98 protein-coding genes and 3 tRNA genes (1 of these 101 cut by a window edge) are annotated in these 114,799 nt (G+C 62.5%); 52 read left to right on the forward strand and 49 right to left on the reverse strand.

What is annotated here, in order from left to right; all coding sequences use genetic code 11:
• The 14 genes from METAC_RS0105000 to METAC_RS0105065 form a co-directional block, all read left to right on the forward strand.
• On the forward strand, window positions 1-330 hold the 3' end of the coding sequence (locus METAC_RS0105000; RefSeq protein ID WP_156898118.1) for a hypothetical protein. Its footprint begins 657 nt before the window's first position; only the last 330 of its 987 coding nucleotides appear in the window; its start codon lies beyond the left edge, outside the window; the stop codon is at window positions 328-330.
• Window positions 327-1,043, forward strand: a complete 717-nt coding sequence (locus METAC_RS25105; RefSeq protein ID WP_051335388.1) for an 8-oxoguanine DNA glycosylase — start codon at window positions 327-329, stop codon at window positions 1,041-1,043. The genes METAC_RS0105000 and METAC_RS25105 overlap by 4 nt, the downstream gene beginning before the upstream one ends.
• Window positions 1,040-1,633, forward strand: a complete 594-nt coding sequence (locus METAC_RS0105010) for a 7-cyano-7-deazaguanine synthase (protein ID WP_026606177.1) — start codon at window positions 1,040-1,042, stop codon at window positions 1,631-1,633. The genes METAC_RS25105 and METAC_RS0105010 overlap by 4 nt, the downstream gene beginning before the upstream one ends.
• Window position 1,634: 1 nt before the next feature.
• Window positions 1,635-2,135, forward strand: coding sequence for a TIR domain-containing protein (locus tag METAC_RS0105015; RefSeq protein WP_026606178.1), 501 nt, complete (start codon window positions 1,635-1,637; stop codon window positions 2,133-2,135).
• 370 nt (window positions 2,136-2,505) lie between these two features.
• On the forward strand, window positions 2,506-2,982 hold the full coding sequence (locus tag METAC_RS0105020) for a DUF4188 domain-containing protein (RefSeq protein WP_026606179.1): 477 nt from the start codon (window positions 2,506-2,508) through the stop codon (window positions 2,980-2,982).
• 129 nt (window positions 2,983-3,111) lie between these two features.
• Complete coding sequence (locus tag METAC_RS22400) at window positions 3,112-3,843, forward strand: tetratricopeptide repeat protein (RefSeq protein WP_084143455.1); 732 nt, start codon at window positions 3,112-3,114, stop codon at window positions 3,841-3,843.
• The gene (der, locus tag METAC_RS0105030; RefSeq protein WP_198017169.1) at window positions 3,843-5,246 is read left to right on the forward strand and encodes a ribosome biogenesis GTPase Der; all 1,404 of its coding nucleotides are present in this window, start codon (window positions 3,843-3,845) and stop codon (window positions 5,244-5,246) included. The genes METAC_RS22400 and der overlap by 1 nt, the downstream gene beginning before the upstream one ends.
• Window positions 5,247-5,671: 425 nt before the next feature.
• A complete protein-coding gene (locus tag METAC_RS22405) occupies window positions 5,672-6,589 on the forward strand; it encodes a DUF4238 domain-containing protein (RefSeq protein WP_051335389.1) in 918 nt (305 codons plus the stop codon).
• Window positions 6,590-6,899: 310 nt separating this feature from the next.
• On the forward strand, window positions 6,900-7,442 hold the full coding sequence (locus METAC_RS0105040; protein ID WP_026606181.1) for a hypothetical protein: 543 nt from the start codon (window positions 6,900-6,902) through the stop codon (window positions 7,440-7,442).
• Window positions 7,443-7,501: 59 nt separating this feature from the next.
• A complete protein-coding gene (gene pssA, locus METAC_RS22410) occupies window positions 7,502-8,437 on the forward strand; it encodes a CDP-diacylglycerol--serine O-phosphatidyltransferase (protein WP_084143456.1) in 936 nt (311 codons plus the stop codon).
• A 279-nt stretch (window positions 8,438-8,716) separates the two neighbouring features.
• On the forward strand, window positions 8,717-8,935 hold the full coding sequence (gene infA, locus METAC_RS0105050) for a translation initiation factor IF-1 (RefSeq protein WP_012384664.1): 219 nt from the start codon (window positions 8,717-8,719) through the stop codon (window positions 8,933-8,935).
• A 19-nt stretch (window positions 8,936-8,954) separates the two neighbouring features.
• A complete protein-coding gene (locus tag METAC_RS0105055) occupies window positions 8,955-9,602 on the forward strand; it encodes a Maf-like protein (protein ID WP_026606182.1) in 648 nt (215 codons plus the stop codon).
• Between the two features lie 34 nt (window positions 9,603-9,636).
• Window positions 9,637-9,864, forward strand: coding sequence for a DNA gyrase inhibitor YacG (gene yacG, locus METAC_RS0105060; RefSeq protein WP_026606183.1), 228 nt, complete (start codon window positions 9,637-9,639; stop codon window positions 9,862-9,864).
• 124 nt (window positions 9,865-9,988) lie between these two features.
• Complete coding sequence (locus METAC_RS0105065; protein WP_026606184.1) at window positions 9,989-10,789, forward strand: YdcF family protein; 801 nt, start codon at window positions 9,989-9,991, stop codon at window positions 10,787-10,789.
• A gap of 55 nt (window positions 10,790-10,844) precedes the next feature.
• Here METAC_RS0105065 and METAC_RS0105070 read toward each other — a convergent pair whose 3' ends face one another.
• Entirely contained in the window at window positions 10,845-11,321 is a 477-nt protein-coding gene (locus METAC_RS0105070) for a hypothetical protein (protein ID WP_036255306.1), read from the reverse strand.
• Window positions 11,322-11,633: 312 nt separating this feature from the next.
• On the opposite strand from METAC_RS0105070, the gene METAC_RS25110 reads away from it, so the two are divergent.
• The 3 genes from METAC_RS25110 (at window position 11,634) to ppa (ending at window position 14,436) form a co-directional block, all read left to right on the forward strand.
• Complete coding sequence (locus tag METAC_RS25110) at window positions 11,634-12,908, forward strand: hypothetical protein (protein ID WP_026606186.1); 1,275 nt, start codon at window positions 11,634-11,636, stop codon at window positions 12,906-12,908.
• Between the two features lie 262 nt (window positions 12,909-13,170).
• A complete protein-coding gene (locus METAC_RS0105080) occupies window positions 13,171-13,692 on the forward strand; it encodes a GNAT family N-acetyltransferase (protein ID WP_026606187.1) in 522 nt (173 codons plus the stop codon).
• 213 nt (window positions 13,693-13,905) lie between these two features.
• A complete protein-coding gene (gene ppa / locus METAC_RS0105085; protein ID WP_026606188.1) occupies window positions 13,906-14,436 on the forward strand; it encodes an inorganic diphosphatase in 531 nt (176 codons plus the stop codon).
• 21 nt (window positions 14,437-14,457) lie between these two features.
• On the opposite strand, the gene metW is transcribed toward ppa, so the two are convergent.
• From metW to METAC_RS0105115, 6 genes are all read right to left on the reverse strand, one after another.
• Window positions 14,458-15,096 (reverse strand): methionine biosynthesis protein MetW, encoded by a 639-nt coding sequence (gene metW, locus METAC_RS0105090; protein ID WP_026606189.1) that lies wholly within the window; start codon window positions 15,094-15,096, stop codon window positions 14,458-14,460.
• A gap of 3 nt (window positions 15,097-15,099) precedes the next feature.
• Entirely contained in the window at window positions 15,100-16,293 is a 1,194-nt protein-coding gene (gene metX / locus METAC_RS0105095) for a homoserine O-acetyltransferase MetX (RefSeq protein WP_026606190.1), read from the reverse strand.
• A 143-nt stretch (window positions 16,294-16,436) separates the two neighbouring features.
• Entirely contained in the window at window positions 16,437-16,904 is a 468-nt protein-coding gene (panD, locus tag METAC_RS0105100) for an aspartate 1-decarboxylase (protein ID WP_026606191.1), read from the reverse strand.
• A gap of 365 nt (window positions 16,905-17,269) precedes the next feature.
• Window positions 17,270-19,324, reverse strand: a complete 2,055-nt coding sequence (locus METAC_RS0105105) for an acetyl/propionyl/methylcrotonyl-CoA carboxylase subunit alpha (protein WP_036256001.1) — start codon at window positions 19,322-19,324, stop codon at window positions 17,270-17,272.
• An 8-nt stretch (window positions 19,325-19,332) separates the two neighbouring features.
• Window positions 19,333-20,940: a carboxyl transferase domain-containing protein gene (locus METAC_RS0105110; RefSeq protein WP_026606193.1), complete on the reverse strand. Its 1,608-nt coding sequence runs from the start codon at window positions 20,938-20,940 to the stop codon at window positions 19,333-19,335.
• 8 nt (window positions 20,941-20,948) lie between these two features.
• Entirely contained in the window at window positions 20,949-22,109 is a 1,161-nt protein-coding gene (locus METAC_RS0105115; protein ID WP_036255308.1) for an isovaleryl-CoA dehydrogenase, read from the reverse strand.
• Between the two features lie 208 nt (window positions 22,110-22,317).
• On the opposite strand from METAC_RS0105115, the gene dapE reads away from it, so the two are divergent.
• Window positions 22,318-23,478 carry a succinyl-diaminopimelate desuccinylase gene (gene dapE / locus METAC_RS0105125; protein ID WP_026606195.1) on the forward strand — a complete coding sequence of 387 codons (1,161 nt, stop codon included), beginning with the start codon at window positions 22,318-22,320 and terminating at the stop codon, window positions 23,476-23,478.
• Between the two features lie 158 nt (window positions 23,479-23,636).
• On the opposite strand, the gene METAC_RS0105130 is transcribed toward dapE, so the two are convergent.
• The 3 genes from METAC_RS0105130 to METAC_RS0105140 all read right to left on the reverse strand — a co-directional run bounded on the left by METAC_RS0105130 (window position 23,637) and on the right by METAC_RS0105140 (window position 26,264).
• Window positions 23,637-24,437 carry a cyclase family protein gene (locus METAC_RS0105130; protein WP_026606196.1) on the reverse strand — a complete coding sequence of 267 codons (801 nt, stop codon included), beginning with the start codon at window positions 24,435-24,437 and terminating at the stop codon, window positions 23,637-23,639.
• Window positions 24,434-25,012 carry a cytochrome b gene (locus METAC_RS0105135; protein WP_026606197.1) on the reverse strand — a complete coding sequence of 193 codons (579 nt, stop codon included), beginning with the start codon at window positions 25,010-25,012 and terminating at the stop codon, window positions 24,434-24,436. The genes METAC_RS0105130 and METAC_RS0105135 overlap by 4 nt, the downstream gene beginning before the upstream one ends.
• Window positions 25,013-25,076: 64 nt before the next feature.
• The gene (locus METAC_RS0105140) at window positions 25,077-26,264 is read right to left on the reverse strand and encodes a 2'-deoxycytidine 5'-triphosphate deaminase (protein ID WP_026606198.1); all 1,188 of its coding nucleotides are present in this window, start codon (window positions 26,262-26,264) and stop codon (window positions 25,077-25,079) included.
• Window positions 26,265-26,580: 316 nt separating this feature from the next.
• Between METAC_RS0105140 and METAC_RS0105150 the strand changes: the two genes are divergently transcribed.
• From METAC_RS0105150 to argE, 3 genes are all read left to right on the forward strand, one after another.
• A complete protein-coding gene (locus tag METAC_RS0105150; RefSeq protein WP_026606199.1) occupies window positions 26,581-27,810 on the forward strand; it encodes an O-succinylhomoserine sulfhydrylase in 1,230 nt (409 codons plus the stop codon).
• 115 nt (window positions 27,811-27,925) lie between these two features.
• Window positions 27,926-28,318, forward strand: a complete 393-nt coding sequence (apaG, locus tag METAC_RS0105155; RefSeq protein WP_026606200.1) for a Co2+/Mg2+ efflux protein ApaG — start codon at window positions 27,926-27,928, stop codon at window positions 28,316-28,318.
• 92 nt (window positions 28,319-28,410) lie between these two features.
• Window positions 28,411-29,589 (forward strand): acetylornithine deacetylase, encoded by a 1,179-nt coding sequence (gene argE, locus METAC_RS0105160; RefSeq protein WP_051335390.1) that lies wholly within the window; start codon window positions 28,411-28,413, stop codon window positions 29,587-29,589.
• Between the two features lie 56 nt (window positions 29,590-29,645).
• On the opposite strand, the gene METAC_RS0105165 is transcribed toward argE, so the two are convergent.
• The 5 genes from METAC_RS0105165 to METAC_RS0105185 all read right to left on the reverse strand — a co-directional run bounded on the left by METAC_RS0105165 (window position 29,646) and on the right by METAC_RS0105185 (window position 34,279).
• Entirely contained in the window at window positions 29,646-30,215 is a 570-nt protein-coding gene (locus METAC_RS0105165; RefSeq protein WP_026606202.1) for an HNH endonuclease, read from the reverse strand.
• Between the two features lie 157 nt (window positions 30,216-30,372).
• Complete coding sequence (locus METAC_RS0105170) at window positions 30,373-31,248, reverse strand: 3-hydroxybutyryl-CoA dehydrogenase (RefSeq protein WP_026606203.1); 876 nt, start codon at window positions 31,246-31,248, stop codon at window positions 30,373-30,375.
• Window positions 31,249-31,559: 311 nt separating this feature from the next.
• Window positions 31,560-32,504 (reverse strand): electron transfer flavoprotein subunit alpha/FixB family protein, encoded by a 945-nt coding sequence (locus METAC_RS0105175; RefSeq protein ID WP_026606204.1) that lies wholly within the window; start codon window positions 32,502-32,504, stop codon window positions 31,560-31,562.
• Window positions 32,504-33,262: an electron transfer flavoprotein subunit beta/FixA family protein gene (locus tag METAC_RS0105180; RefSeq protein ID WP_026606205.1), complete on the reverse strand. Its 759-nt coding sequence runs from the start codon at window positions 33,260-33,262 to the stop codon at window positions 32,504-32,506. Before METAC_RS0105180 ends, METAC_RS0105175 begins: the two co-directional genes overlap by 1 nt.
• A 282-nt stretch (window positions 33,263-33,544) precedes the next feature.
• Window positions 33,545-34,279: a hypothetical protein gene (locus METAC_RS0105185; RefSeq protein ID WP_245257421.1), complete on the reverse strand. Its 735-nt coding sequence runs from the start codon at window positions 34,277-34,279 to the stop codon at window positions 33,545-33,547.
• Between the two features lie 295 nt (window positions 34,280-34,574).
• On the opposite strand from METAC_RS0105185, the gene rcdA reads away from it, so the two are divergent.
• The gene (rcdA, locus tag METAC_RS0105190) at window positions 34,575-35,126 is read left to right on the forward strand and encodes a protease adaptor protein RcdA (RefSeq protein WP_026606207.1); all 552 of its coding nucleotides are present in this window, start codon (window positions 34,575-34,577) and stop codon (window positions 35,124-35,126) included.
• 264 nt (window positions 35,127-35,390) lie between these two features.
• On the opposite strand, the gene rpmE is transcribed toward rcdA, so the two are convergent.
• The 3 genes from rpmE to METAC_RS22425 form a co-directional block, all read right to left on the reverse strand.
• On the reverse strand, window positions 35,391-35,621 hold the full coding sequence (gene rpmE / locus METAC_RS0105200) for a 50S ribosomal protein L31 (protein WP_026606208.1): 231 nt from the start codon (window positions 35,619-35,621) through the stop codon (window positions 35,391-35,393).
• Window positions 35,622-35,782: 161 nt separating this feature from the next.
• Window positions 35,783-36,442: a DUF2269 domain-containing protein gene (locus tag METAC_RS22420; RefSeq protein WP_245257548.1), complete on the reverse strand. Its 660-nt coding sequence runs from the start codon at window positions 36,440-36,442 to the stop codon at window positions 35,783-35,785.
• Complete coding sequence (locus METAC_RS22425; RefSeq protein WP_051335392.1) at window positions 36,387-36,902, reverse strand: MarR family winged helix-turn-helix transcriptional regulator; 516 nt, start codon at window positions 36,900-36,902, stop codon at window positions 36,387-36,389. The genes METAC_RS22420 and METAC_RS22425 overlap by 56 nt, the downstream gene beginning before the upstream one ends.
• 201 nt (window positions 36,903-37,103) lie before the next feature.
• Here METAC_RS22425 and METAC_RS0105215 point away from each other — a divergent pair, with 201 nt between their 5' ends.
• Both METAC_RS0105215 and METAC_RS0105220 read left to right on the forward strand, forming a co-directional pair.
• On the forward strand, window positions 37,104-38,399 hold the full coding sequence (locus METAC_RS0105215) for an adenylosuccinate synthase (protein WP_026606209.1): 1,296 nt from the start codon (window positions 37,104-37,106) through the stop codon (window positions 38,397-38,399).
• Between the two features lie 102 nt (window positions 38,400-38,501).
• Window positions 38,502-40,259 (forward strand): hypothetical protein, encoded by a 1,758-nt coding sequence (locus METAC_RS0105220; protein WP_026606210.1) that lies wholly within the window; start codon window positions 38,502-38,504, stop codon window positions 40,257-40,259.
• Between the two features lie 92 nt (window positions 40,260-40,351).
• On the opposite strand, the gene pbpC is transcribed toward METAC_RS0105220, so the two are convergent.
• The 4 genes from pbpC to METAC_RS22430 form a co-directional block, all read right to left on the reverse strand.
• Window positions 40,352-42,451 (reverse strand): penicillin-binding protein 1C, encoded by a 2,100-nt coding sequence (pbpC, locus tag METAC_RS0105225; RefSeq protein ID WP_026606211.1) that lies wholly within the window; start codon window positions 42,449-42,451, stop codon window positions 40,352-40,354.
• 10 nt (window positions 42,452-42,461) lie between these two features.
• Window positions 42,462-47,690, reverse strand: coding sequence for an alpha-2-macroglobulin family protein (locus METAC_RS0105230; protein ID WP_036255311.1), 5,229 nt, complete (start codon window positions 47,688-47,690; stop codon window positions 42,462-42,464).
• A gap of 156 nt (window positions 47,691-47,846) precedes the next feature.
• Window positions 47,847-48,722: an anti-sigma factor family protein gene (locus tag METAC_RS0105235; RefSeq protein WP_026606213.1), complete on the reverse strand. Its 876-nt coding sequence runs from the start codon at window positions 48,720-48,722 to the stop codon at window positions 47,847-47,849.
• 13 nt (window positions 48,723-48,735) lie between these two features.
• A complete protein-coding gene (locus METAC_RS22430; RefSeq protein ID WP_156898119.1) occupies window positions 48,736-49,278 on the reverse strand; it encodes a sigma factor-like helix-turn-helix DNA-binding protein in 543 nt (180 codons plus the stop codon).
• Between the two features lie 238 nt (window positions 49,279-49,516).
• On the opposite strand from METAC_RS22430, the gene fabI reads away from it, so the two are divergent.
• Window positions 49,517-50,365, forward strand: coding sequence for an enoyl-ACP reductase FabI (fabI, locus tag METAC_RS0105250; RefSeq protein WP_026606214.1), 849 nt, complete (start codon window positions 49,517-49,519; stop codon window positions 50,363-50,365).
• 375 nt (window positions 50,366-50,740) lie between these two features.
• Window positions 50,741-54,817 carry a Pls/PosA family non-ribosomal peptide synthetase gene (locus tag METAC_RS22435; protein WP_084143909.1) on the forward strand — a complete coding sequence of 1,359 codons (4,077 nt, stop codon included), beginning with the start codon at window positions 50,741-50,743 and terminating at the stop codon, window positions 54,815-54,817.
• 64 nt (window positions 54,818-54,881) lie between these two features.
• On the opposite strand, the gene METAC_RS0105260 is transcribed toward METAC_RS22435, so the two are convergent.
• Window positions 54,882-55,592: a uracil-DNA glycosylase gene (locus METAC_RS0105260; RefSeq protein WP_051335394.1), complete on the reverse strand. Its 711-nt coding sequence runs from the start codon at window positions 55,590-55,592 to the stop codon at window positions 54,882-54,884.
• The gene (locus METAC_RS0105265; RefSeq protein WP_026606216.1) at window positions 55,589-56,209 is read right to left on the reverse strand and encodes a LabA-like NYN domain-containing protein; all 621 of its coding nucleotides are present in this window, start codon (window positions 56,207-56,209) and stop codon (window positions 55,589-55,591) included. Before METAC_RS0105265 ends, METAC_RS0105260 begins: the two co-directional genes overlap by 4 nt.
• A 531-nt stretch (window positions 56,210-56,740) precedes the next feature.
• On the opposite strand from METAC_RS0105265, the gene rpoZ reads away from it, so the two are divergent.
• Window positions 56,741-57,136, forward strand: a complete 396-nt coding sequence (rpoZ, locus tag METAC_RS0105275; RefSeq protein ID WP_026606217.1) for a DNA-directed RNA polymerase subunit omega — start codon at window positions 56,741-56,743, stop codon at window positions 57,134-57,136.
• A 194-nt stretch (window positions 57,137-57,330) separates the two neighbouring features.
• Window positions 57,331-59,541, forward strand: a complete 2,211-nt coding sequence (locus tag METAC_RS0105280) for a RelA/SpoT family protein (RefSeq protein WP_026606218.1) — start codon at window positions 57,331-57,333, stop codon at window positions 59,539-59,541.
• Window positions 59,542-59,573: 32 nt separating this feature from the next.
• Here METAC_RS0105280 and METAC_RS0105285 read toward each other — a convergent pair whose 3' ends face one another.
• The 3 genes from METAC_RS0105285 to METAC_RS0105300 form a co-directional block, all read right to left on the reverse strand.
• Window positions 59,574-60,059, reverse strand: coding sequence for a hypothetical protein (locus METAC_RS0105285; RefSeq protein WP_026606219.1), 486 nt, complete (start codon window positions 60,057-60,059; stop codon window positions 59,574-59,576).
• 451 nt (window positions 60,060-60,510) lie between these two features.
• Window positions 60,511-60,586 (reverse strand) — tRNA-Ala (locus tag METAC_RS0105295).
• A gap of 117 nt (window positions 60,587-60,703) precedes the next feature.
• Window positions 60,704-61,063, reverse strand: coding sequence for a TIGR02300 family protein (locus tag METAC_RS0105300; protein WP_026606221.1), 360 nt, complete (start codon window positions 61,061-61,063; stop codon window positions 60,704-60,706).
• Between the two features lie 188 nt (window positions 61,064-61,251).
• Between METAC_RS0105300 and aroA the strand changes: the two genes are divergently transcribed.
• The 3 genes from aroA (at window position 61,252) to METAC_RS25115 (ending at window position 64,539) form a co-directional block, all read left to right on the forward strand.
• Complete coding sequence (gene aroA, locus METAC_RS0105305) at window positions 61,252-62,622, forward strand: 3-phosphoshikimate 1-carboxyvinyltransferase (RefSeq protein WP_425338904.1); 1,371 nt, start codon at window positions 61,252-61,254, stop codon at window positions 62,620-62,622.
• Complete coding sequence (cmk, locus tag METAC_RS22440; protein ID WP_036255312.1) at window positions 62,619-63,272, forward strand: (d)CMP kinase; 654 nt, start codon at window positions 62,619-62,621, stop codon at window positions 63,270-63,272. The genes aroA and cmk overlap by 4 nt, the downstream gene beginning before the upstream one ends.
• Window positions 63,273-63,423: 151 nt before the next feature.
• Entirely contained in the window at window positions 63,424-64,539 is a 1,116-nt protein-coding gene (locus METAC_RS25115) for a TonB family protein (RefSeq protein WP_051335395.1), read from the forward strand.
• Window positions 64,540-64,550: 11 nt separating this feature from the next.
• On the opposite strand, the gene METAC_RS0105320 is transcribed toward METAC_RS25115, so the two are convergent.
• The 3 genes from METAC_RS0105320 to METAC_RS22450 all read right to left on the reverse strand — a co-directional run bounded on the left by METAC_RS0105320 (window position 64,551) and on the right by METAC_RS22450 (window position 68,060).
• Window positions 64,551-64,627 (reverse strand) — tRNA-Pro (locus tag METAC_RS0105320).
• 182 nt (window positions 64,628-64,809) lie between these two features.
• Window positions 64,810-66,330, reverse strand: a complete 1,521-nt coding sequence (locus tag METAC_RS0105330) for a Do family serine endopeptidase (protein ID WP_026606223.1) — start codon at window positions 66,328-66,330, stop codon at window positions 64,810-64,812.
• A 314-nt stretch (window positions 66,331-66,644) separates the two neighbouring features.
• On the reverse strand, window positions 66,645-68,060 hold the full coding sequence (locus tag METAC_RS22450) for a DUF2252 domain-containing protein (RefSeq protein ID WP_051335397.1): 1,416 nt from the start codon (window positions 68,058-68,060) through the stop codon (window positions 66,645-66,647).
• Window positions 68,061-68,352: 292 nt separating this feature from the next.
• On the opposite strand from METAC_RS22450, the gene METAC_RS0105350 reads away from it, so the two are divergent.
• From METAC_RS0105350 to METAC_RS22455, 4 genes are read left to right on the forward strand one after another with little or no spacing between them, the layout of a single operon-like run.
• A complete protein-coding gene (locus METAC_RS0105350; protein WP_026606226.1) occupies window positions 68,353-68,655 on the forward strand; it encodes a DUF6156 family protein in 303 nt (100 codons plus the stop codon).
• A gap of 46 nt (window positions 68,656-68,701) precedes the next feature.
• The gene (locus METAC_RS0105355; RefSeq protein ID WP_026606227.1) at window positions 68,702-69,028 is read left to right on the forward strand and encodes a YbjQ family protein; all 327 of its coding nucleotides are present in this window, start codon (window positions 68,702-68,704) and stop codon (window positions 69,026-69,028) included.
• Window positions 69,029-69,049: 21 nt separating this feature from the next.
• Window positions 69,050-69,514 (forward strand): SRPBCC family protein, encoded by a 465-nt coding sequence (locus tag METAC_RS0105360; RefSeq protein ID WP_026606228.1) that lies wholly within the window; start codon window positions 69,050-69,052, stop codon window positions 69,512-69,514.
• Between the two features lie 43 nt (window positions 69,515-69,557).
• A complete protein-coding gene (locus METAC_RS22455; protein ID WP_051335398.1) occupies window positions 69,558-70,091 on the forward strand; it encodes a hypothetical protein in 534 nt (177 codons plus the stop codon).
• A gap of 32 nt (window positions 70,092-70,123) precedes the next feature.
• Here the strand turns inward: METAC_RS22455 and ypfJ are convergent, their stop codons facing one another.
• Together ypfJ and METAC_RS22460 are read right to left on the reverse strand one after the other, a co-directional pair.
• On the reverse strand, window positions 70,124-71,020 hold the full coding sequence (ypfJ, locus tag METAC_RS0105370) for a KPN_02809 family neutral zinc metallopeptidase (protein ID WP_026606229.1): 897 nt from the start codon (window positions 71,018-71,020) through the stop codon (window positions 70,124-70,126).
• 158 nt (window positions 71,021-71,178) lie between these two features.
• On the reverse strand, window positions 71,179-72,012 hold the full coding sequence (locus METAC_RS22460) for a uracil-DNA glycosylase (protein WP_051335784.1): 834 nt from the start codon (window positions 72,010-72,012) through the stop codon (window positions 71,179-71,181).
• Window positions 72,013-72,214: 202 nt separating this feature from the next.
• On the opposite strand from METAC_RS22460, the gene METAC_RS0105380 reads away from it, so the two are divergent.
• Window positions 72,215-73,894 carry an electron transfer flavoprotein-ubiquinone oxidoreductase gene (locus METAC_RS0105380; protein ID WP_026606230.1) on the forward strand — a complete coding sequence of 560 codons (1,680 nt, stop codon included), beginning with the start codon at window positions 72,215-72,217 and terminating at the stop codon, window positions 73,892-73,894.
• Between the two features lie 20 nt (window positions 73,895-73,914).
• Here METAC_RS0105380 and METAC_RS22465 read toward each other — a convergent pair whose 3' ends face one another.
• Window positions 73,915-74,892 carry an L-threonylcarbamoyladenylate synthase gene (locus METAC_RS22465; RefSeq protein WP_036256019.1) on the reverse strand — a complete coding sequence of 326 codons (978 nt, stop codon included), beginning with the start codon at window positions 74,890-74,892 and terminating at the stop codon, window positions 73,915-73,917.
• A gap of 141 nt (window positions 74,893-75,033) precedes the next feature.
• Here METAC_RS22465 and METAC_RS0105390 point away from each other — a divergent pair, with 141 nt between their 5' ends.
• Together METAC_RS0105390 and METAC_RS0105395 are read left to right on the forward strand one after the other, a co-directional pair.
• Window positions 75,034-76,827, forward strand: coding sequence for an acyl-CoA dehydrogenase family protein (locus tag METAC_RS0105390; protein WP_026606231.1), 1,794 nt, complete (start codon window positions 75,034-75,036; stop codon window positions 76,825-76,827).
• On the forward strand, window positions 76,824-77,612 hold the full coding sequence (locus METAC_RS0105395; protein WP_051335399.1) for an enoyl-CoA hydratase-related protein: 789 nt from the start codon (window positions 76,824-76,826) through the stop codon (window positions 77,610-77,612). Before METAC_RS0105390 ends, METAC_RS0105395 begins: the two co-directional genes overlap by 4 nt.
• 11 nt (window positions 77,613-77,623) lie before the next feature.
• Here the strand turns inward: METAC_RS0105395 and METAC_RS0105400 are convergent, their stop codons facing one another.
• Entirely contained in the window at window positions 77,624-78,616 is a 993-nt protein-coding gene (locus METAC_RS0105400; RefSeq protein WP_051335400.1) for a hypothetical protein, read from the reverse strand.
• 3 nt (window positions 78,617-78,619) lie between these two features.
• A complete protein-coding gene (locus METAC_RS0105405; RefSeq protein WP_026606234.1) occupies window positions 78,620-81,088 on the reverse strand; it encodes a glycosyltransferase family protein in 2,469 nt (822 codons plus the stop codon).
• 295 nt (window positions 81,089-81,383) lie between these two features.
• On the opposite strand from METAC_RS0105405, the gene METAC_RS0105410 reads away from it, so the two are divergent.
• A complete protein-coding gene (locus tag METAC_RS0105410; RefSeq protein ID WP_026606235.1) occupies window positions 81,384-81,950 on the forward strand; it encodes a nitroreductase family protein in 567 nt (188 codons plus the stop codon).
• 113 nt (window positions 81,951-82,063) lie between these two features.
• On the opposite strand, the gene METAC_RS0105415 is transcribed toward METAC_RS0105410, so the two are convergent.
• On the reverse strand, window positions 82,064-82,588 hold the full coding sequence (locus tag METAC_RS0105415) for a hypothetical protein (protein ID WP_026606236.1): 525 nt from the start codon (window positions 82,586-82,588) through the stop codon (window positions 82,064-82,066).
• A 223-nt stretch (window positions 82,589-82,811) separates the two neighbouring features.
• Between METAC_RS0105415 and METAC_RS0105425 the strand changes: the two genes are divergently transcribed.
• Window positions 82,812-83,510: a cupin domain-containing protein gene (locus METAC_RS0105425; protein ID WP_026606238.1), complete on the forward strand. Its 699-nt coding sequence runs from the start codon at window positions 82,812-82,814 to the stop codon at window positions 83,508-83,510.
• Window positions 83,511-83,521: 11 nt separating this feature from the next.
• Here the strand turns inward: METAC_RS0105425 and METAC_RS22470 are convergent, their stop codons facing one another.
• The 3 genes from METAC_RS22470 to epmA are packed head-to-tail and all read right to left on the reverse strand — an operon-like array spanning window position 83,522 to window position 88,222.
• Window positions 83,522-85,990, reverse strand: a complete 2,469-nt coding sequence (locus tag METAC_RS22470; RefSeq protein ID WP_051335401.1) for a DUF3772 domain-containing protein — start codon at window positions 85,988-85,990, stop codon at window positions 83,522-83,524.
• A gap of 58 nt (window positions 85,991-86,048) precedes the next feature.
• Window positions 86,049-87,161 (reverse strand): lysine-2,3-aminomutase-like protein, encoded by a 1,113-nt coding sequence (locus METAC_RS22475; RefSeq protein ID WP_051335402.1) that lies wholly within the window; start codon window positions 87,159-87,161, stop codon window positions 86,049-86,051.
• Complete coding sequence (gene epmA / locus METAC_RS0105440) at window positions 87,158-88,222, reverse strand: EF-P lysine aminoacylase EpmA (RefSeq protein WP_026606239.1); 1,065 nt, start codon at window positions 88,220-88,222, stop codon at window positions 87,158-87,160. Before epmA ends, METAC_RS22475 begins: the two co-directional genes overlap by 4 nt.
• Before the next feature lie 146 nt (window positions 88,223-88,368).
• Between epmA and efp the strand changes: the two genes are divergently transcribed.
• Window positions 88,369-88,938: an elongation factor P gene (gene efp / locus METAC_RS0105450; RefSeq protein ID WP_026606240.1), complete on the forward strand. Its 570-nt coding sequence runs from the start codon at window positions 88,369-88,371 to the stop codon at window positions 88,936-88,938.
• 123 nt (window positions 88,939-89,061) lie between these two features.
• Here efp and METAC_RS0105455 read toward each other — a convergent pair whose 3' ends face one another.
• Window positions 89,062-89,280: a hypothetical protein gene (locus METAC_RS0105455; protein WP_026606241.1), complete on the reverse strand. Its 219-nt coding sequence runs from the start codon at window positions 89,278-89,280 to the stop codon at window positions 89,062-89,064.
• A gap of 482 nt (window positions 89,281-89,762) precedes the next feature.
• Between METAC_RS0105455 and METAC_RS0105460 the strand changes: the two genes are divergently transcribed.
• Window positions 89,763-91,028 carry an NAD(P)/FAD-dependent oxidoreductase gene (locus METAC_RS0105460; RefSeq protein ID WP_026606242.1) on the forward strand — a complete coding sequence of 422 codons (1,266 nt, stop codon included), beginning with the start codon at window positions 89,763-89,765 and terminating at the stop codon, window positions 91,026-91,028.
• A gap of 25 nt (window positions 91,029-91,053) precedes the next feature.
• Here the strand turns inward: METAC_RS0105460 and METAC_RS22480 are convergent, their stop codons facing one another.
• Window positions 91,054-92,655, reverse strand: coding sequence for an aspartate ammonia-lyase (locus METAC_RS22480; protein ID WP_245257422.1), 1,602 nt, complete (start codon window positions 92,653-92,655; stop codon window positions 91,054-91,056).
• A gap of 208 nt (window positions 92,656-92,863) precedes the next feature.
• Here METAC_RS22480 and METAC_RS0105470 point away from each other — a divergent pair, with 208 nt between their 5' ends.
• Window positions 92,864-93,649, forward strand: a complete 786-nt coding sequence (locus tag METAC_RS0105470; protein ID WP_026606243.1) for a pentapeptide repeat-containing protein — start codon at window positions 92,864-92,866, stop codon at window positions 93,647-93,649.
• A gap of 19 nt (window positions 93,650-93,668) precedes the next feature.
• Here METAC_RS0105470 and METAC_RS0105475 read toward each other — a convergent pair whose 3' ends face one another.
• Entirely contained in the window at window positions 93,669-95,975 is a 2,307-nt protein-coding gene (locus tag METAC_RS0105475; protein WP_026606244.1) for a Tex family protein, read from the reverse strand.
• A 214-nt stretch (window positions 95,976-96,189) separates the two neighbouring features.
• Between METAC_RS0105475 and METAC_RS0105480 the strand changes: the two genes are divergently transcribed.
• A tRNA-Ser gene (locus METAC_RS0105480) sits at window positions 96,190-96,279 on the forward strand.
• Between the two features lie 230 nt (window positions 96,280-96,509).
• Here the strand turns inward: METAC_RS0105480 and METAC_RS0105485 are convergent.
• Window positions 96,510-96,944 carry an EVE domain-containing protein gene (locus METAC_RS0105485; RefSeq protein ID WP_051335403.1) on the reverse strand — a complete coding sequence of 145 codons (435 nt, stop codon included), beginning with the start codon at window positions 96,942-96,944 and terminating at the stop codon, window positions 96,510-96,512.
• Between the two features lie 15 nt (window positions 96,945-96,959).
• Window positions 96,960-97,334 carry a VOC family protein gene (locus METAC_RS0105490; RefSeq protein WP_026606246.1) on the reverse strand — a complete coding sequence of 125 codons (375 nt, stop codon included), beginning with the start codon at window positions 97,332-97,334 and terminating at the stop codon, window positions 96,960-96,962.
• A gap of 70 nt (window positions 97,335-97,404) precedes the next feature.
• On the opposite strand from METAC_RS0105490, the gene METAC_RS0105495 reads away from it, so the two are divergent.
• A complete protein-coding gene (locus METAC_RS0105495; RefSeq protein WP_036255314.1) occupies window positions 97,405-97,854 on the forward strand; it encodes a MarR family winged helix-turn-helix transcriptional regulator in 450 nt (149 codons plus the stop codon).
• A gap of 130 nt (window positions 97,855-97,984) precedes the next feature.
• Here METAC_RS0105495 and METAC_RS22485 read toward each other — a convergent pair whose 3' ends face one another.
• Window positions 97,985-98,935 (reverse strand): lysophospholipid acyltransferase family protein, encoded by a 951-nt coding sequence (locus METAC_RS22485; protein WP_198017171.1) that lies wholly within the window; start codon window positions 98,933-98,935, stop codon window positions 97,985-97,987.
• A 35-nt stretch (window positions 98,936-98,970) separates the two neighbouring features.
• Complete coding sequence (gene asd, locus METAC_RS0105505) at window positions 98,971-99,837, reverse strand: archaetidylserine decarboxylase (RefSeq protein WP_026606248.1); 867 nt, start codon at window positions 99,835-99,837, stop codon at window positions 98,971-98,973.
• Between the two features lie 34 nt (window positions 99,838-99,871).
• On the opposite strand from asd, the gene METAC_RS0105510 reads away from it, so the two are divergent.
• The gene (locus METAC_RS0105510) at window positions 99,872-101,533 is read left to right on the forward strand and encodes an aminotransferase class III-fold pyridoxal phosphate-dependent enzyme (RefSeq protein ID WP_026606249.1); all 1,662 of its coding nucleotides are present in this window, start codon (window positions 99,872-99,874) and stop codon (window positions 101,531-101,533) included.
• 58 nt (window positions 101,534-101,591) lie between these two features.
• Here the strand turns inward: METAC_RS0105510 and METAC_RS0105515 are convergent, their stop codons facing one another.
• The 3 genes from METAC_RS0105515 to METAC_RS22490 form a co-directional block, all read right to left on the reverse strand.
• A complete protein-coding gene (locus tag METAC_RS0105515) occupies window positions 101,592-102,203 on the reverse strand; it encodes a hypothetical protein (protein ID WP_026606250.1) in 612 nt (203 codons plus the stop codon).
• Window positions 102,204-102,387: 184 nt separating this feature from the next.
• Window positions 102,388-103,074 carry a class I SAM-dependent methyltransferase gene (locus METAC_RS0105520; RefSeq protein WP_026606251.1) on the reverse strand — a complete coding sequence of 229 codons (687 nt, stop codon included), beginning with the start codon at window positions 103,072-103,074 and terminating at the stop codon, window positions 102,388-102,390.
• A gap of 70 nt (window positions 103,075-103,144) precedes the next feature.
• Window positions 103,145-104,173, reverse strand: coding sequence for a glycosyltransferase family 4 protein (locus tag METAC_RS22490; protein WP_036255316.1), 1,029 nt, complete (start codon window positions 104,171-104,173; stop codon window positions 103,145-103,147).
• A 671-nt stretch (window positions 104,174-104,844) separates the two neighbouring features.
• Here METAC_RS22490 and METAC_RS22495 point away from each other — a divergent pair.
• From METAC_RS22495 to rfaE1, 6 genes are all read left to right on the forward strand, one after another.
• Window positions 104,845-107,412 (forward strand): sensor histidine kinase, encoded by a 2,568-nt coding sequence (locus METAC_RS22495; RefSeq protein WP_084143915.1) that lies wholly within the window; start codon window positions 104,845-104,847, stop codon window positions 107,410-107,412.
• A 124-nt stretch (window positions 107,413-107,536) separates the two neighbouring features.
• A complete protein-coding gene (gene tsaE, locus METAC_RS0105535) occupies window positions 107,537-109,090 on the forward strand; it encodes a tRNA (adenosine(37)-N6)-threonylcarbamoyltransferase complex ATPase subunit type 1 TsaE (protein ID WP_026606252.1) in 1,554 nt (517 codons plus the stop codon).
• Window positions 109,091-109,112: 22 nt separating this feature from the next.
• Window positions 109,113-109,838: a nucleotidyltransferase family protein gene (locus METAC_RS0105540; RefSeq protein WP_036256036.1), complete on the forward strand. Its 726-nt coding sequence runs from the start codon at window positions 109,113-109,115 to the stop codon at window positions 109,836-109,838.
• 175 nt (window positions 109,839-110,013) lie between these two features.
• Window positions 110,014-111,552 carry a YifB family Mg chelatase-like AAA ATPase gene (locus METAC_RS0105545; RefSeq protein WP_026606254.1) on the forward strand — a complete coding sequence of 513 codons (1,539 nt, stop codon included), beginning with the start codon at window positions 110,014-110,016 and terminating at the stop codon, window positions 111,550-111,552.
• Between the two features lie 155 nt (window positions 111,553-111,707).
• On the forward strand, window positions 111,708-112,904 hold the full coding sequence (locus tag METAC_RS22500) for an AGE family epimerase/isomerase (RefSeq protein ID WP_051335405.1): 1,197 nt from the start codon (window positions 111,708-111,710) through the stop codon (window positions 112,902-112,904).
• A gap of 252 nt (window positions 112,905-113,156) precedes the next feature.
• Window positions 113,157-114,707, forward strand: a complete 1,551-nt coding sequence (gene rfaE1, locus METAC_RS22505) for a D-glycero-beta-D-manno-heptose-7-phosphate kinase (protein WP_245257423.1) — start codon at window positions 113,157-113,159, stop codon at window positions 114,705-114,707.
• Window positions 114,708-114,799 lie beyond the last annotated feature (92 nt).

Raw genomic sequence — 114,799 nt, forward strand, 5'->3', positions numbered from 1 at the left:
AACCCCATCTCCATCGCCCTGTACTCGGCAATGGGCGCTGACAGTTTTGACGGGTTGGAGTGGTGCCGGACGGTAGTCGATCATGAATCCGGCCTGCTTTACCACCTTTCGCAGGCCGACTTCTTTGCGGGTCAGACCGCGTGGGGCGATGACGACAAGCTGTCGTTTCAAGCGCGCACGCTGGCCCACAATCTCGAATTCTTCTCCGATTGGATGCGAAGGTTACGTGACGCGGTGAGTCAGGATCGACTATCGGAATTCTGCCGATCCAATCTGCCTCTGCGCGCTTCTCGCCATGTTGCCGGTGTCGCTGGCTGGAGCCAGCCATGACCGTGGACATCATCAATCAGACCATTCGCGCGATGTGTCTTGAGGTCGAGACGCAAGTGTCGGCCGTCCAGAATTGGCAACTGATGGCGGAAGAAGAATTTCTGTACGAAGCCGCGATCTGCATTTGCGGCAGCCAGATGGTGTTCGAGATGGCGGTGGCAACGGCGGATCGGCTGCGTGAGAAGAAGCTGCTCCAGCCTGCACCGCGCGGACGAAGCGCCCAAGTCATTGAACGAAAGGTTGTTGCGGCCCTATCCGATCCGCTGCCTGTTCCCGCGTGTAACGGGACGCAACGATGGGTTCGACCACGCTTCAAGAACCGGCTGGCGTCCTTGCTGGCCAAGACCATCGTTGAAATTTATGGGCAATCCAGAACGATCCGTGGATTTTTGTTCGATGCGCGGAATGCGAGGGAAGCCCGCGAAACCCTGATGCAGCACGTTTGGGGCTTCGGCCCCAAACAGGCCAGCCTCTTTCTACGCCGTGTTGGTTACTGCGCCGACCTCGCCGTTCTGGATGTCCATGTGTTGGATTATCTGCAACTGGCGCGCGGCCTGTCGCTGTCGCCCAGCAAGTTAGGCCGCCTCTCGCTCTATGAGGAAGTCGAGAACACCTTTCGGGAGATTTCTGCCGAATTCGGCCATTCGATGGGTTGCGTCGATTTGGCAACCTGGCTGACGATGCGCGTGGCCAAGAAGGAAGCTTTCCTATGAGTTTCGTGAACTTGGTTTCCGGTGGCCTTGATTCGACGCTAGTCGGCGTAATGGCGAAGGAGGAGGGTATAGAGCACTTCCCGCTGTTCATTGACTACGGACAACGGGCAGCCCGCAAGGAATGGGAAACCTGCAAGCTCGTCCACGACGCCTTGGGTCTTCCGGTGCCGACACGGATGGATTTATCGGGTTTCGGGCGCGTCATCGCATCTGGCCTGACCCGTCAGGAACTGGATGTCAAAGCCGATGCGTTCACGCCGGGCCGCAACCTGATCTTCTTGCTGATGGGCAGCGCGTATGCATATCAGCATGGCGCATCATCGGTGGCTATTGGCCTGCTGACAGAGGAATTCAGTCTGTTCCCCGACCAGAAACGGCAGTTCGTGACTCAGGCCGAAACCACCATCTCAGCAGCAATGGGGCGGAAGATCAAGGTGCTCACGCCACTGATCGAGTTCGGCAAGGCAGACGTGGTCAGGCTGGCGCAGGCCAAGGGCATCACGGGCACCTACTCGTGCCACACTGGTAATTCAGAACCTTGCGGGCGGTGCATTGCTTGCTTGGAATTTCAATTCGATAAGGAGAAATGACATGGGCGGAAGTTACGGCGGCGGCTTGGGCTCTCTGGATATTCAAAGTCTTTCGGAGAAGGTGAAACAGAAACTGACGGACGCCAAAAGCGACGCCAGCAGGCACGTTTTCATCAGCTTCAATCACGAAGATTTGGACGAGGTGAACCTGCTTCGTGGTCAAGCGAAGAATGACAAGGTCGATTTGCAATTCGACGACCATTCCGTCAAGGAGCCATTCGACAGCGCCAACGCCGATTACATCAAGCGGCAAATCCGCGACAAGATCGACCGCTGCTCGGTAACGGTAGTGTATCTTTCCGAAAAAACCGCCTCCAGCAAATGGGTGAACTGGGAGATCGAGGAGAGCATCAAGCGTGGCAAGGGTGTCATCGGCGTTTACAAGGGAGACAAGGCCCCGACCAATGTTCCCCCGGCGTTTCAGCAGAACGGCTGCAATTCCGTGAAGTGGGAGCACGCCGCGCTGATGAAGGCCATCGAGGATGCGAGTACGAAGAGATAGCCGGTGAGCGTTCTTGCTGGAATGGTATCTGGTGACGCTGCCTCAACGGGACGGGTGAGCGCCTCCACCATCCCCCGAAGCTCAGACTCCTTTGGTCTGCATTCTCGCGGACCTCGTTTATGATGCGCGCACGTTTATAGCGGGAAGGATCGCCATATAGAATCCGCGAATCCAGCCCCCTTGGCTTAGTGGTATCGCAGTTGGTATGGGTTTGGATCGTGGGTAGAAAGCCCAATAATTACAATGCGAACTCAAGCCTGTTGACCATCGAGTGGGAATGATTTCGGCCTCTACCGGCGGCCTGCCGTAAGCGACAAGGTCATGAACGCGCGCTATGGTCCGCTCGTCCGGCATTTGTGGGAAGGTCGCGATGCCCCAGATCTTCAACGGTCGCTACACGGCGCGCATCGACAAGCCCTTGGCGCTGTTTCTCATCGGCATGCGCCTCAACAAGCTCTGGGCGGTCCATAAATGGCTCCCGGTCTTCCTGGCCATGCCGCGCATGCTCGCGGAGCTTCGCCGCGATCCCAAGGCTGGCCTGCTCTCCCACCGCCTCTATTTCTCCGGGCGGGTCCTTCTCGTGCAGCAATATTGGGAGTCCTTCGACAAGCTTTTGGCTTATGCGCATGATCCTTCGGCTGCGCATTTTCCGGCCTGGAAGGCGTTCAACAGGGCCGTGGGGCGAGACGGGACGGTCGGCATATGGCACGAGACCTATCTCGTTGAGCCTGGCAAATATGAATGTCTCTACGCCAATATGCCCCGGTTCGGGCTCGCCGCAGCGGCGAGCCATGTCCCGGCCGAGGGCGCCTTGTCCCAGGCGAAAGACCGCATGCGGCCGGATTGATTTTCGTCGGACGCTGCGGTTTCGGAGCTGAACCGCAGCCCCAGTCCCTTCACGCCGAGGGGCTTCCCTCCGCCGACGCTTCGTGCAATGTCCTCTGCATAGCCTTATTTTCGCGCTCGAGAGATCCGAATGGCCGATTTTTTCCGTGAAGTCGACGAGGACTACCGCCGCGACCGCGCGGTCCAGTTCTGGACCAAATATCAATATTGGTTCCTCGGCTTCGCCCTTCTCGTCGTGGCGGCGACGGGAGCTTGGCGTTACTACAACCATATCCGCACGGAGGCGGCGGAGGCGGCCGGCGCGAAATATGAGGCCGCGATGCAATTATCGGTCGCCGGGAAAGCGGCGGAAGCCGAGGCGGCTTTCGACGAACTGGCGAAGACCGCGCCGAAGGGCTACGCGAGCCTCGCGCGCCTGCGCGCGGCGGATGAAATCGCGGCCCGCGATCCCGAGGCCGGGATCAAGGCCTTCGAGGCGCTGGCGGCCGACCAGACCTATAATGAAGATTTCCGCGATCTCGCCCGTCTGCGCGCCGCCGTCCTGAGCGCCGACCGAGGCGATCCGAAGGAGGTCGAGCAAAGGCTCGCCCCATTCGCGACCCAGTCTTTCCCCTATCGCAATACGATCCGCGAGCTTCTCGGGCTCGTCGCCTTCCGCCGCAATGATTTCGAGGCTGCCGGGCGCTGGTTCGACGCCATCGTCGCCGATCCGCAAGCCTCCTCGGCGCTGCGCCAGCGCGCCGACGCTTTTCTCGGCCTCGTCCAGGCGGGCGCTCTTTCGCCTGAGGCGCCGCCGGCCCAGGCCATGCCGCCCGCCTCCGCGCCGAGCGCGACGCCTGGCGGAGAAACCCCGAAAAAGTGATGTTCACGGTCGCCATCATCGGCCGCCCGAACGTCGGCAAGTCGACCCTGTTCAATCGGCTCGTCGGCAAGAAGCTCGCGCTCGTCGACGACAGGCCGGGCGTCACGCGCGACCGGCGCGAGGGGCAGGCGCGGCTCGGCGATCTAAGCTTCAAGATCATCGACACGGCCGGCCTCGAGGAGGGCGACGAAGTCTCGCTCGAAGGCCGCATGCGCGCCCAGACGGAAACGGCGATCGGCCTTGCCGACGCAATTTTCTTCCTCTTCGATTCGCGTCTAGGCCTGACGCCGGACGATCGTTTCTTCGCCAATCTCGTGCGGCGCGCGAATAAGCCTTTGATCCTCATCGCCAACAAGGCCGAGGGCCGGGCTGGCGGCGCCGGCGCGATCGAGGGCTATGATCTGGGCCTCGGCGATCCCGTGCCGCTCTCGGCCGAGCATGGCGATGGTTTCGCAGAGCTTTATGCGGCCTTGCGCGAGGCGCTGCCCGAGGCGACCGAAGAGCCCGTTGAGGCCGAGGGGGGCGAGGGGCGGCTGCAATTCGGCGACGACGAAGACGGCTCCGAACTCGACATCACGAAGCCTTTGCGGATCGCCATCATCGGGCGTCCCAACGCCGGGAAGTCGACTCTGCTCAACCGCATTCTCGGGCAGGATCGGCTGCTGACCGGACCGGAGCCCGGCCTCACCCGCGACACGATCGGCGTCGATCTCGAATGGCGCGGCCGTAAGGTCAAGATGTTCGACACGGCGGGCCTCAGGCGGCGGGCCAAGGTTGAGGACAAGCTTGAAAAGCTCGCCGGCGGCGATGCGCTGCGCGCCGCGAAATTCGCCGAAGTGGTCGTGCTGCTTCTCGACGCCACCATTCCTTTCGAGAAGCAGGATCTGACCCTCGCCGATCTCGTCGAGCGCGAGGGCAGGGCGCTCGTCATTGGCCTCAATAAATGGGACCTGATCGAGGCGCGCGGCTCAAAACTCTCGGAGCTGCGCGAGACAGCGGAGCGGCTGTTGCCGCAGGTGAAGGGCGCGCCTGTCGTCCCCGTGTCTGGCGCGACGGGCGACGGGATCGACAAATTGATGGAAGCAATCTTTCGCGCCCATGTGATCTGGAACAAGCGAATCGCGACGGCCAAGCTCAATCGCTGGCTCGAAGGCGCGCTGGAGCAGAGCCCGCCGCCCGCCGTCTCGGGGCGCCGGATCAAGATCCGCTATATGACCCAGCTTCGCGCGCGGCCGCCCTATTTCATCCTTTTCGGCAATCAGCTCGACGCGCTGCCGGCGAGCTATGAGCGTTTTCTCGTCAACGGCCTGCGCAAGGCCTTCGATCTCCCCGGCGTGCCGATCCGCATCTCCAAGAAGACGACCGACAATCCATATCGGGACAAGGCGACGCGGCGGAGATAGGGTTTGCTGTTGATGGGGCGGCAGCTTTTCGGCTTGAATTTCTGTTCGTGATCCATAGGCGAGATTGGCAAATCTGCATGCGTCGGCAGCTTTGCGCCCATCTGAAACATTCCGGGGCAGTTGTCGGCTGCTCAAAAACGGACGCGCTCGCCGCCGACAAACCGAATTCGAGAGCGCGTCAATTTAGGTCGGCAGCAGCACGTTTCTTCCCATGGGTGATAAGATCAGGCACATGCTGTCCAAGCGATACATAACGTCGGCGAGCGATTTCCCGATTGCCTCACGCACAGCCCTCTGAAACCGATGAGTAAGCCCGCACCGAAGTGCGGGGTGCTGGCAGGCCGCTCGCTGCTAAATAAAGAGCGCGCTATCATTCTAACCTGCCGCTACTATTTGATTCGCAGGATAATTTCCCTGAAGCGTCAATGCCCGAGAAGCATCATTACCTACCGATTTTCTATCAAGCGCGCTGGGCCGGTGCCGACGGGCAGGTGTGCGTCTACAAAAAGCCTTGCAACGAAGTGAGGGCGAAACGGCGTCACCCCGACTACCAAGGTTACGAACCGGACCTCTACACCATTCCGGGGGTCGAGTATGAGGCCGCTAGCCACCTTGAACGTCGGTTCTTTCTGCAGGCAGATAACGACGCAGCGCAGGCCCTTCAGACGTTCGAGCGCGATCCAAAGATCGCATTGGACAATCGTCTGAGAAGCGGTTGGTCGCGGTTCGTGATGTCGCTCATTCACCGAGCGCCGGAAGAGATCCGATATTTCTTCGATGAAGTAAAAAGGCACGTTCTGGACGCCGAACGCATGTTCGAGGAGAATTACGCGACGCTGAGGCTACCTACAGAGCCCCCGACTTTCGAAGAGTTCAAACGGAACCGTCCGACAAATCCAGCAGGGCGAGCCGCTGCGATGCTTATTCAGAAGATCATCGATAGCGATACCGTTGGAAATCACTTGAACAACATGATCTGGACGATCCTATCGCTGCCGACTTCATATACCTTTCTCCTGTCCGACCGCCCATTGATAATGACGAATGGGATGCTCAGGCCCGAATCACATCTGGCGTTGCCAATTGGCCCGAGAAAGCTTTTCATAGCTTCGAACGGGAATGAAATCGTACAGGAGGTGGCGCGCCGGCGGCCTGACGACCTTGTGTCGTTCGTCAACGATCGTCTGGTTAAACAGGCTCGTCGTTTCGTCATTGGTGTCGATGACCATCAGTTGCGCTTTGTCGCAAGCAGGTTTGGAGCCCGGTTGCCGAGCTCACCAACGGAACTCACAAAATTTCCTTCACCTGAGGAGATGAGGAAACTCATTCGCAGCGGTGGGTAGCGCACTCGACAATGAGCGAGCGTTTGATGCGATTCTAACGCTTAGACCATGACTGCATCAGAGACGGGCGAGAAATCAGCGAAGGTGCGCCGCAAGAAGCATGGATCAAAAACCGCCGCCAGTGAAGCACATTGGGCTTTACTGAGTTTCGCGCTCAAAAGCAGTCGTTCTGCTTACGGCCCAGTCCAGAAATTCAACCCGAGGTGCCGCGATCGCCGTCCGACGCTTGAACGCAGCCCTGGCGCGATGCGATAAATACTTTCCCGGCGGTCGCAGAATCGCCCCGCGCCAAAATATCGAAGGATAAGCCATGCCCTCTCAAGACCGGTTCGCTTGGCTGCGCCGCTTCCTTCTGCGCGCGGCGGAAGCCGTCGTCATCATCTATGTCGTTCTCGACGGGATCGTCACGCCGATCTTCCGGCCGGTTCTGCGATGGACGGCGCAGCTTCGGCTCATCGTCCGGCTGCAGGATTTCGTGCGGAGGCTCCCGCCATACGCGATCCTTGCTATGTTCATCGTCCCGCACGCCATTCTCGAGCCGGCGAAAATTTACGCCGTCTATCTCATCGGCTCGGGCCATCCGCGCGTGGGCTTGATCACGCTCGCCGTGACCTATTTCATCGGCCTCGTCGTCGTCGAGCGGATCTATCAGGCCGGCAAGGAGAAGCTAAGGACAATCGCTTGGGTCGCGAGGAGCCTGGATTGGCTCTTCGATTTTCGCGATCGGCTCATCGCCTGGGCGCGTTCGACCCAGGTTTGGGCCTTCGCGGTTGCGGCCAAGCAATGGGCGCGCGGCCTCATTACGCGGGCTCGCCTTCAAGTTGCAGCCTGGCTCGGGCTCAAGTCCGGCTGAGTTTGCCTCTGACTCGCCGGCGCTTGTAGGGCGCTCGCCGTCCGCCTATGTAGGGGACCATGAATGGCGCAGAGCTGAACAATCGACCGTCCGGCCCGCAGGCGGAATTCGGCCTCGAGTCGAAGGCCGTCCCGGAAGACGATGGCGACTTCGACGGGTTCGACCCGCCGCATCCGCGCCGGCGGCGGTTCCGGCCGGTGCCGGTCCGCATTATTCTTCCCAATCTCGTCACGCTTCTTGCGCTTTGCATGGGCCTCACCGCGATTCGTTTCGCGGCCGACGGCCAGTTCGAGATCGCCGTCATCGCCGTGATCGTGGCCGCGATCCTCGATGGCTTGGATGGGCGCATCGCCCGCGCGCTCCGCGGCACGTCGAGATTCGGCGCCGAACTCGATTCGCTCGCCGATTTTGTCGATTTTGGCGTCGCTCCAGCATTGATTCTCTATTTCTGGAGCTTGCATGAGTTCAAGAGCCTCGGCTGGTTCGCCGCGCTCGTCTTTGCGATCGCGGCCGCGCTCCGGCTCGCGAGATTCAATGTCATGCACGACGATCCGAGCGAGCCGGCCTGGAAGGCGCGCTTCTTTACCGGAATGCCGGCTCCGGCTGGCGCGATCGTCAGCCTCTTGCCGCTCTATTTGCATTTTTCCGTTCTCGCCATCCCGAACGTGCGCGACCTTGTTCCCTTCGAGATCGTCTACCTCCTGATCGTCGCCTTTCTGATGGCGAGCCGCATCCCCCATCTATCGGGCAAGAAGGTTGGGCGGGTGCCGCGCGAATATGTGATTCCCGTCCTATTCGCGGTCGTCGCCTGCATTTTGTTGCTTGCGACATTTCCCATGGAGATGCTTGTCGGTCTGACCCTCGTCTATTTCGCCACGATCCCGCTCGCGATCCGTCGCTACAGGAGCTTCGAGCGGCTCGACGCGGCGCGAAGCGCGGCGGCCCAGCGCGAGGCGCCGGCGCGGTTGGCCGAGACCCCGCAAAAGCTCATGTGAAGGCGGAGATTCTCCAACGCGAAGGCCCGGCGGCGATCCATCTCGCGCCTGGGCGCGCTTGAGCCCAGTTCACAAATGAGTGGTTCTCGATTAGGGTCCGCGCAATTCGCCTGCGTCGGGACGCATCGCGTCTTGTCGGTTTCCGCGAGATTGCAGCCTTCGGCCCTGGGTTGGACGGACGGAAAAGACGCCGGCCGATCGCGCCGTCGACTCGCTCCGCCTCGATGGCGGTTGGCGGACGCGATTTCGTGGACGGCGGCATTAGGCACAAGGATAGAAATGTCGAAAGAAGAATTGCTCGAGTTTCCAGGGGTCGTTGTTGAATTGCTCCCGAATGCGACATTTCGGGTCAAGCTCGAGAATGAACATGAGATTATCGCCCATACCGCCGGTAAAATGCGCAAGAACCGCATTCGCGTTCTGACAGGCGACAAGGTTCTCGTGGAAATGACCCCTTATGACCTGACCAAGGGTCGCATCACCTATCGGTTCAAGTGATTTTCAGATCGACGAAGGGATGTTCGACGTGACGGCTGAGGACAAGGGCTGGCGGCCAAGGCTCGTGCTCGCCTCGGCGTCGCCGCGGCGGCTCGCGCTGCTTCAGCAGGTCGGCATCGAGCCGGATGCGCTGCTGCCCGCCGATCTCGACGAGACGCCCGGCAAGAACGAGCTGCCGCGCACCCTCGCCGCGCGCCTCGCGCAGGAGAAGGCGAGGGCGGCCGCCAAAGTGGCGGCCACGCGGCCGGATCTCGCCCAAGCCTATGTCATCGGGGCCGACACGGTCGTCAGCGTGGGACGCCGCATCTTGCCGAGCTGCGAGGTAGTCGCCGAGGCGGCGCAATGCCTGCGCCTTTTGTCGGGGCGTTCGCACAGAGTCCATACCGGCGTTTGCCTGATCACCCCGAAGGGCCACGAGCGCCGCAAGATCGTCGAGACCAGGCTGCGCTTCAAACGATTGAGCTCGAGCGAGATCGAAGCCTATCTCGGCTCCGGCGAATGGCGCGGCAAAGCCGGCGGCTACGCCATCCAGGGCCTCGCCGGCGCCTTCGCGCTGAAGCTCACCGGCTCTTATTCATCGGTCGTCGGCCTTCCGCTCTACGAAACCATGGCGCTGCTCGCCGGTGAAGGTTATCCGGCCCAGCTCTTCTGGCTGAACCGCGTCTGAGCGATCTGTCTCGGCGCCAAATCGGGATAGGTCGATGCCAACCGAAAAGCGCGACCACGGCGACAGCGAAGGCTCAAATTCGAAATCAGCCGCTGGGCGGCCCTGTCCGATTTGCGGCAAGCCTTCAGTTTTCGCTCTGCGGCCCTTTTGCTCAAAGCGCTGCGGCGACATCGATCTTCATCGCTGGCTCAGCGACGCCTACGCTATTCCGAGCGCGCAGGAAGACGAGGCGGAGGAGGGATCGGACGCCGACGGCGACTGAACGCGCGCGCATCGGCTTAGAGACCGGCCTGTGCGCCCTTCTGCGTCGTCAGGCGCGCGTCACATCCGAATGCGGACGAGTGCAAGCATCCGCCGGGCAGGCTGGATGAAGGGGGCGACGCGCAATGTTCTTTCCGGTCTCTAAAATCTTCTGGGTCTTGGTCGAGCCTCTCTCCTCGCTCGTGGTGCTGGGACTTCTAGGGCTCGTTCTCTGGCGCACGCGCTTTGCGCGGATCGGCCGCGCCCTTGTCGCCGGGGCTGTGATCCTTCTCGCGATTGGCCTGCTCACGCCTTTCGGCGCGGCGCTGCTACGGCCGCTGGAGGATCGTTTTGCGCCGCCGTCGCCGAGCGGGCCGGCGCCGACTGGAATCATCGTCCTCGGCGGCGGGGTTTCTCCCGTCATGACGGAGGCGCGCGATCAAGTCGCCATCATGAGCGCGGGAACGCGATACACGGCCGCGGCGGAACTCGCCCGTCGCTATCCGGAGGCGCGGCTCGTCTTTTCGGGCGGATCTCCGACCTTGGGGGAAGAGCAGACCGAGTCTTTCGTCGTCCGCCGGCTTTGGCTCGCCCTGGGCGTACCCGAGCGGCAAATGAGTTTCGAGGCGAAATCCCGCAATACATGGGAGAACGCCTTGTTCACGCGAGATCTGGTGAGGCCGAAGCCTGGAGAAACCTGGTTTTTGATAACGTCGGCATGGCATATGCCGCGGTCGGTTGGGATTTTTCGCCGCCTGGGCTTCGAGGTGACGCCTTATCCCGTCGATTATCATACGCTTGGAGACGGGCGGGATTGGCTAATGAGCCAAACGTCCGCCCTCGACCGCGCCTTCATGTTCGAGTTCGGCCTCCGCGAATGGATCGGCCTTTTTGTCTATCGCTTGACAGGGAAGACCGAGGCGCTGCTTCCGGCGCCTGGGTCATGAGCCCTCGCGCCCTCGCCGCAGGCCGCGAGGGCGTCTTCCGCTTCGTTGCGTGAGATCAGGGTCGGCGGAGCTGCTGCGCTTCCATCCGTGCGCGCGTCTCTCTCGCCGCGGCGACGGCTTCATTGGCGGCGTCGCAGGCCGGCACGCGCACCTTCTTGCATTCGGTCGCCGCTAGCAAATTCGCTGTTTTTGCGTGCTCGCCGATCGTCCGCACCTCCTTTTGGGCGTCGCAGAGGCTTCGCGCTTGAGACCGCTCGATATTGCTCCTTTGAAGGAGGTCGCTGAGGACTTCCGGCGTATCCGGCGTTTCTTTCGGATCGGGGTCGAGGGCTGCGCAAATCGGACCCAGATCCAAGCTGCTGATCTTGGCCGTCGTCATAAGTTCGTGCAGGCGCAGCAAAGCCGCGTCCAAGGAGGTCAAGGAGGCAATGAAATCCTGCGCCGCCGCGAGTGTTTCGCTTTCACCGGCATGGACGGGCGCGCCGGCGAAGAGGGAGAGGCCCACCAGTAAGGCCGATATACGCTTCGACATGGATAATCCTTGAATAAGGGAAGAGGCGATCGTGCCGCGATTTCGAGCAACGCATATCAGCGTGGTGGGGCCGCCGCCAAGCGCGATCGCACGGCTGATCAGCGAGAGTTGAAATTTTCCCGCTCCATGCCCTGACGCCGGTCGTTAATTCCATCTCCGATGCGTGACCTCTGCGGAGGCGCCGGGCGCCGCGCAAGTCGAAGCATGTCATTCAGCGAGCGACTGTTGCATAAGATCCACAGCGCTTCGACGCTTTGAGCGGTAAGATAGGGTCGAGCCAGATCTCAGCGCGCCATCAACAAAGCGGCCGTCATGTCCGTCGCCTCTCGCCACGCCGATACGCCTGCCGCGGATGCAGCCAAGCTGCTGATGCGCCTGGGCTTGGCCGTCTTGATGATCGCCCTGCCTTGCGCAGGTATCGTTTCGCGGGGCGCGATCTATGTCTTGATGCCGGTCGGCGCGATTTTGGTCCTCGGCGGCGCCTTGCTTTACGGGCCCGATCATGGGTCGCGCGAATTGCGCGCGGCAATTTTTTCGCCTGCCGGCGCAACAGCCCTTTTTCTGACCTTTTGGGCCGGGGTTTCTCTGATCTGGACGCCGTTTCCAGCCGAGGCCGCGACGCGATTCCTTCAGATCGTCGGCACGACCTTTCTCGTCGCGCTGGTCGCCGCATTTCTGCCCGACCGGACAAGGCCTTTCGACCTTTATCTTCTTCCCATCGGCCTCGTCCTGACCGCGATTGTGAGTCTCGTTCTTGCGCTCGGCGGCCCGAGCTGGTTCTGGGGACCGTCTGAATTCGCGGAATCCTTATTCGAGCGGACCGCGATCGCCTTGATCGTTCTGGTTTGGCCGGCGCTCGGGGCCTTGTCCCTTCGCGAGCATTGGATCTCCGCCGCTGGCCTCGCCTTGCTCGCGGCCGGCGTCGCTTTGGCGGGATCAGCCCAGATTGCGCTCGCGGCGATGGGCGCCGGAGCCTTTACTTTCGCGGTCGCAATGTCCGACCCAGGCCGCATGGCTCTTCTGCTCCGGCGGATTTTGACGCCATTGATCCTGCTCGCGCCTGGATTGGCCTTGCTTTACGCCGCCGTCTTCAAGACGACGGGGTTCGAGCCCGGGCCGGCTTCGGCCTCGCTCCAAGTTTGGAGCGATCTGATCGCGGAGCAATGGCCGCGCCTGATCACCGGCCACGGATTCGACATGGCCAATCGTGGCCTCAGCATCGGCTATCTGCCCGCCCGGACCCCGAAAAGCCTTTTGTTCGTGCTCTGGTACGATCTGGGCCTTGTCGGGGCTGTCGCGTTTGCGCTCCTTGTGGCCCACGTCGTGCGCCTGGCGGGGGGGATCACGCCGGCGGTGGCCCCTGCGGCGCTCGCCGGCCTGGTTGCGACTTTGACACTCGCTTTTCTTGGCGTGGCGGCGGCACAGATCTGGTGGGTGACGTTGATCAATTGCGTCGTCATCGCTTTCGCGATTCTGATCAAAGGGACCTATCGAACGCAGCGTCCAAGCGCGCCGGCGATCGATCCTGAATTCGAGTTGCGGAAAAATGCGGAGGAGGGCGCTCGACCCGATGCCTCTCAATTGTAGGCCCCTGGCAACTGACAGGCGGGAGGGGGTGCGCCAAATGCGCTTCAACATCATGTGAACCGGTCCTGAGACCTAGGAAATCCGCTTCCAGCGAGCCGCAACGCCTTGATCTTCACCAGCATGAATGATGGGGGCATGGCAAATCGGAGGGGGATTTTCGGCTTTGCAGGGGCGCGCCAATGAAAATCATTGCGAAAATGGCGCGCGGATCGGCCCAAGAAGGTCTTGCGGGAGCCGGGTGAGCGGCCTTAACATCAAGCCCATGATCGAGGCGCTCATCACCATCAGAAACGCGCGGGAAGGCGACGCCGAAGGGATCGCCGACGTGCATGACGCCGCTTGGCGGGACGCCTACCGGGGCATTATTCCCGGCCGGGAGCTCGAGCGCATGATCGCGCGGCGCGGACCGCGCTGGTGGGAATCCGCGATCAAGCGGGGTTCGCGGCTGCTCGTCCTCGATTTCGACGAAACGATTTGCGGCTATGCGAGCTATGGCCGCAATCGCGTGCCTTCTCTGCGTTACGGCGGAGAAGTTTTCGAGCTCTATATCGCGCCCGAATTTCAGGGGCTCGGCTTTGGCAAGCGTCTGTTCAAACTCGCCCGCAAGGATCTCGCCGCGCATGGCTACAGGTCCTTCCTCGTTTGGGCTCTCGCCGATAATGAAAGAGCCGTTCAATTCTACGGGAAGCTCGGCGGCGTTAACGTGCGGCGCGCCGATGAACGATTCGGCGCGGAGACACGTGCGCGCCTTGCTTTCGCCTTCGAGGACAATAATTGCGAATAGAGCCGCTCGGCTCGTTTGCGCTTTGTATGGCCCAGCGTGAACGCGCTATGGCGCGAGCTATGCTATTTGCGGGCGCGGCGAGAGTTTTGTACATAGCCTCTTGACGGAGGGCCCAGCGGGGATGCGCCGACGCGCCAATCGCTTCGATTAAGCCGATGCGGACCTAACGCGCGGCGTCTCGGCTCGTCCCAAGGCAATTTTGGAGATACAGGCATGCATCTTGACGCGATTCCGATCGGCGAAAATCCACCTTATGAAGTTAATGTTTTCATCGAGGTGCCGATCGGGGGCGAGCCCATCAAATATGAGCTCGACAAAAAGGCCGGCGTCTTGATGGTCGACCGCTTTCTTTATACTTCGATGCGATATCCGGGAAATTACGGCTTTATCCCTCATACATTGTCGGAAGACGGAGATCCTTGCGACGTCATCGTCGCCAATACGCGCGCGATTGTTCCAGGCGCCGTCATGAGCTGCAAGGTCGTCGGCGTCCTGCTCATGCAGGACGAGGCCGGTAGCGACGAAAAGATCATCGCCGTGCCGTCGGCGAAATTGACCAAGCGCTACGAGAAAATCGAAAATTTCACCGATCTACCGGACATCACCTTGCGCCAGTTCGAGCATTTTTTCGCTCATTACAAGGATCTGGAGCCCGGCAAATGGGTGAAGATCCACGGTTGGGCGGATGCCGAGGCGGCGCGAAAAATCGTGCTCGATTCAATCGAGCGCGCGAAAGCCGCATAGGAATTTGACTGCGGGGCGCCCTCAACGCTTGCGGGTCAGGCGGAAGACCCCTTGCTCGCCGAAAAGATTCCAAACCCAGGGCGCGCTGCTGTTGAGCGGCGCGCCGAAGCGGTCGAGCGCGACGCCGCGTTCGATCCGCGCGCCGACCGCCTGCACGAGCCCGATGAAGTCCTGGATCGTGCAGAAATGGATATTCGGCGTTTCATACCAGGCATAGGGGAGGTTGCGCGTCTGGGGCATCCGGCCGCCGAGCGCCACTTGCATGCGAATGCGCCAATGCCCGAAATTCGGGAAGGACACGATCGCATGTTGACCGATGCGCAGCATATGTTCGAGCACGTCGCGCGGCCGGCGCGTCGCCTGCAAGGTCTGCGAGAGAATCACATAATCGAAAGCGCCGTCGGGATAGGCCGAGAGATCGGCGTCGGCGTCGCCTTGAATGACTGAGAGCCCTTTGGCGACGCAGTCATTGACGCCTTGCTGCGAGAGCTCGATGCCGCGGGCGTCGACGCCTTTTTCCTCGCTCAAGAGCCGCAAAAGGGCGCCGTCGCCGCAGCCGACGTCGAGCACGCGACTGTTCGGCTTGACCATATCGGCCACGAGAAGGAGATCGACGCGCGCCGCGTCGGCGCGGAACGGCCGCAAATGTTCTTCAGCCATGACTCAATCCGGCCTGGGCTTGGCCGGCGGCAGGCCCCGCGCGCGCGCCGCGGCGTCGAGGAAACCGCGGGAGGTTGCGATGAACTCAGGAATGTTCAGTAAGAAAGCGTCATGGCCGCGGTCCGTTTCGATGTCAACGAAGGACACCGAGGCGCCGCCGGCGTTCAAGGCGTGCACGATCGCGCGCGAGGCCGCCGTCGGATAGAGCCAGTCCGAATTGAAGGAGACGACGCAAAAGCGCGTCTTCGCGCCCTTGAACGCGAGCGCTAGCGAGCCGTCATAATCGGCGGCGAGATCAAAATAATCGCAGGCTCTGGTGACATAGAGGTAAGAATTGGCGTCGAATCGATCGACGAAGCTCATGCCCTGATAGCGAAGATAGTTTTCGATCTGAAATTCCGCATCGAAGGAGAAGGTCGGTGCGGCGCGGCCCTGCAGCTTGCGGCCAAACTTGCTCTGCAGCGCTCCATCGGACAAATAGGTGATATGCGCGGCCATGCGGGCGACGGCCAGTCCCTTGGTCGGCACGACGCCCTGTTCGAGATAGCGTCCTTTCCGCCAGTCCGGGTCGGCCATGACCGCTTGGCGCCCGACCTCGTGAAAGGCGATGTTCTGCGACGAATGCTTGGCGGCGGTCGCGATCGGCATAGCGGCGAACACGCGCTCCTTATAGCTCGCGATCCATTGCAGGACTTGCATCCCGCCCATGGAGCCGCCGACGACGCAAAACAGCGTGTCTATGCCGAGGCGGTCGATCAGCATGGCCTGGGCGCGGACCATGTCCTTGATGGTGACGATCGGCAGATCGAGCCCATAGGGCCGGCCCGTCGCCGGATTGAGCGACGCGGGACCCGTCGTGCCCATACAGCCGCCGATGACATTGGTGGAAATGACGAAATAGCGGTCGGTGTCGATCGGCCGCCCCGGTCCGACCATGGTTTGCCACCAGCCAGGCTTGCCGGTGATCGGATGGTCGTTGGCGACATGCTGATCGCCCGTCAGCGCGTGGCAAACGAGAACGGCGTTGGAGCGGTCGGCGTTGAGCGCCCCATAGGTTTGATAGGCGATCGTGAATGGGCTAAGCGAGCTTCCTGCGTCGAGCTGAAGCGGTTGGTCCGCGCCGAAATGCGCGACGAGGCTGTGCGGCGCGTCGACTTCACGGAGGCCAGCCGCCTTGTTCGTCGGATCAGGGGGCACTTGCGCTCGATGCGTTCGGTATGGCGAACATTATGTACGTTACTTAGGAGAATATGGCGCAAAGTGTCAAGATTGCGCAAAGTTTTTCCGGCGGTTGTTCGGATTGGGCCGGCAATTCCAAGGACCCAGCCAGGCCCTCCAACCTAGCTCGCCCGCTTCGGACTCGCGCGCGAGGCGAGTGGAATCGGCAGGCGAGATCCGGATTCGTCGAGAATGGCGAAGTGATAGCGGCCAGCCTCGTCCTGCCGAACGGAATAGCGCAGGCGCTCGACGACATTATTAGCGGAGTCGAAGGTGAGGACGGCGGGACTGAGATCGGCGATTTGCTCGCCCTCGACATAGATGGAGCTGCAGATGATGAGCTCGTCGCCGGGCTGGCAAGTCCGCGCGGCGGCGCCATTGAGAATGCAGCAGTGCGAGCCGCGCTGCCCAAGAATGACATAGGTCGACAGCCTAGCACCGGAATTCTTGTTCCAGATCTCCACGAATTCGAGCGGCAAAATCCCGGCCGCCTCGCAATGGTCCGGATCGAGCGTGATCGAGCCATGATATTCGAGGTTCGCCTCCGTGACGCGGATGCCATGGAGCTTGCCGCCGACGATCTTTCGCATGTTTCAAAATCCGTTTCGCTGAATTCACGCGCCAATAGGATCGGAAGCGATTATTTCGCCAGCCGTGTTCCAAGACCGAGCCGCGGCGCATTCCCTCGAGTTTGCGCGTGCGAAATTCGCCGCCACCCATGCAGCAAATTTCGGAGAAATCCAGCTTTTTCCGCGTCCGCCGAATGGCGCCGATTCTAAATGGGGGCACATGCTGAATGCCAAAAATACTGTAATTTCAAGATATTTACATCTATATTGAATGTTTTGACGTAGCGGTATTCGACGTCGAAGTGCGATCGCACATTCAAATATTGTACATTCGAAAAGTTATATAAACATATGATATATTGATATAATGGCCATGCTAAGCTGAGTTATCGTTCGGTTTCATCGACATGGCCCGCGCCTTCGAAGCGCGCGAGTTCCGCGCCTTCCGCCGCCTGATCTCCCGCCCGCACGTAAAATTCCGTGATAAGCCCGTCGCCCGGCGCGCGGAGCTGATGCTCCATCTTCATCGCCTCCAAAACGAGGATCGGTTGATTGGCTTCGACGCGGGCGCCGGGCTCGACCAGAAGCGCGGCGATCCGCCCCGGCATAGGCGAGACGAGGCGCCCGCGCGCTTGCGGCTTACTTGCCTCTTCGCCGGTCCCGTCGATGAGCGCGAAATGGCGGACGGCCTCACCTTTGCGGAACACCGCGAAGCCCGCCGGACACCCGGTCCAGGACGCCGATCGTTGATGGCCGTCGAGATCGACGCACAAGGCTCCATCGGGTGCGAGCGCGCCTCGCGCGTAGAGAACCATGCCGTCTTGCGGCAGATCGAGTCGCCAACCGCGGCGCAGATAGGCGACGCCGATCGCGATCTCGTCCCGCGGCGCGGCGTCGATTTCGCGCAGCCGCAGGGTTTCCCGCAGCCGTCCATTGAGAAGCCAGCCGTCGCGCGAACTCCAAGGGCTCCATTGATCCCGTGAGCGCTTTGCTTGCGCCCGAGCTGCCTCTTCGCGCCAACAAAGGAGGCCGACCGCCGCCATCGCAAGGATCTCGCGAGAGGGAGGGCCCGGCGGGGCCAGCAGGTCGGCGCTATGGCGCGCAATGAAGCCGGTGTCGAGCGCCGCATCGGCATAGGCCTGATGCCCGGCTATGCGGCGCAATAGCTCTATGTTGGTCGCAACGCCTTCGATAAAGACATCGTCGAGCGCTGCGCGTAGACGCCGGATCGCCGCCGGCCTGTCGGCGCCCCAAACGATCAGCTTGGCGATCAGCGGATCATAATAGATTGGGACTTCGCCAGGGGCCGCGACGCCGGCGTCGATGCGGAGTTGTGGGCTAGGCGTCGGTAGATCGAGGCGCTCGATGCGCCCGGGCTGGGGCAGGAAATCCCGCATCGGGTCCTCGGCGTAGAGGCGCGCCTCGATTGCATGGCCGTGCGACAAAATTTGCGCCTGTTCGAGCGGCAGAGCCTCACCCGCCGCGATGCGGATCTGCCATTCGACAAGGTCGAGGCCAGCAATCATTTCCGTCGCCGGATGCTCGACTTGAAGACGCGTGTTCATCTCCATGAAATAAAAGGCGTCGAGCGAGGCGGGGACGAGAAACTCGATCGTGCCGGCGCCGACATAGGAGATCGCTTTCGCCGCCGCCAGGGCGGCCTCTCGCATGTGCCGGCGCAAGTCATCGGAAAGGCCAGGAGCAGGCGCCTCCTCGATGATTTTCTGATGCCGGCGTTGGATCGAGCAATCGCGATCGAAAAGATGGACGTAATTTTGCCGTGCGTCGGCGAAGATCTGAACTTCGACATGCCGGGGGGCCGGCAAGAATTTCTCGACGAGCAGGCGATCGTCGCCAAAGGCGGAGGCGGCTTCGCGTCGGGCGCTTTCGACGGCGGCCGCGAAGGCTGCGGCTTCCGCGACGATCTTCATGCCCTTGCCGCCGCCGCCGGCCGAGGGCTTGATCATGACCGGATAGCCTATCGCGTCGGCCGCCTCGCCGAGGCGCCGCAGGCCCTGGTCTGGGCCGTGATAGCCCGGCAGAAGAGGCACGCTAGCGCGCTCCATAAGCGCCTTGGCCTCCGCCTTGTCGCCCATAGCTCTGATCGCGTCAGGCGGCGGCCCAATGAAGACGAGTCCGGCTTCGGCGCAGGCTTCGGCGAAAGCGGCGTTCTCGGCCAGAAAGCCATAGCCCGGATGCACGGCCTCGGCGCCCGCCGCCAGCGCCGCCGCGATGATCTTGACGCCTTCGAGATAGCTCTCGCGCGCTGGCGCCGGGCCGATGCGCAAGGCTTCGTCGGCGAGTGCGACATGCAGCGCCTCGCGATCGGCGTCGGAATAGACCCCGACGGTCGAGATCGCCAGGCGCCGCGCGGTCTTGATGATCCGGCAGGCGATCTCGCCGCGATTGGCGATGAGGATTTTGGAAAAAAGCGCGGGCATGTCGAGCCTCACATCCGGAACACGCCGAAGCGCGTCGCCTCGATCGGCGCGTTGAGCGCGGCCGAGATCGAGAGGCCTAAAACCCTGCGCGTCTCGGCCGGATTGATGATCCCGTCGTCCCAGAGCCGTGCGCTCGCATAATAAGGATGCGCCTCGCGCTCGAATTTCTCGTGGATCGGCGCCTTGAAGGCCTCTTCCTCCCCGGCGGACCAGGGCGTCCCCGCCGCGTCGAGATTGTCGCGGCGCACCTCGGCCAAGACATTGGCGGCCTGCTCGCCGCCCATCACCGAGATTCTCGCGTTCGGCCACATCCACAGGAAGCGCGGGCCGAAGGCGCGCCCGCACATGCCATAATTGCCGGCGCCGAAACTGCCGCCGACGACCACCGTGAACTTGGGAACATTGGCGCAGGCGACGGCGGCGACGAGCTTGGCGCCGTCCTTTGCAATGCCTTGCGCCTCGTACTTCCGGCCGACCATGAAGCCGGTGATGTTTTGCAGAAAGACCAGCGGAATCTTGCGCTGCGCGCAAAGCTCGATGAAATGCGCGCCCTTCAGCGCCGATTCCGAAAACAGGATTCCATTATTGGCGAGAAGGCCGATCGGATAGCCGAAAATATGGGCGAAGCCGCAGACAAGCGTCGTCCCATAAAGCGCCTTGAACTCGTCGAAATCGCTGCCGTCGACGATGCGGGCGACGAGTTCGCGCGCGTCATAGGATTTGCGCGCGTCGGCGGGGACAATTCCATAGATCTCCTCGGGATCATAAAGCGGCTCGACGGGCTCCCGGATCTCGAGGGTTGGGCGTTTGACGCGATTGAGGTTGCCGACGATGCGTCGCGCGATCTGAAGCGCATGAGCGTCATTCTCCGCATAATGATCGGCGACACCTGAGACGCGGGCGTGAACCTCGGCGCCGCCGAGATCCTCCGCCGAGACGATCTCGCCCGTCGCAGCCTTCACCAAGGGCGGTCCGGCGAGGAAGATCGTGCCTTGCCTTGCGACGATGATGGTCTCGTCGCTCATCGCAGGGACATAGGCGCCACCGGCCGTGCAGCTTCCCATCACCACCGCGATCTGAGGGATTCCCTCCGCCGACATGCGCGCCTGATTATAAAAAATTCGGCCGAAATGATCGCGATCCGGGAAGACCTCGTCCTGATTCGCCAGATGGGCGCCCCCGCTGTCGACGAGATAGATGCAGGGCAGATTGTTTTCGCGCGCGATCTCCTGCGCCCGCAGGTGCTTTTTCACCGTCAGCGGATAATAGACGCCGCCCTTCACCGTTGCGTCATTGGCGATGACGACGCATTCATGGCCCTCGATCCGGCCAATTCCCGTGATGAGCCCCGCCGCCGGCACGGGCTCTGGGTAGACCTCATAGGCCGCGAATTGCGAAAGCTCCAGAAAGGGCGCGCCAGGATCGATGAGCGCGGCGATGCGGGCGCGGGGCGGCAGCTTGCCGCGCGCGAGATGGCGCTCGCGGGCTTTGGCCCCGCCGCCGAGCCTGAGCTCGACGACTTTGTGCTTCAGATCATCGACCAGCGCCTGCATCGCCGCGCGATTGGCGGAAAATTCGGGCGCGTGCGGATCGATATGGGATTTGAGACGCGTCATGCCCGCCCTCAATTCCCTTCGAATAGTTCGCGGCCGATGAGCATGCGTCTGATCTCGCTGGTCCCGGCGCCAATCTCGTAAAGCTTGGCGTCGCGGAGCAGCCGGCCGGTCGGGAAATCGTTCACATAGCCATTGCCGCCGAGAAGCTGGATCGCGTCAAGCGCCGCTTTGGTCGCGTTTTCGGCCGCAAAAAGCAGCGCGCCGGCGGCGTCCTTGCGCACTGGTGCGCCGCGATCGCAGGCCCGCGCGACGGCATAGACATAGGCCCGGCTGGCCGACAGCCGCGCATACATATCGGCGAGCTTGCCCTGAACCAGCTCGAACTCGCCGATCGCTCGGCCGAATTGCTTGCGGTCATGGGTGTAGGGCAAGCATATGTCGAGGCAGGCCTGCATGATGCCGAGCGGTCCGGCGGCGAGGACGGCGCGCTCGAAATCGAGGCCGGACATCAGGACGCTCACGCCTTCATTAACTTTGCCGAGCGCATTTTCTTCGGGGACCTCGCAATCCTCGAAAACGAGCTCCGAGGTCGGCGAGCCGCGCATGCCGAGCTTGTCGAGCTTTTGCCCCGCGCGGAAGCCCTTGAAGCCGCTCTCGATCACAAAGGCAGTGACGCCATGGGCGCCGGCGGCGGGGTCGGTCTTGGCGTAGACGATAAGGACCGAGGCGCAATGCCCGTTGGTGATCCAGAGCTTGGCGCCGTTCAGCACATAGCGGTCGCCTTTCTTGTCGGCGCGCAGGCGCATGGAGAGGACATCGGAGCCGGCGCTCGCCTCCGACATGGCGAGGGCGCCTACGTGTTCGCCCGACAGCAGCTTCGGCAAATAGCGTTGCTTCTGCGCCTTGGTCCCGTTGCGGCGGATCTGATTGACGCAGAGATTGGAATGGGCGCCATAGGAGAGGCCGACCGAGGCGGAAGCCCGGCTGATCTCCTCCATGGCGAGACAATGCGCGAGATAGCCGAGGCCGGCTCCGCCATCCTCCTCCTCGACGGTGATTCCATGGAGGCCGAGCGCGCCGAGTTCCGGCCAGAGATCCTGCGGAAAGCTGTCGCTTCTGTCGATCTCGGCGGCGCGGGGCGCGATATTTTCCTGCGCGAATCCGGCGACCATGTCGCGCAACATGTCGAGATCCTGCCCGAGCGCGAAATCGAGACTGGGATTTTGCATCAAGCGGAGTCCTCAGAGGAAATCACGCGGCGTCAGGTCGGCCGATGGCTGCTGCCGCCGGGAGCGCCGCGCTTATGACGGTAACTTGAGAGGAGCGGATCTGGTTTCGGCCAGAGCCCGCGAAAGTTTGCGGCGCCGCCCCGCGCCATGCCATAGAGCGCTTGGCGCCGGCCGTATTCGCCACGCTCGTTCACGAAGTTTTTTCAGCATGTCCGCTTCCGCAAACGCTCTCGACCTCTGCCGCGCCCTCGTCCAATGCAATTCCGTGACGCCGCAGGATGGCGGGACGCTCGACGTGCTCGAGGCGACGCTGAAAAGGGCTGGTTTCGCGACGCATAGGGTGGTTTTTTCGGAGCCAGGCACGCCTGATATCGACAATCTCTACGCCCGCATTGGCTCGGGCGCGCCTTATCTTATCTTCGCCGGCCATACCGACGTCGTACCGATCGGCGACGCCGCCAAATGGCGATTTGATCCTTTCTCGGCCGAACTCGCCGAAGGCGCGGTCTGGGGACGGGGCGTCGCCGATATGAAGGGCGCGGTCGCGGCCTTCGCAAGCGCAGCATGCGCCTATGTTGCGCAGCATGGGCTGCGAAAAGGCTCGATCGGGTTTCTCATCACAGGCGATGAGGAAGGCCCGGCCGTCAATGGCACGGTGAAGCTTCTGCGCTGGGCTGCTGAGCGGGGCGAGCGCTTCGATCATTGCATCGTCGGCGAGCCGAGCAATCCTTTAGCTTTGGGCGAGATGATCAAGATCGGCAGGCGGGGCTCGCTGAACGGCTCTCTGACGGTAATTGGCCGCCAGGGCCATGTCGGCTATCCGGAGCGGGCGAATAATCCCATTCCCGCAATGCTGCGCCTGCTTCAGGCCTTGCTCGCCGAGCCGCTCGACAAGGGAACGGCGCATTTCTCCGCCTCCAATCTCGAAATCGTCTCGGTCGATGTCGGCAATCCGGCCTGGAACGTCATTCCGGCCGAGGCGCGCGCGCGGTTCAATATCCGCTTCAATGATATCTGGACGCCGGAGACGCTAGGCGCGGAGCTTCGCCGCAGGCTCGAGGCGGCGGGGCAGGGCGCAGATTACGCGTTGAGCTTCGAGCCCTGCAATGCGCTGGCCTTTGTGACGGAGCCCGATTCCTTCACTGAGCTTGTCGCGGGCGTGATCGAGAAGAAGACGGGGCGAAGGCCTGAGCTTTCAACCTCGGGCGGCACGTCCGACGCGCGCTTCATCCGCGCCTATTGCCCGGTTCTCGAATTCGGCCTCGTCGGCCAGACCATGCATATGGTGGACGAGCGGGTAGCCGTCGCCGATGTGGAGGCGCTGGCGGAGATTTATCGGGCGGTGCTGGAGGAATATTTCCGTAAGTGACCGCGCCGGACGCCAGGCCGAGTTCAGCCGCACTTAATAAAGGCGCTCGACGCCGAGACGCTTCAAATCGGCTTCAAACGGCTTATGGCTTCGTCTCGGTTCATGTCGGCAATTGGCACAGGCTGGATGGATTCTCACGCTGAGAGCGTCGCCTCAGGTCACGGTAAAATCGCAAGGGCCCGCGCGGGAAAGCCTAGGCCGTCCTGCACCTTCGGCCAGGTCACGACAATCAGCGCGCCCGTCGCTGGAACTCGATCGAGATTGGCCATCACTTCGATCTGATAATGGCCGCTCGTCAGAATATAGGTCTCACTGTCCATTTTTTCGGTCGTATCGGCGTCCATGGATTCATGGCCGATCGCCGTCACGCCCCGCTGCTCGACGAGAAATTTCACCGCGTCCAAGGACCAGCCCGGGAAGGGCGTCCGCTTGAACCGCTCAGGATCACGGTCCCAATCTTTCGACATATCGGTGCGTAGCGCGGCAAAGGCCCCTTTCGGCACATCGCCATGCCGCCTCTCCCAGTCCTGAAGATCGGCGAGGGAGAAGGCGTGATTGGGGTCGGCGCCGAGATAAGGTGTGTCGTCGAGCACGACCAGCGGCAGGATCATTTGGTCGAGCGGGATCTTGTCCATTGTGATCCCGCCTTGAGCGAAATGCGCCGGCGGGTCGACATGCGTCCCATATTGCCCGACCATTTCATAAAAGGTCGCGCGAAACCCGTCCCTTGCGATCGTATAGGGCTTCTGGGTCGCCGGATCGACGGCAGGGCTGAAACGAGCCTGGCCAAAGCCTTGCCAAACCGGCGCGTCGGGGCCGAAGGAATGCGTGAGATCGACGAATTGCTTCGACGCCAGGATCCTATAGGCCTCCGCCAGTGAGCCTTCGGCGAGCGCCGACGGGCTCGAATAGGCGCCGGCGAGGCAAAGCGCCAAAAGCCAGCGCCCGGCCGCGCTCATTCGGCGTTGACCTGCCTCGGCAACATGCGGTGCAAGGCCCCGTCGCGCCGCACATAGACATGCCAGGTCACGCCGAGCACATGAAAGGCGACGAGCGCGTAAAGGACCCATTGCAGCCAGAGATGCGCCTCCTCGGCGAGTTCCCCGACGTTTTTGTTTTCCGGAATGATCGTGGGTAGGTCGAACAGGTAGAAAAAGCTGATGGGATGGCCGCCGGCCTGCGACATGATGAAGCCGGTGACCGGCATGGCGATCAGAACGAGATAGAGAAAAAGATGGGTGATCTTGGCGAGCGCGGCCTCCCAGGCCGCGACTCGTCCCGTCAGAGGCGGAGCATTGCTCACCGCGCGCCAGAGAATGCGAAACGCGGCGATGGCGAAGATCGTGACCCCGAGCGCCTTATGGAGGGTGAAGAGATCGGGGCGCGAGGGATTGTCGCGGGCCTCCGCTGCCATGATCCAGGCGACGATCACCGCCGCTGAAATCAGGAGCACGGTGAGCCAATGCGCCCATTGCGCCACGAGCGCATAGCGCGGCTCGGCGTCTTCATCATAAAAATCCGCCTTTTTCAGCATAAGCCATGGCTCCTCTGGGCAATGAACAGATCGATCTTTCGTAGCGCAGCAGGCTTCGTCACAGTCACTCCATCCGAAAATGCTTGGAGAGCTTCAAGCCCTGGCCCTGGTAATTGGAGGCGTCGCCCTCGCCATAGAGCACCTTTGGCGGCGCAGCCATTTTCTCATAAACGAGCCGGCCGACCACTTGTCCATCCTCCAGAATGAACGGCACCTCATGGCTTCGGACTTCGAGCACGGCCCGCGCGCCGGGGCGATGGTCTGCCGTCGCGCCGAAGCCCGGATCGAAAAAACCTGCGTAATGGACGCGAAATTCACCCATAGCCGGATCGATCGGCACCATCTCGGCGGCGAGGTCGCGCGGAATTTGCAGCCTTTCGCGAGACGCCAGAATATAGAATTCACCAGGATCGAGAATCAGCCCCTTGTCGTCGCGGGGGCGAATTTCATCCCAAAAATCGTCGACCCTATAGGCCGCGATCCGATCGACGTCGATAATGTCGGCGTGCTTTTGCGCGCGATAGCCGATCACGTTTCCGACAGATTGGGCGCCGAGTCCGACGCTGAGGACAAGCCCGTTGCGCAGGTTCAAATCGCCGTCGACCAACGCCGTCCTTTGGTGATGCTCGCGAAGCTCCTTATCGTCCATCCCGAAATCAGTCCGCTCGAGCTGCTGCGAATTCAGCCGTCTGAATCGGATCTGATTGAGCCTTGCGCCTTTGCGAACGCGGACGCTGAAGCTGCGCGGGGAAACCTCGGCGAAGAGCTGGCCCCGGTAGCCGCGCGCGGCGCGGTCAAACACGTCGCTATTGTCCGTGATGAGGCGGGTGAAAATATCGAGCCGGCCGGTCGAGCTTTTCGGATTGGCGACGCCGAGAATGCTCTCGGGCAGGTTCAAATGTTCGAGCAAGGGGATCACATAGACGCAGCCGCGCTCCAGCACCGCGCCATTGCCCTCCAGACTGATCGAATCCGTCTCGAGCGCCTCGAGTTGCTCAGAAACTTTGCGCTCCCTGCCGGGGAGAAAGCTGGCCCGGACCCTATAGGCTCGCCCGCTCAGGCGAAGGTCGAGACTCGCCGGTTGAAACTGACCTTCGTCGAGTTCCTTTTCGGCTTGAATCATCTTCCGGCGGACCATCAGCTCGATCTTCTCGCGCGGAAGAAGCCCGAACTGAACACCGAAATCTCCGGCGCCGAGGAGAGACGAGTCCATCTCGTCGTCGCGCCCGGATTTGGCGAAAAGAGACGGCATGGCGAAACGCATGATCCTTCAGAGGCTGGAAAGGCGCGGAGTGCAGGGGATTAGGATGAATTCCCGCGCTTGTCGCCCGGGCCGCCGCCGCGGGCCGTCACCCGATCCGACGATTTGGATTTTCCATCATTCCATAATTTGGCGCGGAATTTTGGCTCTCCGCCCGATTTTCGATAAAAAATCTGCCGGGCGCGCCGATCGCGCGCGGTGCAAGATTGCATTGGCAAAACGGGACAAGCTTGTTTAGGTGACAGCATCTGCATCCTTTTCAACACATCCGGCGAGTCCTTTCGGAAATTCAGATTAAGGAGACGAGATGAGCGAGTCCGGGCAAAAGAAGCGCGATCCTAAAACCTTGCGCCCGGCGACGCAGCTCGTTCATGGCGGGACGCTTCGCTCGCAATTCGGCGAGACCTCCGAGGCCATCTTCCTCACGCAGGGCTTCGCCTATCCCTCGATGGAGACCGCCGAGGCGCGGATGAAGGGCGACGAGCCCGGCTATGTCTATTCGCGCTATTCCAATCCGACTGTCGCCATGTTCGAGGAGCGCATGGCCCTGCTCGAAGGGGCGGAGGCGGCGCGTGCGACGGCGAGCGGGATGGCGGCGGTATCGGCCTCTCTTTTCGGTCTGGTTAGGGCCGGCGATCATGTCGTCGCCGCCCGCGCTCTTTTCGGGGCCTGCCTCTATGTCGTCGAGGAGCTTCTGCCGCGCTTCGGCGTGGCCTCGACGCTGGTCGACGGCGCGGATCTCGCGCAATGGCGCGCCGCGATCCGGCCCGAGACCAAGGTTCTGTTCATAGAAAGCCCGACCAATCCCTGTCTTGACGTTTACGACATCGCCGCCATCGCTGCCATCGCGCATGAGAACGGGGCCAAGCTCATCGTCGATAATGTGTTCGCCACGCCCGTGCTGCAAAAGCCCTTGGCGCTCGGCGCCGATCTCGTCGTCTATTCGGCGACCAAGCATATAGATGGCCATGGCCGTTGCCTCGGTGGAATCATCCTCGGCGGCCGCGAGGTCATCGAGACCGACATTCATCCTCTCCTTCGCCAGACGGGGCCTATTCTCTCGCCCTTCAACGCATGGGTCTTCCTAAAATCGCTCGAGTCGCTGCCCCTGCGGGTGCGCCAGCAAATGGAAAACGCTGGCCGCGTCGCGGATTTCCTGGCCGGCTCCCGTCATGTCGCGTGCGTCCGCTATCCCGGCCGGGCCGATCACCCGCAGGCCGAGTTGGTCAAGAAGCAAATGGCCGGAGGCGGGACGCTGGTCGCTTTCGAGATCGAAGGCGGGAAGCCCGCCGCCTATGCTTTCGCCAATCGGCTTTCGATCATCACGATCTCGAATAATCTCGGCGACGCGAAAAGCCTGATCACCCATCCGGCCACGACGACGCATCAGAGATTGACGCCTGAAGCGCGGGCTGCGCTCGGCGTGAGCGACGGACTTCTGCGCCTCTCGGTCGGGCTCGAGGATGCGGATGATCTCATCGACGACCTCGATGCGGCGCTCGACGAGCTCGATCGTCAAGGCCTCGCGGCGGAATAGTTATTGCTTCCCCTTTTTGGCGCGGCCGTTCCATCAGATCCGTTTTCTCGGGAATGAGCCTGTGTTAATTGTCTCGCGTCGGGCCTCGTCCGGCGCACTCAGATCAGATCGAGCCATGTACAGCGCCGTCACGCAAGACATTCAAATCACAGTGCTGCCAGAATTCGTTCCAGAGCGATCGGATGCGGATGAGGCGACCTTTTTTTGGGCCTATACGGTCGAAATCGCCAATCAGAGCAATATGACGGTCCAGCTCACCGCGCGGCATTGGAAGATCACCGACGCCAATGGCAAGCTCGAGGAAGTGCAAGGCCCAGGCGTCGTCGGCGAGCAGCCGATTTTGAAGCCCGGCGAGACGTTTCGCTACACGTCGGGATCGAATTTGACGACCCCCTCGGGCATCATGACCGGGACCTATCGCATGGTGAACGAGAACGGCGACGTGTTCGAGGCCGAGATCCCGGTGTTTTCCTTGGATTCCCCTTACGCGCGTCGCGTCCTCAACTAAGCCGCCCGCCGTCGCGAATCTCGGCCGCAGGCTGACAACGAAAGGCGCGCGGCTATGCGTCGGCGCGGCGAGCATTCAGGAGCTTTCCGCCGATGTCCATCGCGCGCGACAATTCGGATAGCCTCGCCGCCACGCTCGACTTGCTCGATCTTCTGATCGGCTTCGACACCGAAAGCTCGAAATCCAACCTGGCGCTCGTCGCGGCGGTCGAGACCTATTTTCAACGCCTCGGCGTGGATTATGTGAAAATCCCCAATAGCGAGGGCGATAAGGCGGCGCTTTTTGCGACCGTCGGCCCCAAGATCGACGGCGGCGTGGTTTTGTCAGGCCATACCGACGTCGTTCCTGTGGAAGGCCAGGCCTGGACAGGCGATCCTTTCAAGCTGCGCCATGCCGACGGCAAGGTCTTTGGCCGCGGCGCCTGCGACATGAAGGGCTTCGACGCCATTTGCCTTGCGATGATCCCCGAATTCCAAAAGGCGCGCCTGTCGCGTCCGATTCATATTCTTTTGAGCTATGACGAGGAGACGACCTGCCGCGGTCCGCTCGATACGATCGCGCGTTTCGGCGGCGGCTTGCCGCGTCCGGGGGCGGTGCTCGTCGGCGAGCCGACGCTGATGCAAGTGGCCGACGCGCATAAGGCGATCGCGACCTATCGCACCACGGTCCATGGGCATGAGGCTCATTCGTCCAAGCCGCACCTCGGCGCGAATGCGATCCAGACGGCCTGCGACCTCGTCACGGAGCTTTATCGCTTCGCCGCTCAGCTTGAGGCCGCCGGCGATCCATCGGGACGATTCGACCCGCCTTTCTCGACGATCCAAGTCGGCACCATTCATGGCGGGACGGCGCGAAATATTCTCGCCAAGCAATGCGCCTTCCATTGGGAGTTCCGCAGCCTTCCGGATGTGCCGCCAACGCTGGCGCTGGATCATCTTGAGCACTATGTCGAGACCGTTGCGACGCCGCAGCTCACGCGCTTCGCCAAGAACGCCTTTATCGAGACCGTGACCGAGGTCGAGGTGCCGGGCCTCAGGCCGGAGAGCGGGTCGTCGGCGGAAAGCCTGGCCTTGAAGCTCGCTCAGTCCAATCGCACGATCACCGTGCCTTTCGCAACGGAAGCCGGCCAATTCCAATCGGCGGAAGTGCCGACGATCGTCTGCGGCCCCGGCTCGATCAACCAGGCGCACCAACCGGACGAATATATTGAGATCGCGCAAATCGAGGCCGGACTCGCCTTCATGCGCAGGCTCGCGGCGGAGCTGAGCTAAGATCTGCATTGTTGAGATTGGCCAAATCGGCCTATCCGGAGCGGAGCTCTATAGACTCAAGGCTCCAGCACGGAATCCCAATAGAGATAGTCCATCCAGCTCTCGTGCAAATAATTTGGCGGGAAGAGCCGGCCGTTCTGGTGGAGATCATTGACCGTGGGCTGATAGGGCTTATGCGCCGGCCACATATGGGCTTCGTTCGGCAGCCTGTCGCTTTTCTGCAGATTGCAGGTCGAACAGGCTGCGACGACATTTTCCCAGGTCGTCGTTCCCCCCTTCGAGCGCGGGATGACATGGTCGAAGGTCAGATCCTGGCGCGCCCCGCAATATTGGCAAGTGAAGCGGTCGCGCAGGAAGACGTTGAAGCGGGTGAAGGCGGGGTGTCGCGAGGGCTTGATATAGGTCTTGAGCGAGACGACCGAGGGCAGGCGCATCTCGAAGCTCGGACTTCGGACCATCTTATCGTAGTTGGAGACGATATTGACCCGATCGAGAAAGACCGCCTTGATCGCATCCTGCCAAGACCAGAGCGACAGGGGATAGTAGCTCAAAGGCCTGAAATCGGCGTTGAGCACGAGGGCCGGACATGCCTCCGGCGATACAGTGGGGTGAACATGAACCGTCAAAACCGGCCCTCGCCCTGCATTCGCTCCCCATTAGCGGCTGGGCTTTAACTCGTCAACGTCATTCGGATCAGGAGGCCGAGCGCGAACTTAATTCCGCTTGCGGCGACCGCGACGGCGACGCTCCGGGCAAACCTAAAATAAAAAATAGATCAGGCGTTTAACGGGTCGGAACCGGCGTTCCGCTGCGATAATCATAGAATCCGCGCTGCGTCTTGCGCCCGAGCCAGCCGGCCTCGACATATTTGACCAGCAAAGGGCAGGGCCGATATTTCGAATCGGCGAGCCCTTCGTGCAGGACCTGCATCACCGAAAGAACAGTGTCGAGGCCGATGAAATCGGCGAGCTGCAGTGGCCCCATCGGATGGTTCGCGCCGAGGCGCATCGCCGTGTCGATCGCCTCGACCGATCCAACGCCCTCGTAAAGCGTGTAGATCGCCTCATTGATCATCGGCAGCAGAATGCGGTTCACGATAAAGGCGGGGAAGTCCTCCGAGACCGTATAGGTCTTGCCGAGCCGCGAGATCAGCTCTTTGGCGGCCTCGAAGGTCGTGTTTTCGGTCACGATGCCGCGGATCAGCTCGACGAGCTGCATGCGCGGCACTGGGTTCATGAAATGGATCCCGATGAAGCGCTCCGGCCGATCGGTCACGGATGCGATCCGGGTGATCGAGATCGAGGACGTGTTCGAGGCCAGCATGGCCTCCGGCTTGAGGGAAGGGCAGAGCTTGGCGAAAATCTTGCGCTTGAGCTCTTCATTCTCGGAAGCGGCTTCGATGACGAGATCACGGTCGGCGAAGGCGTCGTAATCCACAGCCGGCTTGATCCGGCTCAAAGCCGCGTCGCGCGTCGCCGAATCGATCTGGAGCTTCTCAACCTGGCGGTCGAGATGCGCGGCGATGACATTGAGTCCAGCCTTGATTCGCTCTTCGGATATGTCGTTTAGCGCGACCTCGATGCCGGCGAGGGCGCAAACTTCAGCGATGCCCGTCCCCATTTGTCCGGCGCCGATCACCCCGATCTTATTGATGTCCATTTCATTCGTCCGTAACGGAAATCAGACGCGAGGCCAATTTGATTTCTCATACCAAGAAAACCGGCGCCGCATTCTCATTTTTTCATCGACGCGACGCAGGCTTAGCGAAACCCGCGCTCGGTATTGGCGGGCGGAGTTCTAGACCAAAGGAGAAGCGATTGCCACTCGCTTGGAAAAACTTCCCAACGCGTCCAACTTTGACGGCGAGGAGCGTCTTCCTGACATGCGATCCGTCGCGCGAACTTTCTAGAAAATAGTGCGCCGGCGCGGCGCCGACGAATCGACAAGATGTCCATTTTCATCATCGCCGCTCATAGACCGATGATGGCGAGTTCCTCGTCCAAAGCTGGCAAAATAGTGAAGAGATCGCCGACCAGGCCGTAATCGGCGATCTGGAAGATCGGCGCTTCCTCATCCTTATTGATGGCGACGATCACCTTCGAATCCTTCATTCCGGCGAGATGCTGGATCGCGCCCGAAATCCCGACCGCGATATAGAGGTCAGGGGCGACGATCTTGCCGGTCTGCCCCACCTGCCAGTCATTCGGCGCATAGCCCGCATCGACCGCCGCCCGCGACGCGCCCATGGCGGCGCCCAGTCGATTGGCGATCGGCTCGATGAGAGACGCGAAATTTTCCGCGTTCTGCATGCCACGGCCGCCGGAAATGACGATCTTCGCGGAAGTCAGTTCCGGCCTGTCCGATTGTCCGAGAGCCTCGTCCTTGAAGCTCGAGACGTCTGGCGCCGCGGCTGCGGCTATGGTCTCGATCGGCGCCGCCGCGCCTTCGCCGCTCGCCTGAAAGGCCGCGGTCCGCACGGTGATGATCTTCTTCGCGTCGCTCGACTGGACGGTTTGGATCGCATTTCCGGCATAGATCGGCCGCTCGAACGTGTCCGGCGCGACGACCTTGGTGATTTCCGAAATTTGCATCACGTCCAGGAGCGCCGCGACGCGCGGCATCACATTCTTAGCGGTTGCCGTCGAGGCCGAGACGATCGCGGAATAGGGACCCGCCAATTGAACCAGAAGGGCCGCCAGAGGCTCGGCCAAGTGATGGGCGTAAAGCGCGTCGTCGGCGAGCAGGACTTTCTCCACGCCGCCGAGCTTGGAGGCGGCTTCGGCGGCAGCCTGAAGTCCAGAGCCCGCGACAAGAATATGAACGGGCTCGCCGAGCGCCTTCGCGGCGGTCAAGGCTTTGGCGGTCGCCTCGTTGAGCCGCCCCTTCTGAATGTCGGCGAGCAGCAAGACCGGCATTAGATCACCCCGGCTTCATTCTTGAGTTTCGAGACAAGCTCCGCCGCCGAGCCGACCTTGACGCCCGCTTTGCGCGCTGCGGGCTCGACCGTCTGGAGAATTTTCAGTCGCGGCGTGACATCGACGCCGAAATCGGCCGGAGTCTTCTCCAAGATGGTCTTCTTTTTGGCTTTCATGATGTTGGGGAGCGAGGCGTAGCGCGGCTCGTTGAGGCGCAAATCGGTCGTCACGACCGCAGGAAGTTTGAGCGTGACGGTCTGCAATCCGCCATCGACCTCGCGGGTCACGTCGATTGTTCCTTCGCCGGCTGCGCCGATCTCCAGCTTGGAGGCGAAGGTTCCTTGCCCCCAGCCGAGCAGCGCCGCGAGCATCTGGCCGGTCTGATTGCAATCGTCGTCGATTGCCTGCTTGCCGAGAATGACGAGTCCCGGCGACTCCGCGTCGACCACGGCCTTCAAGATCTTGGCGACCGCGAGCGGCTCGACAGGCTGGTCTGTCTGGACCAGAAGCCCATTGTCGGCGCCCATGGACAGAGCGCTTCTGATCGTCTCGACCGCTTGCGCCGGTCCAATGGAAACAACGAGAATTTCCGACCCCTTGCCGGCCTCGCGCAAGCGGAGCGCTTCCTCGACGGCAATTTCATCGAACGGATTCATCGACATTTTGACATTGGCGAGATCAACGCCCGAGCCGTCCGGCTTCACGCGGATCTTGACGTTGTAGTCGACCACCCGCTTCACGGGCACGAGAATTTTCATCGGGAAACTCAAGGATATTTTGCTTTGCAGGCCGCCGCAATACCTAGCATGTTTTGAAAAGCGCGGCGCCCGTTTCAATCGGACCCTAAGCCGGAATTGTGGATTTGAGCGGTCTGTCCGAACATCCGAGTCGACAGAGTCGGAGAGAGCCTTAAGTAATCGCGCCTGCTGGGCAAGTCAATAAAGCCAAGCTTGCCTGAATCGGCGCACCGTCGGCCTCGGCGAACAACGGCAAGCGTTTTCATCCCCTTCGGCACGCCCTGCTTTTGCGGCCTCGGCCGATCAGGCCAGGGCGTAGCGCGGCCGCGGGTCGCCCCGAAAGCTATAGGCGCCGATATGGGTCAACCGTCCTTCGGTGTCGAGCCAAATCTTGCCGCCAATGTCGCGCCATTTCTGGCAGAAGCCGAAGTCTTCGCTAACGTAAGCGTTGGTGTCCTTGTCGATCAGGCAATCGAACAGCGCGTAATTTACGTCGGCCTTGGCGTTGGAATAGGCGTGCGCGCTGGTGTAGCGGCTTTGCGGATAGGCTTCGATCATCCGTTCGATCACTTCGCGCCGGACCATCATGAATCCGCCGCCGCAATAGATCCCGGTGGCGAAGCGTCCGTCGCGCTCCAGCTCGTTTCCAGAGCAGAGCGCGCCGACATAAAGAAGGGGAGCGGCCTCGAAGCTTTCGCCGCGGCTCGCGGCGCGCACGATCGCGGCATTGCTCCAATCGATGACTTTGAGCGGATAAACGCCCGCCACAAAATCCTGATCGAAACGGAGCATGTGATGCACCTGCTCAGGCTCGAAGCAGATGTCGGCGTCGATGAATAAAAGATGCGTCGCTGTCGGCGTGTTCAGGAACTGGGCGACGAGCGTGTTGCGGCTGCGCGTGATCAGGGAATCGTGGCCGAGCAACGCCAAGGCCGCGTCGAAGCTGTTTTGGCTCGCATATTGGATCAGGCCGAGGATCGACTGCATATAATGCTGTGAGACCAGTCCCCCGAAACAAGGGGTCGCGATAAACACCATCGGTCTCTTTACAGAATGCGTCATGATTAACCTTATCGACTCAATTTTTGGCGCTGCTTTCAATCTTCTTGCTTCTTGTCCCGCGACGGAAAACCGGCGCCGCGCGCAGGTCCTTGATAGGCCCCGAAGCTTGCGCGAAACCTGCAGCGGTGCGCCGGCCTGGGCAGGCGCGTTAATCCTAATGAGAAGTGAAGCCACACGGGGACGGAATTGGCGCTAATATGCGCCGCATGGCCGTTGGCGAACCGAGCGTGGCGTGGCCGGCTCGACGAATTCACGCAACAATAGGCGAAGCATGTCGCAATTATCGTATTTTAAAAGTAGCGTGCCGGTGTCTTTTGGCGAAAAGCTGGCCGGGTCAGAGCAATTCCTGATCTTGTTCAAGGAAGGAATGGATCTCGTCGGCGAAGCCGCCGCCTATCTCGACGGCGAGGGCCGCGAAGAGGCGAGGGCTTTAGCCCGCGCGGCGGCGCTCGCCTATGCGGTCGAAAGCATGCGGCTGACGACGCGATTGATGCAGATCGCGTCCTGGCTTCTTCTCCAACGCGCCGTCAACGAAGGCGAATTGACGCGGGCTGAGGCCGCTGCGGAAAAGCGCCGCATCCGCCTCGTCAAATCCGATCCTCTGTCCAATGACGATGTTCTGGAGCGATTGCCCCTGCGCCTACGCGAATTCATCGCCCGCTCGCGGCGTTTGCAGGCGCGCATCGTCCATCTGGACGGATTGCTGTATCAATCGCGTGAATTGCGCGCGATGGACGTCTCGTCCCGGAGCCCGGTCGGAAACCAGATCGAGCAATTGCGCGCAGCATTCGGTCCGGCGCGGATGAGTTCCGCCGCAATGTGAGCCGGCCCAGGCCTGTTGGGCGCCGGCCCTGTGGGAGATACGAAAAAGTAGAACTACTTTTTCGTGTGCCGCTCTCATTCGAGAATTTCACTGCCTTTTATACGGCGAGGACGACGACGCTTTTGGACATTTTTGTCCGAGGGCGCTGTGATCTATAGGCATCGGCGTCTTGCGCCAGGCTTGTGGGCAATCGGGCGGCCGCGCCTCAAAATTCCGCCGCCCCATTTTTTGCTCGGCGGCCGATAGCGGCGCCAGGCGCAAAATTTATTTCTTGCCGAAACTGAGATTGCCGAAGCGCGAATTGAAGCGCGAGAGCCTTCCGCCGCGGTCGAGCAATTGCTGCGAGCCGCCGGTCCAGGCCGGATGCGTCTTCGGGTCGATGTCGAGGTTCAGCGTATCGCCCTCGCTGCCATAGGTCGAGCGGGTCAGAAACTCGGTGCCGTCGGTCATGACGACCTTGATGAGATGGTATTGAGGATGAATATCGGGCTTCATCGACAGGAATCCTTTAAAGAACGCCAATGCGGCGTCAGCGGCTATGGTGCCGCCAGGCGCAGAAAAACGTCGCAGCGTCGCTGATGACGGGATTGTGGCCCTATATCTCAGTGCGGCCCTCGTTACAAGGTTGCCGCCGCCATCTGTGGCGGCGACGGCGCTCATTTCGCCTGAGATCGAGATGGTTCGGCCGTCTCCCCCTCCGCTTGCTGCCACGGATAGAGCCTTGGGATTGCGATCGTGAAGAGGGTCGCAAGCGCGAGCGCTGCAGCTGATCCTATGAGAAAAAGCGTCCAGCTGGTCGGACGCATCGCGCCGAGCGCGATGATGAGGAAAAGCATCGGCAGGTCGAGGAAATGCGTGAAGGTCGGCAGCGTCTCTCCGCGCGCGCGGCGAAGCTCCGGGGTGATGCTTCCCGCGGCCAGCGCGGCCCGCGTCAGCCGGCGCAGCCGCTGGAAATAGAGGCGGGTCACTGTATTGCCCTCGATGAACTCAAAGGCGAAGAGAAAGATCATTCCCGCGAGCCAGGGGATTTGAAGAAAGCCCCAGCCGCCATAGTAGCTCACGATGAGCCAGGAGCCGGAGGCAAGGAGCAGTACGGCCCCCGGGACGACGAGCCCGTCGTAAAAGACCGCAATGTTGCGGACCGCTTCTGCAAAAGGCGCGAGCTCGGTGAGCTGGCGCGAACGCAGATCGGCCATCCAAACCCCGATGAGCCCGCCGCCGATCAAGATCGCGCCGAGAATATGCAAAAACTTCAGCAGGCTATAGTCCACTTGCTTCTCCTGCGCATCGTTCGTCGTCCGGCCTTGCGCCGCCATCTCGCGCACGCTCGAGCCTCGCGCGCAGAGCCCGCAATAGGGCGACAGCTTGCGCCAGGTCGTCCGGCGACAAGCCCCTCGTCAGATCCTCCGCCCAGGGCGCTTGCTTCGTCATCGCGGCGGCGAAGGCCGCTCGCCCGGCTTCTGTCATCGTCACCAGCTGTGCGCGTTTGTGATGTGGATTAGCGGCGAAGCGCACGAGACCGTCTTTCGCCATTTCCTTGACCAGCCTTTGCACCGCCTGGCGCGATAGCCCCTTGTTGCGTGCGATCGAGGCGACCGAAAGCGGGACTGCCGAGCGATCCATGGCCCCAAGCACCTGCCAGCGGGCGCTCGTCAGGCCGAGAGACCGCACAAGCTGGTCTCCAGCTTCGATGAGGCGGCCGTTCAAGCGAAAGATCTCGAGGATCAATTCGGTCAAGGTTTCGGCGGCGCGAGCCTGCGTGCTTTCCGTACTCATGTCGTATATTGTCGTAATGACAATATATTGTCAATTTGCGAAAAGGCTGCATCCGGCGGCGGCGCGCTTTACTCATGCCCCGCGAACGTGTACCCCGGCCGCGTAATGGACCCGGCGCCGCCATTATGGGTGCGCCGGGATTATTTTTGGCCGCGTGGCGCGGTCCAATTCGATTGAATCGAGACAGAGCAAAGCCCTGCTATGGCGAATGTGGTGGTGGTCGGCGCCCAGTGGGGCGACGAAGGCAAAGGCAAGATCGTCGATTGGCTGTCCCTCGAGGCCGATATTGTGGTGCGCTTTCAGGGCGGCCATAACGCCGGCCATACGCTCGTCATTGGCAACCAGGTCTACAAACTGGCGCTTCTGCCTTCAGGCATCGTGCGGCCCGGCAAGCTATCCGTCATTGGCAATGGCGTGGTGCTGGATCCGCATCATCTCGTCGAAGAAATCGCCAAGCTCGAAGCCCAGGGCGTCGCCATTTCGCCGGACAATCTCAAGATCGCCGAGAATGTGACGTTGATCCTCTCGCTTCATCGTGAGCTCGACGCCCATCGTGAATCCGCGAATGTCGAGGCGCTGAAAATCGGAACGACCCGTCGAGGGATTGGCCCCGCCTATGAGGACAAGGTCGGGCGCCGCGCTATCCGCCTCATGGACCTCGCCGAGCCGGACCTGCTCGATCAGAAAATCGCGCGCCTTCTCGCCCATCACGACCCTTTGCGGCGTGGGCTAGGTCTCGAGCCGGTCGCCGCGGAGGCGATCCGCGTCGAGCTCGACTGCGTCGCGCCCAAGATCCTGCCTTTCATGGACGCGACCTGGGAGCGGCTCGAGGCGGCCCGGCGCGCCGGCAAGCGCATTCTATTCGAGGGCGCGCAGGGCGCTCTCCTCGACGTCGATCACGGGACCTATCCGTTCGTGACTTCGTCGAATACGGTCGCGGCCCAAGCCGCGACCGGCTCCGGCCTCGGCCCCAAGGCGATCGGCTATGTGCTCGGCATCGCCAAGGCCTATACGACGCGGGTCGGCGGCGGCCCCTTTCCGACCGAGTTGACGGACTCGATCGGCCAACTGATCGGCGATCGCGGCCATGAATTCGGAACCAATACCGGCCGGCGTCGGCGCTGCGGCTGGTTTGACGCCGTTCTTATGCGCCAGACCGTGAAGACCTCCGGCATCGATGGAATCGCGCTCACCAAGCTCGACATTCTCGACGGATTTGACGAGATCAAGGTTTGCGTCGGCTATCTTCTCGATGGCGAGCGGATCGATAGGCTTCCGGCGAGCCAGGCGGGACAGGCGAGGGTCAAGCCGATTTACGAAACGATCGAGGGCTGGAAAGACACGACGGCGGGCGCCCGGTCCTGGAGCCAGCTTCCGGCACAGGCGATCAAATATGTTCGACGGATCGAAGAATTGATCGAGGCGCCCGTGGCTCTTCTCTCCACGAGCCCGGAACGGGCGGACACGATTCTGGTCCACGATCCGTTCCGCGACTAATCTAAGGCCCGACCGAGAGCGGCGCGGTCCAAGTTACGCTCAACGCTCACGGGCGCGCCCGTTGGTATTGACGGCAAGCCCGCGGAATGCTCTGAACCCCGCATGGCTGATTACTACCCGCTGCTCGCCAAGGCCGTTGCGGGCCTGCCGAGTTCCACGCCAGAGACGCGCCGCGCGATCTATGAACGCGCGCGCGGCGCTTTGATCGGCCAACTTCGGCGCATGGACCCTCCGGTTCCCGAGGCCGACGTTGATCGCGAGGCCGAATCTCTGGAAGCGGCGGTCGCGCGCATCGAAGCCGAATGCGCGCCGCCGACTGTCGCCGAGGAGCCGAAGTCGAGCGAACCGATTCCGGCTGCGCCGACGCCGCCCAGCGCGACGGCTCCCAGCTCGGCGCCTGTTGAACCGACAGCCGCCGAGCCGACTTCCGTGGAGCCGACCCCGACAGAGGCGACGCCAGCCGAACCCGTTCCGCGCGATCCTACGGCGATGGCGGGACTTGCAGCCGCGGCCTCGGCCGCCGCGGAGCAGCCTCGCGAAACATCGGGCGTTGCGGCGCCCGGTTCCGAGCCGGCCCGCCCGCCTGCGCCGAAAGCGCCGCCCGGCGTGGTCGCGGCCCAACGAGAGCCGCGCCGTCCTCCGGCCTCAGGGTCAAATGGGCCGCCTTGGACGAAGCCGGATTTGCGGCGTCCAAAGGCGCCGATCACACACATCCCGCCGGGAAGAGCGCGGCCAGGCGCCAAAGCGCCCTTCTCAGACATAGGCCCCGCGGTGCCGCGCCCGAGCGATCCGCGGCGCGCCCCCGAGCCTGTTCCGCCGGAGGTCCTCTCCGTCGCGCAGGCCGCCGCTTCGGGCGACGCGCTCAGCCGCCAAACGGCTGCGCCTGAAGACATGCGCGTGCAAACGCCCTCGGGCGACGACGCGGCAGGGTTTATCGCGCCGAGTGAATCGGAAGAGCGAATCATTCAACCAGTCGCGCGGACGAGGCCAGACGCACAGCGTCCCTTCGCGCCGCGACCGGCGCCGTCGAGCGGAGGCCCGAAGCGCCTTTGGATCTTCGGCGCGGTTCTCGGACTCTTTGTCCTAGTCATCGCCATCACGGCCTTCGAGCTGAGGGACCGGCCGGAGGATCTAACTGGCTTGAAACAGGCGACGCCTTCAGCCTCGACCGAGCCAGCTCCGAGCGGCAAGATCGTCGATCGCATCGGAGGCGGCGCGGGTTCTGTGGCGAGCCCGACCAAACCGGCAGCGACCGGCGCTGGCGGGCAGGCCGGAGCGCTCTCCTCTGCCGCCGAATCGACCGAACCGGCGGCCGCTGTCGCGACCCGGGCCGCTCTTTTGGTCGAGGCGCCGGACGATCCAAATAAGGTGAAGACTTTTCTTGGCTCGGTGGTTTGGCGGGTCGACAATGTCAGCAATGGGCCGGATCAGCCTTTGACGACGGCGGTTCGCGCCGAAATCGAGATCCCCGAGGAAAAGCTGCAGGCGGCGATGACCTTCGAGAAGAATTTCGACGGGTCTCTGCCGGCTTCTCACACGATGAAGATCAATTTCACCGTGGCGCCCGGCGGACCTCTGCCCGACGTTCAGCAGATCAATGTTCCGCAAATGCGCCGCGAAAACGCGGAAACGGGCGACGCGCTGACCGGGGTTCCGGTCCCGATCACGCAGAACGCGTTCCTTGTAGGTCTGAGCCGCGGCAACGCCGAGGCGAGCAATCTCGATTTGTTGAAGTCGAGGGAATGGATCGACGTTCCAATCGTTCTCGCCAATGGCCGGATCGCCAAGTTGACCTTTGAGAAGGGGCCCACGGGGCAACGCGCGCTCGACGACGTGCTCGCGACCTGGCAGGCGCAATAGGCGAGGCCGAACGCCCGCCCGCCCGTCGGTTGGATGATTTCAGCGGACGAGCAGGGCGCCATTGGCGATCATCGCGTCGATGCCGCGCTCGCCTACTCGATGCGGACGAGCACGCTATCGGTCGAGCCCTTCGCGTCCATGACCGACACGCGGGCGAAGCCTGCGCCGTCGGGCGTCCAACTCGCTTGCCGGCGTAAGTCGGGCGCGCCGATCGGCGCGCCATTGACGATCCATGTCAAAGGCGGCGCGCCGCCCTCCGCCTTCAATGCGAGGCGGACGTCTTGCGCGGAGGCTTCAGGTCCGCGCCGGGCCAGCCCCAGATCCACCCGCGCTCCGTCCGGCGGGAAAGCGATGCGCAATTGCGGTATCGAGCTCGCAGCCGAGGTTTTGGGCGCATCCTTTCGCAAATGTCGCAGGGGCGGTGGCAATTGAGCGGACCGCGCGATGAGCGCGCCGGGCGGCGCGGGCTGGACTTCATGCGCGCCGCCGAGCCTGGCGAAGGCGTCGAAAAGGATCGGCGCAGCGACCTGCCGGCCGATCAGCCCTGGCACGGCGCCATTGTCCGGGCGTCCAACCCAGACCGCGATTGTATGGGCCTTGTCGAAGCCGACCGCGAAGGCGTCGCGATAGCCATAGGACGTCCCCGTCTTATAGGCGATGCGACCAGCCGGCGCGTTCAAGGGCGGCGGCGCGCCGCGCAAAATGTCGGCGACATACCAGCTCGCGACCGGCTCGCTGATGCGGCGGATCTCCGCGGGAGCCCCGGCGCCGCGCGGCGCGGTTTCCGTTAGGGACGGGGCGCCGCCGCCGCGCGCGAGCCCCGCATAAAGCATGGCGAGATCGCGCAGTTTGATTCCAACGCCGCCCAGGCCGACCGCGAGCCCAGGCGCGGCTTCGGCCGAGAGAGCGATCTCCGCGCCGGCATTGCGCAGCCGCGCGAGGAAGCGCGCCGGTCCGATTTCGGCCAGCAGCTCGATGGCGGGCAGATTCAACGACATTTGCAACGCGCGCCGTGCGGTGACGGCGCCTTGAAACGAAAGGTCGAAATTTTCCGGCGCATAGGAGCCGTAGCGCCTGGGCCGATCCTCGAGAATCGTCTCGGGATGGGCGATCCCGCTCTCGAAGGCGAGGGCGTAGATGAAGGGTTTCAAGGCAGAGCCGGGGGAGCGGATCGCCTCGGTCATATCGATCGCCCCCGCGCGCTCTTGCGAGAAATAATCCGCGGCGCCGACATGGGCGCGGATCTCGCCGCTGCGATTGTCCACCACGAGAATCGCAGCAGAGACCTTCGGCCCGAGGGTCGGAACGCTTTGCTGCGCCAAGGCTTCGAGCGAGGCCTGCAACTTGGCGTCGAGCGTCAGCCGATGGATGCGCCGCTCAGGCGCGCGCAGGAGCGCCGCCTCGGCTGCATGGGGGGCGAGGAACGGAAAGGGCTTTCGCGCCTCGGGAACGGGCTCGCGCGCGGCGGCGTCCCTCTCGGCGCGGGTGATGAGGCCGCGTTGGAAAACCCGGTCGAGGACGTGGTTGCGCGCGGCGCGGGCGGCGATTGGAAAGCGGTCCGGCCGGCGGGTCTCCGGCGATTGCGGCAGGGCGGCGAGCAAAGCCGCCTCGGCGATGGAGAGCCGCTTCGGCTCATGGCCAAAATAGGCCAAGCTCGCCGCCCGCGCGCCCTCGATATTTCCGCCATAAGGCGCAAGCGTGAGGTAGAGGTCGACGACGCCGGCTTTGCCGATCCGTTCTTCGATCTCAAGGGCGCGGACCATCTGGGCGAGCTTCGCGGAGACGGATTTTTCCGCGCGGGGCTCGAGCAGGCGGGCGACCTGCATGGTCAGCGTCGAGCCCCCGGACACGATTCGCCCGTGATCGACAAGCTGCGCGGCGGCGCGGCCGAGCGCGAGAAAATCCACGCCCCGATGATCCGCGAAACGGCGATCCTCATAGGCGATCAACGTGGCGAGGAATCGCGGATCGACGTCGCGCGCGGCGACCGGCAGGCGCCAGCGGCCGTCCTCGGTCGTGAAGGCCCGAAGCAGGCGCCCGCCGCGATCGACGATGATCGTCGAGCCGCGCGCGGCCGCCGCGAGGTCGAGGGGCCTGAACGAGCGGACATAGTTGAGCCATGCGCCTGGAATGGCGAGGCCGAGGACCGCCAGGACGAGTGCGAGGACGGCGAAGCGCCGGTCGGACGTCACGGGGCGCTTCTCATTTGCGTTCGCCGATGTCGATCGCCCCGAACGCCGTTCGGCCGAATCGCTCTGGGCGATACATGTCCTCGATCGTGGCGGGGGGCAGGGCGTAATGGCCCGGCGTCACCGCGCGCACGATATAGGCGAGGCTGAAGGTCGCTTTCTCATGGCCGTCGCGGGCGAAGGCGGCGACGAAACGATCGTCGCGATATTCCACATGCGCGGGGTCGACGGATTTCTTGAGCCAGGCGAGCGCATCGGTCGAGCCGCCCTCGAAAAGCTCGGGATTGTCGATCTCGAGCCCTGCCGGCAGCCGATCGACGAGAAGCAGCCGGGCGAAAGCTGCTTCATATTCGGTGACGGTCAAGGCGACGACGAAGCGATCGTTCTGCTTGATCATGGCGGCGTCGAGCTTCTCGCCAGCTAAAGTGTAATAAGCGCGCTCGATCTGGTAGCCCTGCTGCGCCGAAGGCTCTGGGGTCATCGGGCGGCCGGAGGTCGTCACGGTGATGCGCGCAGGCGCCTGTCCGGCATTGCCGATCGCGATGGGATTTTTATCGAGCGCGGCGGCGCGCCAGCTTCGGTATAGGGGGCCTTTTTGCGGGGCTCCGTCGAGCGTGATCGCCGCATTTTGCGCCTCGTTGGCGAGCGCCTCGGCGGCGAGGATCATGAAGGCGTTTTCCTGCGTGTTCGTGATCGCCGTCTTCGCCCGTGCGTCCTCCACGACTCTGGAGGCGCGCAAGATTTCCGCCGCCGGCATGGAGGCCTCAACCGCGAGCGCGAGAAGGCCTGCGCCGTCGCGCAAGCGCGAGCCATAATCAGCGCTCGAATAAAGCGGATTGCCGATCGCGCTCAAGCGATCGGCGGCTTTGGCGAAAACCGTCGCAGCGCGGACGCGGTCGCCGAGCAGCGCGAGCGCCGCGCCGATCTGCGCCCGGGCGAGCGGACTCTCGAACTGGTCGATCTTCGTGTCGGCGAGATAGCGCAGATCTCCCATCACCGGTCGCCCATTGCGGGCGAGGACATAGGCGCCGTAGGCGACGGAGGCGCCTTGCGCGGCGTCGAAATTATCGGCGTTGGCTACGAGATTGCGCAGCCGCTCGAGCGCCAAATCGAGCCGTCTTTGCGGGACGTTGAAATTAGTCTCACGCGCGCGCGTGAGAAAATCGGTGACGAAGGCGTGCAGCCACATATCATCGGCGTTGTCCGCCGACCAGAGGCCAAAGGCGCCGCTCGAATCCTGTCGCGTCAACACGCGCTCGATCGCGTCGCGGACGCGCCCGTCGGCGTCGGGATCGAGGCCGAGCGCCTCGGCCTTCGCAAGCTTATTGACGTAAAGGAGCGGCAAGGCGCGGCTGACGAGTTGCTCGGTGCAGCCATAGGGATAGCGGTCGAGCGCCTGCAACAGAGCCGGGACGTCGACGCCGGCGAGCGAGGAAACAGCGACCGAAACCGCGCCGGTTCCGGGAATGAAATCAGCGAAGAGATCATTCGAGATCGCGAGGCTCGCGCCCGGCGCGAGCGTCCTTACCGTGCGGCGATAAAGCTCGGACGTTCCAGGAAGGACGTTAAAGGCGAGTCTCTGCGGCCCGTCGAAATCCGGGCCGGTCAGCTTGAGGTCGATCTCGGCCGGGCCGATCCCCGTAGCGGCCACAGGGATCGTCACCACTTTGCGCGCTCCGGCGTCGAGCCTGATCTTGCGATGAGAGGCTTCCGTCGATGAGGACAGCCCGCCGCGTAGATCGAGGTCGAGAACATAATCACCCGCCTTGCCTTCCACATTGTCGATCTGCACATGGATCTGCGAGCGATCGCCGAGGGAGAGAAAGCGCGGCGCCGTCGCTTGCGCGACGACTGGATCGCGGACGACGACGTCGGCCTGCGAGGCGCCGACCTTGGTCTTGGTCCAGGCCGTCGCCATGAGGCGCACGGTTCCGTTGAAGGCAGGCAGGTCGAAGGTCACCTTGGCGCGGCCGTCCGGTCCGACCTTGACGACTCCGGAGAAGAGCGCAAGCGGCTCTTGCGTCGGACGCTCGGAGCTGAGATCCGCGCCGCCATCTCCGCCGGAGCGGATCGCTCCGCGCGTGCCCTGCATGCCGTCGATCAGCAAGCCATAGAGGTCGCGAATCTCGGCCCCGAGCTGGCGCTGGCCGAAGAAATAGGCGCTTGGATCCGGGGCCTCGTAATGGGTCAGGTTGAGGATTCCGACGTCGACCGCCGCGACCGTTATCCGCGCTTCCTCGTTCGGGCTGAGGCCCCTGATCTCGACGGGGATCGTGAGCAGCCCGCGGGGGCGCGCCTTTGTCGGCGCGTCGAGCTTGACGTCGATCTTGCGCGCCTCCGCGTCGATTGAGAACCAGGCGAGGCCGATGGCGCGCCCCGGCATGCGATTGGCGGCTTTGTCGAGAGGCCGATGGGCGAGGACCACCACATAGGCGCCGGCGCCCCAGTCGGCGGACACCGGAATCGATTTCGACGTATCGCCTTCGCCGAGATCGAAAGTTCTTATTTCGCGCAGCGCATCGCTGACGATCGCGACGGTCGCCTTGCCGGCGAAGCGTGAGGCGATCCGCAGACGCAGGTCCTCGCCGGGCTTGTAATTCGCCTTGTCGATCGAGACGTCGAGGAGGTCGGGCGTTTGCGCGCTCGCCTCGCCGGACCAGCCGCTTTCGAAACTAAGGCTGGTCGGCGCGTCGGAGCCATTGTCGCTCGCGAGGTCCAGCCTGTATTGGCCGAGGCCGACGATCGCCGAAATCTTGGCAGGCGCGTCGAGGCCCACATCGATCGTTCCATTGGCGACGCGCTTCGATGATTTGACGCGCTCGAAGCCCCATCGTCCATCGGAGCGATACCATTGATAATCGTTGCTGATTCGATAGAGCGACCAGGCGACGCCTTTGCGTGCGGCTCGGGCGCCGGTTGGACCGACGGCGATCACGTCGAAGGTCGCCGCGGCGCCGTCGCTCAGATTGGTGAAATTCTTCTTGACCCCGATCAGGCCGCCCTTTGGCAGGATGGGCAGGGAGACCGAGCGCTCGATCGCGCGTCCGCCGGGCTCGCCGGCGCGCAGGATAATCTTGGCTTCAAGTGGGCGCGAGGCGTCAACCTCGGGGATGGGCGCGAGGATTTTCGCCGCGCCTTTGGCGTCGGTCTCGAAGCTCTCCTCGATGTCGTTGCTGACCTTCTCGAAATCCTGGTCCTGAAGGCCGGCGACATAGCCTTTGAGCGCGGGCAGGCTCGCGTCTTCGGCAGGACGGATCTCGACCGAACCGGCAATCTCGAGATCGGCGCCCAGGGCGCCATAGAGATAGCGGGCCGAAGCGTCGATCTCGACGGGTTCTCCGGCGCGCGCCGCGCTCGCCTTCGGCTGAAGCGTGAATTCCAGACGCTCGGGAACGTAATTCTCGACCAGAAAACTCGTCCGCCCGACGGGTTCGGCCTTGGGATCGACGAAAGCCTCGATGCGCCATGTTCCCGTGGCGATCCCTGAGAGCAGGGGCAAGGCGAAGGCGCGGCCGCCTTCGCCTTGATCCTCGATCTGTACGCGCTTGTATTCGACCCCGTCAGGCCGCTTTACCACAAGGGTCAGCGGCAGGCCGGCGCGGGCCACGCCCTTGACGTCGCGCAGCAACGCCGTGACGAAGACCGTCTCGCCGGAGCGGTAGACGCCGCGCTCGGCGAAAACCAAAGCGTCGAGCGTCGCCGGCTCGGCGCGGCCTTTGACGCCGCGGTCCGTGAGATCGAACGCCGTCTGCTGGAGATCGAGGAATCCATAGTCTCCCTTGCCGTCTTCGGCGACGACAAGGCCAGGCGCCTGGCCCCCGTTCCCACGCGAAAGTCCCGGATCGAAGTGGACGCGCCCGGCGGAGTCGGCGCTCGCCTCTGAGAGTATTTCATTGTCGCGCGCGATCAGCCGAACCTTGGTTCCTGGCAGCGGCGCGGCGCTCGCCAAGGAGCGAATGAAGACGTGGACGCCGTCCCTGGCGCTGAAAGCCGTAAGGCCGAGGTCCGACACGATGAACCATTGCGTCGCGGTGGTGTCTCCGATGTCCTCGTCGCTTGCAATTGGTTGTCCATCCGCGGGTTTCGCGACCATCACATAGACGCCAGGCTCAAGTCGGCCTACGGCTTCGAGCACGGGAAAAGCCGTGACGACGTCGCGATTGAGCTCCGGCGCCGCATCGAGCGTCCCTGACCAGATCTTCGCGCCGTCCTTCTCGATATATTGCTTGATCTGGTAGGAAGAGAGCTGCCCTAGGAAATCCTGAGAGCGAACCGTTGGCAGAAGATTGCGGTCGCCGATCCGGACGATGTCGACGGCGATCTTCTGGGTGTTGACGGAGACGACAGGCACGCCCTCCTGCCCGACGCGAGGCAAGACGTAATTCTTGCCGGTGAAGTGAACCTGTGGCGATCGGTCCCGGACGTAGATCTCGTAGTCGGCCGTCCGCAAAAGCGTTTCTCCGACCGAGGAGGGCAGACCCTCCCGCAGCGCGATCTTGTAAGTCTCGCCGTGTTTCAATCCTTCGACGCAAAGCTGCTGATCTTCGGTCGAGATCGCGCCATTCGCGGCTCCGGCGACGGATACATAAGGCCCGAAATCCGCCCGGCCGCGGGCCAAAGCCTCAGAAAATTGGAAGCAGATTCGCGGAGCGGCCGACTCATTATCGACCTTATAGTCGAGGATGCGGAACCCATGCTTTTCGCGTTCGTCCTGATAAATCTTGCGCACCGCGGCGACGTCGGCGAGGTCGAGGCTTGCGCGATAGGCGTTGAGCGAGAGCCGCCACAGTTCTCGTTTCGCGTAGGCTTCTCCGAGCCAGGCGAGGGCGGCGGCTTGATCCGGCTTGGCGCTTGCGCGTTCATAGGCGAGATAGGCCGCCGCCGCGCCATTTTGCTGAAGCGCGTAGCTGTCGCCGCTTGCTGCGGCGCGGGAATCTTCTGAAGCGGCGATCGCCGCACGGGAATAGGCGAGCCAGGCTGCGGCGTCTTTCGGATTGGCTGCGACGATAGCGCCGAGGGGGGCAAGAGCGTCTTGGAAATTTCCGCGCGACGTGGCCTGGAGCGCCTCTTTGCGCAATTGCGCCAAGGACCGGCCGGAAAGAGCGCTCCCGGCTTTGCTGATTTGGTCCTCGAGCCGAATCGCGGCGCTGGCGAGTTCGTCGTTCGTAAATTTATTTTGCGCCAGCGCGGGAGAAAGCAAAAAGCAAAGCGCCAGGCCCAAAGCAAAAAAGATCGTCCTCATCAAATGCCCCTTCCGCGCCTCATCGGAGGCGTAAATAAATGAGAATCTAAAAAAGCGACGCGTTGAAGAATGAACTATCGGTTGAAGGCTGTGAGGTTCTCACGCACGCATTGGAATAAGCCGCCTTGTGAAGACGCGCCCCTTGCGATTTTGCATTTAGCGTCCATCGAAAGCTTCTATTTCAGCGCGCGCGCGTTCGGCGAGGCTGCGAAGGTCCTTGTCCGAGAGCGGCCCGGCGATGGCGTAGCGCGCGCCCATCTGTCGCCAGTCGATTGCGCCGCCGGGAAAGCGGCCGACCTGATGAAAGGCTGAGGCGGTCGCGTCATTGATCTTCTCTGCGCATAGGACGACCGTCGCCTCCGCCTGCTTCGCGTAGAAAAAACAATACATTCGGTCGAATTCGCTGGGCGCGGCCCGCGCGCCGATGAGCCGCAGCCCGGTTTCCGCGAAATTTGGCAGGACGAGCGCAGTTTCGCCTTTGCCTAGTCCGCCGCCTTGCGCCGGGGAGGCCGTCGCGGGCGACAAGGACTGCAAGGCCGCGACCGTCCGACCGATGAAAATCGCGTCGGATTCGCCGCGCGCCGGCGGATGTTCGACCGTAAGACGCGGCGGCTCCGGCCCGTCGAGATGATCAACGATCAGCGCAGCGCTCAAAGCGAAGATGATCCCTCCGAAAAAGGCCGCGAGCAGGAGGAGAAATTGCCGAAGGCGCCCCCTTGCTTGCGGCGCCGGGTCGCGTTCGGTTTTGCCGCCGCCAGAAAAGCGACCGGGCTCAGAAATGATCTTGCAGGAAAAGCGCTTTTCGCTTTCGGGCGGCGCGAGCAGGAGCGAGTCCGGCGGCGCTTCCGTCTCGACGCGAGCGAAGGCCGCGCGAATCGTCTCGTTCTGACGGCGCCAGGATTCGACGCGCGCCGCGTCCGCCGGAGAACTCGCCAGAAAACGAAGGACGAAATCGCGACGGCGGGGCTCGAGTTCGCCATCGACCAAACCGTGCAGGTCTTCATCGGTGACGGGGGGAGGAGCGCCGATCAAGTCCCGTCGCTTTCTATTTGACGAGCCGCAAATGGGACGGACGGGTTTTGGCGGTTTGCGGCGCATCGGCGCAGAGCGCTGCGCTCAGAGCTTCGCGCGCCCGCGCCAGCCGCGCGCGAAGAATAGGGCGTGAAATCTTCAGGACGCGCGCCGCGTGCGCATGGGAGAGCCCTTCGAGCGCAACGAGAAGCAGCGCCTCCTTTTCGTCGAGGCGCAATGCGGCGAGCGCGCTGGACGGCAGATCCTGCGGCGCGCAGACGCTTTGCACTTTTCCCATCGTCCGGGCGCCGCCCGGATAGGACGGCGCGGACTCGATGGCGCGCGCGCCGAGCGAGGCGGAACGCAGCGACTCGCGGTGTATGTCTGTGACAAGCGAATAAAGATAGAGCGCGGCGTCGTCGCGAGGACCGGGAATGCCGCAATCGAGTGCGCGCCGCAACGCGGCGCCCACAAATTCATCGGCGAGGGCGCTCGGCCCCGGACGCCCGCTTACAAGGGCTCGCGCATAGCGGCGCAGCCGCGGCGCGCTCTGGTTCAGATCATCCCGCAAACTCACTGTCGCGCTCCGTCGTCGGCGCTTGTCGCCAGTTTTTGCGCGGTCATGGCCAAGATCCACATCTTAACGCACGTCCTGGCCGCCGCACGGCCAGGACGCAATTTCGCCGAATTCGAACGTCGCGTCCTGGGCATTTCCGCCTGGTTCGCCTTGCGTTAAACACGCGCACCCCTTAAACGCGGCTGAAGCAGTGGCCGTTCCCTTCGAACGCATCCCTAATCTCTGATCCGGACCGAGAATGACGCAACCGGAAATCATCACGCCTGGACTCAAGACTTCCGGCATCCTCGCCGGAAAGCGCGGACTCGTCATGGGCCTCGCCAATAACCGTTCGATCGCCTGGGGGATCGCCAAGGCCGCTCGGGAGGCCGGGGCCGAGCTCGCCTTCACTTATCAGGGCGAGTCGCTCGAAAAGCGGGTGCGACCATTAGCCCAAGAACTCGGCGGGCAGGTCGTCGGCCATTGCGACGTCACCGATGTCGCGAGCCTCGACGCGGTGTTTCGGGAAATCGAACACATCTGGGGCGGGCTCGATTTCGTCGTCCATTGCGTCGCCTTTTCCGACAAGGATCAGTTGACCGGCCGCTATGTCGATACGACGGCTGAGAATTTCAGCAATTCCCTTCTGATATCCTGCTATTCATTCACGGCGGTCGCGCAAAGAGCCGAGAAGCTGATGCCGAACGGCGGCTCCATGCTGACCCTGACCTATTACGGTGCGGAAAAATGGATGCCGCACTATAACGTCATGGGCGTCGCCAAAGCTGCGCTCGAGGCGAGCGTGCGTTACCTCGCCGCTGACCTCGGCGCCCAGAACATTCGAATCAACGCCATTTCGGCGGGGCCGATCAAGACCTTGGCGGCCTCCGGCATCGGCGATTTCCGTTATATTCTCAAATGGAACGAATATAACGCGCCGCTGCGCCGCTCGGTGACCATCGAGGAGGTCGGCGAGAGCGCGGCTTTTCTTCTTTCGCCGATGTCGCGCGGCATCACTGGCGAGATATTGCATGTCGACGCCGGATATCATGTGGTCGGCATGAAGAATCCAGCTGCTCCCGATATCGCCGTGCTGGGCAAGGAGTAGCCGCGCCGGATCTGACTTTTCAGAGGCGGCTTTCGACCGGGCGCTGCGCTGACGAAGCATTCATTGGCCATTCAGTTGAGATCGCGATAATGAGCTCGGCTTGAAGGTCCGCCTTTCGAGGTGCAGTCTGACGAGGCTTTAAAGCGGGGCTGGCTTGATCTGTTGCGAAAATGCCGCAACGGCGAATTTTTCGATCAATTCGCTTCTATATTAGCAGTGTTTGGGCCGTCCGAGCAGCATTGGCTGGTTGGAAAAGCTAGATTGCGGACGCAGAGCGTCCGGCGTTACCGGCCGGCGACTGGAATTTCTTAATTTCGCAGCGATATCCAGGCAATATCGATTGAGATTTCCGCTGGCTCCGCATTGGATTTGAAAATGCAGCATCGTATAGCGACCGCCAAGACAGCGCTGGCGAGCGACGGCGGCTTCGTCGCCGCCCATGAGGCGGTATTGCGCGGTCCGGAGCAGTTGGATCTGATTCGCGACGAGCTTCTCTGTGAGATATTCGCCGCGACGGTCGCAATGAGGCCGTCCGCAATCGCCATGGCGACGCAGTTCGGGAAGTTCACCTATGCCGAAATCGACGCGAAAGCCGAAGCGCTCGCCCGCGGGCTTGTCCGGCAGGGACTGCGGCCGGGTCGCGTCGCCGGACTCTGGATGGCGCGCGGCCATGAGCTGCTGATCGCGCAGATCGCCATCGCCAAGACGGGCGCAGCCTGGCTTCCTTTCGACGCCGACGCGCCGGTCGAGCGAATCGCCGTTTGCCTCGACGACGCCGAGGCCATTGGCATCCTCACCTCTCCGGCTTGCGCGGCAAAGCTCGGCGAGCTGGCCCCGTGCCCGGCCTGGACCGAGCAGGATCTCCTTGACGGCTCGGACGAGACGAAAGTCGACGCGCGCGCCTTGGGCGCGCGGCCGGAGGACCCCGCCTATCTGATCTACACCTCAGGATCTACGGGGACGCCGAAGGGGATCGCGATTTCCGGGCGCAATATTTGCCATTATCTGCGCGCGGCCAATGAAATTTTCCAAATCCGCGACAGCGACATGGTTTTCCAGGGCGCCTCCGTGGCCTTCGACCTGTCCATGGAGGAGATTTGGCTGCCTTATCTCGCGGGCGCCTCGCTTTTCGTCGCGACCCCGGACATTATAGGCGAGGCCGAGAAGCTTCCCGATGTGCTCGAAGCCAATGGCGTCACAGTGCTCGACACCGTGCCGACGCTGCTCGCGCTCATGCCGCGCGACGTCTCGACCTTGCGTCTCATCATTTTGGGCGGCGAGGCCTGTCCTCCTTCGATCGCCAATCGGTGGTGCGCGCCCGGCCGAAAAATCTACAATTCCTACGGGCCGACGGAGACGACCGTCGTCGCGACGATCGGCGAAGTGCGCCCGGGCGCGAAAGTCACGATCGGGCGGCCGATCCCAAACTACAGCTGCTATGTGGTCGACGAGCGTTTGTCCCTGGTCGGACCGGATGTCGAAGGCGAGCTTTTGATCGGCGGCCCCGGCGTGGCCAAAGGCTATTTGCGCCGCGACCAGCTGAGCGCGGAAAAATTCATCGTCAATCCGTTTTTGAACGCCGGCGCGGGACCTGACGCTCTCGACCCGATCCTTTATCGGTCCGGCGACGCGGTTTCGATGGATGACGACCGCGATCTCGTCTTCCATGGCCGCATCGACGATCAAGTCAAGATTCGCGGCTTTCGCGTCGAGCTCGGCGAGATCGAGGCGAAACTCGCCGATCTTCCGAGCGTCGGCCAAGCCGCCGTGGTGCTGCGCCAGGACGACGGGCTCGAGCATCTCGTCGGCTTCGTCGTCCCTCTTCCGGGCGCCACGCTCGACGCGCGCGCTTTGCGCAGCGAGCTGCGCGCGAGCCTGCCGGCTTATATGGTGCCCGCTCGGTTCGAGCTGGCGGAAAGCCTGCCGCGACTATCCTCCGGCAAGGTGGACCGCAAGAGCCTGAAGCTCGTCGCCTTGACCACAAGCGACGAAAGCGAAGCTCAAGAACAACCGCAAACCGAGACCGAGGCGGCGCTCCTCGCCGCAGCGAAACGTGCGCTCCCGCCACAAGCGATTCCGCTAGACGCCGATTTCTTCACCGATCTCGGCGGCCATTCGCTGCTCGCCGCGCGTTTCATCTCCTTCGTGCGGGAGACGCCCGCGCTGGCCCGCGTCACTTTGCAGGACGTCTATGCCGCGCGTTCGATCCGCGCCCTCGGCGAGCTGCTCGACCGCAAATGGGGAAGCGGAACGGCGGAAGTGGATTTGTCTTTCGCGCCGCCGCCTTTCCTGCGGCGCTTTCTGTGCGGCCTTGCTCAGGCCGTCGCTCTGCCGGTCATATTGGCTCTCATGACCGCGCAATGGCTCGGAGTCTTCGTCAGCTACATGCTGCTGACGAGCGCCGACGCGAGCTTCGGCGAAGAGGTGATCTCGCTCATCGGCGTCTATATGTGCATCAATGTCGTGACGGTCGCGATCGCCATCGCCGCGAAATGGATCGTGATCGGGCGGTTCAAGCCGGGCCGTTACCCTTTATGGGGCGTCTATTACTACCGTTGGTGGCTGGCGAAGCGCTTTATCAGCCTCGTCCATATCAAATGGTTCCAGGGCTCGCCCTTCATCCGCTTTTATCTCAGAGCCCTTGGCGCCAAGGTCGGCAAGGACGCAATGCTTGGCGAGATCGAGGCCGGAGCCGTCGATCTGATCACGATCGGCGAGGGCGCGAGCCTCGGCTCTATCGCCAATTTGTGCAATGCGCGCGTCGAGGGCGCTGAACTCGTCATCGGTCCGATAGAGATCGGCGCGCACGCCTATCTCGGCTCCTCCTGCGTGCTCGAGGAGGATGTCGTCATCGGCGAGGGCGCCGAGCTCGGCGACCTGACGTCGATCAGCTCCGGCGGACGGGTTGGCGCATGGGAGTCCTGGGACGGCTCGCCAGGGCGCGAGGTGGGCGTCGTCGATCGCGCCGCCCTCGACGAGCCCTCAAGGGCCTCGTGGGTGCGCCGCTTCGCCATGGGCGTAATTTACGGTCTGCTCCTGCTGGCGCTTCCGCCGCTCGGGCTCATGCCTATTTTCCCCGCCTTCTGGGTGTTCGATAAGATCGACGATATGATCGGCGTCGCCGACATCGACCGCACCCTTTATCTGCTCTCGATCCCGGTCATGGCCTGGCCGACGGCCTTTGTGATGGTTCTCGTCACCGTCGGCTTCATCGCGGCGATCCGCTGGGTGGTGCTGCCGCAGGTGCGGGCCGGGACATACTCAGTGCATTCCTGGTTCTACCTGCGTAAATGGTGCGTCGCCCTCGCGACCGAGATCACGCTGGAGACGCTGTCTTCGCTTTACGCCACGGTTTACATGCGCGCCTGGTATCGCTTGATGGGCGCTAAGATCGGCAAGGATGCGGAGATCTCGACCAATTTGTCAGGACGCTATGATCTCGTCGACATCGGCGAAAAATGCTTTATCGCCGACGAGGTCGTGCTCGGCGACGAGGAAATCCGCAACGGCTGGATGTATCTTGAAAGCGTCAAGACCGGTCCGCGCGTCTTCGTCGGCAATAGCGCGGTGGTGCCGACGGGCGCCGTGATCCCGGCGAATGCGCTAATCGGAATCAAATCCAAGCCGCCGGCGAACGAGCTGATGAGCGAGGGCGATACATGGTTCGGCTCGCCGCCGATCAAGCTGCCGGTTCGTCAGACCTTCGACGTCGGCGGCGCCAATTGGACCTATGAAGCGCCGCGCTGGAAGAAGATCGCGCGCGGCTGTTTCGAGGCGGTGACGATTTCCCTGCCGACCATGCTCTTCATTACATTCGGCACTTGGGCCGTCGAATGGTTTGGCTCGAGCGTATTGGAAGGTAGATATCTGGAGCTGATCACGCATTTCACGATCGCCTCGGTCGCAATATGCGTCGCGCTCGCGCTTGTGGTCATCGGCCTCAAATGGCTGACCATGGGACGCTACGAGCCTTTGGTCCGGCCTTTGTGGTCCTGGTGGGCGATGCGGACGGAGGCGGTCGCCGTTATATATTGGGGCATGGCCGGCAAGGTCTTGCTCGACCATTTGCGCGGGACGCCTTTTCTCCCCTGGACCATGCGCTTGTTCGGCGCGAAAGTCGGGCGCGGCGTTTTTATGAATATGACCGACATCACCGAATTCGACTGCGTGACCGTCGGCGATTACGCCGCCCTCAACGAGCTTTGCGCCTTGCAGACCCATCTTTATGAAGATCGCGTCATGAAGGTCGGAAGAGTGAACGTGGGCAAGGGCGTGACCGTCGGCGCCGGATCGACAGTTCTTTATGATACGCGGGTATTGGAATACGCGCGGCTTGGGCCCCTGACCTTGGTCATGAAGGGCGAGCAAATCCCCCCAAGTTCCGAATGGGTCGGAGCCCCCGCCGAGCCGAAGTTGGCACCGCCGGAGGTCGCTCGAAAGGCCGCCGCTTGACGCTTTGCGCCGGGAAAGAACTCGAGCGCATATGGTAAAGGTCCGCGCGCCGTTGTCCGTGCGGTCACCCGCGCGCGCATTTCCTTGGCCGATCGATTTCCTCGCGCAGCCGTGTGAACACATCCCGGAACATGCCGGGCGTCAGCACGCCGGTATTGGTGTTGTAGCGAGAGCAATGATAGCTGTCGAAGAGGGTGAGATCTTTTGACGGGCCGCCCGGCAAGATATGTTCGGCGCCATGCGCGAAGGGGAAGCCCGACAGTTTCAAGCCCAAGGCGCGCAGAGCGGAATCATGGGCTATGCGGCCCAACGCGAGGATGGCGCGGAGGTCCGGCAGCGTAGCGATCGTTGCAGAGAGAAATGGACGACAGGCGTTGATTTCTTGTGGCGTCGGCTTGTTCTGCGGCGGCACGCAGCGCACCGCATTTGTGATCGCGGCGCCGATCAAGCGTAAGCCATCGTCGGCATGCGCCCGATAGACGCCTTTGGCGAAGCCGAAATCGATCAAGGTTTCATAAAGAAGGTCGCCGGCGAAATCCCCGGTGAACGGCCGACCGGTGCGATTGGCGCCGCGGAGACCAGGCGCCAAGCCTATGATGAGCAGGCGCGCATTCGGAACCAGGAAGTTCAGAACCGGCGCATTGTGCCAGTCCGGCTCCTTGGCTTGGCTGGAGGCTCGGAACGAAGCGAGTCGCGGACATATTAGGCAGTCCGCTTCAGGCTCGGATTTGTTTCCTGTCGGCGCAACCACTTTCGCGTCGAACGCCTGCTTCACTCCAGCCGATCGTCGACGAGTTCCGGATCGAATTGTCCGTTCTGCACCGTGGAGCGACGATCTTGCCCTCTGGGGGATCGTTCGGGACGATCGGAAGCGTCGCGGCCGATCTTGGCGGCGAGATGGACGATATCGATGAATTCGTCGGCTTGACGGCGAAGCTCATCAGCGACCATCGCCGGCTGCGTGGTGTTGGTCGAGACGACCGAGACGCGGACGCCTTTGCGCTGAATGGCCTCGACGAGCGAACGAAAATCACCATCGCCGGAGAAAAGCACGACATGATCGAGATGCTCGGCCATTTCCATGGCGTCGACGGCGAGTTCGATATCCATATTTCCCTTGACCTTGCGGCGGCCCAGGGAATCCACGAATTCTTTCGTCGGCTTGGTCACGACCGAATAGCCATTATAATCCAGCCAATCCACGAGCGGGCGAATTGACGAATATTCTTGATCCTCAACCAACGCAGTATAGTAAAATGCGCGAATCAGTTTTCCCCTCGACTGAAACTCTTTCAGTAGCCGCTTATAGTCAATATCGAAGCCGAGGGATTTCGCGGTCGCATATAAATTGGCGCCGTCAATGAAAAGCGCAATTCGCTCTTGGTCTGCCATAAACGTTTCTCTTCAGCATGCACGTTTGTTGCTCTATCTTGCTTGTCATATGACCTCATTCGCAAGGAGCGAGAACAAAAAACTCCCTGGTCATTTTGATATTTGCGCGCCTGCGCAAAACCCAGCGCTTTCGCTTGGTCAAAGGACGGCTGCTGGCCTCTGCCCATCCTGAACGTTCCGCAGCCGAGGAACGCTCCCGACCGGGGCCAAAATTGGCCAGCGCAACGCTATGGAGCGGCGCATAAGCGCAGGATTCTCGTATCAGCTGCATCTAGCCGTCGCCACAATTAAATATAATAAAGAATATGAAATGCAAATGTGGCGATCATGAGTTTGTGAATTTAAAAGGCGAAAGGTCGAGAAAACCGTCCAGATGACGTACCGCTTAAGTGACGGATTGCAAAACGCTCGCGAAGCTCGATCTCCGCGGGCGGCGGCCTTTGTTGGCCGTTTTATCTTGCAAGCGCAAGCTCTTCGAGGCTAAATCAAAAATAATCCAAATGAGCGTCACGAGCAAGGAGCGAGCGCAGCATGGCCCGCGTCACCGTTGAAGATTGCGTCGACAAAGTCGAAAATCGTTTCGAACTGGTTCTGATCGCGGCGCATCGCGCCCGGATGATCGCCGCCGGCAGCCCGATCACGGTTGACCGCGACAATGACAAGAATCCGGTCGTCTCCCTTCGCGAAATCGCCGATTCGACCCTGATGCCCGAGGACCTGAAGGAGGATTTCATCCAGTCCCTTCAAAAGCATGTGGAAGTCGACGAGCCCGAAGCGGAGGCCGTGCCGGCTTTGGCCTCGGTCTCGGAAGAGGCGCGTTCCGACTCTTTGGGGGACGTCCAATTCGACAGAATGACCGAAGAGGATCTGCTGCGCGGACTCGAGGGCCTTGTGCCTCCGGCCGAGACGGAAGACGAAGGCGACTGAGGTCTTTGTCTTGGCCCGGCCCGCATTTCGCCGGGCTGGTCCGACGGCGTGAGGCGTCGGCGAAGGCTCGTCAGACAATCGGGCCTCGGACGGCGGCCTTACGTCGCTTTGCGCATTTTTAGCGGCGCCGCGGCTGCGTTCCCTCAGTCTGGCGGCTGCGGGAGCCGGGCGACGCAGGCGGGTCAATCAAAGTCATGATGCGGCAATATGAGCTCGTCGATCGCGTGCGGCGCTATAATCCGCAAGCCGACGAAGTGTCGCTCAATCGGGCCTATGTCTACGCTATGAAGGCGCATGGCGCGCAAAAACGCGCTTCCGGCGACCCCTATTTTTCGCATCCGCTCGAGGTCGCCGCGATTCTGACCGACATGAAGCTCGACGACGCCACGATCGTCGCCGCGGTCCTGCACGACACGATCGAGGACACCGATTCGACCCGCGAGGAGATCGATCGCCTCTTCGGCAGCGATATCGGCCGCTTGGTCGACGGGCTGACCAAGCTGAAAAAGCTCGACCTCGTGTCGAAGCGCGCGGCTCAGGCGGAGAATTTTCGCAAGCTTCTCCTCGCTGTCGCGGAAGACGTGCGCGTGCTGCTCGTCAAGCTCGCCGACCGCTTGCACAACATGCGCACGCTCCATTTCGTCAGCCCTGACAAGCGGGCGCGGATCGCGGAGGAAACGCTCGACATTTATGCGCCTCTCGCCGGGCGCATGGGCATGCAGCGGATGCGCGACGAGCTCGAGGATCTGGCCTTTCGCCACCTCATGCCCGACGCTTATGCGATGATTGCTGCGAGGCTCGAGGAACTGCGCAAGAAAAACGGAAAAATCATCGTCAAGATCGAGAAGGAGCTGGCCGAAGAGTTCGCCGCGCGCGGGATCGACGCTAAGGTCGAGGGGCGCGAAAAGCAGCCCTATTCGGTCTGGTGCAAGATGGAGCGCAAATCCATCGCCTTCGAGCAGCTCTCCGACATTTTCGGATTTCGCGTCATCGTGCCGAGCATCGAGGATTGCTATCGGGTCATCGGCGTCGTCCACACAAAATGGGCCGTCGTGCCGGGCCGTTTCAAAGACTATGTCTCGACGCCGAAGCAGAACGACTATCAGTCGATTCATACGACGGTCGTCGGACCCGGCCGGCAGCGCGTTGAGCTTCAGGTGCGCACCGTCGCGATGGAGGATATCGCCCGAAACGGCATCGCCGCCCATGCGCTCTATAAGGATGGACGCGTCGCCGACCGCGAGACTTTGACCAATGAAAGCCGGGCCTATCAATGGTTGCGGCGGACGATCTCTCTGCTCGCAGAAGGCGATACGCCTGAGGAGTTTCTCGAACACACCAAGCTCGAGCTGTTCCACGACCAGGTGTTTTGCTTCACGCCGAAAGGGCGGTTAATCGCTCTGCCGCGCGGCGCGACGCCGATCGATTTCGCCTATGCGGTGCATACCGACGTGGGCAATTCAGCGGTCGGCGCCAAGATCAACGGCCGTCATGCGCCGCTCTTGTCTGAATTGCAAAATGGCGACGAGGTCGAGATCGCGCGGGCCGAAGGACAGACGCCCCCGGCCGTCTGGGAGACGTTGGTCATGACCGGCAAGGCCCGCTCGGCGATCAGGCGCGCCACCCGCGACGCTGTGCGGGCGCAATATGCCGGGCTCGGACGCCAGATCGTGACCCGGGCCTTTGAGCGGGCCGGCAGGCCCTATACCGAGGACAAGCTGAAGAGCGTGCTCTCGCGCCTCGCCCGCGCGAGCGTCGACGACGTGCTCGCTGCGGTCGGCCGAGGCGAAATGTTTTCCGGCGATGTTGTCAAGGCGGTCTATCCGGAATTCACGGATGAGAAAAAAGCAATCGCGCCACGGGCGCGCGGCGAGGCCGGCTGGTTCGGCCTGAAAAAAGCAGCGAGCCTCGTCTTTAAATTTCCAGGCGAGGCGAGCGACGAGCAAAACCGGAAGTCTATCCCGATCCGCGGCATTCAGGGCGATCTGCCGGTTCGTTTCGCGCCAAACGGAGGCGCTGTTCCCGGCGATCGCATCGTCGGCATTCTCACGCCGGGCGAGGGAATCACGATCTATCCGATTCAGTCCCCCGATCTTACCGCCTTCGACGAGCAACCCGAACGCTGGCTCGACGTGCGTTGGGACATCGAGGAGGGGCGGCAGGATTTTTTTTCGGCGCGAATCGCCATAACGGCAATTAATGAGCCGGGCTCCTTAGGCGTCATCGCGACGGTGATCGGCGATCATTCCGCCAATATCGACAATATCGTGATCAAGCCGCTCAGCGCCGATTTTCGCGAAATGATCATTGACCTCGAGGTCAATGATCTAAAGCATTTGAACGCCATCATCTCGCATTTGCGGACGCGGACGGTCGTCAGCAAGGTCGATCGGGTGAATGGCTGATCGATCCAGATGATCGCGACAAAGTCGCCGCTTCAGGGAGTCGTCAGGCCTGATAGGGACGCCGTGCATATCGTCCCCGCTTGGATCGGCGTGGGAACAATATCGATAAATGCCCGCGGCTGGCTCCCAGCCCGCGAATAGAGCTCTGCCGGCGAACCGGCAGTCACGACGCCGCCGACGCTTGTCTGATTCGTGGTCTGGATCTGATAGGTGACCTCGATCGTGGAGTTCGGTGGAAAGGTTACGACTTGAAAGGCCTGAAGCAGGAAGGCCGTCCCGGTGCTTCCACACTTCGCAGAAACATATTGTATGTGCAGCGACTGTCCCCCGTTGAGCGCGGGGAAATTGCATTGGAGCCGATTGGCGCTGATCGGCGAGCAGGCCGCCAATACCCCGAAAGGCGTGTCGGCGGCTGCGGCGGGCTCAACGGTTAAGACGGCGAGGAAACCCGAGGCGATCGCAAAACTGGCGATAGCGAAATTGGAGCCCGAGCGACGAGCGCGCGTAATTCTGATCATTGAAACAATCCCCGTAAATTAAAAAAAATTGATCAATAGTCCGCCCACGCAAAATCGACGATGCCTGGCGAAGGTTCCGTCAATTCGTGGTCGCTTTCTCGGCAGTTTCAAAATGCAAAGCGATAGCGCGCGGCGAGGGCTAATTCCGGTCAGCCGGTTTCGACATAATCGATAGGCGATTAGGCTTCGGGATTTGATGTTGCGCGCGGGCCGAAGCTTGGCGCGCACGCCGTCGCCGCACCTATGACGGCAGGCGGCCGCGATCTCGTTAAAGACTTGAGAATATCGCTCTCTCTGAAACGCCTTCGACTCAGCGCGTTCAGGCAGATTCTACTCGGAGCGAATATCGTCATGAGCAGGGCGATCCCTGCCGCCGAAGAGGCAGCGCGTCGAAGGGCGCTTAACCTCGAGACCTACGCCCGAACGCTAATTCGGTTGCTATAATATGATATGGTGGAGCCACGCGGAATCGAACCGCGGACCTCTTCAATGCCATTGAAGCGCTCTCCCAACTGAGCTATGACCCCGCTGAAAATTAACCATTTTCGACGTCCGTTTGGGTCGGACGCCGCTGCAAAATCCCGCGATCGGGAAGAGATGAGGCGGCTGTATAGCCCCAACCGCGGCGCTTCACAAGCTAAACGTCAACGTTCCTCGTCGTCGTCGTGAACGTCGTCGATAAGGTCGCCGACATCGTCGCTATCCTCTTCCTCTTCTTCCAAAAACGTATCGTCCGCGACCTCGATCTCGACGTCTTCATCCCCTTCCACGACGATCTTATCGTCCACCGCGTCCGCGTCCTCAAGGGAGATGACGTCGGCTCCAACGACGGCTTCGGCATCTTCGTCATCAGCGACGGCGGCGTGATGGACGGCGCGCGACAGCGCTGTGGCCTGAAACACCGTGCCGCATTTCGGGCATGTGATGGGATTTCTGTTGAGATCGAAAAATCGCGCGCCGCAATGTTGGCATTGATGCTTATTGCCGAGCTCTGGTTTCGCCACCGATTTACCTCTTGAACTGACATGGCGCCCGAGCGCAGGCCGCCGTTGCAGAACCGTGGGCGTCCGGTTAGTGATGCGAGACGCGCCTGTCAAATGGAACTTGCGACAAACGCCGCCTCAGATGACAGAACGTCGGCTGTCGTGTTACCAGCGCTGCGGAGAAGCGGCGCGAACTCCGGGGCATCAGCTTGTCTTTATCTCATTTCCCGTCCGAAGCCGCCTTGCTTGAGGCTGCGCCGAATAGGCTCGCCGCGCAGGCCTCGGGCCCCCTGCGCGGCCGGCTGAAACCGCCGGGGGACAAATCGATCTCCCACCGCGCTCTGATTCTCGGCCTGCTTTCTGTCGGCGAAACCCTGATCGATGGCCTGCTCGAGGGCGACGACGTCTTGCGCACCGCCGCCGCCTGCCGGGCGCTTGGGGCCGAAGTCGTCCGTCTAGGCGAGGGGCGTTGGCGCGTCAGCGGCTGCGGGATCGGCTCCCTGCTTGCGCCGCGCGAGCCGCTTGATTTCGGCAATTCCGGAACCGGCGCCCGCCTGATGATGGGCGTCGTCGGCGGCCATGCGATCACCGCGTGCTTCGACGGCGACGCCTCCCTGCGCAAACGTCCAATGCGGCGGATTCTCGATCCGCTCGTCCAGATGGGCGCCGAGGTCTTGTCGGAAGCCGAGGGCGGGCGTTGCCCGATCCTGCTCAAGGGCGCGAGCGAGCCTGTTCCGATCCTCTATGAGACGCCGGTCGCCTCGGCGCAGATCAAATCTGCGGTGCTCCTAGCGGGACTGAATTCGCCGGGCCGCACGACGGTCGTCGAGACCGAGGCGAGCCGCGACCATACCGAAAAAATGCTGGCGCATTTCGGCGCGACGATCAGCGTCGAGCCATTCGGGACGCATGGCCGCAAGATCAGCCTCGAAGGCCGACCGGAGCTGCGGCCAGCGCCGCTGAGCGTTCCGGCGGACCCTTCCTCCGCGGCCTTTCCCATGGTCGCTGCGACAATCGCGCCGGGCTCGGACATCGTCATCGAGGGCGTGATGACCAATCCCTTGCGGGCGGGCCTGCTCGCGACCCTGCTTGAAATGGGCGCCGACATCGAGATCCTCGATCGTCGGATCGAAGGTGGGGAGGAGGTCGCGGATTTGCGCGTCCGCGCGGCGGCGCTCAAGGGCGTCGACGTGCCTGCAGCGCGCGCGCCCTCCATGATCGACGAATATCCGATCCTCGCTGTCGCCGCGGCTTTCGCGAGCGGACTGACTCGTTTGCGCGGGCTCCATGAACTGCGGGTCAAGGAATCCGATCGGTTGGCGGCCGTGGCGGCTGGCTTGCGCGAAGCCGGCGTCGCGACGCAAATTATCGGCGACGATCTCATCGTCGAGGGCCGGGGCGGCGAGGTCGAAGGCGGCGGCTCGGTCGAAACCCATCTCGACCATCGCATTGCAATGAGCTTTCTTTGCCTCGGCCTTGCTTCGCGACAGCCGATGGCGATCGATGATTCGCGCATGATTGCGACGAGCTTTCCAACCTTCAAGGCCGACATGGAGCGGCTCGGGGCGCGTTTCGCATGATCATAGCCATTGATGGTCCGGCGGCATCCGGCAAAGGCACGCTCGCGCGCCGCCTGGCCGGTTGCCTCAATCTCCCGCATCTCGACACGGGCCTTTTGTACAGGGCGACCGCGCGCGCGCTCCTCGATCAAGGCCAGGATCTGTCCGATCGCATAGCGGCGGTCGCGGCCGCGCGCGGTCTCGCGCTCACGGATTTCGATGAGGATGCCTTGCGCGGGCCGCGCATGGGCGACGCAGCCTCGATCGTCGGGTCGATTCCAGAGGTGCGCGCGGCTTTGATCGAAACCCAGCGCGACTTCGCCCGCCGTCCGGGCGGAGCGGTCCTTGATGGGCGCGACATCGGGACGGTCATTTGCCCAGGCGCGGAGGTCAAAATATTCGTGACCGCAAGCCCGGAGGCGCGGGCGACGCGACGCGCCTTAGAGCTGAAAGGGCGCGGCGAAAAAATCGATTTCGCAGCGGTGCTCGATGATATTCGTCGGCGCGACGCGCGCGACAGAGACCGGGCCGCCGCGCCGCTGAAAGTCGCTGACGACGCCGTCCTGCTGGATACGACGAAGCTCGACGTCGAGGCGGCGTATAAGGCGGCTCTGGCGATCGTTTTTTCCCACGCCGACCCTGAGACCCTTGTGTCTCAAAGCGCGGGCTGAGCCAAGCCTGCGCGGCGAACCTCTGACGGCCATTGCGCGAGATGATCGAATGATTCGCGGGCGCGTCCCGCAACTGGAAGCGAGACCGCCTGATCGACGTTCCGTTTTGGCGGATCGGTCTGGAGACTCGCCGCAACGGCGACCCATCGTCATGGCCTCCATGCCCGGCAGTCCTGACAAAAGCAACGGCCCTGCGCCTGATCGCGGGCTATACCGCCTCGTCGAGCCGGCGGATGAAGGAACCGCGGCGGCGCGAGCCGACGGCCGGCTTGTTCTGGCCATCGTCGCGGCGTCGTTCCTTATTCATGGCCTTGTTTTTTGGGCGCTGCTCGGCTTCGACCGCGCCCCTGACGCCGTCCCGTCGGCGCGTGAGATCCCCGTCGAACTCTTAGCCGAAGCTGAAACCCAAGGCCGCCCCCGCTCGGATGCTAAAGGGACCGGCGAGCAAAAGCCTCCGGCCGCGACAGCCGCCACGCACGACCAGCGTGGAAGTGAGGCTAAGAAAGCCGAGGATCAGGCCTCGAAAGCCGACGCAGCCCAAGCCAAGCAAGCGGAGACCAAGCCTGTAGAGCCCAAAGCTGCGGAGCCCAAGTCTCCAGAGTCCAAGTCTCCGGAACCCAAGACAGCCGAGACCAAGGTTGCGGAGCCTTCTACGCCGCAAGTCGCAGCCAAAACGGCGGAGGCGCGAAAAGACGCCGAGGCAGAGAAAAAGGTTGCGTCGAAGCCGGCTAAAGCCAGGGGCGGAGCGCAGCAAGCCGGCGCTGCTCTCTCGGACAAACATTCGCTGAAGCCGGCGCCGGGCGCCGCGCCGTCGAGCCCGGCGTCGACTGGAAGGGAACAGGCGGGGCTGGCCTTGCCCTATGATCTCGGGCCGACGATTTTCCGCGCGGTCGCCGTGCCCCTGCCGACGCAGGGCGGCGACGAGGCGATGAGCTATAAGGTCATCGTGTTCGGGATGCTGGAACGGGCGAAGCATTATCCGCAGGCGGCGATTGATCGCCACGCGCGCGGCGTCTCCGTGGTCGGCTTCTCGGTGGACGAGGCCGGGGAGGCGATGAACGTGTCTTTGCTTCGATCGAGCGGGGAAGCGGATCTCGACGAGGAGAGCGTCGCGCTAGTTCGCCGCGCGGCGCCTTTTCCCGCGCCCCCGGCGGGAGCGCAACGCTTTTTCGCGGCGCAAATCGACTTCGGAATAGGAGAAGAAAGAGCCGAGCCGCAGCCGAACAGCCAGTCCAAGCCGCCGGAAGCCGACTCCAATCCGGAATGACATGAAGAAAATGGTCGGAGTGAGAGGATTCGAACCTCCGACCCCCTCGTCCCGAACGAGGTGCGCTACCAGGCTGCGCTACACTCCGACGCGCGGCTGAAATCTTGCTCGGCCGCATCCCGGTAAGCCGCCTTATAGCGGCGCATTCCCGCCTCCGCAAGCGGTTCGGGCGTCCAGCGCGGCTTTATCCATGCTCACGCGCCTTGACGCTCGGCAAAGGGCAGGCGGCGGCGCGAAGTCTCACTGGCGGCCGCGCCGCGCGCTCGAGCATCAGGGCAGGGCCAAAGCGACGAACCGGACCTCGCCTTGAGCATTGGCGACGAGCAGCAGAGCCGATTTCTTGCCGCCGCTTTTCAGCGTCTGCAGCTTCTTATTGACGTCGGATACGTCCTTAACCGCCTCTTGATTGATTTCTTGGATGACGTCGCCGACCTGAATATGTTTTTCGGCCGCACCGGAGTCGGGATCGACGGCCGTCACGACGACGCCCGAACCGATGCTGCTCTTGATCGAGAATTTTTGCCGCAACTCGTCGGAGAGGCCCGAGAACTCCATCCCGAGCGCCTTTTCGACGGCGCTGGCGGCCGGCCCTTTACCCGATTCGCCCCGCTTGACCGCCGCCTTGACCGGCTTCTCATTATCCTCAAGTCGACCGAGCTTGATGGTCTTCACGAGCTCCTTGCCCTGACGCAAGATCACGACCTCGACATCCTTGCCGACCGGCGCGGAAGCCACGATCTTCGGCAAATCGCGGGATTCCTTGATCTCGACGCCGTCGAATTTGACGATCACGTCGCCGGCCTGCAGCCCGGCGGCTTTAGCGGGGCCTTTGTCGTCGGTGCCGGCGACAAGCGCGCCATGCGCCGCGCCGAGATTGAGGCTTTCAGCGATGGTCTCGTCGACATTCTGGATGCGCACGCCGAGCCAGCCGCGGCGCGTCTCTCCGAATTTTTGCAATTGCTCGATGACGGGCATCACAGTGGCTGCTGGCGTGGCGAAGCCGATGCCGATCGATCCGCCGGACGGAGAAAGAATGGCCGTGTTGATGCCGATGACTTCTCCGGCCATGTTGAATAGCGGACCGCCGGAATTGCCTTTGTTTATGGCGGCGTCCGTCTGGAAATAATTATCGTAAGGGCCTGAATCTATATTGCGGTTGCGCGCCGAGATGATGCCCGAGGTCACCGTCCCGCCGAGGCCGAAAGGATTGCCGACCGCGACGACCCAGTCGCCGACCCGCATCTTGTCGCTATCGCCGAATTTGGCGGCCTTCAGCGGCTTGTCCGGCTTGACCTTGAGGACGGCGACATCGACTTTGGCGTCCTTGCCAAGGACTTCGGCCTTCAGTTTCTGCCCGTCGGTGAAGATGACCGTCACCTCGTTAGCGTCTGCGATGACGTGATTATTGGTGATGACGATGCCGGACGGATCGATGACGAAACCAGAGCCAAGGGAGTTCGACTTCCGCTCGCGTTGGCGTGGGCTCGGAGCCTCGCCGCCGCCCTGTTGTTGCCGGCGACGAAAAAATTCCTCGAATAGATCGTCGAAGGGCGTGCCGGGCTCCAATTGCGGCGCCGCTCCCGCGTGCTTTTCGTCGATGGTCTGGGTCGCGGAGATATTGACGACCGTGTCGCTCACCTGATCCGCGAGATCGGCGAGGGAGTCTGGCCCCCGCGCGAAAGCGGAAGACCCAGCGAGAATCGGCAGCGCGCCGACGCCGATGGCGAGCGTCGCGCAGCAGGCGACGGCTCCGGCCATGGCGGCGCGGCGAGATTTCGCGAACAAACCCATAAAGATGATCTCCCTGCGATCGCGCATTGTTAGTTCTGGCGCCATTCGGCGACCTCGGTCGGATGAAACGTCTAGATCGTTACGGAATCGCTCAATTTGAGACGACGCAAGCTTATTCCGATCAAATATCGGTCAATGATTCGGAACGTCGCCGCACCCTGCGGGTCTATGCGTCGAAGCGCCAAGTCGCCAACGCAGCGGAAAGCCGGCTCGCGAGCAGCAAAACCCCACCGAAGGCGTCAAATTCTAGCCATAGGCGCAGGCCGACGCAATGCGCGCAGGGCGGAGAGGGCCCTCGGCGCGGATATTCTGGCCTATTCGGCGACAGCGCTCAAGCGAGCCCTCGGTAGGCCGGTGCTTTTGTCGATCGCCGCGACGAGCAAGGCGTGATCATGATCGGTTTGCGCGGCATAGGCCATTGCGAAAGAGGCGAGGGCGTCGTCGAGAACGTCCGATTTTCCCATATAGCCCGCGATCAGAGCCGGATCGCCGGTGCGCGCATGGGCGCGCGCCAAGGTGCGGCCGCAAAGATTAGCATAGGCCTCCAAGGCCTTGGCCTCGATGACCTCGCCGATGGAGCCGAGGCGCCGGTTCTTGAGCCTCCGCACGTAGAACTGCCGATGGGACTTCACATCTTTTGTCCAGCCGAGGAAGAGATCGCTCGCAGCCTGCAGAGCGCGCTGGCCCTCGACAACGCGTCGGCCTTGCTGGCGGGGTTCGTCCGACGGCGGCGCAATCTTCTCGAGAACCGAATGAAGCGCCTCCTTGACCTGGAGAAACATTGGTTCCTCGTCCGGGGTCATGAAGAGGCCGACGGCGCAATAGGTGCCGACGCTGCCGACGCCGACCACCTTCATGGCGAGGTCGCGCAACGCATAGCGCTCGAACAAGGCGCGCCGTTCCGGCAAAAGCGTGTTGCCGTAGCCGGAAAAGGCCGAATGCGCGTGAATCTTTTGGGCTTTCTCGGTCTCGGTGGTGAAATGATAGATAAGGGGCGGACGATCCTCGATATGCGCCTCGCCGCCTGTTTCCTCCGCGAGATGCGGGAAATTATCGTCGGCTGCGAGATCTTTTTTTGCTTTGACCAAGGTCGATAGAAGCCTCTCGCGAAGCTTCGCGTCTTCGATGCGCAGGACCTCTTTTTCAATCTCCATGCTGATGTACCAGACCTCGAGCGGCGTCTTTTCGGCAAGGTCGAGCATGAAATCGCGATAGGCCTTCACGGCGCTTCGAGCGATGGCGCGGGCCTTCTTGTCCGGCATATGCGCGTCGCGCGCGGCGACCGCGACGCTGGTCGCGAGCCGTTTCAGATCGATGGTGAAATCCACCCCCGGCAACGTCTCGTCGAAATCGTTGATGTCGAACAGCGCGCGTCCTTCGGCGCTGGAGAAGGCGCCGAAATTCATCAAATGGCAGTCGCCGCAGGCTTGCACATTCGCGCCAACGCCGAGTTGCGGGAACTGCGCCAGATCATGGGCCATCACCGCAGCGGCCCCACGGAAGAAGTAAAACGGCGAGGCGGCCATGCGCTTGTAGCGGATGGGCAGCAATTCGGGGATGCGCTCCGCATCGGTCTCGGCGAGTATCGCCACAGGATCGCGCTCCGACGCTGGCGGGCAATCGGCATGGGCTTCACGCGGAACCTTATGGCGCAGCGCTTTGCCGGCCTCATGGCGCTCCGCGCGCGGCCGCCCTTTTTCACGACGACCGATCGTCTCCGCATCTGTCATGATGGCCCTCCATGGATCGAGCTGCGCTTTTTACGCATGCGACAAAGGGATCGCGGCGGGCGCGGCGATTCGCGTTGTCCGACAATCGTGCAGAAAGGAATTTGGTTCCGCTCATCCGCTCCGAGCGCTCTTGCGCGCCGCTGGCGACCGGGCCGATCCAGTCGGTTGGGGCGAGAGGATTTTCATCCTGGAGGCCATTGTGAAACTTTAGCTACTTAGCGTAATGTCCGGCGTTTGCAGTTCCGCTTTCGGCGTTCCACAATATAAATCTTCTCTAGGCTCGGCTCCCGACATGACTGACGAAAATCCTGAAAACTGGCGGTATTTTGTGTCCTATACCGGGGTCAAGCTGCCCGTGAAATTGGTCAATCCGCTCGAAATCGCCGATCTCAATCATCGCAACACCTATATCCGCGCGACATTCGACGCGTTGGAGCGGCTCACCGGCTTCGACAAAATGGTCTATGGCGAAGTGGAGATCTGGCATCGTTACGAATACGATGAAGCTGGCGTCCTGCGCCGCGCTGAGATCAGCATGGATGGCGACGTCACCGAGATGAATTTCGATGAAAGCGGCGTCCTGGTCACCGCGTGATTGGCGCGGCATCGGAGTCCGCTGGGAATGAAGGGGTTGCACGCCGATGATCGTCTCCACCACCAATGAGGTCGCCGGGTTCAAGATCGTCCGCCACCTCGGCTTGGTCCGCGGGATCACGGTGCGCTCGCGGAGCGTCGTCGGTAATTTCGTCGGCGGCATTCAATCGATTTTCGGCGGCCAGATCACGGCCTATGCCGAGCTCGCCGAGCATGCCCGCCAGGAGGCCTTCGACCTGATGTGCGAGCACGCCTCCCAAGGGGGAGCCAACGCCGTCGTCGGCATGCGCTATGACGCCAATGACATTATGGACGGCATAACCGAAGTGCTCGCCTATGGCAGCGCGGTTTGGGTTGAGCCCGTCAACGGGTGAAGGTTTCGCGGGGATAGGCCGGTGGCGGACGAAGCGCAATCACGATCGATCATGGTCGAAGGCATGCTGGTGCAGCCGGCCGAGACCATTTGGCGCGCTCTGACCGAGCCGGATTTAATCGCGCGCTGGTTCATGCCCAATAGTTTCGCCGCCGAGGTCGGGCATAAATATGTCTTCCGCAGCGCGCCGATCGGCGACTGGGACGGGGTCTCCGGCGGCGAGATTCTCGACGCCGATCCGTTTTGGCGGCTGCGCTACACTTGGCGCGGCGGCTCGCACGAGCTGCCGGGCTTCGGCCATTATATCGACACCGTGCTGACCTGGACGCTGTCGCCCTTGCCCAATGGCACCCATGTGCGGCTCGAGCATAGCGGCTTCACCGAGGATTCCGCCGCCGTCTATGCGATCATGAACAGCGAAAACGGCTGGAGCGCCGTGATGAACCGCCTTGCGAAAGTCGTCGTGGAGCTCGACGAGGCGGATTGAGGTCCAGGCCGCGCCGAGCGACCTCAACATTTGGCCTGCGTAAATGCTGTCGACGATCGTTTTTCTCCAGGATGAATCCGCTGGCCCCGCGAGGGCGGACGCCAATTACGTCGTGCGCCTGGTGCGGTCGCTGGCCTCTCTCATCGCAGCCAATGTCGAGGGCCTTTTGCGAGACGTCGCGATCGCCGGCCCGCGCGGGCAGGGCCTTGATATTGTCGCGGACGAGGCTGGATGCGGCCTGATCGAAGCGGAGACAGAGGCGCAATGGCTTCGCCTCGCGCTCGAGGCCGCGCGTGGTCCGGATATCCTGCTTCTTCGCGCCGGGCGCGCGCCGGAAGCCGGCTTTATCGAGGAAGCGCGCGATTTTTTGGCGCGGCGCGGGAGCGGCCATCGCGCGGCGCGCCTTCACGCCGTCCCGGAAACGCTTTTCGAGCGTCTCTTTCCCGATCGCGCGCCGCTCGCAGGCCTGATCGCGCCGCGTGAGCTTTATCTCCGCGCGCCGGCGACGGGATTTCCTGGTCTTGCCCGCGCGATCGGCCCCGCCGCTGCTTTCCGCGCACGGGCGCGGCGGACCTGATTGTCAGAGCCGCAAGCTTTCCTCAAGCTCTCTTATTGAGCGAAAGTGTTGCAGGAATCGACTTCGCCCGATTTCAGCCCCGCGTTGAGCCATTGCTGGCGCTGCGCGGACGAGCCATGGGTGAAGGAATCCGGCACGACATAGCCGCGCGAGGCTTTTTGCAGCTGGTCGTCGCCGATCGCCTGCGCGGTCGCGACGGCTTTCTCCACGTCCCCGGGCTCCAGGATCTGATATTTGCGATTGGCGTTGGCGGCCCAGACGCCGGCGAGGCAATCCGCCATCAGCTCGACGCGAACCGAGAGCGCATTCGCCTGGGCCTTGCTCGAGGCGCGGGCCTGCGCCGCCTGGACCTTCGGCAAGATGCCGAGAAGGTTCTGCACGTGATGGCCGATCTCATGCGAGATGACGTAGGCATAGGCGAAATCGCCGCCGCCGCCGAGACGCTGCTTCATCTCCTGGAAGAAGGAGGTGTCGAGATAGATCTTTTGATCGTTCGGGCAATAGAACGGCCCCATAGCCGCCTGAGCGCCGCCGCAGCCGGATCTCGTTCCGCCCTTGTACATGACCAAGGTGGGATTGACGTAGCGGACGCCCTTTTGCGCCGGGAGAATCTCGGACCAGATGTCCTCGTTCTCGGCGAGGACCGCGGCGACGAACTGCCCCATTTGATCGGATGGGGACCCGGCCTGCCGCTGCGGCGCTTGCTGCGTGGTTTGCGCGCCATGGCGCATGCCGTTCACAAGCTCGGCGCCGCCGATCAGCAGGCGCGGATCGACCCCGAGCGCCCAGCCGATAAGGCCCAGAACGACAATTGCTCCAATGCCTAGGCCCCCGCCACCGCCGCCGAAGCTCGGGCCGCTGGAGCCTCCGTAGCCGTCATCGCGGCGATCCTCGATATTGTCGGAGCGGCGGTAATCTTCCCATCTCATGGCGGGCTCCCGGCTCTTTATGTTTGAGCCTCACGAGAAGCAGTGACCGTGGCCTGGTCTCATGCGCGCCGAGGGCGCGCGCCGGCTGACCGGGCGTCAAGGGAGCTTTACGCCAATTTGGGCCGTATTTTCAAACGATCTCTTCCCGGCGCCGGCCGTCATTCGACCGCTTTTGCTGGTCCTGCGGCGTGTTGCGACGGCGGCTGCAGTCGCGCGATCTCCTTCGCAAGCAGGCGCAGGTCCTGCCACGCCAGCTTCTTCTGCGCCGGCTGGCGTAGAAGATAGGCGGGATGCAGCATCGCGAGCGCCTTGATGCGCTCCGCCCCGCTCAAATAGTCGAGCCAGCGGCCGCGCATGCGCATGATCCCGTCCTTGTTCCCGAGCAGAGTTTGGGCCGAAGCCGCGCCGAGGCAGACCAGGATCTTCGGATGGACGAGCTCGATCTGCCTTCGCGTGAAGGGCAGGCAGACCGAAGTCTCGAGCGGCGTCGGCGTGCGGTTTCCCGGCGGCCGCCAGGGCACCACATTGGCGATATAGACCTTGCTTCGGTCGAGTCCTATGGCCGCCAGCATCTTGTCGAGCAATTGCCCCGCGCGCCCAACGAAGGGAACGCCCTGGCGATCCTCGTCGGCGCCGGGGGCCTCGCCGACGAACATGATCTCAGCCTGCGGATTTCCATCGCCGAAGACGAGCTGCGTCGCCGTCGCTTTGAGGCCGCAGCCTTCGAATTTCAAAAGCGCCTCGCGCAATTCGTCGAGAGTTTGCGCCGATGCGGCGCTCTCCCGCGCCGTCTGCTCGAGACGATCGGCAGGGAGCGCTGCGGGCGGTTCGCGTCGTTCACGGGGCGACTGGCGCGGAGGCGAGGCGGCCGCCTCTGGCTTCGGAGGCGCAGCGGCCGGGGCTGGTGCCTCTCCCAGCGGCGGCGAGAGCGCGGCGGCGCATTCGGCGAGCCGATCATGCGGCGCGTCGTCGACCGCCATGTCAACGCCCATGGCGGAATACCAGCGCAGAAGCGCGATCAAATCCAAATCCGCGGCCAAGTTTGCGCCCGTTCGACGAAATCCAATGCCGCTCGCGAGGTTCGGCGCGGCAATTGAAGCAGGAACTTATATCGTATAGCCCTAAAGGTCCGTCGCACAGGCGTGGCCATGCCGACGGGACCCGACGAGCGCGTTCAAGAATCGAGAAACGATCATGGCAAACGAAGGCTCAAAACTTCCGCCGCGCGAAACCATGGATTTCGACGTCGTCATCGTCGGCGGAGGTCCGGCGGGCCTTTCCGCCGCGATCTGTCTGAAGCAGATCGCCCCAGATCTTTCCGTCGCCGTCATCGAAAAGGGCTCCGAAATTGGCGCCCATATCCTGTCAGGCGCGGTGATCGATCCGCGCGCGCTGGATCTGCTCTTGCCCGACTGGCGCAAGGATAAGGCGCGGCCGCTGACGACGCAGGTGACGGACGACAACTTCTATTTCCTCGGCCACGCCGGCGCCGTGCGGCTGCCGAATTTCGCTCTTCCGAAGCTCATGAGCAATCAAGGCGCCTTCATTGGCTCGCTCGGCAATGTCGCCCGCTATCTCGGCGCGCGGGCCGAGGCGCTTGGCGTCGATATTTTTCCGGGCTTCGCCGGCGCCGAGGTCCTCTACGGCAATGCCGGCGAGGTCATCGGCGTCGCGACCGGGGACATGGGAATCGCGCGCGACGGCCGTCGCAAGAAAAGCTTCTCCCGCGGCATCGAGCTTCGGGCCAAATATACGCTGATCGCCGAGGGCGCGCGGGGCTCCTTGGCCAAGGAACTCATCGCGCGATATGATCTCAGCAAGGATCGCGAGCCGCAGAAATATGGCATTGGCCTGAAGGAGCTTTGGCGCGTCGCTCCGGCCAAGCATCATCCGGGCCTCGTTCAGCACACTTTCGGCTGGCCGCTCGACAGCGGGACAGGCGGCGGCTCTTTTCTCTATCATTTCGAGGACAGACTCGTCGCCGTCGGCTTCGTGGTCCATCTGAACTACGAAAATCCGACCCTCTCGCCCTTTGATGAATTTCAGCGCTTCAAGACCCATTTGATGGTCGCCCCGACCTTGGAGGGCGGTACGCGCCTTTCCTATGGCGCGCGAGCGATCACCGAGGGCGGCTGGCAATCCGTGCCGAAGCTCGCCTTTCCCGGCGGGGCGCTGATCGGCTGCGCGGCGGGCCTCGTCAACGTGCCGCGCATCAAGGGATCGCATAACGCCATATTTTCAGGAATGCTCGCCGCCGAGCATATCGTCGCCGCTCTAAAGGCCGGCCGCGCCCGCGACGAGCTGAGTTCTTATGAAGAGTCCTGGCGCAGCTCGGAGATCGGCCGCGATCTCTACAAGGTCCGCAACGTGAAGCCGCTCTGGTCCAAGCTCGGGACCTATGTTGGAATAGCCCTCGGCGGCCTCGACATGTGGGCCAATGAAACAATTGGCCACTCGCTCTTTGGAACCTTGCGGCATGGCGGGCCGGATTACGCCAGCCTCAAGCCGCTGTGGAAAGTGAAGCCGATCGAATATCCAAAGCCCGACGGCAAGCTGACCTTCGACCGGCTCTCATCTGTGTTCATCTCGAACACCAATCATGAGGAAGATCAGCCGGTCCATCTTCATTTGAAGGACCCCTCGATCCCGATCGAGAAGAACCTGCCGGAATATGGCGAGCCTGCCCGGCTCTATTGCCCGGCCGCCGTCTATGAAGTTGTCTATGGCGATGACGCCACCAAGACCGATCCGCGCTTCGTCATCAACGCGCAGAATTGCGTGCATTGCAAAACTTGCGACATAAAGGATCCGGCGCAAAATATCGACTGGGTTCCGCCCGAAGGCGGCGGCGGGCCGAACTATCCGAATATGTAGCAACCAGTCGGGCCTGCGGCTTACGTCTGCTTGGGACGAGGCGCGGCGGCGCGCGCCAGCCGGTCGTTGATCGCCTCGCCCAATCCGTGATGCGGGATGGGCGCGACCGCGATGCGGGAGGCGCCGAGCGCGTCGAGCTCGCGGAGAAAAGCGAAGAGATTGGCCGCCGCCTCCTGGAGATCGCCCCCCGGCGACAAATCGCGAATCATGGGTCCGATCCGAAAGCGCCCCCCGAAATCGAGGCCGGCCTCATAGGCGTCGAGGTCGATCGCATCGAGCCGAAGTTTTGCGCGTGGCGCATAATGGGAGGCGAGCGCGCCAGGCGCCACGATCTTGCCCGGCGCCGCCTCGGCGAGGGAAAGGCCGAGCGCGGCCTCAATTGCCTCCGTTGCGATCCCGCCGGGCCGCAGCAGGCGGGGGCCTCCATCGAGACAAGAAACGATGGTTGATTCGACGCCGATGGGGGAGGGCCCGCCATCGAGAATGAAATCGACTCGGCGCGCGAGATCTTGCGCCACATGGGCGGCCGAGACCGGGCTGACTCGCCCCGAGCGATTCGCCGATGGCGCGGCGAGCGGTCGTCCGACCGCGGCGATGAGCGCGCGCGCGACGGGATGCGCGGGCGCCCGTAGCGCGACGCTGTCGAGGCCGGCGCGGGCCAAGGCCGAAACGCTCGCGCCCGGCGCCAGCGGCAGCACGAGGGTCAGGGGTCCCGGCCAGAAGGCCTCGGCGAGCCGCCCAGCCTCCTCGGAGAAGACGCCCAGCTCCTGCGCGGCGGCGAGACCTTCGACATGGGCGATCAGCGGATTGAAGCTCGGCCGGCCTTTCGCCGCGAATATGCGCGCGACGGCCGCGTCCGAGGTCGCGTCGGCGCCGAGGCCATAGACGGTCTCGGTCGGAAAGGCGACGAGGCCGCCTTCGCGCAGGATATGCGCCGCTTCCTCTATGGCGCCTTCATCCGCCAAAGGGCGGGGCGCATCCGCCGGATTGATTTTCATATGATGAGCGATCATCCCTGATGACGTTTGAACCTGGGCGCCTTCATAATCGCCGCCTCGCGCCGTACATATCTGCTGCGCGCGGATGAGCTTGGCGTCAATCGACACGTTGGCCGCGCTGGCAAAGGCGGAGATCGATCGATGAGCTATCGCGCGCCCGTTTCCGATATTATCTTTTCCATGACCCATGAAGCCGGACTTGGCGAGGGCATGGCGGATGGCCTTTACGCGGATCTCGACGACGGCTTCCTTGAAGCCACCCTGCGCGAGGCCGGAAAATTCGCCGAAAATATTCTCGCGCCCTTGAACCGCGCAGGCGACAAGGATCCGGCCAGATTGGAGCTGGGCGAGGTGCGCACGACGCCCGGCTGGCCGGCCGCCTATAAGCAATGGATCGCCGGCGGTTGGAACGCCATCACGGCGCCGGCGGATTATGGCGGGATGGCTTTGCCGGCGCTCCTCAATACGGCCTGCATCGAAATCTGGAATTCGGCCAATATGGCCTTCGCCCTTTGCCCCTTGCTGACGCTCGGCGCGATCGAGGCGGTGCATTCGCATGCCGACGATGAGCTGAAGCGCCTCTATCTGGCCAAGCTCGTCTCGGGGGAATGGACCGGCACGATGAATCTCACCGAGCCGCAGGCCGGCTCCGATCTCGGCGCGCTTAGGACCCGCGCCGAGCGGCGGGACGATGGCAGCTACAGGATTTTCGGCTCCAAGATCTTCATCACCTATGGCGAGCATGACCTCGCCGGCAATATCATTCATTTCGTGCTGGCGAGGCTTGCCGACGCGCCGGCGGGAACGCGTGGGATCTCGCTGTTTCTGGTCCCGAAATTTCTCGTCGGCCCCGATGGCGCCATCGGGACCCTCAACGATCTGAAATGCGTGTCCCTCGAGCATAAGCTCGGCATTCACGGATCGCCGACCTGCGTCATGGCCTATGGCGAGCGTGAGGGCGCGATCGGCTATCTCGTCGGCGAGGAGAACAAGGGCCTCGCCTGCATGTTCACCATGATGAACAGCGCGCGGCTCAATGTCGGCGTGCAGGGCGTCGCGATCGCCGAGGCCGCGTTCCAGCAGGCTCTGGCCTATGCGAAGGAGCGCCGCCAGGGCCGGGCGATCGGCGCGACCGGCGAGGGGATGAGCGTGATCATCCATCATCCCGACGTGCGCCGCATGCTCATGACCATGAAGGCGCTGATCGCGGCGGCGCGCGCGATCTGCTTCATGACGGCCTCCGCGATCGACCGATCGCAACGCGCCGAGGACGCCGCGGCTCGAAGGGCCGCCGCCGATCGCGCCTCCTTGTTGACGCCGGTCGCCAAGGCGTTCTCGACCGACATAGGGAGCGAGGTCGCTTCGCTTGGAATCCAGGTTCATGGCGGCATGGGCTATATCGAGGAGACCGGCGCCGCACAATTCCTCCGCGACGCGCGAATCGCCTCCATTTACGAAGGAACCAATGGCATTCAGGCGATCGACCTTGTTCACCGCAAGCTCGGACTGGCAGAAGGCGCGGCGGTCGCCGAAGAAATCGCGCTGATGCGGGCGACGGTCGATGAATTGGAGAAAATCCAAGTCGAAGATTTTGGCGCTATGGCTGCGCGCCTGCGCGAGGCCGTCGGCGCCGTGGATCGGGCGACAGCCTTCATGCAGAAAACTCTGCGCGCGCGGCCCGAAGACGCCCTCGCGGGCGCGACGCCCTATTTGCGGCTCTTCGCCTATGCGCTTGGCGGCTGCGCCTTGGCGCGAGGGGCGCTCGCGGCGCGGAGGCTCTCGAGCGCCGGCGAGACAGATCCAGCCTTGGCGGGGCGGATCGCGACCGCGCGTTTCTTCGCCGAAAATATCGCGAGCGGCGCCGGCGGGCTCGAATTCTCGGTGGTTCATGGCGCGGCGTCGGTCAACGCCGCTGCAGATGCTCTCGCGTCATGACCGTTGGCTCCAACGCGAGCGGCTCTGCGCCGGGCCGCAGCCAGAATATCAAGATCGAACGCGAGGGCCGCGTCCTACACGTGATTTTCGACAGGCCCGAGAAAAAGAACGCGCTGACCAGCGCAATGTATTGCGCCGCGACGCAGGCGCTGGCCGAGGCGGAGGGCGACGGCTCCATAGGCGCCGTGGTCTTCAGCGGCTCCGGCGCGGCCTTCTGCGCCGGCAATGACATCGGAGATTTTCTCGACGCGGGCGCGGATTTGGAGAATTTTCCGGCCTTCGTCTTCATCAAGGCGCTCGCCGGATTCGAGAAGCCCTTGGTCGCGGCGGTGGAGGGGATTGCGGTTGGAATCGGCGCGACGATGATCCTGCATTGCGATCTCGTCTATGTCTCGCCCGGGGCGGTGTTTCGCATGCCTTTCGTGGATCTCGGCCTCGTGCCCGAGGCCGCCTCGTCGCTGCTCCTGCCGCGCCGGATCGGCTTGGCCAAGGCGAGCGAGATTTTGCTTCTCGGCGCGCCTCTCGGGGCGGATGAGGCGGTGCGGCTCGGCCTCGCCAATGAGGTCGTCGCGGCGGGGAAGATCAAGGCTTTCGCAACGGAGCAGGCCGCCCGCCTCGCCGCCAAGCCTCGGGCTGCGCTCGCGGCGGCTCGTCGCCTTATTCGCGGCAATCGCGACGAAATTCTCGCCCGCATCGAGGAAGAGGCGCAACTTTTCGCGATTGCGCTGCAAAGCGAGGAGGCGCGCGCGGCCTTCTCCGCTTTCCTGATGAAGTCGTCTTTCTGATCAGCAGCGCATTACTGCGCCAGGATCTCGACGTCGCGGTCGAGGGTGGATGTGACCTTGAATGTTGTTTGATAGGTCTTGTTGTCGTGCCGGGCGATTGCGACATATTCGCCTTCGGCCAGGATCAGCGAGGGAAAGGCCCCGATCATTTCACGGATCACGTCGCCGCCGGGCGTCAGGATCGTGAAAGCCGTATTGGCGAGCGCCTCGCCGCCGGGCCCGCTGACGAGCTTCAAGGTCATAATGGCGGCGCGATGACGCAAGGTCGCGTCCGTCAATTTGCCTGTCTGCACCCGAAGATCTGCGCTGACGACGGAATTTGTCGGGGCGGCGGCGCCATTGGTCGCCGCGTCGAGCAGGGTGGACACGACATGGTAATTGCCTTCAGGAAGGCCGATCGTGTCGCCAGTCTTGGCGTTGGCGACGACGAGCTTCGCTTCGGAATTATCGCGTTCGGGCACATAGATTGCGATTGACGATCTCGTGGCAGGCATCGGCGCGTCGCCGAGTTGCCCAACGATCCGCAAGGCCCCCGCGTTGAGCACGAGCCTCTCGCTTACGCCCTTGCCTTCGATGGCGACGCGTTTTGTCGCGCCGGCGAGGCCGAATGCGGCGTGGACGATGAAATTGCCATTGTGGAGCGAGAAGGCAGGCGCCGCTTCGGAGGATTGGGCGACGAGCTTATGCGAGCCGTCGATCTCCGCCGCTTCGTCGAAAATCCGCCATTGCAGACCGGCGTGAAGGGACTGGGCGTCGGAGGCGCCGAGCGTCGCGGAGAGATGTAGGATCGATAAGGGAGCGGCGTCCGGGTCCGGCTCCAGGCTGCTCGGTCCAGGCGAAGGCGCGGGAAGATTGTGATTTTCCGCCGGCGCGGCCTGCGTGGCGGCAAGGCCGAGCGCGAATGGGACGACGAAAGACAGTGCGAGACGAAAGGCGGCGCGACCTACGGGCGCCGAGCAAAGCGCAAGAGGCGTTGACGCGCGCGGAAAACTCCGTTTCGCCAATTTTTATTCTCCGTTCCGGTGCAGCACGCTGGAGACCGCCGCAGTCAAATTCGCCATGGAGAGCGGGTGGAAGGAAAATTCGATCCGATGCCGACCGGCCGGCGTCTCAACTCCGCGAAAGAGGACATTGGCTCGGAGCACCGGCCTTTGAACGCCGTCGACGCGCGCCTCCCAGCCCGGATAGAAAAGATCATGGAGGACGACCACGCCTGGCCGGTCAGAGTCCACGTCGATCTCGACGGCATTGTCTGCGTAATTGACGATCGAGACCTTGGCTTTGGCCTGAGAGTCGAGATTGAGCTGGCCGTCATTCGGCTTGGCGCTGAGCGCGCCTAGGCTCGCCTGGTCGATCAAGGCTTCGTTCGACCTGTCGAAATCGGGCAGGGTGAGGTCGTCGAGAATCTGATCGCCGTCGACGGGCTTGATCCTGGAGGCGAAATAGGCCCGCGGCGCGGCCTTGCCGAGCTTGTAAATATAGATTGAATCGCTCGCGTAGATCTGGGTCGCCTTGGGGCGCGGCACATGGCGCGGCAGGCGGACCAACGGTCGGTCGAGGACGAGATATTCGAGTCCGAGAAGTTCCGCGAGATGGCATTTATAGCCCCGGAACGTGCCGGGAAAATGGCGCAGGTTCGGATCGCCGGCATTGTCGCCGGGCCCCACCGCGCGCTCATAGCCCTCGATGCGCAAAGGATTATAGCCGATCGTGTTCTCGAATTTGAGGACCATTGACGCGTTCTGCCAAGGACCGCTGAGGCCTAGGATCTCGACGCGCGGCTGGTCGCCTTCGCGGGCCTTGGCGGCAAGTTCCTTGCGGAGAACCTCGACGCCGGCGGCTTCGGCGGGCTTCATGCGGCTGCTATAGACGCTATAGCGCTCGATCGGCTCCGCGTTGAGGGCGGAGGCGCCGTTGCGCCATAGAATTTCGCCTCCGCTCAGGATAACGAAAAAGGTCGCCGCGAGCGCGCGCTGGCGGCGGTCGCGTAGCCAGAACAAGAGGGCGACCCCGACCGCGCCCAAAGCGCAGGCGAGGCCCAATTGCCCGAGCGAGGCCGACAGGCGGCCTTCGCGCATGGAAAACGCGAGGCCGTCGCCGATCACGACGGCCGCGGCGAGCGCGCTGGCCGCCGCCAGCGTCCAAGCGAGCCATCTCGGGACGAAAGGGAAAAGGCGCGGCAGACCGTCCTGGACGTAGCGGTGCAGAAGAAATCCAGCGCCGAAGGCGAGCGAGATATTGACGATGAAAGTCGCGTCGGCGGGCCGTCGATAGAGCGACACGCCGGGGATCCAGTCGAAGGCCAGCGCAAAAAAAGGCGTATAGCGGCCGAGCGCGTAGAGCGTCGCCGCCGCGAGCACGATGGCGAAGAAGCGGATCGGGCGCAAGAACAGTCTGCCGGCCCCAATGCCGTGCCAAATGACGAGAAGCGCCGGCAAGGTGCCGATAAAAAGGTAATCCACGGCCCGGTCCGTCCAATCGGGCCGGGTCATGGTCGTATATTCGGGGCCCCAATAGTCATAGAGTTGGTCCAGTGAGCCGAAGAAGTTCGGCACGAGCAAAGTGATGAAATTGACCGGCGCGAGAGATCCGGCGGCTGCGACCCCGAAGGAAATGCCAGGCCGATTGGAATTGGCGAGAAATTGCAGAGTGAGCAGCGTCGGAATGGCCATGATTGCGCCAATGACGGCGCAGGCGAGGGAGAGGACGCCGAGGCGCGCCCGCACATAGGCGAGGGCTTCTCCCGAATAAATCGCCAGGAAAACCAGCCGCCCGACCAGAACGGCGCAAAGCAGAAAAGCGACCTGGTCGCGGCCGAGCGCCATGAGCGCGGCGAAAAGTCCAAACAAAGCGGCGAAAAGATACGAGCGCCGCTCGAGCGCGATCTCGAGGCACCAAAACGCCGCCGGGAAAAAGGAATAGGAAATGATCATCCCGGTATGCTGCAGCCGCGAGGATGCGGCGCCGCCGAGCATGAAAATGGCGGCCGCGAGCGCCGCGCCAGCGGCGTGCCAGCGCCAACGCCGGCAAATGCCGAGGACGGAAAATCCGCCGAAGGCCAGATGCGCCAGAATGATCGCGTCGAACATTTGCATCGAGGCGCTAGGCGCGATCAGCGCGAAAAGCGCCATGCTAGGGGTGAAAATCAAGGATTGTGGGTCGGCGATCGATGGATGGCCTGCGAAATGATAAGGGTTCCAAAGCGGAATCTCGCCGCGCTGGAAGGCGTCGCCGAGAAAGCGGAACATGGGATAAAAGTGATTTTTGGAATCCCAGGGCACCACGGTTCCGCTGAGGAGCCAGCAGGCGAGGGCGAGAGCGAAAAAGAGGCCCAAGCCGATCGCCGCGCCTGAGGTCGCCTTGGGGCTCCAAGCCTGCGAGCGGGCGCGCTCAACCACCCCGCCGATGGGCGGGGCCTTGCCCCCGCGGCCGACGCGAGACGCGGAGGGATAGGCGACGGTGTCCAAGAGCGACATGGCGGGTTCCAAATGACGCAAACGAAGCGGGCGCAAACGGAGAGGCGCGCTCAATATGCCAAAATTCAAGGCAAAATCATGCGGAGGCTAGAGACATCGACGACCACCGTAGAGCTAACGCTTGGAAAGGAGTTTGCTTGGCCGAAGAGCTTTATGCAAGACCTAACTCTCTATGGATTAGATAGGATTTGTAGTCGGGCCTCGCCAAAAGTTACGAAGACACCGCCGGCTTTTCTCGCGATGTGGAGTTTATCGCGGAACTCCAATGATTTAGATCGGAAAGCATGAACCCGCCATGAATGACGTGATCGCACTCCTCACCTCCCGCCGCTCAGCGCCGGCGGCGAGCCTATCCGAACCCGGCCCGAGCGCCGAAGACATTGATTTGATGTTGAAGATCGCCTCGCGCGTTCCTGACCACGGCAAGCTCGCGCCTTGGCGGTTCATTGTCTTTGCTGGGGAGGCGCGCGACCGGGCCGGTGCGATCGTCGCCCAGCATTATGCGACGGCGCATCCTGACGCGGACGCCGCCAAATTGGAGATTGAGCGCAAGCGCTTCTCGCTAGCCCCATTGGTTGTCGGAGTCGTGTCCCGCGCGGCGCCGCATCCCAAAATTCCCGAATGGGAGCAGGTCCTCTCGGCCGGCGCGGTCTGCATGAACCTGATTGTGGCGGCCAATGCGCTCGGCTTCGCCTCGGTCTGGCTGTCCGAATGGCATTCCTATGATCGGGCGGTTCTCGCGCGCTTCGGGCTCGCCGAGACTGAAAAGATAGCCGGATATATTCACATCGGCCGGGCCCCGGTCGGACGCGAGGATCGCCCGCGCCCGGACTTGGCTCAGATCGTGACCTGGTTCTCCTAGAGCATGCTCCAACGTTTGATCTCGAGCGGGTTCTTGTCGATTGGACGATGCCGTCCAATCGGAACGCGCTCTAACGCAACGCGCGGGGGCTCGATCACGCTTCGCTCGATGGGTCACGCCGCCTTGTCGAGCTTCGATCTTTTCGAACCGAAGAGGCGCCGCCAGAATGTCTTTTGCGCTTCCACCTCGATTTCGCTTTTGGCGCGTTGGTCGGTCAGGAGCTTCACGGCGCTGGTCTGATCCTCGATCAATTTCAAAAGCCGCAGGCGTTCTTCCTGCCAATTTTGCGACATGCGGCCGCGATCCTCGCGCAATTGCGCCCGGTCTTGCTCGAGATCGGAGATCCGCCGATCCTTTTCCGCGAGGAGATGCTTCAATCCAGCGAGCTGAATCTCGAAAGCCGCCGAATAGGGCGAGGTTTCCATCTGGCCCTTGCTCGGTTTCCAATCGTCCAGCGAGAGTTCATCGGGTTCGGGCTTGGAGGTTTTCGGGAACACGCGGAAAAGCTCGGCCGGATCGATCTTGTATCCGGCGGTTCCTTTTTCCGTGTACGATAATTTGCCAGAAGACAGAGCCTTCGAGATGGTGGATTTGGCGACTCCCGCCTCCTTGGCGGCCTGCCCAAGACTGAAATACATGGCGCGTTTCCAAACGTACGGGTGAGTGTTTGGAAACTCTTTCTCAAAACACTTAAACAAATATTAAGCGCGATTTGAGGTTGACGTAGGCGAAGCGCAATTTCCTTTGGGGCAGGCGCTTCGATAGCGAGAGTCTTCGCCGAACCGGCGCCTCCGCGAGAACGGCTTCGTCGCGATCGCGGTTCGAGGGATATAAGGACGGGTTCGCCAAGGAGGCCGCCGAATGAAAATCCGCGCCGATTTTTCCCAACGCGTCGTCGTTCGCCCCGGCGAGACCGATTGGGTCCCCTCGCCCCAGCCCGGCGTCGATCGGTTGATGCTCGACCGCATTGGCGGCGAAATCGCCCGCGCGACCAGCCTGGTGCGCTTCAGTCCCGGCGCGTTTTTCCCGTTTCATGAACATGGCGGCGGCGAGGAGTTTTTTGTGCTGGACGGTCTGTTCGAGGATGAATATGGGCGCTATCCGGCTGGAGCCTATGTGAGGGATCCCATCGGCTCCTCCCACGCGCCCTTTGCGACAGACGGCTGCACGATCTTCGTGAAGCTCTGGCAATTCGCGTCCGAAGATCAGGCTCGCGTCGTCGTCGATACGGCTTCGGCCGCTTGGAAACAGACGCAGACGCCGGGCCTCGCGACCATGTCGCTCCATGCTTTCGCCGGCGTTTCCACTTCTTTGATGCGACTGGCGCCCGGCCTCGTCGTCGCGCGGCGACTCGATCCACGCGGAGAGGAAATTCTCGTCATCGAGGGCGCCTTAAGCGACGCGGATGGCGAATATTCAAAAGGAGCCTGGATTCGCGATCCGGGCGGCCGCGAAACCGTTTTCTCTTCGCAAGAGGGCTGCATCCTGCTTACGAAAACCGGCCACCTGCCGCCGGATCTGTCGCGGCTTCCTGGCTTTGCCGAGGCCGCCGCGAGCTAAGCTGCGAAGGCTCAGGCGGAGCCGTCGGCGCGACGTTCTGAATTGGCTCGCGCATCGACAGGGATCGGCGCTTTGAACCCCGCTTCGAAGCCGGCGATCTCGATCTTCGTCGCCGGCGCCGCCGCCGGGTTGAAGAAGCCCTCCGCCTTGAATTGCTTGAAAATCTCGAAATGAAGATCGCTGCGCGCGCGGGACAGCATCTCGACGTCATTGATGAAAAGAGCCAGCTCGAAATCGAGCGCGCTGCCGGACATGCGGGTGAAAAGGATTTGCGGCGCCGGGATCTTGAGGACGAGATCATGCGCCTTCGCAATCGCGACCAAGACCTCGCGAACGCGCTCCGGATCGGCCGTCGCGGCGACGGTCAAGGGAATCACCAGGCGGCTCGTGCGGTCGCCGCGGATCAGATTCTTCACCACGCCGCTGACCAGGCTCGAATTGGGGATGATGACCTGGGATCGGTCGAAGGTCTCAATTTCGGTGGAGCGGACATTGATGCGGCGGACATAGCCTTGATCGGCGCCGACGATGATCCAATCGCCGACGCTCACCGCGCGCTCCCAAAGGAGGATGAGGCCGGAGACAAAATTATTGACGATCGATTGCAGGCCGAAGCCGATGCCGACCGACAGGGCGCCGGCGACAAGCGCGAGCTTCTCGACGCTGAGCCCGAGATAGCCGAAGGAGAGCGCCGCCGCCGTGATGAAGCCGAAATAGCCGAGGCTGGTCTTGATTGAATTGGCGAGCGCGGGATCGAGACGGGTTTGCGGCAGAAGGCTTTGATCGAGCCAACGCAAAAGGGTGTGGGCCGCGCCATAGGCGAAGCCAAAAATGGCGATGGCGACGACGACATTGGCCGGAGAAATGGTGACGTCGCCGACGCTGAAGCCGAAAAATGCCGCGCGAAGATCGAAGGGCGCGTCGGCGGATCTCGGTCCCAAAGGTTGGAGCACGAGTATCGCGGCTATGCAAAGAAGCGCGAGCCTCGCTGCGCCCGACAAAAGGACGCCGAGGAGAGGGAGCGACTCGCGTCTAACGCCCAAGCTCGCCATGAGCCAGCGCCCGAAAAAAGTCGTGGGCTTGAAGCCGGCGGCGCACGCTTCGTCGATGAGGACGGCGGACATGTTTAGCAGCGCGGCGACGGCGCCGATCCAAAGCGCCTGGTCGAGAAGGAAGCTCGCGAAAGTCGGATAGCCGAACAGGACCGCGGCGATGTCGACGACGCCGGCGAGCCACGCGAGAACGCGCAAGAGGCTGAACCAGTGGATCTGACTTGCGGCGCGCGCCTCGGAACGATCGTCGCTCGAGCTGAGGCCCCAAAGGCCGGCGCCGAGCGCGGCCGCCGCGACAATCGAGCCGATCCCTCGGGTCGCGACCGAAAATTGCAGGGAGACATTGAGAATGTCGTTCATCGCTTCGACGAGGCGGGTCGAAGAGACGATGCAGGCCACGAAGATTGCGACTTGGACAAGGCGCCGGCTCGCGGGATCGTCGAGTTGGGGCAATCGCCAATGTGGCCTTGACGGCGCGAAAAGGCCGATCGTAATTCCCGCTGCAAGGGCAATTCGGACCACGCTCAGCCCGGTGGCCTGCAGAAATGGCCGCAGCGGATCGCCGGCGAGGCCGAATGCGTCAAGGACGACGCCTAGAACATAGGTCAGGGCGATCGGCGGAAGAGCGATCGCGAGCGCGATCCACCAGGCGCCGAGGGCCTTGAGCAGGCGGCTCGGCGCGAGGACCTCGGCCCGACGCGAAAGCACGCGCCGGGCGAGCCAGACCAGCAAGGCGTAAAAGGATGCGATGGCGGCGAGCCCGCCCCAGAAACCCCAATTGCGCCAGCCGTCGAATTTTGCGTTGATGGACTTGAACCATTCGACGAAGAGCGTCTGCGCGGCGGCGAAATTCGACGGCGCCTCGCTCCAGACATCGACCCAGAGCACGGAATCGGTGAGGCTTGGCGCCCGCTCGAATAGCGAACTGGCGAACAAGGCGCGCTGGCGCGCCGCGATGGCCGCGCGGATCTGATCGGTCCTCACGCTGAGCAGCTTCGCCCGCTTGGAAAGCTCGTCGGCGTCGTTGAAGCTCTTTTGCTGGGCGGCGCGCTCCGCTGTCACGGCCTGGCTTTCCGGCGGCGCCTTTTCGTCCGGCGCGGGTCCAAGCTGGTCCAATCTCGTTTTGATTTCGGCGAGCTTGGGGGCGATCTGCTCGATCGCCGCATTGAGCTGGTCGGCTATCGGGCCGATCTGCTGACGCAAAGCTTGAAGATCTGGATCGGTGAGATTGCGGCGATCGAGGCTCGACTCGATCTGCTTCAGCGTCGCATTGATCTTGTCGAGATCGGCGCCGGTCATCATGCGCATCGGCGCGACGGTCGGCTGTTGCCCGGATGGCGAGGGGGACGGCCCGGGCCCTTGGGCGAAAGCTGTCCCGATCGCGCAAAGGGCGACGAAATAAATCGCCCGGACTAGAGATTTCAGCAATTCGTTCCCTTTGAACCTGACTGAGGCGGCGAAAGCCTCGGCGTTAACGCGAGCCGTTTCAGCTCTTGCGCCTTTGGCTAGCGATTCGCGCGTCAGCGCGCAAATCGGGCGCTGGGTCCTGCGGCGGATAGAGATGCGTCGCGCCGCGATAATCCTCGATGCGGAAGAAGCCTTCGCGCGCGCTCTCCGTCAAGTAATTCGGTCCGATCGGCGTCTTGCCGAGGCCGCCCGGCAGATCCAGCATATAGGTCGGTTGACATAAGCCAGAGAGCCGGCCGCGCAATTGCCGGATCAACTCCTGGCCTCTGGCGATCGGCACGCGAAAATGCGCGGTGCCCGGCGCGAGGTCGAGCTGGTGCAGATAATAGGGCTTGATCCGCGCCTCGACGAAACCGCGCATCAAGGCCGCGAGAGTCTCCGCGTCGTCGTTCACTCCAGCGAGAAGCACGGTCTGGCTTAGCATTGGAATCCCGGCGTCGATGAGGCGGGCGCAGGCGGCGCGAGCGCGGGGGGACAATTCGCGGGGATGGTTCGCGTGCAAGGCGAGATAGACGGTCTTGCCGCTCGCCCGCAAGCTCGCGGCAAGTTGATCCGTGACGGCGTCCGGATCGACCGCGGGGACGCGCGTATGAAGGCGAACGATCTTCACGTGGTCGATCGTCGAAAGCCGCATCATGATGTCGTCGAGCCGACGGGGCGACAGCATCAGCGGATCGCCTCCGGTGAGGATCGCCTCCCAGATCTCTGGATGATCGGCGACATAGGCGAAGGCGGCGTCGAGCGCGGCGGGCGACAGAAATGCCGGGGCGCCGGGTCCCACGGTCTCACGGCGAAAGCAGAAGCGGCAATAGACCGGGCAATGATGCAGGAATTTCAAAAGCACGCGGTCGGGATAGCGATGGACGATTCCGTCGACCGGGCTGAACGCGTCATCGCCGACTGGGTCCACTCTCTCATGGGGCGAGACCTTGAGTTCAGCCAGGTCCGGCAGGAATTGGCGCGCGATCGGATCATGGGGATCGGCGCGGTCGATCAGTCCCGCGACCGTCTCGGTCAGGCCGATGGCGTAGCTGCGACTCACGCGCTCCAGGGCGTCCCGCTCGGATTCCGCCGCTAGGCCGGCCGCGACGAGATCGCCGGCGCCGCGCAGCGCCGGACCGTGATTTTTCATGGCGCGGTCGGGCTTTCGGCCACGGGCGTCCAGATCACTTGCTCAATATGCGTCGCGCCCGTGGCGAGCATGACGAGCCGGTCGAAGCCGAGCGCGATCCCGCACGCCTCCGGCATTTCCGAGAGAGCCGCGAGAAAATCTTCGTCGAGCGGGTAGGACTCGCCATAAATTCGTTGCCGCTCCGCCATTTCCGCCTCGAAGCGCCGACGCTGCTCAATTGGATCGGTCAATTCGCCGAACCCGTTGGCGAGTTCGACGCCGCAGGCATAAAGCTCAAAACGCTCGGCGAAGCGTCGATCCAGCCCCAATTTGGCGAGCGCCGCCTCGCTCGCGGGATAATCGATGAGGATCGTCGCCCGTCCATGGCCGAGATTGCGCTCGATCTTCTCGCTGAGCACTTTGCTGAAAATATCCGACCAGCTGTCGTCTTCGACAATTCTGATCCCGCGCGCGCGGGCGTGGGCGGCGAAAGCCTCGCGATCCGGCTCGAGGCCTTGAAGCAACGACAGGAGATCGATCCCGGCGTGACGGTCGAACGCCTCGACGACGCTCAAGATCTCGGGTTCGGCGAAAGGATTGGCGAAATGCCCCGCATAGCTCAAGTCCTGCGCGCCCGCCGCCCTGGCGGTTGCGGCGAGAAGCCCGGCGCAATCCTCAATGAGTCTCTGGTAGGGCTCGTCGGCCCGATACCATTCGAGCATGGTGAATTCCGGGTGGTGGAGCCTTCCCCTCTCGCGGTTCCGGAAGACATGGCCGAAGGCGAAGATCCGCTTTTCGCCCGCGGCGAGCAGCTTCTTCGCCGCGAACTCCGGCGAACTATGGAGATAAAGTCGTGATCCCTGGCCCGTAGGATCGATGATCTCGGTCGAGAAAGCGCTGATATGGGCTTCGTTTCCGGGCGAGACCTGGAGAATGGCAGGGTCGAACTCGATAAAAGAGTCGGAGGCGAAGAAGGCGCGCGCCGCCGTCGCTATTTTCGCGCGCGCGGCGAGAAACGGCCGTCGGTCGCGGTGAATATGCGGCCGCCACCAGGGCGACGGTTTGGCTGCGGCCTCTATCATTGCGCTATTTCGCTTGAAAAAGAACCCGGAAGGCGGTTAGCGAAGGGCCGCGCCATTGCGTGCGCCTCTCGCTCCCGCCAGCTCATCGGCGCGAGCCATCTCGGGCGGACGGCTCTGCGGGATCAGCATCGTATAAAGGAAAGCCAGTGAAAGTCATCGCCAGTTCGATTCGCAAGGGCAATATCATAGAGCGGGAAGACGGCCAGCTCTATGTGGTCCTGACCGCGGAAAGCTTTCATCCGGGCAAGGGCACGCCGACGACGCAAATCGACATGCGACGCCTCTCGGATGGCGTGAAGACGACGGACCGCTATAAGACGACCGAGCAGGTCGAGCGCGCCTATGTCGAGGATTCGAATTTCAATTATCTCTATCAGGATTCCGACGGCTATACGTTTATGAACGCTGAGACCTATGATCAGGTCATTGTTCCGCCGGACGTGATCGGCGATCAGGCGCAATGGCTGCAGGAAGGCATGACATGCGTCCTCTCGATCTTCAACGGGGTCGCCGTCGCGATCCAGCTGCCGCCGCGCGTCACGCTCGAGATCCTCGAGACCGAGCCGGCGATGAAAGGGCAGACCGCCTCGTCCTCCTATAAGCCGGCGAAGCTTTCGAATGGCGCTCGAGTCATGGTGCCCCCGCATATCGCCGCCGGCGTCCGCGTCGTCGTCCAAACCGAGGACGGCTCTTACGTGGAACGCGCGAAGGATTAAGAACTTCGGAGAAATATGCCTAGCGGCGTAGAAAAACGGGGTAGGGGACGGAAAAGTCTTCGAGATTAAGCTCCGAGCTTCTCCTGCGCGCTAGCGAAGTCAAAGCCCGCGGTCGTGGTGCCTCTATCGGCGTCCTTCGAGCTTCGCCTCGATCTGCTGCAACAACATGCGGATCGCCGGCGGCTCGCTTTGAGCCGGCGGCAATTCGAAGGTTTTCCTCAGTCTGACGCCGATTTGCGCGTCAAAAGACTTCCCGAGGAAGCGGGCGAATTGCGGCGTCTCGAACTTGCTTTCGCCGAGCAAGTGACCGCGCATGCCGTCGCCTTTCAGCATCTTATTCATCGAAGCAATTCTTCTTCGCCATCAGGGCGGGTGAATAGTGACAATTGATATTGTCGAAACTGCGGATTCGCCGTGGCCTGAGTCCTATCGCTCGCCACATATGATTTCGCACTTGCTACCACCCTTGAACTTGGCAATCGTTATTTCGTTCCATGCTTAATATTGTCGCACAACCTTGCACGGAACGTGACTTCCCGCCAACGGGGCGAGCATCTTGAAGTCTGAACGCTTCAGGGTCCGGTTCAAAACGGCGGCTTTTAGACGCGGCGGCGACGCGTGGGGGCCTCGTCCCCGGCTGGCGCGGCTAGTGCAAGCCATTTGATCCGTAACGTCAATACAGGTCGGCTTTTGAGGCGTCGGCTGAGAACAGTTATCCACGATCATCCATCTAAATGCGGCAAAAGAGAATCGCTGATTTCCTCCAACGCACCGACTATGCCTGCCCTAACTTTAATCACCGGAATTCATCGGAGAGAGGGTTCGTGACAGCTGAGGCCGCGCTCGGCGCCGCATCGACCATGGCGATCATCGGCGCGGGACAGGCTGGAGCCGAAGTGGCGACGCTGCTCCGGCAAAGCCGCTTCGAGGGCCGGATTCTTCTGTTTGGCGACGAACCCTATTTGCCCTATCAGCGCCCGCCTTTGTCCAAAGCCTATCTGTCAGGAGAGATCGGCGCCGACGCGCTGATTTACAAGGCCGCCGTGGCCTATGAGAAAGCTGACGTCGAACTGCGACTCGGCCAGCGCGTCAGCGAGATCGACCGCGCGGCGAAGCGCATCCTGCTCGACGGCGGAGAGCCTGTCGCCTACGACCGGCTCGTGCTCGCCACGGGCGGCCGCGCGCGCCAGCTGGCGGTCCCGGGCGCCGAGCTTCGCAATATTTTCTATCTGCGCAATATCGCCGACGTCCAGGCGCTGCAGCCCGAGCTTTTAAGCGGAAGGCGCCTCGTCATCATCGGGGCGGGTTATGTCGGCCTCGAGGTCGCGGCGGTCGCGATCAAGCGCCGCCTCGCGGTCACGGTGCTCGAGGCGATGCCGCGCGTGCTCGCCCGCGTCACCGCGCCCGAGCTCTCGGCCTTTTATGAACGCTTTCATCGGGAGGCCGGCGTGGAGATCAGGACCGGGGTTTCGGTCGCGGGTTTCGCGCCGACTCAAGACGGCGCGCGGGTGAGCGAGGTGCTCTCTGGCGAAGGCGACGCCATCGCGGCCGATCTGGTGCTCGTCGGCATCGGGCTTGTCGCGAATACGGAACTCGCCGAACGCGCCGGGCTCGTCGTCGACGGAGGGATCGTCGTCGACGATCAATCGCGCACGAGCGATCCCGAGATCTACGCGATCGGCGATTGCGCCATACATGCGAACCATGGATTCTTGCGGCGCAAAATCCGCGTCGAATCGGTTCCCAACGCGCTGGAGCAGGCGCGGGCGGCGGCGGCCTCGATCATGGGCAAGCCCTGCGCGCCGGCCGCCGCGCCTTGGTTCTGGTCCGATCAATATGATCTGAAGCTGCAGATGGTTGGCCTGTCCGACGGCTATGAGAAGGTCGTTATTCGCGGCGCACAGGAGAGCGCCTCCTTCATCGCCTTTTACCTCAAGGACGGAACAATCATCGCCGCCGACGCAGTCAACCGGCCAGGCGATTTCATGGCTGCGAAGCGGCTTGTCGGCGAGCGCATGTCGATCGCCGCGGAAAGCCTCGCGGATGAGAATATTTCATTGAAGACGCTGATGGCGACCGGGGCGCGTTGAGCGCTCTGCGCCACGGCTGCGCGCGCTATTCCCCCGCCTTTACGGCGGCGGGCCCGACCATGCGCGAGGGCCGCGTCATGGTCTCGAGCTTCAGGACCTGGCTGAGCTGAGCCTCGGTCAAAAGCCTTTCCTCGAGGACGATCTCGGCCACCGTGCGGCCCTCGTTGAGCGCGCGATGCGCGATGCGCGAGCAGGCCTCGTAGCCGAGCACGGGCGCGAGCGCGGTCACAAGCCCGATGCTGTTCTCGACCAGGCTCAGGCAGCGGCCGCGATCCGCCTCGATGCCGTTCACGCAGCGGCGGGTCAAGGTGTCGATCGCGGCGGTCAATGTGCGCAAAGAGGTGAGGATGCAATAGCCGATCATCGGCCCGAAAGCGTTGAGCTGGAGCTGTCCTGCCTCGGCGCACATGGTCACCGTCAGGTCCTTGCCAATGACGAGATAGGCGACTTGGCTCACGACTTCGGCGATCACCGGATTGACCTTGCCCGGCATGATCGTAGAGCCCGCCTGCATCGGCGGTAGGTGGATCTCGCCAAAGCCCGCGCGCGGCCCGGAGGCGAGCAGGCGCAGATCGTTGCAGATCTTGGATAGCTTGACCGCAATGCGCTTCAACACGCCGGAAAACAAGACGAAGGCGCCCATATCGGAGGTCGCCTCGATGAGATTGGGCGCGAGAACGAGCGGTTGGCCGGATAGGCGAGACAATTCGACCACCGCAAGCGAGGCGTAGCGCGGATCCGCATTGAGGCCGGTGCCGATCGCCGTCGCGCCAAGATTGACCTCGCGGAACAGCGCCGCCGCCTCTTGCAGCCGATCGATGTCCTCCTTGATAGTCGCATGATAGGCGTCGAACTCCTGGCCGAGCGTCATCGGCACGGCGTCCTGCAACTGCGTGCGGCCGATCTTGAGCACGTCGGCGAATTCGACCGCCTTCGCCTTGAACGCGAACGCAAGTTCCTGCAGCGCCTGAACCAGCGGCGCAGAAGCGAAGATCAGGGCGAGGCACAAGGCCGTCGGATAGGCGTCATTGGTGGACTGCGCCATATTGACATCGTCGATGGGGTGAAGAACGGCGTAGTCGCCCTTGCGCTTCCCCATGAGTTCGAGCGCGACATTGGCCACGACCTCATTGGCGTTCATATTGGTCGAAGTGCCGGCCCCGCCTTGCACGGCGTCGACGACGAATTGGCCGAGAAAGCGCTTGTCCTTGACGATGAGGTCGCAGGCGCGCTCGATCGCATCGGCCTTTTCGGCCGGCAATTGGCCGAGGCGGCGATTTGCGCGGGCCGCGGCCTGCTTCACAAGCGCCAAGGCCCGGACGAGATCGGGGAAATGCCCGATCGGGATGCCGGTGATCGGAAAATTCTCGACGGCGCGAAATGTGTGGACGCCCCAATAGGCGTCGGCGGGGATCTCCGCTTCGCCGAGAAGATCATATTCCTTCCGCGTCGCGACGCGCGGGCGTTCGGACGATCGTCCGGCGACGAGCGCGAGATTGACAGGAGCGTCCTCCAGGGCGGGGACGAGCCTTTCGAACGTATTTTCAGCCATGGCGAAATCCATTCCTGCCATCGAGAAGCGGGGCGTCAGGCGCGCAGGCTTGCGCTGGAACTCGTCGCCGCGCATGTGTCTCCAAGGAAACAAAAAAATGCTAAGGAATTGGAAGCGTTGGCGAAACCGCACTCGCGCAAGGCTGAGACCACCTGCCCAACTGGCGCAATCGCGCGAACTGCGCTTCGAGAGTGTGATAAAAGATGGCCGGCCGTGAAAGCTCGCGCATCCGCGTGTTTGGTGCATGAACGCCCGGCTGCGAAAGACATTTGGAGCGCCTTCAATGCAAAGCAGCAAGACTTATCTGTTCCTTTTTGCTGGCGCGATCCTGCTGTCCACGCCGGCGATTTCACAAGACATGATGCGCAATGTCGATCTCGCAAGCCCCATGTTCACCAAAGCCGATATGACGCGAGCGGAGGTCGAGGCCGAGGCTAAGGCGAATGCGGGGCGCGCGCTGGATTTTTCCGGTAAGAGCTTGAATGGCCTTGATCTCTCCGGCCTGGACCTGCGCGGCGCTAATTTTCGCGCCGCCCGGCTGAACAAGGCCAAGCTCGCGGGCGCCAATCTCGACGGTGCGTCCTTCGACCAAGTCTGGGCCTTGGAGGCGGATTTCTCCGGCGCGAGCTTGAAAAAGGCCAGTCTTTTCGCAAGCCAGATGCAAGGCGCGAAATTCGACGGCGCTGATCTTTCGGGCGCGCGCATCGCGGCGGATCTCTCCCGCGCGAGCCTGCGCGGCGCCAAGCTCACTGAGGCCGATCTCGCCGCCGACATGAAGAATCAGTCGATGGGCCTCATGCGCGCGGTGTTCAAATCCGCCGATTTGCGCGACGCCAATTTCGAGAAGGCCAAACTCGGCCGCGCCGATCTGCAATTCGCGAAACTCGCAGGCGCGAATCTCGCCGGCGCCTCGCTCGTTGGCGCCGAGGCGGGCGGCGCTGATTTTCGCGGCGCTAAGCTCGACGGCGCCGATGTCGAGGATCTCGATCTCGCCTCGGCGCGCATCGACGCGGCGCAGGAAAAAGCCTTTGCCCGGGCGAGCAATTTGGCCCGCGCGTTCAAGGAGTGATTGGCGCGACCGAAAGCGGCTATTTCCGCTCCATCGCCTCGCGCAGCGCGGCGCCGAGAGCGCCCTGGGCCACGGAGCTCGGCCGCGCTTGCGGCGCCGGGCGCTTATCCTTCTTGGCGACTTCGCGATTAGAATACGCCGGTGGCCTCACATCTCCGGCGTCGCCGCTGCGCATCGACAACGCGATGCGCTTGCGCTTCAGGTCGACGTCGGCCACGCGCACTTTGACGACGTCGCCGGCTTTCACCACGGCGCTCGGATCTTTGACGAAGCGATCGGCGAGCTGCGAGACATGGACGAGCCCGTCCTGATGCACCCCGATGTCGACGAAGGCGCCGAAATTGGCGACATTGGTGACCGTGCCCTCCAGCGTCATGCCGGGCTTCAGATCCTTGATATCGTCGACGCCGTCGGCGAATGTCGCCGTCTTGAACGCAGGGCGCGGATCGCGGCCGGGCTTTTCGAGCTCGCGCAAAATGTCGCGCACGGTCGGCAGGCCGAAACGCTCGTCGACGAATTTCGCGGGATCGAGCGATTGCAGCGTCGAGGCGTCGCCCATCAGGGCGCGAAGATCGCGGCCGCAGGCTGAGACGATCTTACGGGCGAGGCCATAGGTCTCGGGATGCACCGAGGAGGCGTCGAGCGGCTCGGTTCCATTCGAGATCCGCAAAAATCCGGCGCAAAGCTCGAAGGCGCGAGGGCCGAGACGCGGCACGCCGAGCAGGTCGCGTCGGTTGGCGAAAGGTCCTTGCGAGTCGCGACGAATGACGATGGCGTCGGCCAGAGACGCGGTGAGCCCGGAGATGCGCGACAACAGCGAGGCCGAGGCCGTGTTGAGATCGACGCCGACGGCGTTGACCGCGTCCTCGACCACCGCGTCGAGGGCGCGGGCGAGGCGGGCCTGATTGACGTCATGCTGATATTGGCCGACGCCGATCGCTTTAGGCTCGATCTTGACGAGTTCCGCTAGCGGGTCTTGCAGCCGGCGCGCGATCGACGCCGCGCCGCGCAATGAAACGTCGAGATCCGGCATTTCGGCGGCCGCCTTGGCCGAAGCGGAATAGACCGACGCCCCGGCCTCGCTCACGACCACTTTGATGGGGCGTGGGACGGGCAGGGCGGCGATGACGTCCGCCGCCAGCCGGTCGGTTTCGCGGCTCGCCGTCCCATTGCCGATCGCGATCAGCTCGACGCCATGCTTTTTGATCAGCCGGACGAGCTCGGCGGCTGCGCCGGCGAGGTCGTTGCGCGGCTGAAACGGATAGACAGTCGCGGTTTCGAGCAGCTTGCCGGTTCCATCGACGACCGCGACCTTGACTCCCGTGCGGATGCCGGGATCGAGCCCCATGGTCGGCCTCGGGCCTGCCGGCGCGGCGAGTAGCAAGTCCTTGAGATTGCGGGCGAAGACTTGGATGGCCTCGGCCTCGGCGCACTCGCGAAGCTCATTCATCAGATCGAGCGTCAAATGAAGCGAAAGCTTGGTCCTCCAGGCGAAGCGGACGACATCGAGAAGATAGGCGTCGCCCGCGCCATTGGAGGCTATTTTGTAATGGGCGGCGATTGTCTGCTCGACCGGCTTCAGAGCCGAAGCGTTTTCGGCGTCGATTTCGATGTCGAGCGACAGAATGTCTTCATTGCGGCCGCGCAGCATGGCGAGCGCGCGATGGCTCGGCGTCGTCGAAAAGCGCTCGCGATGATCGAAATAATCGGAGAATTTCGCGCCCGCCTCTTCCTTGCCTTCGACGACGCGCGCCCGCAGCATGGCGTTGGCTTTGACATAGGTCCGCAGCGCGCCGACGAGATCCGCGTTTTCGGAGAATGTCTCGGCCAGAATGTCACGTGCGCCGTCCAGTGCGGTTTTGATGTCGGGGACGGCTTCGGAAATATAGGATTTCGCGAGCGCGGCGGGATCGGCGGCGCGGTCAGCGAGGATGGCGTCCGCCAAAGGCTGAAGCCCGCGCTCGCGGGCGATTTCGGCGCGGGTGCGGCGCTTCGGCCGAAACGGCAAGTAGAGATCTTCGAGCTCGGCCTTGGTCGCGGCCGCCGCGATTTTCGCCGCAAGCGGGTCCGTCAGCTTGCCTTGGCCCTGGATCGTCTCGAGAACGCTGGCGCGCCGCGCCTCGAGGTCGCGCAAATAGGACAGCCTCTCCTCGAGCAGGCGAAGCTGCGAATCGTCGAGCCCGCCTGTCGCCTCCTTGCGGTAGCGCGCAATGAAGGGAACCGTCGCGCCCTCGTCGAGGAGATCGACCGCCGCCTTCACCTGCTCGCGCCGAGCCTGAATTTCGGAGGCGATCGCTTGAAGGATTCGGTCGGGGGCAGGGGTCATTCGAGTCTCGCTCGCGTGATTCGGGGTCGCGACCATAGGTGAGGCGGCGCAAAAATCCAAGAATGAGCGCCTTCGCACGCCCGCCTTGCGCTTGCGCTCCGCCGCACTATAGTGCGCGCCATTCGCGACGCGCGGCGGCGACGGAGACCGCTCGATCAAGGGTCCCATTAAAGGCGCCGAGGGCGGCTCCCAGAGCCCGCTCGCGCGAAGATCCGGAGGGGTGGCCGAGTGGTTGAAGGCGCACGCCTGGAAAGTGTGTATACGGGAAACCGTATCGCGGGTTCGAATCCCGCTCCCTCCGCCAAACCCGCCATTATGCGCTATGGCGCGATATTTCACGCCATAGTTACGCAAACACCGTCGTTTTCCGCATGGATGCACGATGAGCGCGGTTTGGAAGACCTGTCTGGAGTGGACCCAACTCGGACCTTACGCAGGTCCCTAACGGATGCAAACGACAGCTCAGCGTGTCGGTCATGCGGGGACAAAGCCGACGTTGGATCATGCCAGCATCCGACCCATGCTGGCATGATGTCAGTTCGGTGAATTCTCGAAATCCGCCAGAACGCCCATTGCTTCCGCTATACGCCGCATATCTTCTTTTTCAAGCTTGCGCTTCGGACCGCGCATCACGATGCCCCAATTGGAAACGTGATCTTGGGTCAGTTGGAGGTAGTTCAGAAGCGGTTTGATCGGAGCGGGCCTGGCGTCCGTCAGGTAGTCCACATCGACACGATACGGATTAAAGTCCATCGCCTGCTCGGCCCGGTAAGGCGCATCTGACGTCACTCGCCCGATTGTCGTGAACGCCTGCACCGTCTCGCCTTCCCCCATGCCTTCGCGCGGGGAGTAGTAGACGATCCAGTCGCCCTTCCTGAGAGACTTCACCGCAATATGCTTGCCGTGCCCGAGCTGTGCAAAGCCGCCGTCGCGTCCGCTGCGGGCGTGTTCTGCCGATGCGACACCCATCCAGAACACCACGGCTCAGACCGTCTCTTGCACGGTATGCGCAGTGATCGTGTAGCCAAACGGATCCTGGAAGGCGAAATAGCGCCCGAACGGCCCATCTTTCGGCGGGAAGGCAATCGGCACGTCGCGTGAGGCGAGGTGGTCGTGCAAGGCGTCGGCATCGTCGCAGCCGAACCAGATGGCGATACCATGGCCGAGTATGTCGACAGGTTCGAGATCGACGACGGGCGCGCGCACGGCGAAGGGGATAGGCTTGGTGTCGAAAACCACCGCTCCGGGCGGACCATTCGGGACCGCAGTCAATCCGACGACCTTGGTATAGAACGTGCGAGCCGCATCGAGGTCGGCGACCTGGATGCCGATGAAGTCGGGTCCGATGAGGCGCGGCATTCTGGTTGTCCTTTCAGAGGGAAGATGCTAATGTCAGGTACCTGATATAATATATTTTAAGCCCCCTGACATGACAAGCCCCAAGACGACATCGATCCCCGTAGACCAACCCTTCTTGCCACATGAGACGCTCGGCTATGCGCTGAAGCGCGCGCAGCAGGCGATGCGCCTGCATATGGACCGGCAGTTGAAGGAGATCGGGCTGAACGCGCCACAATACAACGTGTTGGTGAGCCTCGAAGCCGAACCGGGTGCCTCGAACGCAAGGCTGGCGCGTCGGGCGTTTGTGACCCCGCAGACCATGCAGGCCATGCTGGTGAAGCTCGAACAGTCAGGTTTGATCGAGCGCAGCCCGGATGCGGAGCATGGACGCATCCAGCGAACCGAGTTGACGGAGGAAGGGCGGGCGTCACTGGCGCAAGCTCACCTGGCCGCTCAGAAATCGGAACGGCTGGCGCGTGAGGCTTCGACTCCAGATGCCATCGAGATGCTCACGAGAGTTGCGGAGGCGCTTGCGTAGCCGCACCAACTTCCTCCGTGCGGCGTTAGAGGGCTATAGCGTAGACGTAGTGCTCATCATCATCGGGCACGGCCCGCCAATTATGATCTTTGAGAGATCGTCTCGTTTCGGTCGGCTCCGGGCCTATCCATCAGGCGCATGGCGCATTGGGGCGCGGCCGTTTGGGGCTTTGGTCCGATTTTTTGGTCGGACCTAACCGCGCAAGGTTCGGCGCGAGCGCATGGGTGCGCGCCCTTAAAATATCGGCCAGCGCCTGCCGGTCCTTGAGATGCGCGATCTCGTCGAAGGGGATCGGCGCGCCGATCGCGACCCGGAGAGTCGCGCCGATCCGGGTCTTCACTTCATGAAAAATCAGCGAGATGCGCAGCGTTTCGCTGACATGGCTCGCGATCTGGAACAGCCGGCTATTTTGACCATCGAACCAAATCGGCGCGACCGTCGCTTTCGACTTCTGGATCAGCTGCGCGACAAAGGGCTGCCACCGGGCGTCGACGGCGGGGCGCCGGCCCATCCTGTCCGGCGCCGTCGACACCGCCCCGGCCGGAAATACGATCACAGCGCCGCCTTTGCCCAACTGGACGCGCGCGGCTGCGCGCGACGCGAGATTGGTCTCGAGAGAGCTGGGCGACGCGCTGAAATCGATCGGCAGGATGAAATCGCGCACTTCCTCGGCGCGCATGAGAACGGCGTGAGTGATGACCAGAAAGTCGGGCCGCACTTTTTGGATCAGCCAGGAAATCACGATCCCATCGAGCACCCCATAAGGATGGTTCGCGACGACGACGAGCGGGCCCTTGCGCGGCAATCGAGCCAGCGCGCACTGGTCGAAACGAATGTCGAGCGCCAAGGACCGCACGGCGGCGGCCCAGAAGCTTTCGTTCGAGCGAGGATTGCGCCGATTGGCGAGATATAGGCGTTTTAGGGTGGGCTGGCCCGTTGCGCGCTCGACAAAACGGATCAGCCGACGCTTGAATGGGGAGTCGGTTGGCGCAGCATAGCTGAACAGATAATCGTCCGTTGTAGGCGGACAATCCGTGGCTGTGATTGGCTTATGATCGGATCGGCCGCCTGCTCTCGCCATGGGATTTTCGCTGTCCATTGGCCAAAGATAAGAAATCACGGCAAGCGCATCAGCGCCTGTCCTACTCTTATGGTCGCGCCTTCACGAACTGCCTCGCATAACGTGAATCCGTCGGGCGCAAAGACAATAATCGTCGACCCATGCTGAAACCAGCCCATTTCCTCGCCCTTGCGAAAAGCAACATCACAGGAAATTGTGCGGGTCTCGCGGCGATTAAGCTCTAGCCATTCCTCGAGAAAAGGCAGCCTGATTCCGGCGACGAGAATGGCGGCGACCGGCGCCAAGGTAACGACATGGCCGCTCGCCGCGAGCCTGGTCCGCAGCACCGCGCGCTCGTTCTTGCAGAAGAGCTTGTCGACGCGCTTGAGCGCTACCGGATTGACGTTCCAGACATCGCCCGGAACATAGGCGACCTGTTCGACGCGGCAATCATGCGGCGCATGAAAATGATGATACATGCTGGACATCAGCCGGAGCGTGACATAGCAGCCGTTGCGATAGAGATCTACAAGCTTAGGATCGACAAGAAACTCTGGCAATGTGTATGTAGATCCTTTGATCTGCATGAGCTCAACGCCGTTGATCGCGCCGCAGGCCCCGACGATCGCGTCGCAGGGGCTGACGAGCGTTTGCGGATCGGCGTCGATCGGACGGGCGCCGTCCTTGAGCTCCCGAATGAAGCAATCATGCATGCTCTTGAAATGGGTCTTCTTCGCTTCGCTCAGATCCAGATCGGCGAAGAGGCGCCATACGCCAATCGAGGCGTCGCGCACGAGCGGTTGCTCGATCCTGCTGAACCAGCCCATGAAACGCGTCGCAAGGCGCCGCGGAATTCGGTTGCTCAGCAGAAAATTGAGATCCTCTTGCTGGGTTAGTCGTGCAATAAGAGATCGAATGCTCATCTGCTTGTGTTTCGCCTCAATGGATCTCGACTAGATGGAATCACGCTATACACTAATCGCGCTTACCGCGCTCGGCGCGACGGCGCTCACGGCGGCGGTTGTGAAGCTCAAGACCAGGCTCGATCTGTCGCGCGCCAAACACCGGTCGCTGACCGGCCATTCGCGCATGGCGCGCCGAGTGGCTTCTCTGGCGCCATTCTACGAGTATGACGACGAGCGCTTCTTTTGTTGCGACGACGCGCCCGAAGACGTCGCGGCGAAGAGGCGCGCTGGCTTCGCGCGACTCGCGCGCTTGTCGCAGGAGCGATGCGCCAAGACGAACCTGCTGACGGATGAAGTCAAGGACTCCATCTCCGACGTGCAATTCACCGACGCCTATCGTGCGCCGTTCCAGTTCAGTCGCTATGTCCGCGACCATATCAAATCGGGCGTATTTCTTCTCTCGTCCTCCGGCGTGACGTTGATCGATCTCGACGGCAACCGGTTCTACGATTTGACCGGCTCCTACGGAGTCAATGTTTTCGGCTACGACTTTTACAAGGATTGCATCGCTAAAGGCGCGCAGCGGGTCAGCGAACTCGGCCCTGTGCTCGGGGCCTATCATCCCACGATCGCCTATAATGTGAAGCGGCTTAAAGAGATTTCTGGTCTTGACGAAGTCTCCTTCCACATGTCTGGCACCGAGGCCGTGATGCAAGCTGTGCGGCTTGCGCGCTACCATACGCGTCGGTCCCATCTCGTCCGCTTTTGCGGCGCCTATCACGGTTGGTGGGGGGATGTTCAGCCTGGCGTCGGCAACCCGACGCCGGCCCATGAAACCTACACCTTGAAGGACATGTCGGAAGAAGCGTTGCGCGTGCTGCGCACGCGCCGCGACATCGCCTGCGTGCTTGTCAATCCGCTGCAGGCGCTGCATCCCAACGCTGGCGCGCCGTCCGATTCCTCATTGGTGGATAGTTCCCGCAGCGCGCATTTCGACAAGCACGCCTACGCCGAGTGGCTGAAGCAGCTCCGCTCCGTCTGCACCGAGCGTCGAATCATCTTGATCTTCGACGAGGTCTTCGTCGGCTTTCGCCTCGCGCTCGGCGGCGCTCAGGACTATTTCGGCGTTCGCGCCGATATTGTGACTTATGGCAAAACCTTGGGCGGCGGCCTGCCGGTGGGCGTGGTTTGCGGCCGCAAGGATTTGATGAAGCGTTACCGCGACGATCGTCCGGCCGATATCTGCTTTGCTAGAGGAACATTCAATTCTCACCCTTATGTCATGGGCGCGATGCACGAGTTCCTGGAACGAATCGATCGACCGGAGATGGGGGAACTCTATAGCGATCTCGACGCGAAATGGAATGATCGGGCCGATCGGCTCAACGGCCGGCTACGCGAGCAAGGACTGCCGGTTCAGGTCGCCAACATTTCCTCCATTTGGACGATCTATTACACGCAGCCGTCGCGTTATAATTGGATGTTGCAATATTATTTGCGCACGGAAGGTTTGGCCTTGAGCTGGATTGGCACGGGGCGAATTATCTTCAGTCTGAACTACACAGAGACTGATTTCGACGCCGTCGCGGATCGCTTCGTCGCCGCCGCCATGACGATGCGGCAGGATGGCTGGTGGTGGTCGGATGGGCGGACCACAAATAAATCGATCAAAAGGCAAATTCTGCGCGAGATGATCGCCAGCCGCTTCGCCTAAAGGAAGAGTTTCGCCAATCCCGGGCTTAACGCGCCGGGATTGGCGGGACTGCTGTTGCTCAGACGTGTTGCTCCGGGGCCGTCTGCGTATCGAAAAGCTCACCGCGCAGCAGATAGAGCGGCGCCATGTGGTAGAGCTTGATGTCATGATAAGGATCGGTCAGGATCTTGGTCATCCATACAAGTCCGGTCTGAACATCCCTGATGATGAACAGGTGGACGGTGCGGAAGATAAGCCCGCCAGCCGCGATGGCGAGCCATATCAGCCCCATCTGACGGATGAACTCGCCCGTGTTAGCGGCGGGCGTGAAGATGCCGAACAGACTGGAGTTGAAATAGAGCACGATGGGCGAGGCCGCCCAAATCGCCATCAAGACGACCTTGCGCTGCAAATTGTAGCCGACTTTAACGGCTTCCTTATATTCGTGCGTCGCGTGATTGACCTCGTCATAGCCTTTCGGCTCGAAGAAGAAATGTCCGACTTGCCGGGTCACCATCGCCGCAAGCCAACCCGCGAGCGCGGCTGCGACCGGATTCGTGAAGATCAGCACATAGGCGCAGAGGAAGCTCATCGCGCTGAAGAGATGGAGCGACTGGTTGATCCGGCTGTGATGATAGTAGCGATGATCGTCCCACCGCTGGGTTCTGAGGTCCTGCAGAAATTCGTTCATTTCCTCCCCGCTTCAATGCTTATGAGGCCACGTTCGATTTTTTACGCATTAAATGTGACAGTTGGGAAACAATCACATTAAACACACCACGGGTTTGCGAATCCCGCCGATCGCACTCAAGAGAAAAAGGCGAGAGTGAAACGGCGGACGGCAGTGGCGGCTGTCGTCCGTCCGGACGATGAACTCATCCGGCGGCGTGAGCCTCCAAACGCTGATCTGGCGCTGCAGAGGTTTTCACTTTCCCGAAGCGAATGAGCGAGAAATGGCCGAAGGGCGGCATGGATCTGCGCTCGATGACGCGCACGGCGTCACGTCCTTCGACCCAGCGCTCATAGCGCGTCCAGGGGAACTCGAGCCGCCAGCCCAGAAAGCGGGTCAGCGGCGTAAGCCATTGCTCGATCACGCGACGAGGTCCCTTGTCCGCGCCGACACGGCTGACCAGCACGATCTCGCCGCCGGGCTTGAGAACGCGCATAAATTCGTCGAGCGTGCCTTCCGGATTGGGAACGGTCGTGACCACGAGCTGGGCGACGATCACGTCGAAGGAATTGTCTGGAAAAGCCATGTGCTCGGCATCCATGACGGAGAGGCCTTCCACATTGTTGAGGCCCAGTTCAGCGATCTTCTCCTGAGCCTTGCGCAACATGGGCTCCGACAGATCGACGCCGACGAGACGGGTGGATCGAGAATAGTCGGGGAATGAAATGCCCGTGCCGACGCCGACTTCGAGGACGCGTCCGCCGACCCGCTCGGCCGCTTCTGCGGCGGCGCGGCGCGCGCGAGAAAATAAGGCCCCGAAGACGAAATCATAAAACGGCGCCCAACGCGCATAGGCCTTCTCGATTACTTCATTGCTGAATTCCGTCCCCATTATTCCTCCATCTCCCCATATTTCGGGGACGAAGCCAGTCCGTCCGCAATCGGCCGGTTCGTGGCGCCTATCAAACGATGCGTGGCTTGCGCGTCCGGCCGATCACGACCTGGTTAATGTGCCGGATGAACTGGCGGGCGCTGTTTTCCCAGGAGCGGGTCAGGGCGAAGGCGCGGCAAGCCTCGCGCGAGACGCGCAGCGCGCCAAGGCAGGCCGCGCGCAGATCCTCGCTCAGAACGCCGATCGGATTATTGCCGATGACGTCAGCTGGGCCGGTCACCGGAAAGGCGGCGATCGGAACGCCGCTCGCGAGAGCTTCGAGCTGCACGATGCCGAATGTGTCGGTCCGGCTCGGAAAAACGAATGCGTCCGCCGCAGCTAAATGCTCGGCCAATTTCGGGTTTTCCAGGAGGCCAAGAAATTTCGCCTCGGGAAAGCGGCGGCGCAATTCGGCTTCCTGCGGCCCCTCGCCAATAACCACTTTGGTCCCCGGCAAATCGAGCGAAAGAAAAGCCTCGAGGTTCTTTTCGACGGCGATCCGGCCGACGCTCACGAAGATCGGCCGCGGAAAGCCGAGGTCGATGGCATGGGCGGGATTGAATGCGTCAGTGTCGACGCCGCGAGTCCACATCCCGAGATTCTTGAACTTGCGTCGCGTGAGTTCCGTCATCAGGGAGGGGGTCGACACCATGGTGACGGTGGCCGCCGAATGGAAATGGCGCAGCACCGCATAGGACCAGTCGTCTGGTATAGGCAGGCGCGCCGAGATATATTCCGGAAACCGCGTCGTATAGCTCGTCGTGAACGGCAGGCCGTGCTTCACGCAATAGGCCCGCACGACATGGCCTATCGGGCCCTCCGTCGCGATATGAATCGCGTCCGGCTCCGCATTTTCAATGCGCTGCGCGATCTCGCGGCGTCCGGGAAGGGCTAACCGGAGGTTTGGATCCGTGGGAATCGGAAAGGAAGGAAATCCCTCGGGCGACAGGAAATCGATGGTCACGCCGAGATTGCGCGCGCTGCGGGCGAGCGCCGTCAGGGTCCGCACCACGCCGTTGACCTGGGGATGCCAGGCGTCTGTTGCGATCAGCACTCTCATCAGCGGGCGCGCGCCATTGCCAAGATTTCCCCCATAGTTCGGATCGCGTTGGGACGCAGCCGAGAAGCATTCTCAAAAGAGCGTCCCGGCTCGCCGAGAAAAGAAACGCGGAGCCGAAAATGTAGGGAGGCGGATTAAGCGTCCGCGAGCCTTCGTCTCCGAGCAACAGGCGACACTAATTGCAACTTCATATTTCAACCGTATGACGATGTGGGCGTCCTCGAGCGGGGGGAGGCGCGCCGCTGTTACAGACAAAGGCGGTCGAGACGAATGACCGTCTACATTGCATTAACGGATAGAGCCGGAATGGAACTGACGAATCGAATCGGCGGCCTTCTGCCGTTTCGCCATGGGCGCAGGCGCGTACTTATATAGGCCAAGGCCGCCGCGACCTCATAACGCCCGGTGTGAAAGCTTTCGTGTCAAAAATAGCCAAATTTTATTGAATTCAATAGATTGCGTTGGATTACACAGTTTTCACGGGGGAGCCGCAAGACGTGTCCCTTCATGCGAACAACATCCTCAGGAAAATTGCGTCTGGATTTCATCGTCTCGCCTCCGCCTCTTCAAAATTTTTCAGCTTAGGCAAATTTCAAAAGAGTCCAGGCAAGACCGAAGTCCGAATGAAATTGCAGAATGGTTCTGGATTCAGACTACTTTGGATGAGGGCGATGGGGCGTCATAGCGGCCGAAAGCATATCGAACGGCAAAGCCCGCTATCGTCGGCCTCGGCGCGGCTGGTTTCCATCGACGGCCGGCCTGAGGTCCGCCGTTTGGCGCGAACGATTTCCCTGGCCCTCGGTTTTCGCTTCATAGGCGCGATGACGCCGATTGCGCTGCTTTGTCGGCAGCCGGCGCTCGCCGCAACGGAGACCGGCGCTCTGTTTCGGAGCAACGACGTGGGGACAATTTCCCTGATTTTTGGTCTCGGCCTGGTCTCGACTCTGACGGCGCTCGTCTATCTGGTCGGACGCCGGCGCTGGATTAGGCGCCAGGCGGCGCTAGAGCGCGAGATCGCCGCCCTGCGCGCGAAGCTCGACCGCGCCGAGCTTCTTTTCGCCGCCGAGGCGCAGATCGTCATGGCCTGGGCCGGCTCGGACGCCGATCCCGCCGTCGAAGGAGATTTCTCGCTGGTCGCCGCTGGGTCGAGTCCACGGCGAATAACGGCCTTCGGGTCCTGGCTGCCGCCCGAGCAGGCGCAATCCATCGAGACCTGCGTCAGCCGGCTGCGCGAATGCGGCGAGGCGTTCAGGCGCGCCGTCGTAGGCCTGTCGGGGCGCCATCTCGAGGTCGAGGGGCGTCCAATCAATGGCCTCGCCGTGATGCGGATCAGAGACGTCTCGCAAGAGCGTCAGGAAATCGTTGGCCTGCATGACCTTCACGCCCGCACTCTCGGAGAGCTCCAGGCTCTGTGGACCCTGCTCGATGCGATCCCAAATCCTGCCTGGGTGCGCGACGCCGAGGGACGGTTGAGCTGGGTCAACGCCGCCTATGCGCGCGCCGTCGAGACCAGAGACCCAGCGGCCGCGGTCGCGGGAGGCGTCGAATTGCTTGAAAGCCCCGCGCGCGACGCCAGCGCGGACGCCCGTGCGAGCGGCGCCGTTTGGCGTGGGCGCGCGCCTGCCGTCGTCGTCGGGGAGCGCCGCGTTTTCGACATCGTGGATGCTCCGGCCGGGGGGGCTTCGGTCGGAATGGCGATGGACATTTCGGATATCGAGGCGATGCGCGCCGCCCTCGATCGCGAGAGGCAGGCCCATGCCGGCACGCTCGATCAGCTTTCGACGGCGGTGGTGATTTTCGATCGCGCCAAGCGACTCGTCTTTCACAACGCCGCGTATCGCCAGCTTTGGGGGCTCGACGCTGCATGGCTCGAGCAGCGACCGACGGATTCCGAGATCATCGATCGCTTGCGCGCCGCCGGCCTCTTGCCGGAACAGGCGGATTTTCGAACCTGGAAAGCCAGCCTTCTCGCCGCTTATCAATCACTGGAGACCGAAGAGCAAGCCTGGTATCTGCCCGACGGGCGCACCTTGCGAATCGTCATTAACCCCAATCCGCAAGGCGGCGTCACCTATCTGTTCGATGACGTCACTGAACGGTTCCATCTCGAATCGCAATTCAACGCTCTCATCCGGGTGCAGGGCGAAACGCTCGACGCTCTCAAGGAGGGCGTCGCGGTCTTTGGCAGCGACGGCCGTCTGAAGCTCTATAATCCTGCCTTCATGCGCATGTGGACCCTCGATCCGGCGCAAGTCGAGGACCGGCCGCATATCGATCGCGTCGCTCGGGTTTGCGCGCCGGGCTTCTCCGACGAGGGCGCTTGGGGTGAACTCCGCGCCGTCGTCGCCGGGCTGCAGGATCTGCGCGTCGGCTTTGAACGCCGCCTTTCGCGCCTGGACGGCTCCGTGTTCGATTGCGCCGCCGCGCCGCTTCCCGACGGCGCGACGCTCTTGACCTTCACCGACGCAACCGCCGGCGTCAATGTCGAGCGGGCCTTGATGGAACGCAACCAAGCGCTGCTCGACGCCGAGAAGCTGCGCAATGATTTCGTTCATCACGTCTCCTACGAACTGCGCTCGCCGCTGACCAATATCATCGGATTCATCCAGCTCCTGGGCGATCCGGCGGTTGGTCCGCTCAACGCGAAGCAGCTCGAATATGCCGGCTACGTCATGAAATCATCATCGGCGCTGCTCGCCATCATCAACGACATCCTCGATCTCGCTTCGATCGACGCCGACGCGATGGAATTATCTCTGGAGGAGGTCGACATCGCTCAGACCATGCAGGCGGCGGCGGAAGGCGTGCAAGACCGGCTCGATGATTCGGATCTGACGCTGCGGGTCGTCGCCCCAGACGGGCTCGGCTCGTTCGTGGCCGATAGGACGCGCATTCGGCAAATTCTCTTCAATCTGCTCTCTAACGCGATTGGCTTTTCCGCGCCCGGCCAAATGGTCGAGCTCGCCGCCGCGCGAAAAGGCGGCGAGGTGATCTTCAAGGTCAGCGATCGCGGGCGCGGCATTCCTGCCGAACTCATCGAGCATGTCTTCGAACGCTTCAAAACGCATACGGCGGGGTCGCGCCACCGCGGGGTGGGGCTCGGCCTATCGATCGTCCGCTCTTTCGTCGAGCTCCATGGCGGAGTCATCGTGATCGATTCGGTTTTGGGCGAAGGCACGACCGTGGCTTGCATCTTCCCGTCGGAAGGTGTGAAGCTGGAGCCATTGCAGTCCGCCTAGAGCGGGTGAGGAACAGTGGAAACCGGTTTTCCGCCTGGATCTCGCTCGGGGCTATCAGAATCGATCCCAATGATTTTGGATCAACGCGATCCAAAATCATTGGGATTTAAGGAGCATAAGCGCAATGGCCGGTGACGCGCCTCGGCAAGCCCCGACCGAATCGATCTGGGCTCGAGAGCTCGACGACGAATCCGCCGTTCTCGCGCTCGCCAAGGACGTTGCGGAACTGGTCGAGCCAGGCGATCTCGTGACTCTGTCGGGCGACCTCGGCTCCGGCAAGACGACTTTCGCGCGCGCCCTCATCCGCTTGCTTGTTGGCGAGCCCGATCTCGAGGTTCCGAGTCCGAGCTTCGTCCTGGTGCAAGCCTATGAGGGCGGCGCCTATCCGATCGTCCATGCCGATTTCTTTCGGATCAAGAACGCCGACGAGCTCGTCGAGCTCGGTTGGGACGAGGCCTGCGATGGCGCGCTCGTTCTCGTCGAATGGCCCGAGCGCGCCCAATCGGCGCTGAAGCTGGATCGACTCGACATCAGCTTCGCGATCGACCGCGAGCGCGGCCCCAATTTTCGCGCCGCCGCCCTGACCGGTTTCGGCGCTTTCGCCGCGCGACTCGCCAAGGCCAAGGCCGTTCATGGAATTTTGGCCCGCAGCGGGTGGAGCCGCGCAAGGCGTCTTTTCATGCAGGGCGACGCGTCGACGCGCGCCTATGAGCGCCTCGTCCGTCCGGACGGCCTAAGCGCAGTTTTGATGATCTCGCCGCCGCGTCCGGACGGCCCGCCGCTGCGCTATGGCAAGCCCTATAGCGCGATCGCCAAGCTCGCGGAGGACATCAGGCCTTTCCTTGCGATCGACCAGGGCCTGCGCCGGCAAGGCTTCTCCGCGCCTCAAATCATCGCCTATGACATCGACGCGGGCCTCGCCATCCTCGAGGATCTCGGCGACCAACCGATCGTCGGCCCCGACGGCGTCAATCAAGAGCGCTACGCATGGGCTGCGACAGCGCTCGCCGCCTTGCATCGCGCCGATCTGCCCGAGAGCTTGCCGCTCGAGGACGATACCTATCGGATTCCGAGCTATGACCTGGACGCGCTCGCCATTGAGATCGAGCTGCTGCTCGATTGGTATGCGCCCCATGTGGCCGGCGCGCAGATTGCGTCCGGCGCCAAGGCGAATTTCGTCAATCTGTGGCGCAAGGCGCTCCAGGACATCGTGGCGGCGCGCGCGACCTGGACGCTACGCGACTATCATTCGCCGAACCTTATTTGGCTGTCCGATCGCGAGGGCGTCGGCAAGATCGGCATGCTCGACTTCCAGGATTGCGTCCTCGGCCATCCCGCCTATGACGTGGCCTCGCTCCTGCAAGACGCCCGCATCGACGTCCCGGATCTGATCGAGCTGAAGCTGCTCAGCCATTACGCGCGGCTGCGCCGCGAGGCCGACGCCGAGTTCGACATGGCCGAATTCGCCCGCGCCTATGCGGTTTTGGGCGCCCAGAGGGCCACGAAAATCCTCGGCATTTTCACGCGCCTCGATCGCAGGGATCACAAGCCGGATTATCTCCGTCATTTGCCCCGCGTCGAAAAATATCTGGCGAAAGATCTCAGCCATCCGGTTTTGGCGGATCTCAAGATCTGGTATGAGACCCATCTGCCGCGGATCTTCGGCCCCGCGTCCTGACCGGAGCTCGATCGACCTCGCGATGTCATCTTTCACGCCCGCCAAAGCCATGTTGTTCGCGGCCGGCCTCGGCGCGCGAATGCGCCCGCTGACCGATCGGATCCCGAAGCCACTCATCAAAGTCGCCGGCAAGGCGATGATCGACCATATGCTCGACCGTTTCGCGACGGCGGGGGTCGAGACCGCAATCGTCAACGTCCATCATCTCGCCGATCAGATCGAAACCCATCTCGCCGACCGGCATGTCCCGAATATAGTGATTTCCGACGAGCGCCGGAAGCTGCTCGATCAGGGCGGCGGGATCAGCAAGGTCTTGCCGTTGCTCGGACTCGATCCCTTTTTCATCTGCAACACCGACGCCTTTTGGGTCGAGGGCCCGAGGGAGAATCTGCGCCGGTTGGCCGCCGCCTGGAACCCCGAGACGATGGACATTCTCCTCCTCGTCGCCGCCACGACGGCGAGCGTGGGGGTCGATTGGCCGGGAGATTTCCTCCTCTCGCCCGACGGCCGTCTGAGCAAGCGGCCCGAGCGCGAGGTGGCCCCTTTCGTCTATACCGGCGTCGGCATCCTCAAGCCCGAGCTTTTCGCGCGTGAAACCCGCGAGGTATATGGCCTCGCACCGTTTTTCTTCGAGGCGGCCGCGAGGGGCAGGCTCTATGGCCAGCGGCTCGACGGGCTTTGGCTCCATGTCGGCGTCCCCCAGGCGATCGAAGAGGCCGAGCGGATGATTATGCGCAGCGTGCTGTGAAGGGGGTAGACCCCTGTTCCTACATGGATGGGCGATGCAGGCGTAGGAGGACGTGGATTTTCCCCGATTGCACGCCATGAGATCAATTTTCGTTCATGAGTTGTTCTTGCATGGAGAGGGAGTCTCGGCTAAGTTCCGGCATGGCTGAAACGGAGGCTCGGCCTGAGGGGGCGTCATGGTCGTTAGGGTCGCGACGGTCGCATTCGAGGGGATCGAGGCGCGGCCCGTCGACGTGCAAGTGCAGATCGCCAATGGCAATGTCGTCTTCACCGTCGTCGGGCTCGGCGACAAGGCCGTGGCCGAATCGCGTGAGCGCGTTCGCGCCGCCCTGAACGCATCCGGCCTCGCCCTGCCGGCTAAGCGAATCACCGTCAATCTCGCCCCGGCGGATCTGCCGAAGGAGGGCAGCCATTACGATCTGCCCATCGCGCTCGGCGTCATGGCCGCAATCGGCGCCATTCCTCCCGACGCTTTGCTGAATTACACGGTTCTGGGCGAGCTCGCCCTCGACGGCACGATCACGGCCGTCGCCGGCGTCCTTCCCGCAGCAATGGCCGCCAATTCACGCGGGCATGGCCTGATCTGCCCACATGACAGCGGCGCCGAAGCCGCCTGGGCCGGCCAGGACATTGACGTGCTCGCGCCGATTTCCTTGATCCAGCTCGTCAATCATTTCAAAGGAACGCAGGTGATGGCGCGGCCGCGACCGGCCATGCGGGGCGAGCCGGCCGCGCTTCTCGATCTGCGCGACGTGAAGGGCCAGGAAAGTGCGAAACGCGCGCTCGAGATCGCCGCGGCCGGCGGCCATAATCTGCTCTTGAACGGCCCGCCAGGCGCAGGCAAGTCCATGCTCGCCGCTAGGCTGCCGTCGATCCTGCCGCCGCTGTCGCCGCGCGAGCTTCTCGAGGTCTCGCTCATTCATTCGGTCGCCGGCGACCTCGCGGGCGGCGCGCTGACCGACCGTCGGCCGTTTCGCGCGCCGCATCATTCCGCCTCCATGGCCGCCCTGGTCGGCGGCGGAACGCGCGCGCGTCCTGGCGAAATCTCTCTGGCGCATCACGGCGTTCTTTTTCTCGACGAGCTGCCGGAATTTCAGCCGCAGGTCCTCGACAGCCTGCGCCAGCCGTTGGAGACCGGCGAGGTCTCCATCGCCCGGGCCAATCACCGCATCGTCTATCCAGCGCGGTTTCAGCTCGTCGCAGCGATGAATCCGTGTCGATGTGGTCATGCGACGGCGCCAGGCTTCGCTTGCAACCGCCAGCCGAACGCCCGCTGCATCGCGCAATATCAGGCTCGGCTCTCTGGGCCCTTGCTCGATCGAATCGATCTTCATGTCGAAGCGCCCGCCGTCACCGCGGCGGATTTGATGTTGCCGCCGCCCGCGGAAGGCTCGAAGGAGGTGGGAGCCCGCGTCGCCGCCGCGCGGGAGATCCAGCTTCGCCGCTACGCCGGCCTCGGGCTTCCCGGCGTTCTGTCCAATGCGGCCGCCCCTTCGGCGGTGATCGAAGCGGCGGCGCAGCCCGATTCGAGCGGCCTCGCTCTTGTGAGAGAGGCGTCCGACCGTCTTCATCTCTCGGCTCGCGGCTTTCACCGCGTGCTGAAGCTCGCGCGTACGATCGCCGATCTCGACGGCGCGGAGAAGGTCGGAAGCCTTCATATCGCCGAAGCGCTTTCTTACCGGGTCGACGTGACGAGACAGGCGCGCGCGGCGTGACCGGGAGGCATTGATCCGGAGGTTTTTGCCGCGCCGCGTCGCGGCGGGCTTTCGCTGCGCTGCAATATCGTTTATTTTTCTGCAGGCGCATCTGCGTCCGCGATCGAACCGGCCGGAGACGAACAATCGAAAGCGCTGCACCCTCGACCGCCGGCGTGAGAGCCTGGGCCGACGCCCGCTCCGATGCGAAAAGTTTTCGCCACTGGCTTGTCGCGAAAGCCCTGCCTCTTTGGGCGACCGTCGGCTTCGATTCCGAGCATGGACGGTTCCATGAGCGCCTGTCCTGGACGGCGGAGCCCGTTCTTTCGGCGCCGCGGCGGGCGATGGTTCAGGCGCGCCAGATCTATGTTTATGCTCATGCGGCGCTGCTCGGCTGGTTTCCTGAAGGAAAGCCGCTCGCCGAGGCCGCCATGCGCTCGCTTCTGCGGGATTTTCCAGACGGCTCAATCGCCTCGGACGGATTCGCCTTTTCGATCAATGGCGACGGCGCCGTCGTCTCTCCCGCGCGCGACGCCTATGCGCATGCGTTCATTCTCTTCGCGCTCGCTTGGCTCCATCGCCTGAATGGCGATCCTCAACTCATCCTTCGCGCCGATGAAACGATCGCCTTCATCGACGCGAAGCTCATCGATCCCATCCATGGAGGGCTATACGATAGCGCCCCCGTCGTCGATCGCATTAAGCGACAAAATCCCCATATGCATCTTTTGGAGGCCTATCTGGCCCTTGAGGCGGCCGCTCCCGGCCGAGGCTATTTGGAGCGTGCGAAAAGCCTCGTTGAAATGTTCAAAGCTCGCTTTTTTCGCGCCGAGCCGGGCGTTCTTCTCGAATATTTCGCGGAAGATTGGAGCGACCATCCAGACCCTCTAAAGCGACGCGTTTTCGAACCCGGCCATCATTTCGAATGGGTGTGGCTGCTGCGCGAGTTCGAAAAATTCTCGGGTGAGGATCTCGGCTTTTGGATCGATCGATTGGCCGTCAGCGCCCAAGCGAACGGATTTTGCGGGAGGGGGCTCATATTCGATGAAGTCGCATCGGACATGAAAGTCGTCAAAGATTCCCATCGGATCTGGCCGCATGCCGAAGGCGCCAAAGCGGCGGTCGCTTTGCAAGACGGAGGAGACGAAAGCGCGCCGCGCCTGGCGTCGACGACGATCCGCGCCTTGCTCGACCATTTCCTCGACAGGCCTTTCGAGGGCGGTTGGATCGACCATATCGGCGCCGACGGGCGGCCGTTGGTCGATTACGCGCCGGCGAGCTCGCTTTATCACCTCTTCTTAGCCGGGACGGAAGCGGCGCGGTGTTTTCCACCCGAGGACAAGGCGAAGCATGATCTCTCACGTATATCCTGAGCACAATTGGCATAGGGATAGTCCACCTTGGAGTGCTGACCGCAACGCTGCATGCCAAAGTCGAATTGATCTATTCATCGAGGCGATGTTAATGCGATATCGTCACAGTCGCGCGATGATTTTGCATTGGCGAAAGCTGGATATTTACGCTAAATTGTCACGAATTCGAATTATCACTTGGTCGGCAGGCCGCAATCCTTATGCAATCCGGCTTCGCCCGCAGTGTTTTTGGCTTCTGAATCGGATCTCGGCGTGCTGAATTTTCTTGACCGTTTCGCGAAAGCTCGCGTCGCCGTCATCGGCGATCTGATCGTCGATTGCTATCTTCATGGCGACGTCAGCCGCATCTCGCCCGAGGCGCCGGTGCCCGTCGTGCGCTCCTTGTCGGAAAAGCTCGTGCCTGGCGGCGCTGCTAATGTGGTCGCCAATCTCGCCGCGCTCGGCGTGGGCGTTCAGGTCGTCGGCCTGACCGGCCTGGACGAAGCGCGTGAGCAATTGATCAGCCGCTTGCACGATCATGGCCGGATCGACATGTCTGGCTTGATCAGCGTCGCCGGCCGGCCGACCACGCGAAAGCTCAGGGTGCTCGGGGCCCATCAGCAAATCATTCGGATCGATCACGAGGACGCCTCGCCCTTCGAGCGCGCCGTCGAAGATCAGGTCATCGATCGCGCCTTCGCGGCGATCGACGCGTCGGACGTGGTCATCCTGTCCGATTATGGCAAAGGCGTCCTTGCGGATCGGGTCCTGGCGGCGATCTTCGGACGCTGTCGGGCGGCGAATAAGCGGGTGCTGCTTGATCCCAAGCGGACCGAGCTATCCGGCTATCGCGGCGCGTCGATCCTCACCCCGAACCGGAAGGAATTGACGGCCGCGACCGGACTGCCTTGCGAGACGGATGAGGAGGCGGCCGTCGCGGCGGCCCGCGCGCGCGAAATCTCGGGCGCCGATATATTGCTGACTCGTTCTGAAAAGGGCATGTCCTTCTTCGCGGCGGAAGGGACGCCGATCCATCTCGCCACCGTGGCGCAGGACGTGTTCGACGTGTCCGGCGCCGGCGACACGGTGATCGCCGTCCTGGCGGCCTCGCTCGCGGCGGAGCTTTCGATGCGCGACGCCATGAAACTGGCCAATCACGCCGCGGGAATCGTCGTTGCGAAGGTCGGCACGGCGGTCGTCACGCCGGAAGAGCTCTATGCCTCCTTGGCGTCGGAAATGACGTCTGCCTCGATCAATGACGGCCGTCATGTCGATCTTGCCGAAGCCGTCGCGCTGCGATGGGCCTGGGCGCGGGAGAAGCTGACGGTCGGTGTCGCCAATGGCTGCTTCGATCTTTTGCATCCCGGCCATGTCTCGCTGATTCGGCAAGCCGCCGAGGCCTGCGATCGCCTGATCATGGCGCTGAATTCCGACTCCTCCGTGCGCCGTCTGAAAGGCCCGTCGCGCCCGGTGCAGGATGAAAAAGCTCGTGCCGTGGTCATGGGCGCGATCAAAGGCGTGTCGGCCGTCGTCCTTTTCGACGAGGATACGCCGCTTCAACTGCTCGAAGCCTTGCAGCCGGATGTTTTGGTGAAAGGCGCCGACTACACGGAAGACAAGGTTGTCGGCGCGGATATTGTGCGGGCGCGTGGCGGCCGGGTCGTGCTCGCGGAGCTTGCGCAGGGCCATTCCACATCCAATTTGATCAAAGCCTCGGAAAAGCGGCATCCGGCCGCGTCAAGACTCGACTCCGCGCCGAGTTTCGGCGTGGTCGCAGGCGAACCGGACGGCGATGCGCGGCGGGATCGGGCTCAGACGCCTTGATTGTCACAGCGCCAAGCGGCGCGACCGCCAATGTCAGACCCACGCCGACGCTCGCGCCGCCGCCTCCAAGTGCGATTCCCATTCGAGACCGC

The organism is Methylocapsa acidiphila B2, from assembly GCF_000427445.1.
Taxonomy (GTDB): domain Bacteria; phylum Pseudomonadota; class Alphaproteobacteria; order Rhizobiales; family Beijerinckiaceae; genus Methylocapsa; species Methylocapsa acidiphila.

Excerpts from the sequence above, each read along its gene's own strand:
- METAC_RS0105395 (WP_051335399.1), top strand. The coding sequence starts at position 76,824 with ATGACCGTTGGCTCCAACGCGAGCGGCTCTGCGCCGGGCCGCAGCCAG.
- METAC_RS0105110 (WP_026606193.1), bottom strand. The coding sequence starts at position 20,940 with ATGACGCGTCTCAAATCCCATATCGATCCGCACGCGCCCGAATTTTCC.
- METAC_RS0105485 (WP_051335403.1), bottom strand. The coding sequence starts at position 96,944 with ATGGGTGTCGCATCGGCAGAACACGCCCGCAGCGGACGCGACGGCGGC.
- METAC_RS22420 (WP_245257548.1), bottom strand. The coding sequence starts at position 36,442 with ATGGCGGCGCAAGGCCGGACGACGAACGATGCGCAGGAGAAGCAAGTG.
- rpoZ (WP_026606217.1), top strand. The coding sequence starts at position 56,741 with ATGGCCCGCGTCACCGTTGAAGATTGCGTCGACAAAGTCGAAAATCGT.
- METAC_RS0105135 (WP_026606197.1), bottom strand. The coding sequence starts at position 25,012 with ATGCTGAAAAAGGCGGATTTTTATGATGAAGACGCCGAGCCGCGCTAT.
- METAC_RS0105115 (WP_036255308.1), bottom strand. The coding sequence starts at position 22,109 with ATGCAAAATCCCAGTCTCGATTTCGCGCTCGGGCAGGATCTCGACATG.
- METAC_RS25110 (WP_026606186.1), top strand. The coding sequence starts at position 11,634 with ATGTCCGTCGCCTCTCGCCACGCCGATACGCCTGCCGCGGATGCAGCC.
- METAC_RS0105140 (WP_026606198.1), bottom strand. The coding sequence starts at position 26,264 with ATGCCGTCTCTTTTCGCCAAATCCGGGCGCGACGACGAGATGGACTCG.
- metW (WP_026606189.1), bottom strand. The coding sequence starts at position 15,096 with ATGGCTGAAGAACATTTGCGGCCGTTCCGCGCCGACGCGGCGCGCGTC.
- METAC_RS0105175 (WP_026606204.1), bottom strand. The coding sequence starts at position 32,504 with ATGCCGGTCTTGCTGCTCGCCGACATTCAGAAGGGGCGGCTCAACGAG.
- METAC_RS22425 (WP_051335392.1), bottom strand. The coding sequence starts at position 36,902 with ATGAGTACGGAAAGCACGCAGGCTCGCGCCGCCGAAACCTTGACCGAA.
- METAC_RS0105330 (WP_026606223.1), bottom strand. The coding sequence starts at position 66,330 with ATGGGTTTGTTCGCGAAATCTCGCCGCGCCGCCATGGCCGGAGCCGTC.
- METAC_RS0105010 (WP_026606177.1), top strand. The coding sequence starts at position 1,040 with ATGAGTTTCGTGAACTTGGTTTCCGGTGGCCTTGATTCGACGCTAGTC.
- METAC_RS25105 (WP_051335388.1), top strand. The coding sequence starts at position 327 with ATGACCGTGGACATCATCAATCAGACCATTCGCGCGATGTGTCTTGAG.
- METAC_RS0105020 (WP_026606179.1), top strand. The coding sequence starts at position 2,506 with ATGCCCCAGATCTTCAACGGTCGCTACACGGCGCGCATCGACAAGCCC.
- METAC_RS0105280 (WP_026606218.1), top strand. The coding sequence starts at position 57,331 with ATGATGCGGCAATATGAGCTCGTCGATCGCGTGCGGCGCTATAATCCG.
- METAC_RS0105105 (WP_036256001.1), bottom strand. The coding sequence starts at position 19,324 with ATGCCCGCGCTTTTTTCCAAAATCCTCATCGCCAATCGCGGCGAGATC.
- METAC_RS22480 (WP_245257422.1), bottom strand. The coding sequence starts at position 92,655 with ATGCGCGGCGACGAGTTCCAGCGCAAGCCTGCGCGCCTGACGCCCCGC.
- epmA (WP_026606239.1), bottom strand. The coding sequence starts at position 88,222 with ATGATAGAGGCCGCAGCCAAACCGTCGCCCTGGTGGCGGCCGCATATT.
- METAC_RS0105150 (WP_026606199.1), top strand. The coding sequence starts at position 26,581 with ATGAGCGAGTCCGGGCAAAAGAAGCGCGATCCTAAAACCTTGCGCCCG.
- METAC_RS25115 (WP_051335395.1), top strand. The coding sequence starts at position 63,424 with ATGGCCTCCATGCCCGGCAGTCCTGACAAAAGCAACGGCCCTGCGCCT.
- METAC_RS0105520 (WP_026606251.1), bottom strand. The coding sequence starts at position 103,074 with ATGGGGACGGAATTCAGCAATGAAGTAATCGAGAAGGCCTATGCGCGT.
- METAC_RS0105495 (WP_036255314.1), top strand. The coding sequence starts at position 97,405 with ATGACAAGCCCCAAGACGACATCGATCCCCGTAGACCAACCCTTCTTG.
- METAC_RS22435 (WP_084143909.1), top strand. The coding sequence starts at position 50,741 with ATGCAGCATCGTATAGCGACCGCCAAGACAGCGCTGGCGAGCGACGGC.
- METAC_RS0105380 (WP_026606230.1), top strand. The coding sequence starts at position 72,215 with ATGGCAAACGAAGGCTCAAAACTTCCGCCGCGCGAAACCATGGATTTC.
- METAC_RS22455 (WP_051335398.1), top strand. The coding sequence starts at position 69,558 with ATGCTGTCGACGATCGTTTTTCTCCAGGATGAATCCGCTGGCCCCGCG.
- pssA (WP_084143456.1), top strand. The coding sequence starts at position 7,502 with ATGAATGGCGCAGAGCTGAACAATCGACCGTCCGGCCCGCAGGCGGAA.
- der (WP_198017169.1), top strand. The coding sequence starts at position 3,843 with ATGTTCACGGTCGCCATCATCGGCCGCCCGAACGTCGGCAAGTCGACC.
- METAC_RS0105545 (WP_026606254.1), top strand. The coding sequence starts at position 110,014 with ATGGTCGTTAGGGTCGCGACGGTCGCATTCGAGGGGATCGAGGCGCGG.
- ypfJ (WP_026606229.1), bottom strand. The coding sequence starts at position 71,020 with ATGAGATGGGAAGATTACCGCCGCTCCGACAATATCGAGGATCGCCGC.
- cmk (WP_036255312.1), top strand. The coding sequence starts at position 62,619 with ATGATCATAGCCATTGATGGTCCGGCGGCATCCGGCAAAGGCACGCTC.
- METAC_RS22475 (WP_051335402.1), bottom strand. The coding sequence starts at position 87,161 with ATGAAAAATCACGGTCCGGCGCTGCGCGGCGCCGGCGATCTCGTCGCG.
- apaG (WP_026606200.1), top strand. The coding sequence starts at position 27,926 with ATGTACAGCGCCGTCACGCAAGACATTCAAATCACAGTGCTGCCAGAA.
- METAC_RS0105070 (WP_036255306.1), bottom strand. The coding sequence starts at position 11,321 with ATGTCGAAGCGTATATCGGCCTTACTGGTGGGCCTCTCCCTCTTCGCC.
- METAC_RS0105130 (WP_026606196.1), bottom strand. The coding sequence starts at position 24,437 with ATGAGCGCGGCCGGGCGCTGGCTTTTGGCGCTTTGCCTCGCCGGCGCC.
- METAC_RS0105355 (WP_026606227.1), top strand. The coding sequence starts at position 68,702 with ATGATCGTCTCCACCACCAATGAGGTCGCCGGGTTCAAGATCGTCCGC.
- METAC_RS22460 (WP_051335784.1), bottom strand. The coding sequence starts at position 72,012 with ATGGGCGTTGACATGGCGGTCGACGACGCGCCGCATGATCGGCTCGCC.
- METAC_RS0105015 (WP_026606178.1), top strand. The coding sequence starts at position 1,635 with ATGGGCGGAAGTTACGGCGGCGGCTTGGGCTCTCTGGATATTCAAAGT.
- METAC_RS0105415 (WP_026606236.1), bottom strand. The coding sequence starts at position 82,588 with ATGTATTTCAGTCTTGGGCAGGCCGCCAAGGAGGCGGGAGTCGCCAAA.
- METAC_RS22405 (WP_051335389.1), top strand. The coding sequence starts at position 5,672 with ATGCCCGAGAAGCATCATTACCTACCGATTTTCTATCAAGCGCGCTGG.
- METAC_RS0105065 (WP_026606184.1), top strand. The coding sequence starts at position 9,989 with ATGTTCTTTCCGGTCTCTAAAATCTTCTGGGTCTTGGTCGAGCCTCTC.
- METAC_RS0105425 (WP_026606238.1), top strand. The coding sequence starts at position 82,812 with ATGAAAATCCGCGCCGATTTTTCCCAACGCGTCGTCGTTCGCCCCGGC.
- METAC_RS22450 (WP_051335397.1), bottom strand. The coding sequence starts at position 68,060 with ATGACAGATGCGGAGACGATCGGTCGTCGTGAAAAAGGGCGGCCGCGC.
- METAC_RS0105405 (WP_026606234.1), bottom strand. The coding sequence starts at position 81,088 with ATGTCGCTCTTGGACACCGTCGCCTATCCCTCCGCGTCTCGCGTCGGC.
- METAC_RS22495 (WP_084143915.1), top strand. The coding sequence starts at position 104,845 with ATGGGGCGTCATAGCGGCCGAAAGCATATCGAACGGCAAAGCCCGCTA.
- METAC_RS0105230 (WP_036255311.1), bottom strand. The coding sequence starts at position 47,690 with ATGAGGACGATCTTTTTTGCTTTGGGCCTGGCGCTTTGCTTTTTGCTT.
- METAC_RS0105515 (WP_026606250.1), bottom strand. The coding sequence starts at position 102,203 with ATGAACGAATTTCTGCAGGACCTCAGAACCCAGCGGTGGGACGATCAT.
- METAC_RS22490 (WP_036255316.1), bottom strand. The coding sequence starts at position 104,173 with ATGAGAGTGCTGATCGCAACAGACGCCTGGCATCCCCAGGTCAACGGC.
- rcdA (WP_026606207.1), top strand. The coding sequence starts at position 34,575 with ATGTCGCAATTATCGTATTTTAAAAGTAGCGTGCCGGTGTCTTTTGGC.
- yacG (WP_026606183.1), top strand. The coding sequence starts at position 9,637 with ATGCCAACCGAAAAGCGCGACCACGGCGACAGCGAAGGCTCAAATTCG.
- dapE (WP_026606195.1), top strand. The coding sequence starts at position 22,318 with ATGTCCGCTTCCGCAAACGCTCTCGACCTCTGCCGCGCCCTCGTCCAA.
- argE (WP_051335390.1), top strand. The coding sequence starts at position 28,411 with ATGTCCATCGCGCGCGACAATTCGGATAGCCTCGCCGCCACGCTCGAC.
- METAC_RS0105265 (WP_026606216.1), bottom strand. The coding sequence starts at position 56,209 with ATGGCAGACCAAGAGCGAATTGCGCTTTTCATTGACGGCGCCAATTTA.
- METAC_RS0105455 (WP_026606241.1), bottom strand. The coding sequence starts at position 89,280 with ATGAATAAGATGCTGAAAGGCGACGGCATGCGCGGTCACTTGCTCGGC.
- METAC_RS0105475 (WP_026606244.1), bottom strand. The coding sequence starts at position 95,975 with ATGACCCCTGCCCCCGACCGAATCCTTCAAGCGATCGCCTCCGAAATT.
- METAC_RS0105220 (WP_026606210.1), top strand. The coding sequence starts at position 38,502 with ATGGCTGATTACTACCCGCTGCTCGCCAAGGCCGTTGCGGGCCTGCCG.
- METAC_RS0105285 (WP_026606219.1), bottom strand. The coding sequence starts at position 60,059 with ATGATCAGAATTACGCGCGCTCGTCGCTCGGGCTCCAATTTCGCTATC.
- METAC_RS0105180 (WP_026606205.1), bottom strand. The coding sequence starts at position 33,262 with ATGAAAATTCTCGTGCCCGTGAAGCGGGTGGTCGACTACAACGTCAAG.
- infA (WP_012384664.1), top strand. The coding sequence starts at position 8,717 with ATGTCGAAAGAAGAATTGCTCGAGTTTCCAGGGGTCGTTGTTGAATTG.
- METAC_RS0105410 (WP_026606235.1), top strand. The coding sequence starts at position 81,384 with ATGAATGACGTGATCGCACTCCTCACCTCCCGCCGCTCAGCGCCGGCG.
- METAC_RS0105350 (WP_026606226.1), top strand. The coding sequence starts at position 68,353 with ATGACTGACGAAAATCCTGAAAACTGGCGGTATTTTGTGTCCTATACC.
- METAC_RS0105185 (WP_245257421.1), bottom strand. The coding sequence starts at position 34,279 with ATGGTGTTTATCGCGACCCCTTGTTTCGGGGGACTGGTCTCACAGCAT.
- METAC_RS0105390 (WP_026606231.1), top strand. The coding sequence starts at position 75,034 with ATGAGCTATCGCGCGCCCGTTTCCGATATTATCTTTTCCATGACCCAT.
- METAC_RS0105490 (WP_026606246.1), bottom strand. The coding sequence starts at position 97,334 with ATGCCGCGCCTCATCGGACCCGACTTCATCGGCATCCAGGTCGCCGAC.
- METAC_RS0105170 (WP_026606203.1), bottom strand. The coding sequence starts at position 31,248 with ATGGACATCAATAAGATCGGGGTGATCGGCGCCGGACAAATGGGGACG.
- METAC_RS22485 (WP_198017171.1), bottom strand. The coding sequence starts at position 98,935 with ATGGCGAGAGCAGGCGGCCGATCCGATCATAAGCCAATCACAGCCACG.
- METAC_RS0105215 (WP_026606209.1), top strand. The coding sequence starts at position 37,104 with ATGGCGAATGTGGTGGTGGTCGGCGCCCAGTGGGGCGACGAAGGCAAA.
- METAC_RS0105055 (WP_026606182.1), top strand. The coding sequence starts at position 8,955 with ATGTTCGACGTGACGGCTGAGGACAAGGGCTGGCGGCCAAGGCTCGTG.
- fabI (WP_026606214.1), top strand. The coding sequence starts at position 49,517 with ATGACGCAACCGGAAATCATCACGCCTGGACTCAAGACTTCCGGCATC.
- METAC_RS0105510 (WP_026606249.1), top strand. The coding sequence starts at position 99,872 with ATGGAATCACGCTATACACTAATCGCGCTTACCGCGCTCGGCGCGACG.
- METAC_RS0105470 (WP_026606243.1), top strand. The coding sequence starts at position 92,864 with ATGCAAAGCAGCAAGACTTATCTGTTCCTTTTTGCTGGCGCGATCCTG.
- METAC_RS0105540 (WP_036256036.1), top strand. The coding sequence starts at position 109,113 with ATGTCATCTTTCACGCCCGCCAAAGCCATGTTGTTCGCGGCCGGCCTC.
- METAC_RS22400 (WP_084143455.1), top strand. The coding sequence starts at position 3,112 with ATGGCCGATTTTTTCCGTGAAGTCGACGAGGACTACCGCCGCGACCGC.
- METAC_RS22465 (WP_036256019.1), bottom strand. The coding sequence starts at position 74,892 with ATGAAAATCAATCCGGCGGATGCGCCCCGCCCTTTGGCGGATGAAGGC.
- METAC_RS0105080 (WP_026606187.1), top strand. The coding sequence starts at position 13,171 with ATGATCGAGGCGCTCATCACCATCAGAAACGCGCGGGAAGGCGACGCC.
- asd (WP_026606248.1), bottom strand. The coding sequence starts at position 99,837 with ATGAGCATTCGATCTCTTATTGCACGACTAACCCAGCAAGAGGATCTC.
- panD (WP_026606191.1), bottom strand. The coding sequence starts at position 16,904 with ATGCGAAAGATCGTCGGCGGCAAGCTCCATGGCATCCGCGTCACGGAG.
- tsaE (WP_026606252.1), top strand. The coding sequence starts at position 107,537 with ATGGCCGGTGACGCGCCTCGGCAAGCCCCGACCGAATCGATCTGGGCT.
- rpmE (WP_026606208.1), bottom strand. The coding sequence starts at position 35,621 with ATGAAGCCCGATATTCATCCTCAATACCATCTCATCAAGGTCGTCATG.
- METAC_RS0105040 (WP_026606181.1), top strand. The coding sequence starts at position 6,900 with ATGCCCTCTCAAGACCGGTTCGCTTGGCTGCGCCGCTTCCTTCTGCGC.
- ppa (WP_026606188.1), top strand. The coding sequence starts at position 13,906 with ATGCATCTTGACGCGATTCCGATCGGCGAAAATCCACCTTATGAAGTT.